Genomic DNA, 114,829 nt, shown 5'->3' with positions numbered 1-114,829 from the left:
GGTCTTGAACGCGACGGCCAGCCGATTCCCGGGCCCAGAGGCCACAAGAGCTGGGCCGTATTGGGGAGGCTGGTCCGGTCATCGGGGCCGGTTTCCCGCCAGGTTCTCGTGGATGAGCTGTTTTCTGACGCCGACGATCCCATGGGGGCACTGCGGTGGACGCTGGCTGAACTGCGTCGGAAAACGGGCCTGGCCGAAGCTTTCCGGGGCAACCCTGTCTCGCACGGGCTCGGTCCGGATATAGCTGTGGACGTGGCCGAACTCTCGCGGGGCGTGCTGGAAACGGAGATTCCCGAAGGGCACTTCCTGGAAGGGATCGACGTCAAGGGATCGCCAGGGTTTGAGTCCTGGCTCCTGGTGGAGCGCCAGAGGGTGGACAGTGAGGTGCTCAGCGCCCTGAGGCAGGCCGCTCTTCGGGCGCTTTCTGCCCGGCAGTCCGCCCGGGCCGTGGAACTTTCCCGGGCCATGGTGGCACGGGCGCCCTTCGAAGAAGGGCCGCACATCCTGCTGGTCAAGGCGCTGGCCTCATCCGGTGATGTGGACGCTGCCCTCCGGCAGGCCGACGCCAGCGAAGCAATGTTCGCCGCCGAGCTCGGAACAAGGCCCACCGCGGCCCTCCGCGCGGCCGCACGGCCCGCCGTCGCGGCGCCGGTACCCGGTGTTTCAGCCCGCGCGTCCGCCCAGTCCCTGTGCGAGGCCGGGCTTGCCGCCCTGTCAGCCGGCGCTGCCGACGCCGGGATCGAATGCCTGCGCGGAGCGTCCGCCGCAGCCGAGTTATCCGGCGACAAGGAACTGCTGAGCCGCTGCCTGACCGAGCTCGGCGCGGCGCTCGTCCACTCAATTCGAGGCTACGACGACGAAGGCTCCATCATTCTTGCCGCCGCCGTAGACCTGGCGTCTGCCGCTGGCGCGGAGCCGGTAGCGGCAAAGGCGCTGTCGGAGCTGGCATATGTTGACATCCTCGCCGGACGGCGGGCCAGTGCCGCCGGATACCTGGAAACTGCCCGCGGGCTGGCAACCGGGGATCCGTCCCTCGACGCGGCGATCGCCGGGTTTGAAGCCATGAACCTCAGCGACTGGGGCAAGCTTGAAGCAGGTGCCGACCAGTTCGCTGCCGCCGTCGAGCTGAGCCGGAGTGCCGGTTCCGTCAGGCGTGAAGCCTGGAACCTGGGACTGGGGGCACGAAGCCTGTTTCTCCTGGGCCGCGTGGACGAGGCCGGAGAATGGGCCCGGCAATCCTGCGAACTGGCCCGCCGCGAACGCTGGACGGCATTCCGGCCCTGGCCGGAAGCGTGGCTGGCCCATGCCCGTCTGTCCGATGGAGAACGGCCCGGGGTGGTCCGGGAGCAGGCGGAGGCAACCTTCGCGCTCGCACGCCAGCTGCAGGACCCCTGCTGGGAAGGCCTTGCTGCGAAGACCATCGGGCTCACGCATTTGCTGGAAGGCAACGCCGATACTGCACTGGAGTGGATGAAGAACGCGGGGATCCTCTGCAGCCGGGTCACTGATTCGTACGCCTGGGTACAGGTTGAGATCCTCCTGGCAGAGGCCAGCGCGGCGCTGGAGTCCGGGGACACGGTCCGTGCGGATGCCGTGGCGAGGCAGGCTGTGGCCGGAGCGGCCCGGGGAAGCATGGATGACCTGCTCGACCGCGCCATGGGCCTCTTGGCGTCGCTGCCCACGGTACGGAGCTAAGACTCCGGTTTGGCCTGTTCGAGCCACGCGCGACACGCCGTCCCGCAGGCGACACGCCGGGCCGGAAAATGTGGCTAAGTACTCCACAGGGTGTGGATGACGTCCGCAAAAATGGCGGGATTCCGGACATTTTGAGGGCCTCTGCCTGTGGATTAAAAGTGCATTAAATGACATACTTGTAATACATCATCTTGGGGTTCCGAAGAGCCGTCTGCACTACATGTAGTATCGACGTACTAGCTTGGGCGGGACAAAGACGAGCGAAGATTTCGATAAAAGGGGACAGGACCATGACCGTTACGGTTTACACCAAACCTGCGTGTGTACAGTGCAACGCAACCTACCGTGCGCTGGACAAAAAGGGCATCACTTACCAGAGCGTTGACATCTCCCAGGACGCCGATGCCCTCGAGCGCCTGAAGGCGCTGGGCTACATGCAGGCACCTGTTGTAGTCACGGACCAGGACCACTGGTCAGGCTTCCGCCCGGACAAGATCGAGGAACTGGCACTGTCTGCCGTTTCCTCCGTGGCCTAAGGCCCTGCACTTTTCGCCAGCCGGCAACTTTCAATACCCACACATGAGGTGACTCCCGTGTCAGCACTGGCAGTGGCCAGGGCCCAGGTGGACCCGTTGCAGCCTGTCACCACACAGAGCCAGCTCATCTACTTTTCCTCCACCTCCGAGAACACCAGCCGCTTTGTCGCGAAGCTCGGACGTGAGCTGGCACGGATCCCGCTCCATACAAAGGATGCACCCCTTCTCGCCACCCGGCCTTACGTGCTGGTGGTGCCGACCTACGGGGGCACCGGGGGAGAGGGCTCCGTGCCCAAGCAGGTGATCCGCTTTCTAAACGACCCGCAGAACAGGCAACTGATCCGTGGGGTTATCGGTGCAGGCAACACAAACTTCGGGGACAACTACTGCATGGCCGCGGACATTATTGCCGCCAAGTGCAACGTCCCCCGGCTTTACAGATTTGAACTAATGGGCACGCCAGAAGACGTCGCCCGCGTACACAATGGATTGGACACGTTTTGGACACGACTGTCGCAGACACAGAAGTAACCAGGGCCGAAGGCCAGGGCACCCGCGCAGGCGCCGCCGTCGAAAAGCCCGAGATGCCGGCCGCCTATAAGGGCCTGGGCTATCACGAGCTCAACGCCATGCTGAACCTGTACGGTCCGAACGGCGAGATCCAGTTCGAGGCCGACCGCGAGGCTGCACACCAGTACTTCCTGCAGCATGTGAACAACAACACCGTCTTTTTCCATGACCTGGAAGAGAAGCTCGACTACCTGGTGAAGAACCAGTACTACGAGCGCGAAACCCTCGACCAGTACACGATGAACTTCATCCGCGAGCTCTACAACCGCGCGTACAAAAAGAAGTTCCGCTTCGAGACCTTCCTGGGCGCATTCAAGTTCTACACGTCCTACACGCTGAAGACGTTTGACGGCAATCGCTTCCTGGAACGCTACGAGGACCGCGTCTGCATGGTGGCCCTGCACCTCGCCCGCGGCGACGAGCAGCTCGCACTGCAGATGGTGGACGAGATCATCGAAGGCCGCTTCCAGCCGGCCACGCCCACGTTCCTGAACGCCGGCAAGCGCCAGCGCGGCGAGCTGGTCTCCTGCTTCCTGCTCCGCATCGAAGACAACATGGAGTCGATCGGCCGGTCCATCAACTCGGCGTTGCAGCTGTCCAAGCGCGGCGGCGGTGTGGCGTTCGCGCTGACCAACATCCGCGAAGTCGGCGCCCCGATCAAGCAGATCGAGAACCAGTCCTCCGGCGTCATCCCCGTGATGAAGCTCCTCGAGGACAGCTTCTCCTACGCCAACCAGCTCGGTGCCCGCCAGGGTGCCGGTGCGGTGTACCTGCACGCGCACCACCCGGATATCTACCGCTTCCTGGACACCAAGCGCGAGAACGCGGATGAGAAGATCCGTATCAAGACCCTCTCGCTGGGCGTTGTCATCCCGGACATCACGTTCGAGCTGGCCAAGAAGGACGAGGACATGTACCTGTTCTCCCCGTACGACGTCGAACGCGTCTACGGCATGCCGTTCTCCGACGTCTCGGTCACCGAGAAGTACTACGAGATGGTGGACGATTCCCGGATCAAGAAGACCAAGATCAAGGCGCGCGAGTTCTTCCAGACCCTCGCCGAGATCCAGTTCGAATCCGGCTACCCGTACATCATGTTCGAGGACACCGTGAACCGGGAAAACCCGATCGACGGCAAGATCATCATGTCCAACCTGTGCTCGGAGATCCTCCAGGTTTCCCAGCCCACCACGTACCACGATGATCTGTCCTACGACCAGACCGGCAAGGACATCTCCTGCAACCTGGGTTCGCTGAACATCGCGAAGGCCATGGACAGCCCGGACTTCGGCCTGACCATCGAGACGGCCATCCGGTCCCTCTCGGCAGTTTCGGACATGTCCAACATCACCTCGGTGCCGTCCATCGCCCGCGGCAACGACCAGTCCCACGCGATCGGCCTCGGCCAGATGAACCTGCACGGCTACCTGGCCCGCGAGCGGGTCCACTACGGTTCCGAAGAGGGCCTGGACTTCACCAACATCTACTTCTACTCGGTGGTGTACCACGCGGTCCGCGCCTCCAACCTGCTGTCCATCCAGACCGGGCAGACCTTCGGCGGCTTCGAGAAGTCCAAGTACGCCTCGGGCGAGTTCTTCGACAAGTACACGGAGCAGGAATGGGTGCCGCAGACCGAGAAGGTCGCGGAGCTGTTCAAGAACATCCACATCCCCACCCAGGATGACTGGCGTGAGCTGAAGGCTTCCGTCATGGAACACGGCATATACAACCAGAACCTGCAGGCTGTGCCGCCGACGGGCTCGATCTCCTACATCAACAACTCCACCTCCTCGATCCACCCGGTGGCGTCCAAGATCGAGATCCGCAAGGAAGGCAAGCTGGGCCGCGTGTACTACCCGGCGCCGTACCTTACGAACGACAACCTGGAGTACTACCAGGACGCGTACGAGCTCGGCTACGAGAAGGTCATCGACACCTACGCCGCAGCCACCCAGCACGTGGACCAGGGACTGTCCCTGACGCTGTTCTTCAAGGACACGGCCACCACGCGCGACATCAACCGGGCCCAGATCTACGCCTGGAAGAAGGGCATCAAGACCATCTATTACATCCGTCTCCGCCAGCTCGCGCTGGAGGGAACTGAGGTGGAGGGCTGCGTCAGCTGTGCACTATGACAACCTAAATCAGTTGATTTTCGCGAGGGGATGAAATGATGGAAACGACGACGGCGACAGGCGGCTTGGTCTACGGCATCCGGCTCCGGCGGGAGGTCGAATACCGCTACATCGGTATCACCACCAAGACGGCCAGTCGTCGTTTCCATCAGCACCTCCGCGTGGCCGCCGAGGGGCGCAAGACGCCCTTCTACGATTGGCTCCGTAAGCACGATCGCTCTGACGTTATCGCAGATGAGCTGGACTGGATCGAAGGACTGCCAGAGCTTGGGCAGGCTGAGATCGACTGGATCAGCTATTTGCGGAGGGAAGGCGATCGGTTGCTGAATCTGTCCGAGGGTGGAATGGGGCCGACGGGCGTTGTGTGGACGGAGGCCATGCGGGAAGCTGCTCGCATTCGTTCAACCGGCCGGAAGATTGCTCGCCAGTCCGGGCCGGGAGCTTCCTTCTACGGGAAGAACCACAGCCTGGAGCAGCGCCAGAAGTGGTCCGAGGATCGTAAGGGCACGAATTCCGGTTCTGACAATGCGAACTTCGGCAAGTTCGGTCCGGACCACCCAAGCTATGGGCACACCATGGGCGAAGAATCCAGGGCGGCGTTCTCCGAAGCAAGGAAGGGTGCAGGCAACCCCAACTTCGGGAAGCAGGCAAGTGCCGAAACCCGTGCGAAAATGTCGGCGGTCCGAAAAGGCATCCCCAAGCCGTCCAGCCAACGCAGTGCCCACACCAGACATCACACCAACAAGGGCGTAGAGAAAGCCGACTGCAGATTCTGCGTCGAGGACTCAGCCAAACCAAGTCTTTCTTCAGAAAGTGAGTCGGAGTCATGACCGAAAGAGTAAAGCTTCTCAGCCATGTTGAGGCGATCAACTGGAACCGCATCCAGGACGAGAAGGATGTCGACGTCTGGAACCGCCTGGTCAACAACTTCTGGCTGCCGGAGAAGATCCCGCTCTCCAACGACGTCCAGTCGTGGGCCACGCTGACTCCGGACGAGCAGCAGCTCACCATGCGCGTGTTCACCGGCCTGACCCTGCTGGACACCATCCAGGGCACCGTCGGCGCCGTTTCGTTGATTCCGGACGCGATCACCCCGCACGAGGAAGCCGTCTACACGAACATTGCGTTCATGGAGTCCGTGCACGCGAAGAGCTACTCCTCCATCTTCTCCACGCTTGCCTCCACGAAGGAGATCGACGAGGCGTTCCGCTGGTCCACCGAGAACGAGAACCTTCAGAAGAAGGCCCAGATCGTCATGGACTACTACCAGGGCGACGATCCCCTGAAACGCAAGGTGGCCTCCACCCTGCTGGAGAGCTTCCTGTTCTATTCGGGCTTCTACCTGCCCATGTACTGGTCCTCACGGGCCAAGCTGACGAACACGGCTGACCTGATCCGCCTGATCATCCGCGATGAGGCCGTGCACGGCTACTACATCGGCTACAAGTTCCAGAAAGGCCTAGAAGGTCTCTCCGAGGAGCGCAAGCAGGAGATCAAGGATTACACCTTCGAGCTGCTCTTCGAGCTCTACGAAAACGAAGTCCAGTACACGCACGACCTCTACGACTCCGTTGGCCTGGCCGAGGACGTCAAGAAGTTCCTGCACTACAACGCCAACAAGGCCCTCATGAACCTGGGCTACGAGGCCATGTTCCCGGCTTCCGTCACCGATGTGAACCCGGCCATCCTCTCGGCCCTGTCACCGAACGCCGACGAGAACCACGACTTCTTCTCCGGGTCGGGTTCGAGCTACGTGATCGGCAAGGCCGTCAACACTGAGGACGAAGATTGGAATTTTTAGCCTTCGCCAATGAATGGAGGAGCACCACTCCCTGGGAGTGATGCTCCTCCATTGAAGGAAGAGAAACCCGGTTGCGACGGCAATCGCAACCGGGTTTCTGAAGCAGCATCTAATGGCTATCCAGTCATTAGACCGTGATGATTACACCCACTGCCTCTTTGTTCTCTTCTACTCGAACATAGAGACTTTAGCTCCGAACACTGCGACACGCCAAATGCCGTCGTATGGAGTGGTGTTGATCGTCGAAGCTACCGCGTATCGCTCGCAGTAGCAGAGCACATCCAACAATCACTAAGGACACGTTTTGAAGAGTTTCTATGCCGAAGAGTTCAGCACCAGGGTGCTGAACCGCTTCGATACCCTGCGCAACCCCCTCGTTCTCAAGTCACGATCCGTTGCTGAATCCCTTCAGACAGGGCACCCACTGTACAACCGGCTCGAGGTAGGGCAACGGGAGTCATGCGAGATGGCGTCAGTGTTCCTTGATCTCACAAATTTCACCGGACGTACGTTTTGGGATGAACCGGGAGCGGTTGCGGACCTCGCGCATGCGGTCTTGAGCGGTTTCACTGGCATTGTGCATAGCCTGGGCGGCCATGTGCTTGGGCTACGGGGCGACGGGCTTTTTGCTGGATTTGGGCCACATGATGACCCTCGCGTCGCTGTAGCACTAGCCGCTTTGGCTTCCGCCGCTTCCTTGGATGCGGTCCAGACCACCCTGAACCCCGCACTCACGCAACGTGGGCTGCAACCTGTGCAGGCACGAGCAGGCTGTGACTACGGAGAAGCGGTTTTTATGCGCACCGGCACAGACCAGATAAGTGAGATCAACGTAATCGGGTTTGCGTCAAATTTCGCGGCTAAGTGCGAGAAGGCGGCCATGTCATGGGAAGTCGTCATCGGGGAGAGGTTCGCTGAGTACGTGGACAACGGTGCCCTGCTCACCCACCACAAGAAGTCACCTAAGACTTACACACGGGCGGGAGAAGACTGTAGCTACAGGTTCTTTGATTACAGGTGGCGTCCCCTGCTGCCCGAAGTAGACAGCACCATCGATGAGCTCGCGGGCCGCGCCCTCGAGACCGTCTAGGAGGCCATCATGACCATACTGAATGTCTTGAAGCACCATGGTTACAACGTTGAACGCCGGGTTACGCCTTCCGGCAGGATTGTTTTCTCTGCTGCCTCCGCAACTCCTAGCGCGGTCGGAATGCCAATGAAGCGTCACACTTTTCACGGAGGAACCAACCCCGTCGAACATGGCGCCGCGGCCCTCCCTTGGTGGACCAACGAAGAGTCGGTCGCGCGCGATCGCGATGCCATGGCCCAATTCTTTCCCGGGTTCGCTGAGCTTGGAGGAAATGATGAGCGTCCCCCTGCGTGGGTGGGAGCAATAGACACTGGCTATGGAAAGTTCACAGTCACCGTTCAACATCGAGTTGATCACGGTCTTCCGCACGTCATACCAGGCAGGCCTAAAACGGGACGGCTCGGACGACACTCGGTTGCATCGCCCCACACATTCATGAATGGCAACCTTTGTGTAGCTGCACAGGACGACTGGGACCCAAAAACGGACACGATCGCTACAGCTGTTGGATGGGCGGCTCATTGGCATGCCGCGTACGTTGAGTGGCTCTTCACCGGCACTTGGCCGATGGAAGGGTATGCGCACCATGTGGCTGCTTAGGAAGAAAAAGTCGTCTGGCGAGTCGGAGGATTGGGAAGACGCCAAAGTAGCTATGCAGGAGTCAGGCAGTTGGATCAAGAATGCCGACACGAAGGTAACGATTTTGGCTGCGGTGCTTGGCGTATCGCTGACTATACTCGCGGGCCAGTCCAGCCGAATCGTTAGCGCACTTCAGAGACAAGATGTCCACGTGGTTTTTCCACTGGCCTTTGCCCTTGCTGGTGTCGTTGTGACATCAATAGCGACTCTGTTCTTTGTGGGAGAGTGTCTTCGGCCACGAACTGTGAAAGTGTCGGAAGACAACCGTTTCGCGTGGCCCTCAATGGCCGGACGTAGCTCAGCTCCACTTAGTTTTCCTTCGGCAAGCCGCGTCGCAGAGGCTTGGGAGCAGGCGTTCGCCCTCTCGAAAATCGTGGAGGCTAAGTACCGGTCTTTCAGGTGGGCGCTGCGCATGTTTCTCGGGTTGATTTTCTTCATTGTGGCTGTGCTGATACTTTCGGCCATGCCCCACGTGTGACCAGCAGCCGAGCGACGGATTTTGCAGTTCGTCGCTCGGCATCCCGCTACGCCCGAGCTTCGGCAAACCGCGGCGCCATAGACTCCATCTGCTCCATAACCAGCTTGATCGCCTCGGGCTGCTTGTCCGGCGGATAGCCAAATCGCACCAGCAACCGCTTGATCGAAGACCGCAGCTTGGCCCGCACGTCATCGCGAACAGTCCAGTCCGTCCGGACGTCGCGCCTCATCACCGAAACCAGTTCGCGCGCGATGTCAGCCAGCACACCTTCGCCCTGGACCTCCACCGCCGATTCGTTTTGAGCAACGGCGTCGTAGAACGCCAGCTCGTCAGAATTCAGCGGGGGAGTGAACTGTTGGCCCCGTTTACCCTCAGCTGCGACCTCGCGAGCCAGCTCCACCAGCTCCGCAATAACCTCCGCAGACGTCAGCTGCTGATTCGTGTACTTCTTCATCAGCTCGGTGATTCTCTCGGAAAACGCCCGCTGCCGGATCACGTTATTCCGTGTTGATGCCGCGGACTCGTCCGCAATGAGCTTACGCAGGGCCTCTATGGCCAGCTGCGGGTTCCGCGCCTTCTGCGTCTTCGCGATGAACTCCGGCGTCAGGTCATCCAAGGACGGCTTGGGCATGCCGGCTGCCTCGTAGATGTCGAGCACCTCGCCGGAGGACGTCGCCGAAGCAATCAGGTTCCCCAACAGACGCTGGATCTCCTCCGGTACCGGCTCGCCGCTGGCCTGCCGGTCGGCGGCGTCGTACTTCGCCATCCAGACGCGGATCTCCTCGTACACCTGGATCTCGGGACGCAGCTCAGCCAACGTCTCGGAGCCCGAGCACAGCGCCCAGGCACGTGACAGCTGGCTGGAGAACTTGCGGTACTTCGCGGCAAGCGACTCTTCCCCGTCAGCCGGCTGGTTACCGGGCGAACCCGGGCTGCGCAAGTAACTGACCGCACCAGTGACGGCATTCAGAAATGCCTTGGGCCCGCCCTTCATCAACACGGACTTCCAGTCGTAGCCCGCCAGCAAGGAACGCAGCGACTCCACCAGGGACAGGGTCAGGCCAACAGCCTCATCGATGTTCTTGCCCACCGGCTTGTTCGCCCGGTCCGACTGCGTGTACTCGCCCAGCGCCTTCGCCAGGTTCTCCGCCAGCGGAGCGTACGCCACCAGCAGCCCGTCCTCTTTGCCGCGGAACGTGCGGTTCACGCGTGCGAGCGTCTGCATCAGCAGTGCGCCCTTGAGCGGCCGGTCCAGGTACAGGGTGTGCAGGGGCGGGGAATCGTAGCCGGTGAGCATCATGTCCTTGACGATCACCAGCTCCAGCTCGTCGTCAACGTTTTTGAGCCGTTCTTTCACCTGAGCATTCAACGAGTCCCGCCGCACGTGGTCGGAAACGGGCGGCACGTCAGTCGCGTCGCCCGAGTACACCACCTTGATCTTGCCTTTGGAGAGGTCATCCGAATGCCAGTCCGGCCGCAGTTCTACAATTGCGGAGTACAGCTTCGCGCAGATCTCGCGGGTCCCGCCCACGATCATGGCCTTGCCCGGCGCCTCGATGAACTTGCCCATCCGGTCACGCCGGTTCTCCCAATGCGCCACCAGGTCAGCCGCCAGCGCCGCAATGCGCTGCGGCGCACCATAGACAGCGTTGACGACGGCGACGCTCGCCTCGATGCGTGCCCGCTCGGTATCGTCCAGGCCGAGGGTTGCTTCGTCGGCGGACTTGTCCAAGTCTTCCTCGGTGACATCGGAGGCCAGCCCTACTTTGATTAGCCGAGGCTCGAAGTAGACGGGTACCGTGGCCCCGTCCTCCACCGCGCGTGACAGATCGTAGACGTCGATGTAGTCGCCGAAGACATCCTGGGTATTCCGGTCATCAAAGGAGATCGGCGTACCGGTGAAGGCGATCAAAGTGGCATAGGGGAGCGCGTCGCGGAGGTGCCGGGCATAACCGTCCAGGTCGTCATAATGCGACCGGTGGGCCTCGTCGACCACCACAATGATGTTGCGCCGGTCGGACAGCAGCGGGTGGTCGGCGCCTGCGTCCTTTTCCGACTTGCTGCGTCCGAACTTCTGGAGCGTCGTGAAGTAGATGCCGCCGGTAGTCCTGTTGCTCAGCTCGTCCCGCAGTTCCAATCGGCGTTTGATCTGCTTGGGAGACTCGGCGAGGAGCAGGCTGCGGTCGAAGCCTTCGAACAGCTGGCCGTCCAGTTCGTTCCGGTCGGTAATGACCACGACGGTCGGGTTCTTCAACTTTGGCTGCCGTGCAACCATGTTCGCGTAGAGTTCCATCTCCATGGATTTGCCCGACCCCTGGGTATGCCAGACAACGCCGGCCTTGCCGTTGCTTTCCACCGCCTGGATGGTGCTGGCCACTGCCTTGGTCACGGCGTAGTACTGGTGGGGCTTGGCGATGCGTTTGGCGAGCCCGCCCGAGCCCTGGTCAAAGGCGGTGAAGTTGCGCGTCAGCTGCAGGAAGCGCTCCTGGTTGTAGAGGCCATCCAGTGCGGTATCCAAGGCTGTGACGGCATCGCCGTCGAGCATGAAGCCCTGGGGGACGGGCACGCCGTCGTCGTCAACATTCCAGGGTGAGAAGTGGTTGAAGGGCGTGAACGGCGTTCCGTACTTGGCCTGGATTCCATCCGTGGCGAGCGTAAAAACGCAGAAACGGAAGGCCATCGGGAATTCGCGGAGATAAGTCTGGAGCTGGGCGTGGGCGCCGGGGAGATCGGCGTGCGCGCTGCCCGCCTTTTTTAGCTCGATGATGCTCACGGGCATGCCGTTGCAATAGAGCACGACGTCGAAGCGACGCTTGTAGTCGCCCTCCATCAGTGTGACCTGGTTGACCGCGAGCCAGTCGTTCTGGTCGGGCTCTTGGCTGATGAGCCTGATGGTGGGGTTGGCTTCGTCGCCGTCGGAGTCGATGTAGGTCAGTCGGTAGCCGTCCACGAGGCAGTTGTGGATCCGGTGGTTCTCGGCGAGAGCGTCGTTGGATTTGGCTGCCGCGATTTCCGACAGCGCCTGCTGCAGGTATTGGGCCGGGACCGTCGGGTTGAAGCGCTGGAGGGCCGCAAGGAGCCTCGGCCGGATAAGTAGCTCGGACCAGGAATCCCGCTCCCCGGAGCCGGGAGCGATTGCCTGGCCTTCCAGCGGCTTCCAGTCCATCTCGCCGAGCCGCTCCTTCGCGGCGCCTTCCCAGTCGGCTTCGGAAAAGACTACTGCTGGTGCTGTCACGGTGATTCCCCCAATGTTGATTGCTGTCCAGCTTACTCAGGCGCCAAGTGGGCCAGCGCTTTTCGCCGCGCCTGTTGTTTTGCCTAGCCCGCTGGGAGTATGAATCGAAATTCATGTTGCAGATGGCGTCTGCAACATTGGAGCTGGGGTCAATCGCAATTGTGCAGCCGCCCGCTGCACAAATATGGCACTGTCCTGTCCGACCCTGTTCCCGCTCGATGATTGTGCAGAGGTTGTGCGTCGTCGCGGGAATGTTGCAACCCGTTGCAACATTCCTCGACGACCTTGCCCCGGTCAATCTTGCAAGTGCCGCTTGCAAGATTCGAACGGTTTCCGGCCAATTTGAGCACGGCCTTGCATCATTGCAGAGTGGCCCGGTGCCAATTGGGCAAGCGGCGCTTGCCCAATTGCAACGCCCATCCTTGGCAATAGTGCAACGCGTTGCACGTTCATACCCCGGCTTCCTCCAACACTGTTTCCGCGTCCTTGACCCGGAGCTTGCCGGACATGAGCTGGGGGAGAAGGGCGTCGCGGGTGGCGGCGAGCTTTGCGTTCTCAATCACGGACCCTGCGACTGCGTCGAGCAGCGGGCCAATTCGGCCCTCTGTTGCAGAAAGAGCGTCGTCATCGAATTTAGGAAATGGGAGATGGTCAAAGGTTTTCATGGTGATGGTGTCGAACACTGAACCGTGGGCGATCTCCTTGGCACGCTGAGTTGCGCGCAGCACAGCGAAGTAGAGGACTCCGGGTGGAACTTGACCTGGGACAAACCCGTAACAGGACTGGTTAAACGAGGAAGGTGTTGCCAGCCTGGCAACAGCGCCAACGGTTCCCCGAGCTGTCAGAATGACGCTCCCGGACGGTAGCGGTTTCGTCTTAGTAGTCGACACTGCCATCTGTGTGATCTTTTCATCTGTGTCTGTGATGACTCCGAATTCCGCTCCGGTGATGTCCTTAGCCGAGGCCCAGAGTTGATTTCCGCCCCAAAATTCTGCTCGTGACCGTTGTGGCGTCCCGCCCAGAACGGGGCTGAGAACCTCACTCATTGGCTGGATGTCGAGATTAGTCGCTGCTAGATCGAAAACAAGACCCGCTAACTCACCCGCTGTCGCAGCGAGTTTGGTGTTTGCGGCGATCTTGTCGTCGAGGGCACCCAACACCTCCGCAATCGCTCCCTGCTCCGCTAAGGAAGGCAGTGAGAACGTCATTGACTTTGCCGATCCAACGTTGAAATGCTGCTGCACAGCACCCACGAGTTGCGAGTTGATGAAGTGTGAGCCGGCGCTGTTCATGTAGTAACTGAGCCAGCGGGCGTTGAGGGAACTGCCGGGTCGAGTGATGACTAGGTCCGAGCAATTGGCATCATTGAGGAATTCGGGAACCACGGATGTCGTGCCTGGCTTGCCCGTTCTAACAGTAATGACGTCGCCTGGCCGGAGCCGAGATTTCGACAAAGTTGCATGAAACTCCGGGGAGATGTACTTGACGTCATTCAAAGCAACCGTGTGCTGAATGACATTCTGCGACCGCAAAAATGGAACGCCGGACTCCTGGTAGTGCATCGCCATGGGCCCAACATGGCCGACAGTGACCTCATCCGCTACGTCACCAAGCCTGACGATTGGCCATTCGCTCACGAAACCCTCCGCAGCTGCTCACGAACAACAGCGGCCAAACGCTCCGACTCTTCGAACTGCTCGAACAACTCCTTCGACAACCGTGCGATCTTCTCCTCGATCGGCTCGCCGTCGTCCTCAATATCAGCAGCGCCGACGTACCGTCCGGGTGTCAGCGCGTAGTCTGCTGCCTTGATTTCCGCGAGCGTGGCCGAACGGCAGAAGCCGGCCTCGTCGTCGTACTCCAGCCCGGCTGAAACAGCGGAAGCCGAGCCGCGCCAGGCGTGGAAGGTGTTGGCGATCTTGGCGATGTCCTCGTCGGACAGGGCGCGTTCGGCGCGGTCCACCATGTAGCCCAGGTTCCGGGCGTCGATGAACAGCACCTGGCCGGTGCGGTCCACGGAGTCGCGCGGACCGGCGGTCTTGTCCTTCGCGAAAAACCAGGTGCAGACCGGAATACCGGTGCTGCGGAAGAGCTGCGTGGGCAGGGCCACCATGCAGGAAACGAGGTCAGCCTCCACCAGCTGCGCTCGGATCTCGCCCTCGCCGCCGGAGTTGGAGGACATGGAACCGTTGGCCATGACCACGCCCGCGGAACCACCCGGGGCCAGCTTGGAGATGATGTGCTGGATCCACGCGTAGTTGGCGTTGCCGGCAGGGGGCACACCGTACTTCCATCGGGGGTCGGACTCGGAGCGGGCCCAGTCCTTGATGTTGAAGGGCGGGTTGGCCATGATGTAGTCGGCCTGCATGTCCGGGTGCTGGTCCCGTGCGAAGGTGTCGCCCCAGCGGGAGGCCAGGTTGGCGTTCAGGCCGTGGATGGCGAGGTTCATCTTGGCCATCCGCCAGGTGCGTTCGTTGAGCTCCTGGCCGTAGACCGAAATCGCGGTGCGGTCCTCGTTGTGGGCGTCCAGGAACTTTTCGGTCTGCACGAACATGCCGCCTGAACCGCAGGCGGGGTCGTAAACCCGGCCGCTGTGCGGTTCCAAGACTTCCACCAGCACACGGACCACGCCGGCCGGCGTGTAGAACTCGCCGCCGCGCTTGCCTTCGGCCTTGGCGAACTTCTCCAGGAAGTACTCGTACACTTCACCCAGGAGGTCACGCGCGCGGCCGGCTCCCATGCCCGTGAACCGGGCGGAGTTGAACAGGTCCAGGAGCTCGCCGAGGCGGCGCTGGTCCACGTTGTCCCGGTTGTAGATGCGGGGGAGCGTGGCGGCCAGGCTCTTGTTGTCGGCCATGATGAGGTCCATGGCGTCATCGATGAGCAGTCCGATGGACTTGGGCTCGGCGCCGTCGATTGCGTCCAGGCCCTTGGCGTTCTCTGCCAGGTAGGTCCACCGTGCCCGGGCCGGAACCCAGAACACGCCGTGGCCCGTGTACTCGTCCACGTCGTCGATGAGCAGTGCTATCTGCTCTTCGGCCAGGCCGTCAGCCTCCAGCTCGGCCTGGATAATCCCGCGCCGCTCTTCGAACGCGTCCGACACGTACTTCAGGAAGACCAGCCCCAGGATCACGTCCTTGTACTGCGAGGCATCCATCGAACCGCGGAGCTTGTCCGCCGCCTTCCAGAGGGTGTCCTTGAGTTCCTTCATGGTGGACGGGGCGAGGTCCACCTTCAGCTTCGGGGGCATTATGCAGTTCCTTCTTTTGGTGCGGCGTTGGAAATGGGGTCTGTCAGGGTAAGGCTTCCGCCCGCTACGCCGTCCGTAATCAGGGTAGCGAGTTCTTCCAGATGTTTGAGACGTTGCCGGGCTTGGGCCTGCTCGTGTTGCAGGGTCTCTAACGCGTTGGCGAGCGGCTGTCGGTGGGCTTCCGGTGCGCGGCGCAGCCGCCAGTTCCGCCATGACTTGTCCGCGGCGGGGCGGTTGCTGATGTCAGCGGCAACCACGACCGGCACCAGACCGCCGGGATCGCCGCGGTCGATTCTCAGGATCCGGGCGGGGAAGACCACGACGGCGCCGCCCTCCGCATCGACCAGCGCGGCGGGCCGCGGGCTGGTGCAGAAAACAATGTCGCCTGGTTCGGTGAGGCGCCCGGCCGGGTATCTGGCCGCGAACTCGAGGAGCGTGATGAACCGTGGCTTGGCGTTGTTCAGATCCGTGAGTTCCTCACGGCCCAGGATCCGGATTCCCGCCTGCCGGTTGAGGTCAGTCGCCTCCACCCTGATGCCTTTGACGTACTTGAGGGTTCCTGCCGACAGGAGTTCCTGAACTGAAGCGGGCCGGAGTCCAGTGCCCGGTACGGCCGGCTGTACTCCGGGCAGTGCAGATGTTGACGCCCCAGTCGACAACAGACGCACGAGTTCCTCGACCCGAAGCGCAGACTCGGCGCTGCCAGCCGCCGTCGAACTTCTGGTAGGCAAACCGTTCACGAGGGAACCCTTGCCGGCGAGGAGGACGCGGGTTTGGACCTGCCGGGTGAACCTGAACGAGTGCGCGCGGATAGTGGCGCGGTCGCCCATGGATGCGACGACGTCGCTGATCAGGTCCTGGCTGACATCCAGGGTGAGCGGCGTGGTGCTCAGGTCTGCCACGCTCGTCCAGCGTTCCGCAATCGGCACATCAGCGAAGGACGGCCCCAGCACCCAAAGGGCCTGCGGCTCCCGGGGCTTGGCACGGAGAAGTCCCGGTTGGAGCCGGACGATGGCACGAACTCGGCCCGAGCGCAACAGGTCTGAGCGCAGGTTGCCGGCCTCTCCAGCGAGAGCGTCGCACAATACCCGGGCAGGCGCGATGACAACCGCGCGCTGGTTGTCGTCCATTTGCAGGACGATGTTCTCGATGCTGTTCAGGATGCCAGTGGTGTCCAAAGCTGGATTGCCTGGGGCGGGATATTGAGCGACGTGCACCGCCGGGCCATTGACAGCAAACGCACCCTTGGCGTCGATCTTCACGGGGCTGCTGTCCGTGCCATGCACTGCCAGACGACGGCGGGCCAGTCGCGACGCGCTGCCATGGTGGTCGGCTGCCAGGAGAGTGATGGGCCGCGACTCTCCGAATTGCTCGACGATGCTCAGCATCACGTCGCTCCCGCCGGGCGTCGAGTCGACGAATAGCAGCCTGCTGTCCAGGGTGGATGCCAGTTCCATGGCAGTTGCGCCCACGAGCTTCAGTGCCTCTTCCGTCAGCGCGGTGTCTGATTGCTCTCGCAGCCCCTCCTTGAACCGGTGGGCGAGCAGTTTTTCAAAGGCCGCCGGCGCGCTGAACGCACTGTCCGCCAACCGGTCGGCGAAGCCGGCCAATCCTGAGAGCGCCGAGCCGAGCGCCTCGAGTTCGGAGTATAAGAACACATCGTCAGGGTCCGCTTCATCTGCGGCATCCAACAGTTCGGCTGCAGAACTTTGTGCCAGAGCCTGTCCCGTGATGACCTTCAGGGCGAGGAGCGCGGTCAGGCCTTCGAAGGTCTGCCGACTGTCACGCGGCAGTTCGCCAAGCGGTGCGGCCAGTCTCGCGAAAACTGCGACATCGTTCCGAGCCTCCGGGTTGTTGCCCCGGCCAGTGGCCTGGAGCCAGGCAGTGACATCGTCGGCGTCGAAGTGCTCCACGCCGTTCACGCGGGCAGCTGCCGCCGGGAACGGCAGCGGGCCTCCGCTGCTGCGCTTGCGCCACATGGAAACGACGGGACGCTGAACCTGGGCGAGCGAGGCGACATCGGAGAGCGTCATGCGCAATGTTTCCGTGAATGTCTCCATGGCTGCCCCCTTCAGTCGTGATCGTCCCATCAGCTTAGTGGCGGCTACAGACATTCAAGGTCTGGTTCTGATAACCCGGGTTATCAGTGAGATCGCGCCTAGGGCAGCTGGTCCGCCCGTAGGTTCATACTGCAGCCACGAAGCAATCTTCCGGAGCTGCGACGGCGGCGGGGAACCGCGTATTGGGGGATCAGTATCCCGCCGCCGTTTAGCGGTCATCCACAAACAGAGGAAGAGAACATGTTGAACACTGACGCCGGCCAGGCGCAAATGCCTGACGACCAGACTGCTCCTGAGGCAGCCGAGGAGCAACCCGCTCCGGCCGCGAAGCCCAGCCGGAAGAAGGGCACCCTGCTGGCGACGGCCGCCGTCGTACTTCTCGCCGGGGGAGTGGCTTTCGGAACCGTACTTACCGACCCGAAGTCCAGCGATGCCTACACGGCGCTGGCGGACGAGAAGGGAACGGTCGAGATCGAGCGCGACGCCGCACTGTCCAGCTATGCGTCCGTGAAGGGTAAGTACGACAGCCTCCAGGGCGGGATCGCAGCCCGTGAATCCAAGGTTTCCGCACGGGAAACCGAAGTGGGCAAGGCCGACGCTGCAGTCAAGACTGCCGAAGCCGCCGTCAAGGCCAGGGAAGAGGCGGTAACCGGGGCCGAGAAGGCCAAGGCTGCCAACACCGTCAGCGACGGCACCTGGACCGTGGGGTCCGACATCGAACCCGGAACCTACCGGGCATCCGCCGACGTCGGCTCCTCCTGCTACTGGGGCATCTACGCCACCGGCAGCAACGGCAGCAACATCATCGACAACGACCTCCCGGGCGGCGGCCGACCCTCCGTTGCGCTGTCCGCCGGCCAAGATTTCAAATCCAGCCGCTGCGGCAAATGGGAAAAGCAATAGCACCCGCAGCATCACCAAACGCACTCTCGAAAGGCACCACCATGTCTGACCAGAACTTTGATTCAGTCCCGTCCATGCCGGTTGCTACGGCCACAGCCAAGCGCCCGTTCTACAAGAAGAAGCGCTTTGTGATTCCGGCTGGCGTCCTGCTGCTCGGAATCGTCATGGGCTCCTGCTCCAGCGGCAGCAAGCCTGTTGCGGATTCCAGCCCCATCGCCTCTGCTGCTGCCTCCGCGGCTCCCTCCGAGGCTGCGGCGCAGCCGGCGGCAGCACCGCCGTCGGCCGCCCCGGCACCGGCGGCTCCCACAGGACCGGCGGTGGGGACACCCTTCCCCGTGAAAATGCGCAACGGCGACGTCGCCAGGATTACGATCGTCTCCGCTGTGCGGACTGACGCGGTGACCACCACGGCCTTTGCGTCGCCGCCGAAGAACGGAACCTACCTGCTCCTGGACGTGCTGTGGGAGACCGAAGCGGGGAAGACCAGCTCGAATCCCTTCTACTTCTCAGCCAAGGACGAAAGCGGCCGGAAGGCTGACCTCAGCATGTTTGCCGATAATCAGCTGGGTTCCGGTGACGTCCTGCCGGGTGATAAGTCCCGCGGCTTCATCGCGTTCGACATGGCACCCGGGGCGGCAACCGTGATGATCTCCGACCCGCTGATGCAGGAAGCGGCGCGGATCCAGATCCCGGGGTAACCGGAACTTCAGCGGGACGCGGAGGGAGTCCTGTCGGCTACAGCCGGCAGGGCTCCTTCAGCCGTGAATCACGGGCTGCTTTCCTTCATCGCCGCTTCGAATGCCGGCAAGCTGCGTTCGATCATGTCCTCGTTGGCTGTCAGGGAGATCCGGAAGAAGCCAGGCGTCTCGAACAGCACGCCGGGCAACACGAAGACATCCCGGCGGGCAAGTGAGGTGGTGAACGCCGCGTCGTCCGAAATGGGGGACGTGACATACAGGTAGAAGGTGCCCTCCGGCCGCCGGACGCGGTACCCCATGCCGCCGAGCACATCGACGAGACGGTCCCGGCGCCGCTGCAACTGGCCGACGTCGATGGTGAACTTCTCCAGTTCGGGAAGCGCGTGCTGCAGCAGGGCGTTCGGATACACCCAGCCCATCGCCACCTGCAGGCCGGTGATAGCCGGCTCCATCTCATCCCGCTGCGGCATGGTGGGCGGCAACGCCAGGTAGCCGACGCGCTCGCCTGGGGAGAGATGGGTCTTGCCGTAGGAGTAGGCCAGGAGCGTGTGCGGGTAGAACTCCACAGGGCTGTGGAATCGCAAGCCGTCGAAAACGATCCGGTTGTAGGCTTCGTCCGAGATGAGGTAAATCCGCCGTCCAATCCTCGCCGAGGCCGCCTCCAGCAATTCGGCCAGCCGGACCAGCAAGTCGGGGGGATAAATCCGCCCCGTGGGATTGTTGGGCGAGTTGACGATCACTACCCGGGTGCGTTCCGTGATGGCGGCCTCGATCGCGTCGAGGTCCAGGTCGAACGTGGTTGTGTTGATTTTCACCTTTATCGGTACGAGCCCGGCTTCAAGGATCAGCGGCTCGTATAGGAACCAGGGCGGCAGGCTGTAAATGATCTCGTCGCCGGGATCGGCGACGGTCTTCAGCGCAAGGGCAATGGCGGCGAAGCCACCGGTGGTGAGGTAAATATCCTCCGTCCGGAAGGGCACATTCAGAAGCCTGTGAAGGGATTGAGCGGCTGCTTCCCGGCCGGCCTCGCCGTTGGTCTGGTAGGCGAACCACTGATCATTCTGAGGAGCCAGCGCGTCCCGCAGGGTATTCACGTAGCGGTCGGCCGGCATCTGGTGCGGATTGCCGAAGGTGAAGTCGCAGCCCGGCACCTGCCCGTGCCCGCGGGCACTGTACTCCCGGATGTAGGCGTTAACCCGCTGAAAGGAGGGGATCGACGCCAGCCGTGCAGCGCGATCAGATACCGCTGAGGTTGTCTGGGATATGGCTGTCGGATCGTTCATGTCGGCGCTCCTGTGTAGGGCAGCCCGGTGGGGCGGCAGTCGGATGGGCGGCGCGCTGCCGAGCCAGCGGAGGCTGTTGTTAGAGCCATTGTTGACTCGACGACGCGTTGGAGTAAAGGGGCATTGCGTCAATTGTGCAAGCGGCACTTGCCCAATTTGGCACTTCCCCTATTCATAGCGTTGCAAGGCCTGCTCGGCATGGTCATGGGCGCATGCTTCTGCGGCAGCAAGCCGTGGCGGATTCCAGCCTCATCACTTATGCCGCCGCGTCCGCGGCGCACCGGCGACAGCTCCAGCACCTGCCGCTCTGGCAAGACCGACAGTGGGGACACCTTTCACCATGAAAATGCGCAACGGCGACGTTGCCAGAATCACGATCGTCTCCGCTGTGCGGACGGACACGGTGACCGCGACTGCGTTTGCGTCGCCGCCGAAGAACGGAACCTACCTGCTTCTGGACGTGCTGTGGGAGACCGAGGCGGGGAAAACCAGCTCGAATCCCTTCTACTCCTCAGCCAAGGATGAAAGCGGCCGCAAAGCTGACCTCAGCATGTTTGCCGATAACCAGCTGGGCTCCGTGAAGTCCTGCCGGGTGAGAAGTCCCGTGGGTTTATCGCGTTCGACATAGCACCCGGGGCGGCGACCGTGATGATCTCCGACCCGCTGATGCAGGAAGCGGCGCGGATCCAGATCCCGGGGTAACGGCGGCTGGTAAGGCGTGCAGTGTATGCCTAACAGAATGCCCTGCACCCGCTTGGTGCAGGGCATCCTGGCACACCGTTTCGTTGAGGGCGCTGACGTCAACCGCACTTCAAGAAGTCGCCAAGAAAGACATCTCCGAAGCCGAACACCCCTTTGCAGCGTGGACCGGCAGTAACCTAAACAAAGGTCTTGAAGGTCGTCGCCCGTGCCCGGGTGAGTCTTAAACTTCGTCGCGGGTAGCGCTCCCGCCTGGACCCTCGAACGCTCGCTGAGGATTAGGCCGTGGCCGTTCCATCGAGAACAAGAGCCATCCCGATCAGAGCAGCACGGCGACTATGCCGGCGCCGCCAAGCCAGGTCAGCGGGTTGTGCCTCGGCGGCAATTGTGAAAGTGGCTCTTTCACATTTCGTTGGCGTCCGTCCGACAAGCGGGGCCTGCCGGCTTGGGAAACTCCACAGCGAGTTGCCGGCCCGGGTTACTTCTGTGCTGTTACGTTCGACGCCGGCCGCTCCGTACAAACTGGCAGGCCGTCGTCGGAGCCGGTACCGACGTCGCAGCGACGTACCTGCCGCAGACGCAGGCGCCATTTCCGTCTGATGCGCGCACAATGGTAGGGACAGGCAGGGCCTGGCCGGCCCTGGTTTCCGGAGTCGAGGACGGTCACCGTGAGAGCGATTCAGACCAAGGCCGCAGTGCTGCTGATGGCGGCGCTCCTCGTGGGCGGGTGCGGCTCCGGCGGCGGAAGTCCCGCAGCGTCCTCCGAGCCGGGGACAGCGACGACGGGAGCGGTCACCCCCGGAGCGCCAGTTATCACCATCAAGGACTTCGAGTATGGCGCGCCGCTGACCGTTGCGCCGGGCGCAATTGTCATGGTCACCAACATGGACTCAGCGGGCCATACCGTCACCGCGGACCAGGGCCAGGCATTTGACGTGGATGTCCGCGGAAGCGGCGGGACGGCCACGTTCACGGCGCCCTCGGCACCCGGGTCCTACCCGTACTTCTGCACCTATCACCCCAATATGCGCGGGACGCTGATAGTCAAATGAACATGGCACTGAGGGTACTGACAGCACTGGCTTTGTTCATCGATGCCGGGGTCCATATTTATCTGGCCCCCGGCTACCAGGCGGCCGCGCCTGGCGGAATCGGACAAGGCAACTTGTTCTATCTCGAATCGGCGGCGGCGGTGCTGACGGCGCTGTGGGTTCTGTTCCGCGGCAGCCGAGCCTCCTTTGCCCTGGCACTGGTGGTGGCCCTGAGCGCATTCGTCGCCGTGGTGTTATACCGGTATGTGGATTTTCCGGCCTTCGGACCCTTCCCCGCGATGTATGAGCCGGTGTGGTTTCTTGAGAAGTCGCTCAGCGCCGTGGCCGAAGGAGTGGGAGCACTCCTGGCCGCAGTAGGTCTGGTCCGTACCGCCCCGAAGCGACGGGCCGAGGGCAACTAGTGGGCGATCAGGGCATCTGCGCGGGTGGCAGGTTCTTGGCAGCGGGTCCCTGGATGACGGTTCCGTCGGTGGAGAATCGGGAGCCGTGGCAGGGGCAGTCCCAAGTGGTCTCGGCGGTGTTGAAGCCGACGGTGCAGCCCAGATGGGTACAGGTGGCGGAGACGGCGTGGACTTGCCCGTCTGCGTCTTTGTAGACGGCGGTGCTCTCGCCGTTGACTTTGATGACTGTCCCCTCTCCCGGCGAGAGGTCCGAGTGGCTGGGCCGGCGGCGGAGTTTGCTGGCCAGGACAGCTGCCACGGTCTTGAAGTTCTCCTCCGCGAACCGTTTCGCGCTGGCTGCCGGGGTGAACCGGTTGCTGTTGAACACCGAGGCCCAAGGGTTTTCCCGGCCGCTGAGGGTGTCGGCAAGAATGAGGGCGGCTGCGGTTCCGTTGGACAGGCCCCATTTCCGCAGACCGGTGATCACGTACACGTGCTTGGCGGCGGGGGACATGAGTCCGGCGTAGGGCAGCCCGTCGAGCGGGATGCCGTCCTGTGTTGACCAGCGGTAGGCGATCTTTTCCACGCCGAGGCGGTCGTGGGCGAAGGCTGCGAGTCTGCGGTACCGCGCGGCTGTGTCGCCGGGCTCGGATACGCGGTGGCCCTCACCGCCGGTAAGCACGTAGCTTGTGCCGTTGACGCTGGTGGTCAGAATGGATCGCATCGGTTCGTCGGCGCTGATGAACGTGGCGTCCAGCGGTGGCGTGTCCACGCGTCCTGCGACGAGGTAGGAGCGGTGCGGATGAGACCGCAGGTAGAACAGGCCCTGGCCGCCCCACGGCACATTCGTGGCGACGATGATGCCGCGGGCCCGGACGGTGCCGTGTTCGGTATCGACGACGGCCGGGGAACCATCGTGGACCTGCTGCGCCCGGGTCTGCTCATAGACGAAGCTGCCCTCACCGTTGACCGCGCGGGCGAGACCCCGGAGGTATTTCACGGCATGGATTTGCGCCTGTCCGTCGAATCGGACCGCGCCCTTGACCGGGAAGGGAAGTGGCACGTCGGTGGTGAAGGCGGCGGGCAGGCCGAGGCGGGCGGCAAGGTTGGCTTCGGCGCGCACGAGGCTGAGCGCGTCGTCGGATTCGGCGTAGGTGTAGTTGGCTACGCGGCGGAAGTCACAGTCGATGGCTTCCTCGGCCACGAGTTGCGCGACGTGTTCGACTGCGGCCTGGTTGGCCTCCCCGTAGATACGCGCGGTGTCGTTGCTGTGTCGGCGGGCAAGTTCCGTGTAGGCAAGGCGGTGAAGGGAGGTGACCTTGCCGGTGGTGTGGCCGGTGACGCCGGTTCCGATGCGGGCGGTCTCGATGACCGCGACGGTCCGGCCGGTGCGTTTGAGTGCCAACGCGGCGGTCAGCCCGGCGATGCCGGCCCCGATAACCGCGACGTCCACCTCCAGATCCCCGCTCAAGACCGGATAATCGGTGGCTCCGGCGGTAGCGACCCAGAGTGAGCGGGGTTCACCTTCCGGCCGTCCACTGTTCGATGCGTCATTCACTGCGTCACCTCAGGATCACCCGGTACTGCTCGGCTGTGTTAAGGCTGCGTCAGCAGCAGCCGACGCCGAGGGACTGACGGCGACCGTCCCGAGGACTTTCTACTCCAGGGGACGGCCGCCGTCGTCGGTTTCCCACGAACCGTGGCGCTATGAGGTGCTTCCTTTCGTCTTCTCCATTGCATCCCTGCCCAGCCAGAGGCCCAGGCCGATCATGCCGAGGCCCAGAACCAGGTGCAGCCAGTTGTCAGCAGTGTTGAAAGGGACGAAGTTGGCAGCCGCGTTCATGTCGATGACCAGGCCGTAGATCCACAGGACCAGGTACACGATGCCGCCGCCGAGCAGGAACCAGCGGGCCATCGGGCTTGTCCGGGCCATAACGATCCCAGCCACACCGAACAGCAAATGCACGATGTTGTGCAGCACTGATACTTGGAAGACGCCAAGAAGCATGGCCCCGGACTCATGTCCCGCGAAGGTCATGGCGCCGTAATTGGTGGTGATTCCCGGGATGAACCCGAGGACTCCAACCAGCAGGAAAACTGCACCGATACCGATGGCGGTGTTGTGAAGTGTCAACCCCATCATGTGGTGTTGGGCAGGGTGCGACGCGGTAGTCATTTTGTCTCCCTTTCACGCTGGTTGCCGGCTCTTCAGATGGAGAGCCGGCCTTGCGGCAAGGAGTCGCAAAAATCCTGCCGACGCCCACATCGTACTCCGGAAAACCGCGTGTGGGCAGGGTTCGCGTTAACAGTGCTTTGGGGGCCTCACCCAGGCGTGGACCGCCGCAGCCATCTTTCCCAGACGGCGCCGTCGCTGACATGCTGGTAGCGTGACTTCGATCTTGACCGAACCACCCCGTACCGCGCTCACATGGAAACTGGTGCCAGCGGTCCTGCTCTCGGTGTCCGGAGTGCTGCTATTCGGCGTCGAGAATGACCTCATGGGCTACGGCGTGCTTGCGTTGAGCCTCGTCACGGCCGCAGTCATCGACCGCGAATTCCTACGGCACCTCGCGCTGATTGCGGCGGGAATGGTGATCATCAGCCTGGTTCCGCTGAACGCTGATTTGAGCATCCCGCACATTGCTTTGATGGGTGGAGCCCTTGCGTTGGCCGTGCTGGTGCCGTGGCTGGTGTCCCGTTTCGCCTACCGCGAGAGGATCATCAAGTTTCCGGTGAACACGGGCCGCAAATGGCCGTTGAGCGCAAAGCTGTACCTGATCGTTGTTGTGGCCCTCGGCTACCTCATCCTTCCGGTCTACCTGATCCGCACCGGGGTGTATCAGAACTGGCCGGACGCCTCCGACCCCACCATCTTCTGGCGCCTCTTTCTCGGCGTCAACGCGGTTGGAATTTGGGACGAACTGTTCTTCATCTGCACCACGTTCACGCTGCTGCGGCGGCACTTCCCGGACTGGCTCGCCAACATCCTGCAGGCCGTGGTCTTCTCGTCCTTTCTGTGGGAGATCGGCTACATGGCCTGGGGACCGCTCCTTACGTTCCCGTTCGCGCTGCTGCAGGGATACACCTTCAAGCTGACCAAGTCGTTCACTTATGTTGTGACGGTGCACTTAGTCTTCGACTTTGTGCTGTTCCTCGCACTCGTGCACGCGCACAACCGCGACTGGCTGCCGATCTTCTTGTATTGAGGCCTGCTTGCGTGGATCAGGGCCACTTGTGAAAGCGGCACTTTCACCAGTTATCCGACGGCGGTCCCGCCGGAGCGGTTGTACCAGGAGCGGTCGTAGCTTGGCCTATCCCAATGGACGTACTGGCTGGCGCAGCACAGTCCTTAGCTTCCCCGGAGCCACTCGCTTGGGGTCGTCCAGGCAGCCTGGCCCGCAGGTCTGCATCTTTCACATGGCCCTCATTCCGGCCAGGTGCGCGCACGCGTCCCACAGGCGCTTCCGGGCTTCGGGGTCCGATCCCATTCCGGGCGTCGGGAGCTCTTTGTGCTTGGCCCATAGCTTTCCTGAGACTCCCGCTGTTTCGCGTGATGTGGCGAGCCAGAGCGGTGTATCCGCCGCCTTTTCTGCCGGTGTTCCGCACGTGTTCGTGATCCAGCGGAATGGGCCCCGACGTCCTGCAGCAGCGTCGTGTTCTTGACCAGTCCCGGATGGGCGGCATTGGCGACCACGCCTGAGCCGCGCAGACGCTCAGCGAACTCCTGCGTGAGCAGAACCCGGGCCAGCATTGTGGGCGGCGTCGAACGAAGGTAGCTGTACTTGCCGCTTGCAGTCTGGAGGTCGTCGAAGTTCAGCCTGGCATTGCCATACCGGGACGCGATGTTGACGATACGGGAATTGCTGGGAGGTGCGGCAGCGTGGTGCGTGAGCGCGTCCAGCAGCAGGTTGGTCAGCAGGAAGTAGGCCAGCACATTAGTGGCGAAGGTCAGTTCGAGCCCAACGACGGTCACGTCGCGTTCCTTTCGGAACACGCCCGCTGCGTTGACCAGCACGTCGAGCCGGTCGTGGCGGGACAGGAAGTCGGCCGCCGCCGCATGAATCGAGGACTGGTCAGAGAGGTCACAGACCAGTGGCTCAAGTTTGGCGCCCGGAACGTGCCGGCGGATGCCCGCCATCGCTTCGCTCGCCCGGGCTGTTGAGCGCCCCATCACGACCACAAAGGCACCCTCGCGTGCAAGGCCGGTTGCGACGGCGTTTCCCAAGCCGCCAGCCGCGCCTGTCACCAGTGCCACGGTCCCGTCCATGGATGCCATCGCCTCGCCTCCTGACGCGTTGCCATCCTGTCGTAACCATGAGGCCGCCGCGGAGCCGGGGAATTCCGGCGCTATTCCTCGACTGATATGTGGAAACGTTTGTCAAGGGGCAGTGATGAGCGGCTCCCAACTTCTTTGGTGGGGGCCGCTGGTTTGGGTGCCGTCCGGGTGTGGCGGTCGTGCTGGCGAGTCTTGTATTCGACTGCAGTGTCAGACTGATATGCGCGGGTTGGGTTACCGCATGACGATTGTTCGGCTGGGGCTTATCGCTGTCTAGCATCGAGCGTCAACGGCCCGTGGACCGTGTGCTCATAGTCGAGTCTCGAGTTGGCCCCAAAGTGCTGCCACGTCACGCCCGCCACGCATCCCGGAGGGCACGTTCTCTACGCCGCGTTCATGCGTTCCCCTTGCTGCAGGGGTGAGGCCAGTGACCAGCACCATCCGGCGAGTTCCCTGGCGATCGCGGTGTTGGCCGTGACGGATCTTTTCGTGCGGGCATCGAAGACTTCCCATTTGTGGTGGAGCCGGTGGTTGCCTTCCAGCGCGCGGATCCGGGTGTCCGGGCCGACCAGGTCCAGCTGGCGCAGCATCCGGAGCCCGGGTCTGGAGTAGGGGCGCCGGTGCTGCCACGCCGCCTCGATGAGGAGCTTGCGGGCGTATTTGCTGCCGGCCTTGGTGATGGGTCCCTGGTGCCGGGATTGGCCCGAGGACTGCTCGCTGGGGACCAGCCCCACGTAGGAGCCGATGGTGGCGCCGGTGAAGCGTTTCCAGTCGCCGATCTCCACGGCGAGCCCGAACCCGGTCGTGACCTGAATGCCGCGCAGGCACATCAACGCGTCGATCACCGGCGTGTACTCACAGTCCCTGGCGACCGCCGCGACGCGCTGGTCAATGCGCTTGAGATGCGCCGCGAGCAGTTCGGCCTGTTCCACGGTGTCCTCGTAAGTGAACTGCAGCACCGGGGAGTCGAAACGCTGCCGGTGCAGCCACGCCTGGTGCTGCAGGGTCCACGTCGACTCCTTGGGATACCTGATGCCGTGGCGGAGCAGGATCGCGTTCACGTGCTGGCGGGCATGGGCGAGGTTCTTCGCCGCCGTGGCCCGCAGCCGGGACAAATCCCGCAGGTCCTCCTGCTCCCGCGTCGGGACCCGCACTTCCGTAACCTGGCCCAGAGCGAGCATTTCCGCCAAAAGCCGGGCGTCTCGCTTGTCCGTTTTAATCTTGTCTCCCGGTGCCCGCAGCAGCTTCGAGGACGCAGCCACCACACAGTCAACGCCGGCCTCCCGCAGGAAACGGGCCAGGACATACCCGGTCGGGCCCGACTCGTACACGGCCTTCACCGGCGGCTCGAAGCGGCGGACCCAATCCAAAACGACCGCCGGGTCCGAGTCCATCTGCATCCGGACCAGTTCTCCGGTGTCAGGATTCAGGGCGCAGCCGACAACGGAAACCGCGTGAACATCGAGCCCAATAAACGTACGATTGTACATAGCCGGGACCTCCCAAAACTCACATGTGGCACTACCAATGCAACTCTCACGAAGGCCTCAAGCCAAGAGGTTGTTCACTGGCAACCCACGCACGCTGTGAAACAGAAGGCCCCGGCCCTCACCAGCGGCAGTCGGGCCCCTGCCGTCCGGATACAAGGACATTTCCGCCGGGCAATAGGCCCCGCGGCGCCGCCCACCAACACGACGGAAACCCGCCAGCATCAAGCCGGCGCCGCAGGACCGCCCGGCGACAATGGCCGCCCCCGGACGGACAGGAAACCCAACCACCCTCACCTCATATCGTCTAGTCAAAATCACAACACACGCGAGCCGGATAGACCAGACAACTTGCTTACACCACCAGCCGCAGCGGCCTTTCGCCCAACCGCACCGTGATTTCCTGGCCCCAGGATGCCGTCAGGCGGTCTGATTCCATGCCGTCGCCGAACACCACCAGCTGGTCGGATGCCACGGTGATCCGGAGTGTCTCGACCGCCTCCAGCACCCCCTCCGTCAGGGCGGCTCCGGTGATGGGGGAGGGCCAGGCCTCGCGGACGAACCACGCGAGCTGGGGGTCGGCCGGCGCCGGCAGGGCGCGGTGCTCGGCGCTTGGATCTGGGCCCCCTTTTTTGAGCGGATGACACTGAGGAAGGCGTGGGCGAACATGGACAGGGTGATGTGCCTGTACCAGCCGGTGTACTGCCGTACCTGGTAGTGGTCAAGCCCGGTTTCGCCCTTGGAGGTTTGGAAAGTTTCCTCGATGGCCCAGCGGGCTCCGGCAACCCGGGCCAGTTCGATCAGGGTGACGTTTTCCGGCGTGTGGCAGATGAAGTAGGCAAGGTCCGTGGGGTCTTTCAGGGAGCGGCGGGCCAGCAGCCAGTGCTCACCGGTCTCGGCGGGGCCGTTGATGCGGATCCTTGCCCAGGCGTAGAGCCGTTCGCCCTGCGTTGAGCAGCAGCGCGGGGCAGCATCAGCTCCAGAGGGCCACGTGGATCTTCGATCCACGACGCTCAAGTCCACGTGAGCCGCCCGGGGCGATCATCGCGGCGGTGGCATCCGCTGTGGTGACGAAGCGCTGTAGCGTCCGTGCCGTGGTGGTTGTCCGGCGGCGGTCCAGGGTAGTCACCCACCAGAGACCGGACACCGGAGTTCCCACGACGGGCACACGGACCAAGGCCCCGCTCTGTAATTCCGCCCGGACAATGTGCCCGATTGCGAGCATGGTGCCTTCGCCCGCCCTGACGGCGGCGAGGGCGTCGGTTTCACTGCTGAGCCGGATGATCTCCGGCGCCACGCCCGTCGAGGCAAGCCACCGGCCTTCATCCGAGTGCTCCTGGATCCCTGAGGGCCCGGCGAACCACGGACGGTGCAGCAACTGCGCGAGCGCCACCGGGCCGTGCAGCCCCGCGAGGGGATTCGTTGCCGCCACTACGAAGACCCGCTGGTAGCGGAGGAAGGGGATCATCTCCAGCTCCCGGCCGGCTGCAGTGGCGACGGTCTCCGCTGGCCGGGCTCCAAGGGCGATGTCGTAGGCGCGCTCCAACAGCAGAGAGGCAATATCGGCCGTAGACTCCACGACCACATCAACCGAAACCCCGGGAACCCGTTTTGTGAACAGGTCCAGCAGCCTCCCCGCAGCATGTTCCGCGAAAGGAGCTGTCGCTACGATCCTCAGCCGCCCCGTGTCCGTCGAGGCGTGGGAAACCTCCCACCGGGCCCGGTCTGCCAGGCCGATGATTTCCTGGGCATAGTCTGCAAGCGCCCGGCCGCCGGCCGTCAGAGCGATGCCGCCATGGGCACGCACAAAGAGCGGGTCGCCAAGGTCCTGCCGAAGCGCAGCGATGGCCGTGGACACGGCGGGCTCGCTGACGCCGAGGGCAGCCGCGGCGGCATGAAGCGAGCCAAGCTTTGCCACGAGCGCAAAGGTCCGCAATTGGCTCAACGTCATCGACACGGCTTCATAACCTTTCGCTTATGACGATATTGACACCCCGTTTCCGCCGGGGCAACACTTGCCTCAATCCGGTGCTGCCCAACGCCGCCCGGCCACTTCGGAGTGAGGTAGGGACTATGCAGATTCCGGCTCCATTTGACTATGTCCGGGCCACGACGGTGGACAACGCCCTGGAACTTCTCGCACGCCATGGGCCCGATTCCCGGGTAATTGCCGGGGGGCACAGCCTCCTGCCAATGATGAAGCTGCGGCTGGCCCGGCCGGAGTGGCTGATCGACATCAACGACCTCTACGAGCTCGATTTCATCCTCCGCGACGGTGACCGGCTACGTATCGGTGCCATGACCCGCCACACGACGCTCCTGGAGTCCGCCGAGGTCGCCGGACATTTCCCCATTGTCCGGGACGCCGAATCTGTGATCGCCGACCCGATTGTGCGCAACCGCGGAACCATCGGCGGTTCGCTCTGCCAGGCCGACCCGGCCGAGGACCTGTCCACGGTCTGCAAAGTCCTGGGTGCGGAAGCGGTCATCCGCGGACCCGGCGGCGAGCGCATCCTCTCCATGGTCGACTTCCACCGTGGCCCTTACGAGACCGCGGTGGGTCCGGACGAGCTGCTCTGCGAAGTCCGATTCCCCATCCGTACCCGCTCGGGCAGCGCCTATGAAAAGGTTGAACGCCGCGTGGGCGACTGGGCTGTCGGCGCGGCCGGAGCGGCCGTCTCGCTCGCCGAGGACGGCACCATCGACGACGCCTCCGTCGGACTCACTGCGCTCGGCCTCGACCACACCGTTGCCGAAGCCGCGGCCCTGCTGCGGGGGCAGCTCCCCCAGGAGGAGCTGTTCGTTGAGGCCGGACGGCTGGCCGCCGCTGCCTGCGATCCGGTGCAGGACCAACGCGGGCCGATCGACTACAAACGACATTTGGCCGACGAGCTCACCCGGCGGGTTTTGCGGCTTGCCTGCTCCCGCGCCGCCCAGACACAGGAAGGCTGAAGCAGATGCAGATCAGCATGACCGTGAACGGAAACGAAGTCACGAGCGAGATTGAACCCCGTGTTCTCCTGGTCCACTACATCCGCGAGGTCTTGGGCCTGACCGGCACCCACTGGGGCTGCGACACGAGCAACTGCGGGACATGCGTGGTCTTGATGGACGGGCAGCCGGTGAAATCCTGCACCGTCCTCGCGGCCATGGCCGCCGGGCACGACATCCGCACCGTCGAGGGACTGGCCACGGGAGGGACACTCGATCCCGTCCAGCAAGGGTTCATGGAGGAACACGGACTGCAGTGCGGATTCTGCACCCCCGGAATGATGCTGACGGCCCGCGCCCTGCTGGATAAAGACCCGCATCCGAACGATACCGAGATCCGGCAGGCCATCTCCGGACAAATCTGCCGGTGCACGGGCTACGCAACAATCGTCCGCTCGGTGCAGTGGGCAGCCGCCCACCCGGCTGGCGTCACCGACAGCACAGACACAGCAGACACAGCCACTGTCGGCGCAGAAACACAGGACACAGAGGTGAAGGCATGACCGTCATCCACGAGCGGCCGAGCAATCCGGGGGCCGGCGACGAGGACCGCCCGATCGGCTTCGGCCGCATCCAGCGGAAGGAAGACCCGCGCTTCGTCCGGGGCAAGGGCCACTACCTCGACGACATCGTCCTGCCCGGGATGCTGCACGGCGCCATTCTGCGGGCCCCGGTAGCGCACGCCCGCCTGGTGTCCATTGACACCACCAACGCCCTGGCGCATCCCAAAGTGGTGACCGTCATCACCGGCAAGGACCTGCTAGGCCTGAAGCTCGCGTGGGCGCCCACCCTCTCCGCAGATGTCCAGGCAGTGCTGGTGACCGACAAAGTGAGGTTCCAGGGGCAGGAGGTCGCCTTCGTTGTTGCCGAGGACCGCTACGCCGCACGCGATGCCCTGGAGTTAATCGACGTCGAATACGACGTGCTGCCCCCGCTGGTCGACGCGCGCAAAGCCCTCGACCCGGACGCGCCCGTGATCCGTGATGAAATCGAGGGCCGGACGGACAACCGGATCTTCGACTGGGAAATAGGCGACAAAGCCGAAACCGAGGCGGTGTTCGCCTCCGCCGACGTGGTCGTCAGCCAGGAGATCGTCTATCCGCGGGTGCATCCCGCGCCTATGGAGACCTGCGGCGCCGTCGCCGACTACGAACCGGTCGAGGGGAGGCTGACGCTGTACGAGACGACGCAGGCACCCCATGCGCACCGGACCCTGTACGCGATTGTCGCCGGCATCCCGGAGCACAAAATCCGCATCGTCTCTCCCGATATCGGCGGGGGGTTCGGCAACAAAGTGGGCATCTACCCCGGCTACATTCTCGCCGTCGTCGGCTCGATCGTCACCGGCCACCCGGTGAAGTGGGTGGAGGACCGCTCCGAGAACCTGATGTCGACGTCGTTCGCGCGCGACTACATCATGCAGGGCGAGATCGCAGCCACCAAGGAGGGCAAGATCCTCGCCGTGCGGACCAACGTGCTGGCCGACCACGGGGCGTTCAACGCCACCGCGCAGCCGACCAAGAACCCGGCTGGCTTCTTCTCCATCTTCACCGGCAGCTATGACCTGAAGGCCGCGTACTGCACCGTCACTGGCGTCTACACGAACAAGGCCCCGGGCGGGGTCGCCTACGCCTGCTCGTTCCGCGTCACGGAGGCCGTCTACCTGGTCGAACGGCTGGTAGACATCCTGGCCCGGAAACTCGAGATGGACCCGGCGGAACTGCGGCTGAAGAACTTCATTAAACCGGAGCAGTTCCCCTACGCCAACAAGACCGGCTGGATCTACGACTCGGGCAACTATGAACCCGCCATGCGGCTGTCCATGCAGCTGGCCGGCTATGACGAGCTCAGGCGTGAGCAGAAGGAAAAGCGGGCCCGCGGAGAGCTCATGGGCATCGGCGTCTCGTTCTTCACCGAGACCGTGGGCGCAGGCCCGCGCAAGCACTTCGACATTGTGGGCCTGGGAATGGCCGACGGCGCCGAGCTGCGCGTCCATCCGACCGGCAAGGCCGTCGTCAGGATCTCGGTGCAGACCCAGGGGCAGGGCCATGAAACGACGTTCGCCCAGATCGTCGCGGAGGAACTCGGCATCGCGCCGGAGAACGTCGATGTTGTCCACGGCGATACCGACCAGACCCCCTTCGGCCTGGGCACCTACGGCAGTAGGTCGACGCCGGTCAGCGGCGGCGCCGTGGCCCTCGTTGCCCGCAAGGTCCGCGAGAAGGCGAAGCTCATCGCCGCGGCCATGCTGGAAACCCGTCCCGAAGACCTGGAATGGGAAAAGGGACGCTGGTTCGTCAAGGGTGACCCCAGCGTCGGGAAGACCATCGCCGAGATCGCCATGGGCGCCCACGGCACGGTGGCCCTGCCCGAAGGAATCGACGGCAACCTGGACGCCGAGGTGACCTACGACCCGCCGAACCTGACCTTCCCCTTCGGCGCCTACATCTGTGTGGTCGACGTCGATCCGGGCACCGGACACGTCAAGGTGCGGCGCTTCATCGCGGTGGACGACTGCGGGACGAGGATCAACCCGATGATCATCGAGGGCCAGGTGCACGGCGGACTGACCGATGGCGTCGGCATGGCCCTGATGGAAATCATCGAGTTCGACGAGGCCGGGAACTGCCTCGGCGGATCCTTCATGGACTACCTGATCCCCACGGCCATGGAAGTGCCGGACTGGGAGACCGGTTTCACCGTCACCCCGTCCCCGCACCACCCGATCGGCGCGAAAGGCATCGGAGAGTCAGCCACCGTCGGCTCACCGCCCGCGATCGTGAACGCCGTCGTCGACGCACTGGCACCCTTCGGCGTCACGCACATGGACATGCCATGCACCCCGGCCCGCGTCTGGGCCGCCATGCAGGGCCGGGCAAGGCCTCCGATCTGACATGACCTCCACCGCAGAATCCCTTGCGGCCCGCGCGAACGAACTCGCCGGCCGCCGTGAGCCGTTCGTCCACGCCACCGTTGTCCGCGCCCAGCGGCCGACCATCGCGCACGCTGGCGATACCGCACTGGTGCTCTCCACCGGCGAGATCCAGGGCTTTGTGGGCGGGAACTGCGTCGAGGCTTCGGTGCGGGAGTACGGCCTCCAGGCGCTGGCTACGCAGGAACCGCTCCTCCTGCGCGTGGTTCCCGGCGAACCCTCCCGAACCGCTGAGGAGGGCGCCGTCGAGGTTTCCAACCCGTGCCTGAGCGGAGGGGCAATCGAGATCTTCCTTCAGCCGCGCATTCCGGCCCCCCGCGTCCTGGTGGTGGGCACGACGCCGGTGGCCCAGGCCCTCGCGACGCTGGGATCCGGCGTCGGCCTGGCAGTCGAGCTCACCGACGGCGACTCTGCGGACCCCCGGACGGACGATGCCGCGCTGATCGTCGCCTCGCATGGCAAGGCGGAGGAAGGCGCCCTCGAAGCGGCCCTGCGCGCCGGTGTGCCCTACGTCGCCCTCGTGGCCAGCGAGATCCGCGGGGCCGCCGTGCTGGACTCCCTCGACGTCGACGACGTATTGCGCGGGCGGGTCTTCACACCCGCGGGGCTGCAGCTCGGGGCCCGCACCCCCGGGGAGATCGCGCTCTCGATCCTTGCCCAGCTCATTGGGGAGCGATCCAAGGCGAGGCACGCCACACCGGCGGCGGCCGTACCGGCGGCAGAATCTCATGCGGCTCCATCTCCGGGAACTGCCGCACCGGCCGCGCCGGCGAGCGCGATCGACCCCGTCTGCGGTATGAACGTTCCGGCTGTTGAGTCGTCACTGCATGTCCAGCACAACGGTGTCACCGTGTACTTCTGCTCGCCCGGCTGCCGTGCCGCCTTCCGCAAGGATCCTGAGCGTTATGCCCTCGTTCCCTGAGCCCAGGACTGCAGGCATCATTCTGGCTGCAGGAGGATCCCGGCGCCTCGGCCGGCCGAAACAGCTACTTCCCTACGGCGAGGGCGTCCTGCTCGACGCCGTCCTGGCGACTGCCCGGAACTGCGGCTTCGCCCAGACGGTCCTGGCGCTGGGAGGCTCCGCCGAGGAGGTGCGGCAGACCGTCGACACCAGGGACTGCGACGTCGTGCTCAACCCGGACTATGGCGACGGGTGCTCCTCCTCCATTGCCGCGGCTCTTGCGGTGCTGCAGCCGGAGACGGATGCTGTGGTCCTTCTGCTCGGGGACCAGCCCGGGGCCCGGTCCGAGAACGTGCGAGCCTTGCTCGGCGCCCTGCTCAGCGGCCCGTCGAACGTTGTGGGCGGCGCCGGGGGCGGCGGCATCGCCGTGTGCCGCTATGAGGACGGCATCGGCCATCCCCTCGCGTTCGCCCGGCGGCTCCTTCCGGAGCTAGCGGCCCTGCACGGCGACAAGGGGGTCTGGAAGCTGCTGGAGCAGAGGGAGGCCGACGTCGTCGAGGTCGCCACCACGGGCTCCATCCCCCTGGACGTCGACACCGAGGAAGACTACCGGCGGCTCCTGGACAGGTTGCAGGGGGCGGCATGACCACGGCGGCGCGGTCCGGAGCGGAGGAGGATGTGCAGCTGCGGGTCCCCGACGTCGCGTCCCTGATGGCAGCGCTGGACCGTAACGACTACCTGGCCGACGTCGGACTCGCCACGGCGCTGTTCCTGGCCGTGCGCCTCCCGCAGCCCATCCTCCTGGAGGGCGAAGCCGGGGTGGGCAAGACGGAGGCCGCGAAGGCGCTGGCCCAGCTCCTCGATACACCGCTGTACCGGCTGCAGTGCTACGAAGGGATCGACGCCGGAGAAGCGCTCTACGAATGGAACCACCAGCGCCAGCTCCTCGGGATCCGGCTGGCTGAGGTCCGCGATGCCGCCGTGACCGAAACCGACCTCTTCGGGCCGCAATACCTGCTGCGCAGGCCGCTGCTGCAGGCGATTGAGCACCCCGGGCCCCGACCCGCAGTGCTCCTCCTCGACGAGATTGACCGTGCCGACGCCGAGTTCGAGGCGTTCACCTTCGAGCTGCTGGCCGAGGCCGCGGTCACCATCCCGGAGCTGGGCACGATCCGGGCTACCCATCCCCCGATCGTCGTCCTGACGTCCAACCGGACCAGGGACCTGCACGACGCGCTGACCCGCCGGTGCCTCTATCACTGGATCGACTACCCGGGGCCGGGCCGCATCGCCGAGATCGTGCGCCGCCGGGTGCCGGCCAGCAGCGGGCCGCTGGCGCTGCAGGCTGGTGCCGTGGTCACCAGACTCCGTACCTTGGACCTCGCCAAGCCCCCGGGGATTTCGGAGGCAATCGACTGGGTTTCCGCCCTCGCCGTGCTGGGCGTGGAACGCATCGACGCCGGGACGGCGGAGCAGACCTGGGGCTCGATCGTCAAGAACCGCGACGACCTGGAGCTGGTCGGCGCGCGAGGGGCAGCCTGGCTTGTGGGCGGCACCGATGGCTGAGGGCACCGGCTCCGTGTCGCCGACGGTTGAGGCAGCCTCCCTGTCCGCCGCCTTCGTCACAGCACTGCGGAGGGTCGGGCTTTCGAGCTCCCCGTACCAGGCAGCACGGCTGGCCGAGGCACTCCAGATGGTCCCGCCGACCGCCCTCGAACAGCTGTACTGGACGTGCCGGGTGGTCCTGGTGTCCACCCGCGAGCAGCTGCCGGTTTTCGACGCCGTGTTCAACGCCGTGTTCCGCGACGGATTTGACCCCGCCGCGCAGCTGGGCGGCCCGGCTGCGCCGGCCGCATCGCCGTCGCTCGGCCCCGATTCACGTATCACGCCCTCTCCAGCCGACGCACGGGCAGCGGAGAATCCGCCCAGCCGGCAGCCGCTTCCGGCGGTGGCGTCAGCGGGCCGGGACGGCTCCGGGGACCGCGCCGGCCCTGGACGGGAGGCCGTCCTCGCCATGGCCTCGGCCGAGGAGCACCTGCACGAAATGTCCTTCACGGAGCTCTCCCCTGAGGAAGTCCTCGAGGTCAGGCGGCTGGCCGCCCGGATGCTGCTGGCGACACCGGCGCGGCTGAGCCGCCGCACCCGCAAGTCCGCACACAGCAGCGCCCGGCTGGACGTCCGGGCCACGGTGCGAGCGGCCCGGCGGTCCGGTTCCGACGCCACCCGGCTGCTCTATGCCCGGCGGCGTGAGCAACGGCGCAAGCTGGTGTTCCTGTGCGACGTCTCCGGTTCGATGGAACCGTACGCCCGCATCTTCCTGTCGCTACTGCAGGGCGCGGTGGCGAGTGCGGGGGCCGAGGCCTTCGTGTTCTCCACGCGGCTGACCCGGCTGACCAGGCAGCTGTCGCAGCGCGATCCTGACCAGGCGCTGGCCCGCGCCGCTGCCACCGCCCCCGACTGGGCAAGCGGGACCCGGATCGCCGAGAGCATTCGACGGTTCGTGGACGAGCACGGCCGCCGCGGACTGGCCCGGGGCGCGGTGGTTGTGGTGCTCTCCGACGGCTGGGCCCAGGAGGACCCGGAGCAGGTGGCGGTGCAGATGGCCCGGCTGCGGAGGCTGGCGTACAGGATCGTCTGGGTGAATCCGCGCAAGGCTGCGCCACAATACCAGCCGCTGGCGGGCGGGATGGCAGCCGCCCTGCCGTACTGCGACGCCTTCGTCAGCGGCCACAGCTACACGGCTTTGGCAGAAGTGGCAGCCGCAATCCGCGCCGACGGCCGGTCATCACTTGAGAGGCAAAGGACGAGCTAATGCAAATTGACAGCACATTCTCGGTAGTCGCCCCGATCGACAAGGTATGGGACACGCTCATGGACTTTGAACGGGTGGCAGGCTGCCTCCCCGGGGCCAAGATCCTGAACAAGCTCTCAGACGACGCGTACCAGGTGGGCATGACGGTGAAACTGGGCCCCGTGAGCATGCAGTACAAGGGCCTGCTGAACGTCGTCGAGCGCAATCCGGCCGAACACCGCGCCGTGCTCGGCGGAAAGGCGCAGGAGACGCGCGGGCAGGGCACCGCCGAGGCATCGGTCACTCTGGTCCTGGCGGAAAATGGCGGCACCACGCGCGGGACGGTCTCCGCAGACCTGGCACTCTCCGGGAAGGCCGCCGCCATGGGAAAGGGCGTTATCGGCAGCGTCACGGAGCAGATGATGTCCCTCTTCGCCGGAAACCTGCAGGCCATGCTGGCAGAGCCGGCTCCGGAGCAGGCCGCTGTTTCCGAGACGGCTCCGCCGCCGGTCTCAGCGCCCGAGCCCGTCATCGCGGCGGGTTCGGCGGCGGGTTCGGCCCCGCCGTCGTCGGAGCTCCCGGGCCCCGCTCCGACGCGCGTCCCCCCGGCAGCCAGCCGGCCCTCAGCGCACCCGGCCGGCAGCCTGGACGCATTGAGCCTCACGAAGGGCATCGCCGCGGATCAGCTCTCCAGCCCCGGCAAGGTCCTCGGCCTCGTGGCTGTGGTTGCGTGCCTCGCCTACTGGGCCGGCCGCAGGTCGGCATTCCGCATGCTCCGGCGCTGCGGCAGGCTCTGAGGACCGCCATGCGTGATGTTCTGGCCGCAATGATGCCGGACTGGCGGAAGGGCAGCACCTCCGGCCTGGCCACTGTCGTGAGCACTTTCAAGTCCGCCCCTAGGCTCCCGGGGGCGTCCATGCTGGTCACTGCCGGAGGCGATGCTGTCGGGTCGGTCTCAGGTGGCTGCGTCGAAGGCGCCGTCTATGAGCTCGCCACACAGGTCAAGGAGGAGGGCAAGCCGGTCCTGGTGCGCTACGGGATTAGCGACGACGATGCGTACGCCGTCGGCCTGACCTGCGGCGGGATCATCGACATCTTCGTGGAACCGGTGTCGCGGCAGAGCTTTGCCGAGCTCGACGACGTCGGACAGGACATCACCGCCGAGCGCCGGGTGGGGGTCGCAACGGTGATCGAGCACCCGGACAGCAGCCGGCTTGGCCGGCACCTCGTCGTAAGGCCGGAAGGATTCGAAGGTGACCTCGGCTCCGAGCGGTCCAACCACGCCGTCGGCGATGATACTCAGGGCCTCCTCGCCGCCGGCCGGACCGGCATCCTGAACTACGGCCTGGACGGCGAGCGGCTCGACACCGGGATGCGGGTCTTCTTCGCAAGCTACGCCCCGCCGCCGCGGATGCTCGTCTTCGGAGCAATCGACTTCGCCTCGGCGCTGGCCCGGCTGGGGACCTTCCTCGGCTACCGCGTCACGGTCTGCGACGCCCGGGCTATCTTCGCCACTCCCGCCAGGTTCCCCGAGGCGGCGGAAGTCGTCAATGCGTGGCCGCACCGTTATCTGGCCGAACAGCTCTCCAAGGGCCTGGTGGACGAACGGACTGTCATCTGTGTCCTCACGCATGACCCTAAATTCGATATCCCGTTGCTGGAAGTGGCCCTGCGCGGCGGCCCCGTGGCCTTCATCGGAGCCATGGGTTCCCGGCGGACCCATGAGGACAGGATTGCCCGCCTGCGCCAGGCGGGGCTGGGCGAGGCTGAGCTGTCCAGACTCCACAGCCCGGTGGGGCTGGACCTGGGCGCACGTACCCCCGAGGAGACGGCGGTGTCCATCGCCGCGGAGTTCATCGCCAAGCAGTGGAGCGGGAGCGGGGAGCCGTTGAGGCAACTCGACGAGCGGATTCACCACGACGAGCGACGTTGATTGCCAACGACGCCGTTCGCTGGGCAATGACCGCTGTACTGCTGGCGGCGACGTTGTACTCGGCCTTCTGCGCCAGCAGGAAATCCTCGCTGGCCGCGCGGATCGACTATGGCCTCCATGCGGTGATGATGCCGGCCAAGGTCCCCCGCTGGCGCCCGGCCGTCAGGTGCCCCCGTTATGGGAGGCTCGGATGAACGCAGCCGAAGCCTCGAGGACGAGCAGACCAGGGACCGTGAATGGCCGGAGGTGATTGTCTCGCTGGAAGTAGGAATCGTCACGGTCACGGACCTGAGGTCCGAGGAGCGATGGCCCAGTTTCGTCGAAGCCGCCCGGCGCGAGAAGGTGCGGTCGTTCCTGGCGTTGCGGCTGCATTTGAAGGGCCAGACCAGCGCAGGAATGATCTTCTACAGCTCCAGGCCGCACGGATTCGGCCGGGACGCCATGGCAGCCATTCCTTGGCTGCGGAGGCGTCGAAGGGACTGCGCCTCGTCCTCCGGATCGTGTCACTGCAGGAAACGGAGGAGAACCTTGGGGCGGCCATGGCTTCGCGGACGCCGACAGATCTCGCGCTGGGTGTCATCATCGGCCAGGAACGGTGCAGCTACGATGATGCGCTTGAGTGGCTCTTCCGTGCATCACGGACCCGCAACGTCAGTATCCGCGATTTGGCGGCCGAGATTGTTGCCGCGGCCGACGAGCCCTACCCCGTACGGATCCATTTCGACCACTGACCTACCTGAATGGCGGCAGTTCCTGTTAATCGGCAGAGGCCGGGGGCTCTTTGCGCTCCGGATCAAGTTTCTCAGAGCGGGGCGCTTTCACGCAGGCAGCGGTCCTCTGGGTCGATGGCGCCCATGATGCGCTTGCCGATGCTCGCCAGCTGGCGCGACTGCGCCTTCGTGAGGGGATCGAACACGAGCGCTCGGACTGCTTCCACGTGCCCCGGAGCGGTTTGGGTAATCTTCGCCCAGCCCTCGTCGGTGAGTGTGGCCAGGGTGATGCGTCCGTCGGAAGGATCCGTGGAGCGGTGAACCCAGCCCCGCTTTTCAAGCCGGCTGACAACCTGGGACAGGCGGGGGAGTCCGGACTCGGTGAAGCCCGCCAGGTCACTCATCCGGCGGGTTCGTTCCGGAGCTTCAGACAGGCCGGCAAGGACCATGTACTCAAAGTGGCTTATCCCGGCGTCCTGCTGCAGCTGGGAGTCCAGGGCGGCGGGGAGCTTCATCATGATGCCCACGAGGGTCAGCCACACCTCACGTTCATCCCTGCTCAGCCAGCGGGGTTCGACGGAATTTTCCATAGGGCAAGCCTAAGGCATTTACTTCATGAGTGAAGTTTTATGTCCGGCAAATCACTTGCGTCGTGAACTTATGACCAGTACTGTTTACTTCAACATTCAAGTACTTTCAGACTTCCTGAGGAGCCCAGATGACCGTCATGTCCGAGACCGTCGCGCGGCCATTCGAACAACCGGCCGCCGTCCGCAGCCAGGTCACCGTCCCGCTGCGCTTCCCTGATGGCTTCGCGGCCACAGCCGAGATCATGACGTTCCATGGGCTGGCCGACGGTAAGGAGCACCTGCTGCTCGCGCTCGGCGAATGGGAGCAGACGCTCCTGGACCAGGGCCCGGAAGGTACGGCCCCGCTGGTCCGACTGCACAGCGAGTGCCTCACCGGCGACGTGTTCGGCAGCGAGCGCTGCGACTGCGGACCCCAGCTGCGCGAGGCAGTCGAGGAGATTGCCGCCGTCGGGGGCTTCCTGCTGTACCTCCGGCAGGAAGGGCGTGGCATCGGCCTGTACTCCAAGCTCGACGCCTATGCCCTGCAGGACACCGGCCTGGATACCTACGAAGCCAACGTTGCCCTGGGTCGCGGCGAGGACGAGCGGGACTACAGCGCCGCCGCCCAGATGCTCGGAGCGCTTGGCGCCGGCCGGATCCGCCTCCTCACCAACAACCCGGACAAAGTAGGGCAGCTGACGGCCCTCGGCGTTGACGTCTCGGAGCAGGTCCCCACCGGCGTGCACCTCTCGGAGGCGAACCACCGCTACCTGGCCGCGAAGCGCAGCCATACAGCGCACACCATTGAGCTTCCCGAAGAGGTGCTCCCGGCCGTGATGCCGACCGCGGCGGCTGTGGCAGTTCCGACGCACGACGAGCTGCTAGCCCGGGTGGATGCCCTCGTTCCCCGACTGCGGGAACGCGCATCTGAAACCGAGGAGATCCGCCGTATTCCGGAAGCCACCATGGCTGAACTGAAGGCGGCGGGCGTTTTTCAGATGCTCGCGCCTAAGGCCGTGGGCGGCTTCGGCATGGGGCTGGAAACCTACGTGGAGGTGGTCCGCCACCTCGCCCAGGGATGTGTCTCCACGGCGTGGAGCGTCGGGCACCTGGTGGAACATGTCTGGATGCTGGCCCGCTGGCCGCAGGAAGCCCAGGATGAAGTCTTCGCCAACGGGCCGGCGCCCTTGGCTGCCGCCACCGGCGCCCCTCCAGGTAAAGCAGAGAAGGTTCCCGGCGGGTTCATTATCTCGGGCCGCTGGAGCTTCGCCTCCGGTGTCATGCATTCTGAGTGGGCGCTCCTGGCTGTGCAGCACGGCGAGATCCGCCTACAGTGCCTGGTCCCGGTGTCCGATCTTGACCTCCTGGACGTCTGGCACACGGCCGGCCTGCGGGGGACAGGAAGCAACGATCTCCGGACGGAGAATCTCTTTGTCCCAGCGCACCGCGCTCTGGAGTGGAACCTCCTGGCCGCCGCGGACAACCCCGGCAGCCGCATCCATCCGGATCCGAACATCCACATCCCCATGGCCACGTTCCTGAACATGGTTGCCCCGGCAGCTGCTTTGGGGGCCGCTGAGCACGCCATCGAGGTGTTCCGGGACCTGATGATGGTGCGCAAGGTCAAGCAGACAACGCAGGCGCGGCAGGCGGATTCGCCGCTCGCGCAGGCCCGGTTCTCGCAGGCCTTCGGGCAGGTGGCGACTGCGCGGCTGCACTGGCAGGAAGCTGTCCGGGTGGTGGCCGCTTCCTACGGCCGGCGGCCGGTCGCTTTCACGGATGAGGAGCGGGCACAGTACCGGCTTTCCCTCGGTCTCAGTGGCGCGGCATCCGCCGAGGCTGTCCGCCTCATCCTGACGGGCTCCGGAGGGAGTGTTCACCGGCTGACGCACCCACTCCAGCGGATCCAACGCGATGTCAATGTACTGCTCAACCACGCCTCCCTGACCATGGATCCGATCCTGGAACAGGCAGGCCGCGGACTCCTGGACCTCGGGTTTTCCATCCCGGCGGAGCAGTTCTGACCGGGCGCATGGGACCCTTGCAGGACCGCCGGCTTCGGAGAAGGATATGACCCTCACTCGAGGAGGCCAACCATGGTCCAGCTTGGAAAGTTTGAACGGTACCTGATCGAGGAATTCTTCGACGACTACCGCGCCGGCGCAATGACGCACCGCACCTTCACCCGCCGGGTCGCATTCATCATGGGAAGCATGGCGGCGGCATCGGGCGCGATGCTGCTCGTCGGATGCACACCCGAGGAAGTCCCACGCAGCACGGACCCCATGCCCACACCCACGCCGTCATCGTCGACGGCGGGCACCGGCACCGCTTCTGCCGGTGCTGTTCCGGGGGCCAAAAGTCCGCTCTCCGTCCCGGAGGGCGCCGCGGGGCTGACGACGGCGACCGTGCGGTTCCCGGCCGAAAGAACCGAGATCAGTGGGTACCTCGCCCGGCCCGAATCCGGAGCAGCCGGCCCTGCGGTGCTGGTCTGCCACGAGAACCGCGGCCTGACCCCTCACATCCAGGACGTTGCCCGCCGCTTTGCCAAAGCCGGGTACGCGGCGCTGGCCCTTGACCTGCTCAGCAGGGAAGGCGGCACCGCCAGCCTTGACTCCGACGCCGTGTCGGGTGCACTGACCAGCGCCGGCGCCCCACGCCATGTTGCTGACTTCGCGGCGGCCTTTGACTACCTTCAGGGCCAGGACTTCGTGGACTCCGGACGCATCGCCATGAACGGGTACTGTTTCGGCGGCGGCATTACCTGGCAGGCGGCAACCGAGCTGGCCGGGCTGAAGGCCACCGCGGCGTTCTATGGTCCGGCGCCGGACCTGAACAAGGTGCCGGCCATCAAGGCCGCGGTGTTCGGGGTTTATGCCGAACGCGACGCGCGGATCACCGGCGCGATGCCGAGCCTCCGCGATGCCCTGGGCGCCACCACGGTGACGCACCAGCTCACCGTTTACCCCGGCGTCGACCATGCCTTCCACAACGACACCGGCGAGCGCTCCAACGAAACCCAGGCCACGGCCGCCTGGAACGACACCCTCGCCTGGTTCGGACAGCACGTCTGAGGCGTGACGCCAGCACGGCTGATCTGAGTAGCGCTATCTGACGTTTTGAGCCTCCAGAACGACAGATAGCGCTACTCAGTTGGGAGGGCGGGGCACTCACCCGCGGCCGCGGGTAGTCTTGAAGGATGAGCACCGCAATCCCACTAACGCTCACCTTCGACGGGCGTTTCGCCCGCGAACTCGAGGAGCTGGCGGTTCCCTGGCAGGCGGAAGAAGCGCCAGACCCGCAGCTGCTGGTCCTGAACGAGCCGTTGGCCGCCGAACTGGGCCTGGACCCGTCCTCGCTGCGGACGCCCGATGGGACCCGGCTGCTCATCGGCAACCAGATTCCTGAAGGTGCCACACCGGTGGCCCAGGCCTATGCCGGCCACCAGTTCGGCGGCTACTCACCCCTGCTCGGCGACGGGCGGGCCCTCCTGCTGGGTGAGGTCACGGACATCCACGGGCAGCTTCGGGACATCCACCTCAAGGGCTCCGGCCGGACACCGTTCGCCCGCGCAGGTGACGGTCTCGCCGTCGTCGGTCCCATGCTGCGCGAGTACGTCGTCAGCGAAGCCATGCACGCCATGGGCATCCCCACCACGAGGTCCCTTGCCGTGGTGGCCACGGGCCGGCCCGTCCGCCGCGAAACCATGCTGCCCGGCGCCGTGCTCACCCGGGTGGCCAGCAGCCACCTGCGCGTCGGCAGCTTCCAGTTCGCCCGCGTCAACGGCGAGACGGACCTTCTGCGCCGCCTGGCCGATCACGCCATCAGCCGCCATTATCCGGACGCGGCGCTCGCCGACAAGCCCTACCTTGCGTTCTTCGATGAGGTCATAGCAGCGCAGGCGTCCCTGGTGGCGCACTGGATGCTGGTGGGCTTCGTCCATGGCGTGATGAACACCGACAACATGGCCATCTCCGGCGAGACCATCGACTACGGTCCCTGCGCGTTTATGGACGCCTTCAACCCCGGCGCGGTCTACAGCTCCATCGACGCGGACGGACGCTACGCCTACGCCAACCAGCCGGTCATCGCCGAATGGAACCTCACCCGGCTCGCTGAAGCACTCCTGCCCCTGCTCCATGAAGACCAGGACCAGGCCGTGGCGCTCGCCGTTGAATCCCTCGGCGCCTTCCGCACGCTGTACAGCGCTGCCTGGTCAGCCGGCATGAAGTCCAAGCTTGGACTGCACTCGGACACGAACGACGACGTCGCGTCGGCCCTGGTGGACGGTCTGCTGGCGCTGCTCCAGGAAGGACAGGTGGATTACACGTCCTTCTTCCGGAGCCTCGGCTCGGCGGCCCGCGGGACCCCGGAAACTGCGCGGTCCATGTTTGCGGACCCGGGCGCCTTCGACGCCTGGGCCGCACGGTGGCTGGCCCTGGCGCCGGACGCGGACCTGATGGACCGGGTCAACCCCGTCTACATCCCCAGGAACCACCTGGTTGAAGAGGCCCTGGATGCTGCTATCGCAGGCGACCTGGACCCATTCAACCGGTTGGTGGACGTCCTGGCCGATCCGTACACGCAGCGCCCCGGGCTGGAACGCTACGCCGGCCCCGCCCCTGAAAACTTCGGGAGCTACCGGACCTTCTGCGGGACCTGAGCGAACACCAGGGATGGACGACGGCGGCGCGCGGCCGGGTGCCGCCCGCCGCCGTCGAGCATGGTCGGATCACGCTACGCGGACGAAGGACGCTCCGGCGAGCCAGCTGAGGGAGTGGACTTCGGTTTTGTAACCGTCCACCCCGCCGCTGACTACCTGGCCGTTGCCGGCGTAGACGCCCACATGGCCGGCCGTGATGACCAGATCCCCTGCGGCCGGGGTGCCCACCACCGTGCCGTACTGGTAGAACTGGCCGGGAGCCAGGTCACCCACGCTCTTACCCACCGAGCGCAGCGCCTTCTCCACCATGGCGGTGCAGTCCTGCTGCACGCCGAGCTGTGAAGTGGCGGAAGCCAGGATGGCCGCGCCGAGCGAGCCGGCCGGAGCCTGGGCTGCCGGTGCGGACGTTGAGGCCAGCTGTATACCGGTGTTGGTGGCGGAGGACGGCGCCGCTGCGGCCTTCGCCGCCGGAGCCGGTGCGGCGCCCGGTGCCGTGTAGCCGGCGCCGGGGATCCGGATCTGGTCGCCGGGGTAGATGATGGTGGTCAGCGAGAGTCCATTGGCGGCAAGGACGTCGTTGAGCGGGACGCCGTTGGTGGCGGAAATCTGGCCCAGCGTGTCACCCGAAACTACGGTGTGAACGTTGGCCGCGGCGGGGGCCGGAGCAACAGCGGCCGGAGCCGCTGCCGCCGCACCGGTTTGGACCTGGGCGTTGGCAGTCCCGGCATCATCCGGGCCGTGGACGCCGGCCTGAGCCGGGACGCCGATGCCGAACAGCAGGCCGGATGCAGCAACAGCCACCAGGGCCGGACGGCCAAACGTCAGGGCGTGTGCTTTGGCCGTTGACGACAGGCCGACAGGGACGGTAGAGCTGGCAGAAACCACACGATGGCGTGCGGAAGCGGAATTCTTGGACACGGTTGATCGCCTCTCCCATGCCTGCGGGGTGAGCTGTCGGGTTCGGGTCGGAGATACCTGGCCGGTAGCGGCGCCGCACTGAACGGAGCGATACCGACTTAACCCCAAGGCTTCGCAAGAAGCCGTGGAAACGTGGTTCCCCCGTCCCTGCCAGCTGGAAAGCGACTGGATCCCGGTCAGCGGCAGGGCTCGGCATACTGGCGGGAATGGTCCGGCTTGAGCCGGGCCACCGTTTGACCATAACTTCTGCTCGGCGGCAATGTCACATTCCGGTAACGGAATGTAGGAGTGAAATTCACTCGTATGTCAGCGCGAATTCTCTACTCCCTGGTAACGATGTTGCAGGTCAACCCCCGTAATCCGTATATGCCCGGTAAGCTCACCAACTATGTCCCGGATTGTTCAAAAAATGCGGCTGCCCGCCCTCGCCGGCATGCTGGCGGTCGCCCTGGTAGGGTCGGCTGCGCTGCTGCCCTCACATGCCGCCGACGACGCCCCGCCCGGCGGCTATCCCTCGTGGCAGGACGTGCAGAACGCCAAGCAAAGCGAGGCCGGCAAAGCGGCAGAGGTCACCAGGATCAACGGGCTGCTGGGCGGGCTTCAGGCCGAAGCGGAGGCGCTGGGCAATGCGGCCGTGACATCCGCCGCGGAGTACGCCCAGGCCGAAGCGGCGCTTCAGGCCGCCACTTCCACTGTGCATGCCCTGACCGCCCAGACGGCACGCGCCGCGGCCGAACTGGGACAGTACAAGAAGGAAATCGGTGCCCTGGCGGCGCAGTCGTATAAGACCGGTGGCACAAACATGGGTTTCTTCGTTGCTCTCGACGCCGTGCAGAACAACAGCATCCAAGGCCTGAATATCGTCCAGATCGTCAGCGACAAGACTGCAGCCCTGGTGAACAAATCCGCAGCCGCCGAACGCATTTCCCGCGCCCTGGCCGATCAGGAGCAGGCAGCCAGGGCAGAGCGCGAGCGTCTGTCCAGCGAAGCCAGAACCAAGCTCGCCGCCGCCCAGTCCGCCCAGCAGGCCATGTCCAGGCAGATCGCGGAGCAGCAGGAGCACGGCCAGGAACTGACCGCGCAGTTGGCATCCCTCAAGGGCACCACCGCTGCGGTGGAGGGTGAGTTCCGGCAGGGCCAGGTGGCCTTGGCCGCGTACGAAACGGCGCAGGCCGCCAAACGGGCCGCGGCGCAGGAACAGGCACGCCAACAGGCGGAGGCGGCAGCCAGGGCGGCGGCCCTCGCCGCTGCGCAGAAACCGGCTCCGGCCCCACCTGTTGTACCGGGAGTGCCAGCCCCCGCTCCTGTCCCGAGCCCGACGCCGGCTCCGCCGCCCGTCGTCGTCGTGCCTTCCGTGCCGGGCGGCGCTGTGAACGACCCCGCCGGCGCAAAAACCTACGCGGCCGGGCAGTTGGGCGCCTACGGCTGGGGCCAGGACCAGTTTCCGTGCCTGGCGTCGCTGTGGACCAAGGAGTCGAACTGGCTGACCACCGCCACCAACCCGTACTCGGGCGCATACGGCATCGCCCAGTCGCTGCCGGCCAGCAAGTATGCCAGCGCCGGCAGCGACTGGCTCACGAGCTACCGGACCCAGGTCAGTTGGGGCCTGTCCTATATCGCTGACCGCTACGGGTCACCGTGCAGCGCGTGGAACCATTCCGTGGCCAACAACTGGTACTGACCTGCCGGGGGAGGGCAGCCGGGTCACGTTCCCGGGGGCTTGGCGAATTCCGCGGCGCTGAAGAATTCAATGCCGACGAAGGCTTCGTCGCCGTCCACCCAGGCGTCATGCCCGGGTGGAATGGTGTAAGAATCGCCGGCGCTGATGCTGATCCGGTTACCACCGGTGGTCTCGACGTTGAGGGCACCGGAAACGCAGTATCCGACGTGGTTGTTCTGGCAGGACTCGGTCTGGACCACCGGCTTGATGCAGTCCGACCAGCGCCAGCCGGGACTGAACGTCAACCGGCCGACCGTGTAGTCGCCCAGGTTGACGACATCCACTTCGGTTTTCTCCGGCCGGCGCTTCTCATCCGGTGTGTTGTGGGACTTGACTGCCAGTTCTGTGACGATGTTTGTAGGCATGACACGCAGACTTTCTCTGTTGGTTTTGTGTCCGGCAGCTTTCTGTCCCTGGCTGCCAGACCACATCTGAGGCGCTTACGCTTGCCAGCATCCTCCCGCCGGCGGCGCTTGTCGAGACCCAAACCACTAGGCTTTTCCCATGCCCGATTTTGAACGGTTCCGGGTCCTGCTGGAAGAAGAGCGCGCCCGGAAACTCGAGCTGCTCCCCGCGCTCCGTGCGGACATCTCCTCGGCGAACGCCGCACGCCAGGATTCCAACGTGGATGACGAACACGACCCCGAGGGTTCCACCATTGCGTTCGAGCTGTCGCAGGCCTCGGCGCTCCTGAAGCAGAGCAGTGCGGGACTTGACCAGGTGGATGCGGCCCTGGCGCGGATTGCGGCGGGCACGTACGGAACGTGCGCCGTGTGCGGGGACCCCATCGCGGAGGGACGGCTCGAAGCCCGCCCGTCGACGCCGTTCTGCATCCTCCACGCGGCCACCGGGAGGGTGCTGTGAACGGGCGTGTGCAGGAGGCTGCCGGCTTCATCGATGCCACCCTGCAGAATGAGGGCGCCTGGTACCGGGCGGAAGGCGTGGAGTCCCGGGTGGGCGGGGCACTTGGGTCCTACGGATCGTCGGTGGGAGCCGTACGCGGCACCGTCCGCGACGCCGGCACGAAATTCAAGGATCTTGGCCACGACGAGGTGACCGCTTTGGCATCCCTCCTCTGGGGCCGGCCCGGTCCCGGCAGGCGGCCGGTCTATGAAAGGCGGCTCGCGGCCGTGGTGCTGCTGCAGTCCCGGGTTGCCCTCCTCCGCCACTCTGACCTGACCCGGCTGGAGGGCTTCATCAGAACCGCGCAGACCGGTGAGCTGGTGGACCCACTGATTGCCGACGTTGTGGTTCCGTTGCTGCAGGGACTGGGCGAAAGCGGCCGCCAGCGCGCCGACGTCGTCATCACCCGCTGGCACCAGGACCCCGACGATTCGCTTCGCCACGCTGCCCGGCTCATCGCGTCTCAGGGACCCGACCTGCAGCGCATTTCCGGGAACCGCGACGCGGAACGCGACTGACCCCTGTTCCCCGGTCCCCGTCAGTCGTACTCTGGGGCTTGGAGGTGATTGCCATGGAGGCAGCGCAGGGCGACAGGATTATCGTCCGGGGGAGGACCGTCGGATCTTCGGACCGGCACGGCGTGATCGTGGAAGTCCGTGGTCAGGAAGGTCATCCGCCCTACCTGGTCAGGTTCGACGACGGACACGAAACCGTTATGTACCCGGGCGGTGATTTCGCCGTCGAACGCGGTCACGCGGGACAGGCCGGCTGACGCGCCGCGGGCGGCCGCGCGTCCGGGCCACCGGGCACCTGTCAGACTGGTGGAATGGATCACTCCTTGGCTGCCACGTCCACTGACGCGAACCTCACGATTCCACCGGCCCGGACCGGTCCGCGGGACCCCGGTGACGCCTGGGTGGAGGGCGGCGGCGGCAAGTTCTGGGGCAGGTTCGGTGCCGCGGGCGTGCTGGCTTATGACCCCGGCAAGGGCGTTCTCCTGCAGCACCGCGCGCTGTGGAGCCATAACGGTGGTACCTGGGGACTGCCCGGCGGAGCATTGCACCAGGGCGAGGACGCAGTCACCGGGGCCCTCCGCGAGGCGCACGAGGAAGCCGCGGTACCGGCCGCGGATGTGAGCGTCCTCTTCACGTCTGTGCTGGACTTGGGCTACTGGTCCTACACCACCGTTGTAGTGCTGGTGACCGCGCCTTTTGAGCCCGTAATCAGCGATCCGGAAAGCCTCGAACTCCAGTGGGTTCGGTTGGACGAGGTGGACGCGAAGGAGCTCCATCCCGGTTTCGCAAAATCGTGGCCGGACCTGCGGACGCGCATGCTGGAAGGGCGAGATTAGGGTTGCCTAAGTGCGGTGCGCCATAATGGTGTTCCGACCCCCTGCTGCGCATGAGGAAGAACATGACCGCCCCGCTCTCCGTGTTGCTCACACAGTCCACCAGTGCGGCCCACGAAGAAGCTGAGTCGTCCCCGTTTATGGGCGACCTGCTCAAGGGCAGGATGGACGCGGCCGCCGTCGCTGCCCTCACTGCCCAGCTGGACAAGGACGGGACCGAGGAGGTGCTCGCGCACGCCGCCCACGCCTTCCGGCTCAACGGCGGCATTTTCGCGGACCTGCAGCTCGCCGTCGGGGCCCGACCGCAGCCTGCGGCCTGACCCCATGGACCAGTTCCGGGATCTGCCCTTCGGCGTGGCGGCAGCCAGCCTGTTCGCGATTGTTATGCTGCGCGTGAATGCGACGTACTGGATCGGCCGGGGAGCCGCAGCAGGCATGGAACACACGCGGTTCGCGTCGTCCTGGAACGGCCGGCGTGCCGTCCACGCGAAGGAGCTGGTCCGCCGGTGGGGACCACTCGCCGTGACGCTTTCGTTCCTGACCATCGGCCTGCAGACCGCCGTCAACCTCGCCGCCGGCGCTGCGAAGATGCCGTTGCGGCGCTACCTTCCCGCCGCCGTCGCCGGTTCCATCCTCTGGGCACTGCTCTACGCCACCATCGGGCTCGCCGCCGTGGAGGCGTGGCTGGCGCTGGCTGCCGGCTCCCCGTGGGGGATTGTTGTGCTGGCCGCCGCAGCGGCCGGACTTATCGCCTGGCTGCTGGTACGGCGGCGGCGCCGGTCGCGGGGGAGCGCTGCCGACCGAGCCGAGGCAGGCACAGCGGATAGGGTGGGCTGAGCCACACAAGAACAAAGCGAAAGGGTCAATGTTGACTGCTGCACTCCCGGAACTGGCCGACGGCGATTTCTACTACCAGGCGCAGGGCGACGGCCAATTCCGCTCCACCATCCACGCCCAAGGGGCCTGGAACGAGCACGAACAGCACATGGCGCCAGCGTCCGGACTGATGGCGGACAGCCTGGAGCGCCACGAGCCGCGCGCCGACATGCGCATGGCCCGGCTGAGCTACGAGATCCTGGGCCTGATCCCGGGCGGCGGGTTCCACATCGAAACCACCACCCTCCGCCCCGGCCGGACCATCGAGCTCCTGCAGGCAGAACTGGTAGCCAACGGGCGGGTGGCCATCCGCGCCACCGCGTGGCGGATGATCACCAGCGACACGTCCGCGGTTGCCGCCGTCGAGGACACTGCCATCCCGGCACCGGATGAATGCAAACCGTTCGACGGCGCCGCCATCTGGCCAGGCGGCTATATCCGGTCCCTGGAGATGCGCGTGGCCGAGGGCCACCGGCCCGGCGCCGGCATCGTCTGGCTCCGCACGCAGCACCCCCTGACGGATAAAGCCGACAGCGGCGACCTGGCCCGCCTGATGGGCCTCGTTGACACAGCCAACGGGATCGCGGCCAGGGTCCCGCCGGGCAAGGACAGCTATGCGTTCCCCAACCTGGACCTGCAGATCCACATGTACCGCAGGCCCGACGGCGAATGGCTTGGCTTGGACAACGCCGTCTCCTTCGGAACCGACGGGATTGGCCTCACGTCCACCGTCCTGCACGATCTTCAGGGCCCGTTCGGCCGTGCCGAACAGATCCTGACGCTTCGCCGGACCTGACGGCCTTGCCCGTGACTACCGGACCGCTGTGACTACCTGTCCCTGTGACTAGTCGGCGCCGGTAATGCTTTTGTAGCTGTGCACCGCATTGCGCAGGGTGGGGAAGAAATGGTCCGCAGTGAACCGTGCGCTCGCCCCGAACCGGATCAGGCGGTCCTTGATCGGTCCCTTCATTTCTGCGAAGACCAAGCTGATACCGTCCTGCGCCAGTTCATCGTCGAGCAGAACGAGCTCATCCAGCGCTGTCGTATCAAGGCCTGTGATCGGCTCGGCTGCCACAATGACCCACTTCACCGGCCAGGGCGCAGCGTCCACCAGGCCGTGGATGTGCTCGGCGAACACTTCCCCGTTGGCAAAGAACAACGGTGCATCGAAACGGGCAATCACCAGGCCCTCCACCCGCCGGCCTTCGGGATGCCGGTCCAGGTCATGGAAGCCCGGAACGTCCGCCACGCTGGCCAGCTCAGTGCGGTAGGGATCCCAGGCGCGCTGGACAAAGGCCAGAAGGGACAGTCCAATGGCCACGGCAATTCCCGGCAGGACCCCTACAAAGGCGACGCCGAGGAATGTAACCACCAGGAGGAGGGCCTCCAGCCGGCTCATCCTGACGAGGCGCACGAGCGTTCGCACGTCAACCAGCGAAGACGCCGCCACGATCACCACGGCGGCGAGCGTGGCGGTGGGAAGGAAAGCCGTCACCCCCGGTGTGGCGACCATAAAAAGGACTACGAGCAAGGCTGCCACCACACCGCTGAGCTGCGTCTTCGCCCCGGCGTCGAGCACAATCGGGGTGCGGGAGGAACTTCCGCTCACCGGAAAGCCGCCCAGCACCCCGGTTGCCACGTTGGCGATGCCCAAGGCCCCCATTTCCTCATTGCCGTTGACCCTCGCTCCGCGTCGCGCTGCGAGGCTCTTGGACAAAGTGGAGGTGTCCGCAAAAGCAATCAGCGCGATGCCTGCTGCAGGGCCCACGAGCGACAGGACCTCGTCCACGCCAATTCCGCCCAGCGCAGGGGCCGGGAGTCCCTGCGGCAGGGCGCCCACCATGGGCAGCTGTCCGGCCAGGCCCAGTACGGCCACTGCGGCGATGGAGCCGGCCACCGCGAACAGGACGCTGGGCACCTTCCACGGAAGAAAACGGCCGGCGACAATGACGGCCACACTGCCGGCACCCACAGCCAGGGCGATGGGATTGATACCGCCGCTGAGGACGGCGTCCGCCAGGGACGTGAGGCGCTCAAAGAGGCCATCGGCCGAGACATCGATCCCCAGCAGCCGCGGAAGCTGGCTTACGGTGACGGCCAGTGCGATGCCGTTCAGGTACCCGACGCGGATCGGCCGGGACAGCAATCCGGTCACAAACCCCAGCTTGAAGATCCGGCCGGCTATCAGGAAGACGCCGATCAGGATGGCCAGCACTCCGGCCATGGTCACCGCCTTCTCCGGATCCTGCCCGGCCAGCGGAAGGATGGCGGCCGCGATCATGGGGGCCAGCGCCGAGTCCGGCCCCACAATGACAACCCGGGATGGCCCGAACACGGCATAGAAGATCATGGGCACCACGGAGGCGTACAGCCCGTTCACCGCAGGAAGCCCGCTGGCCTCGGCGTACGCCATCCCTGCCGGCACCAGGGCTGCGCTCAAGGCCGCCCCGGCCACCAGGTCCGACTTCAGCCAGGACCGTTTGTAGCCACGCGCAACACCAACGCCCGGTAGCGCCTTGTTGATCCAGTCGTGCCGCACTCGGGCCTCCAAATTGGTGAAATCAGGACGCGGGGGGCTCCTGGAACGGCGTCGAATCCTGGCCATATTCGGCGGTCACCAGAATCGGCAGGTGGTCGGAGGCGCCGCGGGGCAGGGTTTCCACATTCTCGATGTTCAGTCCCAGGGACGTGGCAAAGTCGAAGTGGCCCTTGAATACTTTGTAGCGGGTGTAGGTCCTGCGGTCGCTGAGGGAGAGTTCGTAGCCGGTGTTCTTCATGTGTTCGTTGAGGTTCTTGGTGAAGAAGGGGTAGTTGAAGTCACCCACCATCAGAGTCATAAGGCCGGTGCCCATACCCAGGAGTTCCGCGTGGGCCGCGTGGATCTGGTTGCGCCGCAGCGAGTTGGTGGCGGTCAGCGGAGCGGCGTGGAACGAGGCGATAACCAGTTCGTGATCGGTCTCGTTGTCCCGCACGCGCGTGCCGATGAGGCGCTCATGGGCGGGCGCCAGGACCATGTCGTGCAGGGACTTTTTGAGCGCGAAGGTCTTGGTGCCGTGGGCCGTGAACCGGTCAGGCCGGTAGTAAATGGCCAGCCCAAGGCGGTTGCCCTTGGTGGAGTCGGCGAGCTGCAGCGGACCCAGCGTGTCCGGCAGGTCCGAGGTGTCACACTCCTGGAGGCACAGGGCATCGACGCCGAAGTTCTGGGCAAGATCAACCAGTTCCCCACTGGCCTGGTGCTTGCGGAGGTTGTAGCTAATGACGCGTATCAGTGGATTACCTCTTCTGAGGAGTAGCGGGTGGACCCAGTTCCTGAGTTTAGCCACCCGATGGGGGACGGTGCAGCAATACACCGCTGGATGTCAGGTGGCGCGGAACACCAGCCAGCCGGCGAGGGTGGACAGTCCCGTCAGGGCGGCACCCCACAGGATGTCCACAACAATGAGCTGCACCGGCCACGTCTTGAGCGTGGCGGCATTCGTCAGGTCATACGTCGCGTAGGCAAAGGCGCCCAGGGCGGCCCCATAGCCGACGGCGGTCAGCCAGCTGCCGCCGTCGAGCGCCGGCCGCAGCGCAAAGAAGACAATCCCCGCTATGTACATGACATAGAAAGCCACGGCGTAACCTAAGTGTGGCTTGTCTGCGAGCAGGTCACCGATGTGGCTGCGGTAGAACGGGTTCATGAGCTTGAGCCAGACGGCGTCGATGACCGCGAACGCAGCCGCGACGACAAGGAATTGCAATATGACCATAAGGGAGCTTAGCAATATGCAGGACGCCGAAGCGGGACTCCGGACGCTCACCGTGGTGCGGCAGGATCATTCCCTCGGCGCCGCACGTGACCTGGAATTCGGCCTCGAACTGCTGACCCAGGCGAAGACCGGCAGGATCGGCCCCACGCTGCGGCTGTACCGGCCCGCGCCGACTGTTGCCTTCGGCCAGCGGGATACCCGCCTGCCCGGCTTCGACGCGGCCGCCCGGGCCTGCCGCGAGCACGGATTCGAACCCCTGGTGCGGAAGGCCGGCGGACGCGCCGCCGCCTACCACGAGGGCACGCTGGTGGTGGACCATGTGATGCCCCATGCGGACGCCATTGCCGGTTCCAAGGGCCGGTTCAGCTTCTTTGGTGAGCTGCTGGCGCAGTCCCTGCGGGACGTCGGTGTGCAGGCAGCGGTTGGCGAAATTCCGGGGGAGTACTGCCCCGGGGAGTTCAGCGTTCACGGCACCCACCCGGACGACCCGGCGCACCGGATCAAGCTCGTGGGCACAGCGCAGCGCGTGGTGAGCGGCGGGTGGCTGTTCAGTTCCGTGATCGTGGTGGAAAATTCCGCCCCCATCCGCAGCGTCCTGACGGACAGCTATGCAGCCCTGGGCCTGGATTGGGACCCGGCCACCGCCGGCGCGGCCAACGATCTGGTGCCTGGCCTCATGGTCCAGGATGTTGAGGACGCCGTTATTGCCGCGTACGCGGGCCACGCCTCCCTCCAGCATGCCGACTTCAGCAGCTATGCAGGATTGGATACTCGGGAGGCGTAGCCCGCGCTTGCCGGGCCGGCTGGCCCGGTTTCAGGCCGCCCGGGGCCCCTTTAGTGGCCCCGGGCGATCCATTCGTCCAGGTGCGGGGCTTCGACCCCGATGGTGGTGCTGGCGCCGTGGCCGGTCCGGACCACCGTTTCGGCCGGGAGCGGCAGCAGCCACGTCCGGATCGACTCGATGATGGTGGGGAAGTCGCTGTAGGACCTGCCCGTGGCGCCGGGGCCGCCCTGGAACAGGGTGTCGCCGCTGAAGAGCGAGCCCTCGCCGTCGGGTCCGTCAGCCAGGTGGAAGGACACCGAGCCGGGCGAGTGACCGGGGGTGTGCAGGGCCGTCAGGCTGGCCCCCGCCACTTCAATGACGTCGCCGTGCTTGATGGCGACGTCGGGTTCCACATCCGGGTAGACGTTCCGCCACAGCATCCAGTCTTCCCGGTGGAGGTGGATCGGTGCCTGGACGAGGTCCCAGAAGTCAGCTACTGAACGGATGTGGTCGTCGTGGCCGTGGGTCAGCAGGATCGCCTTGAGCTTCCGGCCACCGACGGCCGCGGCTACGGCCTTGGCATCGTGCGCGGGGTCGATCACCACGCATTCCTCCTCGTTGCCCACGATCCAGACGTTGTTGTCCACATCCCAGGTACCGCCGTCGAGCGAAAACGTTCCGGACGTGACGAGACGATCGATCCGGACGCTCACAGTTCCACCACCGAACGCAGCACGGAACCGGAGTGCATCTTCTCGAACGCTTCCTCCACCTGGTCGATGGTGATCCGCTCGGTCACGAATGCATCCAGGTCCAGCTTGCCCTGCTTGTAGAGGCTGATCAGCATGGGAAAATCCCGGGACGGCAGGCAGTCGCCGTACCAGGAGGACTTCAGCGAGCCGCCGCGGCCGAAGACGTCCAGCAGGGGCAGCTCCAGGGTCATCTCCGGCGTCGGGACGCCCACCAGCACCACGGTGCCGGCGAGGTCGCGGGCGTAGAACGCCTGCTTGTACGTTTCGGGGCGCCCGACGGCGTCAATCACCACGTCAGCGCCGAAGCCGCCGGTGAGTTCCCGGATTTTCTCGACAGGGTCCGTTGCGGAGGAGTCCACGGTGTGGGTGGCGCCGAGGCCCTTGGCACGGTCCAGCTTTTTCGCGTCGATGTCGACGGCGATGATGGTGGTTGCGCCGGCGAGCGCGGCGCCGGCGATGGCGGCCACGCCCACACCGCCGCAGCCGATGACGGCGACCGTATCACCGCGCTTGACGCCCCCGGTGTTGATGGCGGCGCCCAGTCCGGCCATGACGCCGCAGCCGAGCAGGCCGATGGCGGCAGCATCGGCGTCGGGATCGACCTTGGTGCACTGGCCGGCGGCCACGAGGGTCTTTTCGATGAACGCGCCGATGCCCAGGGCGGCGGACAGTTCGGTGCCGTCCTCAAGCGTCATCTTCTGGGTGGCGTTGAGGGTGTTGAAGCAGTACTGTGCCTGGCCGCGGTTGCACGCGCGGCAGTTGCCGCAGACGGCCCGCCAGTTGAGCACCACGCGGTCGCCCGGGGCGACGTCCGTGACGTCGGGGCCCACGGCGCTGACCACTCCGGTGGCCTCGTGGCCCAGGAGGAACGGGAAGTCATCGCTGATGCCGCCCAGTTTGTAGTGCAGGTCGGTGTGGCAGACGCCGCTGGTGATGATGTCCACCAGGGCCTCGCCCGGGCCCGGTTCCGGGACCAGGATGGTCTCCAGAGTGACCGGGGCCCCTTTGGAGCGGGCTACGACACCTTTGACTTTATGGACCACGAAAGGCTCCCTCAATGCAGATAGACAGAACGGGACCAACACGGATGTTGGTCCCGTTCTGTCTACCACACGAGCTGCCGTGGTCAGGCTGCGAGGCGGCTCTTTACCTCGGCAGCGGAGGGGTTGGTGGCGGCGGTGCCGTCCGGGAAGAGCACGGTGGGGACGGTGCGGTTGCCGCCGTTGAGCTTCTCCACGAGGTCGGCTGTGCCCTCCACCTCTTCGATGTTGATTTCCGTGTAGCCGATGCCCTGCGCGTCCAGCTGCTTCTTCAGCCGGTTGCAGTAGCCGCACCAGGTGGTGGAAAACATGGTGATGGTGCCGTTCTCGGGGGTAAAGTCCACGGAGCTCTCCTGAAATCGTTGAGGGGGTTCGTTCCTGTCAACGGTAACCCGCGGCGGGCTATTCCCTGAGCCTGCCCGGCGGATGCGGTGCCGGATGACAGTACATAACGCTGATGGCATGCTGGAGCCATGTGTGGACGCTATGTGATGGCACGGGCCGTGGGTGACTTGCTGGCCGACTTTGATGCCCAGCTGGAAGAGGAAGTGCACCTTCCGCCGTCATGGAACGTGGCGCCGACCGACCACGTGCCGATCGTCCTGGAACGGCTGATCGACGACGGCCCCGTGCGGCAGCTGCATGTGGCCCGCTGGGGCCTGGTGCCGTCCTGGGCGAAGGATCCGGGCATCGGCCCCAAGATGATCAACGCGCGGAGCGAGACTGTGCTGGAGAAGCCGGCCTTCCGCAAGGCCGTGAAGTCACGTCGCTGCGCCGTCCCGGCGGACGGGTACTACGAATGGAAGCAGGGCACCGGCAAAGCCAAACAGCCCTACTACGTCCATCCAGGCAAAGGCAGCGGGCTGGTGTTCGCGGGCCTGTATGAGTGGTGGAAGGATCCGTCCAAGGCCGAGGGTGATCCCGGACGGTGGATGCTCTCCACATCCATCCTGACGGCAGACACCCCGCCGCCCGGTGCCGAGTCCACAATTTTCGGCAAGCTCACCGCCTTGCACGACCGCGTGCCGCTGCCCATGGACCGGGCCACGATGGCGTCGTGGCTTGATCCGCAGATCGATGACGCCGCCTTCCTCGTGGACCTGGTCCGGGCCCACGTGAAGGAAGTCGCGGCCGACTGGCATGTGGATTCGGTAGGCACCGAGGTGGGCAACGTACGCAACAACTCCCCGGAACTGATCCGGCCGGTGGAAGCCTTGTTCTAAACCGGCACTCGGGGCCACATGCCCCTAAACGGTGACCTTGCCGGCGTCGTCCACTGTCCACGTGGGGTTGTAGGCAACTTCCCAGCGGAAGCCGTCCGGATCGGCGAAATAGCCGCTGTACCCGCCCCAGGGCTGGGTGACCGGCGCGGCGACGATAGTTGCCCCGGCCGATGCCGCTTCCGCCATGACCCGGTCCACCGCCTCGGTGCTGGGCAGGTTGTGGCTGAGCGTGATGCAGGGGACCGGGCCGGGGGCACCTACCCCCGCCTCGGCGTGCATCTGCGCGGCGTCCCACAGGGAAAGGATGAGGCCGTGGTTGACCTGGATGAACACCACATCGCCGGGAAACTCGCGGTGGACAGGCCAGCCGAGGCCCTCCGCGTAGAACCGGCGGGAGGCGTCAACACTGCGAACGCCTAGTGAGATGAAGTCGACTCTGGGCTGCATGCTTCGATACTCTCAGTTGATGGCAACAATTCAAGGAAACGATAGGGACGCTTTGGCCGACAAAGAACAGCTCGCTGCGGTTCGGATTGCGGTCGACGAAGTTGACGAGCAGATTGTCACCCTCATTGCGCGGCGTGAACGCCTGATCCGGATCGCCGGAACCCTGAAAGGGGACGACGCTGAAGTCCGCGCCCCCGGCCGGGTGGAACGGGTGATCGAGCATGTCCGGGCCGCCGCGGAAAAGAAGGACATTGACCCGGACATCGTGGAATCAACGTACCGGGCCATGATCTCGGGGTTCATTGAACTCGAAATGAAGGTCCACAAAGAAAGCAGCTGACGACGCGCCGGGTGCTGTCCGGACACGGTTCCGGCAGCACCTGCCGCGGTGTTCCCTAGAGCGTTTCGTCGACTTAGAGCGCTTCGTCGACGGCGACGCCCGACTGGAACTCCCGGCCGTCAGCCTCGCTGAAGGCCGACATGATGTGGCCCTTGCCCAGGCCATGGACGGCCGCGACGGGGAAGTTGCCGGTGATGGTGCTGCCCGAGTGCGTCACGCCGCCAAGATCATAGTTTTCCTCGGCGCTCTGGTCATGGCTGAACGAGTAGAAGGCAATGGCCTCCCCGTTCATGAACTCAATGCCCAAGCGTCTTTGCGATGAGTAATCAGGGCTCGCCGCCACCAGTCCCACTACGTACGCACCTGCCCCCGGTATGTTGCCGTCGATATCAAAGGTTGCCACGAGCTTTTCGTCCTGGGCCTTGATGCTTACGTGCTTGAGGAGTGCGTCATTGGTGCTCATGCCACAATCCTGCCTCCCTGCTGCCCGTCCGTCCACCCCTGTCTAGGTTTTGTCGGAGCGTCGTCGTAGACTCAAGGTATTCGAACATGTATTCGAATACCTTGCTTTTGCATCAGCATTTTGCATCAGCTCCGTTCAGTTCCGGGAGGCGCCCATGGGTATGTTCAGCGAGTCCGTGGACGTTGTCTGCACCCCCGCCGGCCAGCCGCTGAACCTCCAGTGGGCCGGACGGCACTACACGGTGTGCGCCGAGCCCGTCCGGTGGTATGAACGCCGGCAGTGGTGGGCCGAGGAACGCCGTGCGCCGCTCGGCAGCGGGCCGGGGCTGGTGGACCACGAAATCTGGCGCGTCCAAGTGCAGGCGGACCCGCGGGGTGCCGGCCCCCGGGATGCAGGAGAGCCGCTCACCCTGGACCTGAGCCGGCATACCGGCAGCGGCCGCTGGAGGCTCCTGCGGATCCACGACGCCCTCCGGCCACAAACAGCATGAGCTTCTCCCACCTTCACGTTTCCACGGCCTTCAGTGCACACTATGGCGTTGCCTGGCCCGACGAACTGGCCCAGGTTGCCGCCGCGGACGGCGCAACCGCGCTCGCCTGCACGGACAGGGACGGCCTCTACGGCACCATCAAACACCTCAAAGCCTGCATGGAAGCCGGCATCGACCCCATCGTGGGGGTGGACCTTGCGGTTTTCGACGACGACGGCGACCACCGCACCCAGCTCGCCGGCAGGGTGGTGGTGCTCGCCCGCGGCCACAACAACGGGGCGGGCTACCGCGCACTGTGCCGGCTGGTGTCCGATGCCCATGCCCGCACCTCCGGCAAAGCCGGGGGAGCGGTGCCCGTGGCGGTCACCCGCGCCGAACTCGCCTCCCGCACGCTCGACCCCAAAACCCTGAAACCGGTCCTGACGGTCCTGATCGGCCCGGATTCCGACGTTGGACGGGCCATGAGCGGCCGGCGCTACCTCCGTCCGCGCACCCTTTTCAAAAGCTGGCTGGACGCCATGCCCCCAAGAACCCTGGTGGCGGAAGTCGTTTCCCAGCTCACTGCCCCCGGAGCGCCCCTGAGCACCGCCCACGCAGTACGAATGCTCAAACTCGCGGAAGAACACCACGTACCCGCCGTGCTCACCAACGCTGTCCGCTACTGCGCAGAGGACGGCGCCGCCACAGCTGACGTGCTCGACTCCGCCCGGACGCTGAAGTCCCTCCCCGAGCTCGCGGCCGAACCGCTGCTCCAGCCCAACGGGCAGGCCTGGCTCAAATCCTCAGCGCAGATGCTTCAGCTCGGCAAGGAAATCATCCGCGCCGCAGGGTATGGCGCAGCGGACCTCAAACAGCTGATGGCGCAGACCGAGGCGCTCGCCGACTTCTGCCGGATTGACCCGGTGACTGACATGGGCTGGAAGCAGCCGGTGGTCCCCGAGGCATCGGTCATAGGCATCAGCCGGGACCCGCACGATGAACTGGTGCAGCGCTGTGAGGCCGGGATCAGCAGGCGGTTCCCCGGAATATCAGGCTCAGCCCACAAGGACATGCGCTCGCGGCTGGAGCACGAGCTGGGAATCATCAGGAACCTCGGGTTTTCCTCCTATTTCCTCACGGTCGCGGAGGTCTCCCGGATGATCATGGACATGGGGGTCAGGGCAGCCGCCCGCGGTTCCGGGGCCTCCAGCCTGGTCAACTACCTGATTGATGTCAGCCAGGTGGACCCCCTGCAACACGACCTGATCTTCGAACGTTTCCTGTCCCGGGACCGGGCCACGTTGCCGGACATCGACATCGACGTCGAAAGCGCCGAACGGCACAACGTGTACCGGCGGATCTTTGACCGATTCGGTTCCGAGCGCGTCACGCTGATGAGCATGCAGAACGGGTACCGCGCACGCGGTGCCGTCCGCGACGCCGGGATGGCCCTGGGGATGGACGATGACGACGTCGGTGAGATAGCCAAGCAGCTGTGGCGTTTTTCGGCCCGGAAATTCCGTGAGGCACTGGTTGAGAAACCTGAGCTGCGGGAGTTCGCCGGGCGGGTGGAACAACGGGACTTCGCCGAAAACCAGCAGCTTGACCTGCTGGTGGACCTCACGGAACGGCTGGACCGGCTGCCCCGTCATATCTCCATGCATCCCTGCGGGGTGATCCTGGGCGATGCCACGCTGCTTGACCGGACCCCTGTGCAGCCCAGCGGGCTGGGGCTGCCCATGAGCCAGTTCGATAAACACGACATGGATCCCATGGGCATGCTCAAGCTTGATGTCCTGGGGGTCAGGATGCAGAGCGCGATGGCGTTTGCCGTCCGGGAAGTCATCCGGATCCATCCTTCCAAAGCGGAAGTGGTGGCGGCAGGGGCCCACCCTGCAGGTCCTGACGGGACCGGGCCGGACTACATCGCCGAGAACGGCCACATCGACCTCAACGCCGTGCCGCTGGATGATGAACCAACCTACGAACTGATCCGCAGCACCCACACCCTGGGCTGCTTCCAGATCGAGTCACCCGGCCAGCGTGAACTGATCGGCAAGCTGGCGCCGCGTGAGTTCAATGACCTCATCATCGACATTTCGCTGTTCCGGCCAGGCCCCATGAAATCGGACATGGTGCGGCCTTTCCTGGAGCACCGGCACGGCTTCGCGCCGGAGGTGTACCCGCACCCGGACCTGAAACCCGTGCTGCAGGAAACCCATGGCGTCACTGTCTTCCATGAACAGATCCTGAAAACCTTCCACGTGATGACCGGCTGCGGCCTGGCACGCGCGGATGAGTTCCGCCGGGCGCTCGGCAACGAGGTCCACGAGCTGAAAGTGGAAGAGTTCTTCCGCAAGGAGGCCCGGGTCAAGGGGTACTCCCCGGAAGTGGTGGACAAGGTCTGGGGGACCCTGAAAGCCTTTGGCAGTTTCGGCTTCTGCAAGGCGCACGGTGCGGCATTTGCCGTTCCCACCTACCAGTCCGCCTGGCTCAAGACGCACCACCCCGAGGCTTTCCTAGCCGGGCTGTGGGAACACGATCCCGGAATGTACCCCAAACGGCTGCTGGTGGCCGAGGCCCGCAGGCTGGGCATCCCCATCCTGCCGCTGGACATCAACCGCAGCCAGGCCGAGTACCGGGTGGAACGGGTGACGGACGGGCCGGACGCCGGCAAGCTGGGGATCAGGCTGAGCCTTAACGGCATCTATGGCCTGTCCGGGACCGAGCTCAAGCGGATTGTCGCCGGCCAGCCCTACGACTCCCTGGCTGACCTCCGTGCCCGGTCCAGGCTGAGCAAGCCAAGCATCAAAAGGCTCGCCCAGCTGGGTGCCTTTGACTCCCTGCACCGTGAATCGGGAGGCGCCGCCAACCGCGCAGACCTCGTCCAGCACCTGCAACAGCTCCAGGCCGCGGGCGGTACCCGGAAGGGCCTCGACATCATGGACGGGCAGCTGTCCCTGCCGCTGGGGGATGTGGAGCTGCGGAACGTCAAGCCCGGGCTTCCCGCGCCCACCCTGGTGGAAAACGTCCGGGCAGAACTGGACCTGATGGCCATTGATGTCAGCGGGCACCTGATGGACAGCCACCGGCCCATGCTGGACCGGCTGGGGGTCACCACTGCAGACAAACTGTTGAGCCTGCGCAACGGCACCGAGGTGCTGGTGGCCGGGGTGCGCATCGCCACCCAGACACCGCCCATGCGTGGCGGCCGGCGGGTGGTGTTCATCAGCATCGACGATGGCACCGGCTGCGTCGACTCCGTGTTTTTCCATGAAGCCCAGGAACAGGCGGGGCTGCTGCTGTTCGGCACCAGGCTGCTGCTGATCCGGGGCACCACCCGGCGGACAGGTCCCCGGGGAATCAGCCTGAGCGCCAGCATGGCCTGGGACCTGAGCCGGGTGGAATCCCTGCCGTTCGCGGCGGATCGGGTGGAGAGCACCGATGTGCCGCATCCTTTGGACGGGATCAGCCGAAGCCTGGCGATTACCGGAATGGGCGGCTGAGCGGCCGCGGTCCCGTTGGTCGGCCTCCCGGGAACCCGATAGCATTGACGATGGCTGGCTGTGGTCCCCGTACGCCGCAAGCTATGAAGCCTAAAACTTTGAATAGGAGACACCCGTGTCAGATGCCCAGCAGATCACCCTCATCGTCGATGGCGAAGAGACCAAGGTGACTACCGGGACAACCGGTGCGGAACTCTTCTTTGAGCGCCGCGATGTTGTTGTTGCCCGCGTCAACGGCGAGCTGAAGGACCTGGACCAGGAGCTGCCCGAGGGCGCCGAGATCGAGGGCGTCACCATCGATTCCCCGGACGGACTGGACGTACTCCGCCACTCCACCGCCCACGTCATGGCCCAGGCCGTGCAGCAGCTGCGCCCGGACGCCAAGCTGGGCATCGGCCCGTACATCACCGACGGCTTCTACTTCGACTTCGACGTCGCAGAACCGTTCACCCCCGAGGACCTCAAGACCCTCGAGAAGATGATGCTCAAGATCGTCAACCAGAACCAGAAGTTCGTCCGCCGCGTGGTCAGCGAGGACGAGGCCCGCGAGGCCATGAAGAACGAGCCCTACAAGCTCGAACTCCTGGGGAAGAAGAACAACGCCGCCGAAGCCGGCGAGGGCGTCAACGTCGAGGTCGGCGCCGGCGACATCACCATCTACAACAATGTCGAGCGCAAAGAGGGCACCACGGTCTGGTGCGACCTCTGCCGCGGCCCGCACCTGCCCAACACCAAGCTCATCTCCAACGCCTTCGCCCTGACCCGATCCTCCTCCGCGTACTGGCTGGGCAACCAGAAGAACCAGCAGCTGCAGCGCATCTACGGCACCGCCTGGCCCACCAAGGAAGCGCTCAAGGCCTACCAGGAGCGCATCGCCGAGGCTGAGCGGCGCGACCACCGCAAGCTCGGCGTCGAACTTGACCTGTTCTCCTTCCCTGACGAGCTGGGCTCCGGCCTGCCCGTGTTCCACCCCAAGGGCGGCATTATCCGCAAGGAGATGGAGGACTACTCCCGCCAGCGCCACGTCGACGCCGGCTACGAGTTCGTCTACACGCCCCACATCACCAAGGGTCACCTGTACGAAGTCTCGGGCCACCTGGACTGGTACAAGGAGGGCATGTTCCCGGCCATGCATGTGGACGCGGAACTCAACGAGGACGGCACCGTGCGCAAGCCCGGCCAGGACTACTACCTGAAGCCGATGAACTGCCCCATGCACAATCTGATCTTCCGCTCGCGTGGACGGTCCTACCGCGAACTGCCCCTGCGTCTCTTCGAGTTCGGTTCGGTCTACCGGTACGAAAAGTCCGGCGTGGTACACGGCCTGACCCGGGTCCGTGGCATGACACAGGACGACGCCCACATCTACTGCACCCGCGAGCAGATGAAGGACGAACTCACCAAGACCCTGAAGTTCGTGCTCGACCTGCTGAAGGACTACGGCCTGAACGACTTCTACCTGGAGCTGTCCACCAAGGACCCGGAGAAGTACGTCGGCGAAGACGCAGCCTGGGAAGAAGCTACCCGGACACTCGCCGAAGTGGCCGAGGAATCCGGCCTGGAACTCGTCGCGGATCCGGGCGGCGCGGCCTTCTACGGCCCGAAGATCTCCGTCCAGACCAAGGATGCACTCGGGCGAACCTGGCAGATGTCCACCATCCAGCTGGACTTCAACCTCCCGGAACGCTTCGAGCTGGAATTCCAGGCAGCTGACGGCACGCGCCAGCGTCCTGTGATGATCCACCGTGCGCTCTTCGGTTCCATCGAGCGGTTCATGGGTGTCCTCACCGAGCACTACGCCGGCGCGTTCCCCGCGTGGCTTTCCCCCGTGCAGGTGGTGGGCATCCCGGTGGCCGAAACGTTCAACGAATACATGTTCGACGTCGTTGACCAGCTCAAGGCGGCGGGCATCCGCGCAGAGGTGGATACGTCCTCGGACAGGTTCCCCAAGAAGATCCGCACCGCCAGCAAGGACAAGATCCCGTTTGTCCTGATCGCCGGCGGCGACGACGCCGAGGCGGGCGCGGTGTCCTTCCGTTTCCGTGACGGGAGCCAGGACAACGGCGTGCCGGTGGCCGAGGCCGTCAAGCGGATCACGGAAGCCGTCCGTAACCGGACCAGCTAGCGGAAACGGATAAGAACACGGTGCAGGAGAACACAGGCGCAGGCTATCCAGGGGATGCCGGCGTGACAGATGACTTTGAGCTCGCGGGCGTGCCGGATGCTTTCCAGCGCCTGTGGACTCCGCACCGGATGGCCTACATCAAGGGCGGCCAGCACCAGTTCAAGGGCGAGTTCGACTGTCCCTTCTGCGTGGGTCCGGGCCGGACTGACGAGGAAGCCCTGATCGTCTACCGGGGGAAGACCAGTTACGTGGTCCTCAACCTGTTTCCCTACAATCCGGGGCACCTCCTGGTCTGCCCGTACCGGCATGTCCCGGACTACACGGACCTCACGGTGGAAGAGACCGCGGAATTTGCGGAGATCACCCAGACGGCCATGCGGGTCCTGCGCAAGGTGGCGAACCCGGGCGGGTTCAACCTCGGCATGAACCAGGGCGTAGTTGGCGGGGCAGGAATCGCCGCGCACCTGCACCAGCACATCGTGCCGCGCTGGGGCGGGGACGGCAACTTCTTCCCCATCATTGCCCAGACCAAGGCCATCACGCAGACCCTGGATGAAGTCCGCCAGCAGGTTGCAGAGGCCTGGCCCGGGGAGACGGATGCTGAATAGGCATGCGCGCGGGTTTTTCACCGCGCTTTTCACTCCGCTTGCGCGCTGGCTCCTGAAAATCGGTGTTTCCCCTGATGCTGTGACGGTCATCGGAACCGCCGGCGTGGTGGTGGGTGCGTTGGTCTTCTACCCCCTCGGCCAGCTCTGGTGGGGGACCCTGTTCATTACCGCGTTCATTTTCTCGGACGTGCTTGACGGCATTATGGCCCGGCTGCGGGACACCGGCGGCCGCTGGGGAAACTTCCTGGACTCCACCCTGGACAGGATCGCCGACGGCGCGCTGTTCGCGGGTGTGGCCATCTGGTTCTTCACCGGGGGCGACGATTACGCCATCGCCGTCGCCGCCATGCTGTGCCTCGTTTTGGGCATGGTGGTCTCGTATGCGCGGTCCAAGGCCGAATCCCTTGGCTTCACGGCGAATGTGGGCATCGCCGAGCGCGCCGAGAGACTGGTTTCGGTGCTCGTGGTCACCGGATTTACCGGCCTGGGATTGCCCCCGGTGGTTCTTCTGGTGACGCTTGGACTCCTGGCCCTGGCCAGCCTCATCACGATCATCCAGCGCGTAGCCACCGTCCACCGCCAGGCCTTTGCGGAGTCCGCAGCTTCGGATTAAGCCTGATTAAGCCCGCCGCCTGCCGTGGGACTAGTATTGTGACTGCCCGGTCAATGGATCCGGCAACCCGGTGCGTGTACTTTCGGTTTCTTGCCGCCCTCACGCCCGGCGAAGATCATCTATCTACCCATAGGGGTTTTTGTGTCTACACCTGATGTAAGCAGCGAAGCCGGTTCGTCCGCGAACAGCGTCACGGGCAGCAACCGCGTCAAGCGGGGCATGGCCGAGATGCTCAAGGGCGGCGTCATCATGGACGTCGTCAACGTTGAACAGGCCCGCATCGCCGAAGACGCCGGTGCCGTTGCAGTGATGGCGCTCGAACGCGTTCCGGCCGATATCCGTGCCCAGGGCGGCGTGTCCCGGATGTCGGACCCGGACATGATCGAGGCGATCATCGCAGCCGTGTCCGTCCCGGTCATGGCCAAGGCCCGGATCGGCCACTTCGTGGAGGCCCAGGTCCTGCAGTCGTTGGGCGTGGACTACATTGACGAGTCCGAGGTCCTGACCCCGGCCGACTACGTCCACCACATCGACAAGTGGAACTTCAAGGTTCCCTTCGTCTGTGGCGCCACGAACCTTGGTGAGGCGCTGCGCCGCATCAACGAGGGCGCGGCCATGATCCGTTCCAAGGGTGAGGCCGGCACCGGCGACGTCTCCAACGCCACCGGGCACATGCGCCAGATCCGCGCCGAGATCGCCAAGCTTGCCGCTCTGCCCGAGGACGAGCTCTACGTCGCGGCCAAGGAACTGCAGGCCCCGTACGAACTGGTCAAGGAAGTTGCCGCGGCCGGTAAGCTCCCGGTGGTGCTGTTCACCGCGGGCGGCATCGCCACCCCAGCCGACGCTGCGATGATGATGCAGCTCGGCGCTGACGGCGTGTTCGTCGGTTCGGGCATCTTCAAGTCCGGCAACCCGGCCCAGCGTGCCGCTGCCGTGGTCAAGGCCACCACGTTCTTCGATGACCCCGACGTCATTGCCAAGGCCTCCCGCGGCCTCGGCGAGGCCATGGTGGGCATCAACGTCGACGAGATCCCGCAGCCGCACCGCCTCTCCGAGCGCGGCTGGTAACAGCTCCAAAGCAGTACGACGGCGGCGGGTCACTTTTCGAAGGTGGCCCGCCGCCGTCGTCGGTGGTTGAGCCTGTCGAAACCCCATCGATTGCTCCGTAACCGCCGTTATGGGCCCTCAAAACGGCCGTTACGGAGCAACCGATGAGGGGGTTAGTCGAGGCCGCGGCGTTTCAGCAGGGGCTCCAGCCGGGCGTCCCGGCCGCGAAGCGCGCGGAAGGATTCCAGCGGGTCCCTGCTGTTGCCGCGGGAGAGCAGCTCCTGGCGGAAGCGTTCACCGTTGGTGCGCGTTATGCCGCCGTTCTCGGTGAACCAGTCCACGGTTTCGGCATCCAGCGCCTCACTCCAGATGTACGAGTAATAGCCGGCCGCATAGCCAGCCCCGGCGAAGATGTGCTGGAAATAGCCGGTGCGATAACGCGGCGGGATCAGGGCATGAGCCACGCCCACGGCCGCGAGGGACTTCGCCTCAAACGCCAGGACGTCGTCGGGGATTTCGGTTTCGTCCAGCACATGCCAGGCCAGGTCCAGCAGCGCGGCACCGAGGTATTCCGTGGTCCCGAAGCCTTCGCCCCAGAGCCGTGAGTCGTTCAGCTTGTCCACCACCTGCTGCGGAAGCGGTTCGCCGGTGGCGTGGTGCCGGGCATAATGGGCAAGCACCTCCGGCCACAGGATCCACATCTCGTTGACCTGCGACGGGTATTCCACAAAGTCACGGGGGACAGCAGTCCCGGCGAACCGCGGATACGTCACGTTCGACAACAAGCCGTGGAGTGCGTGTCCGAACTCGTGGAAAGTGGTGCGTAGCTCGTCCAGCGTCAGGAGTGTGGGCTCGCCTGCCGGCGGCTTGGAGATGTTGAGGTTGTTGATCACCACGGGCCGGGTGCCCAGCAGGCCCGACTGGTCCACCAGCGAGTTCATCCAGGCGCCGCCCCGCTTGGATTCGCGGGTGTAGTAGTCGCCCAGGAACAATCCCAGTCCGCTGCCGTCCTGGTCCCGGACTTCCCAGACGCGGACGTCCGGGTGGTAGCCTGCGAGGTCCTTGCGTTCGTGGAACGTGATGCCGTAGAGGGATGTGGCGGCGAAGAAGACGCCGTCCCGGAGCACGCGTTCCAGCTCGAAATAGGGGCGGAGTGCCTGCTCGTCCACGGCGTATTTTTCCCGCCGCACCTTGGCTGAGTAAAACGCCCAGTCCCAGGCCTCCAGCGGATGCCCTGCCGCCTCGGTCAGGGCCGCAGCCTCGGCGTCGGCATTGCGCACAGCCGCCGGGGCCAGCCTGGTCAGCATGGACTGGACCGCGTCAAAGTCGCGGGCCGTCTGGCGGTCCACCACGAGTTCGGCATAGTTGGCGAAACCCAGAAGGGCTGCCTTTTCAGCGCGCAGGCGTGCCGTCGACCTGGCCAGTTCCAGGACGTCCAGGCTGCCGCCATCACTGCCCCGGCCGATGGAAGCTTCAAACAGCCGACGGCGGATGTCCCGGTTTTCGAGGGCAGCCAGGGCAGGCTGGTTGCTGGGCTGGATCAGCGTCAGCAGGAATTTTCCGTCGTGGCCAACGGCGCGGGCCGCCTCAGCAGCGCTGGCGACATCGTCCGCCGGCAAGCCGGCCAGTTCGGCTGCCGTGTCCAGCAGCAAGGCAGAAGATTTCATGGCCTCCTTGACCCGCTGGCCAAACTCCGTGCCCAGTTTGGACAGCTCCGCGTTGATTTCCTTCAGCCGTTCCTGGTCCGGCTTTTCGAACTGGATCCCGGACTGGCGGAATTCCTTCACGTACTCCTCCACGAGCCGGACGGACTCACCGTCCTGCCCGGAGGTGTCAATCGCCGCGAACCTGTCGAACAGTGCCCGGTTGAGGTAGATATCGTCCTGATGCGCCGAAATGCGGGGTGAGAGTTCGGTTTCCAGGTCACGGATTTCGTCTGTTGCGTCGGCTGAGGCAAGGGTGAAGAAGGAGTCGGCCGCCCGCTGGAGCAGTTGGCCGGACTTCTCCATGGCCAGGGCCGTGTTCTCGAAGTCCGCCGGCGCCGGGTTGTCCACGATCGCCAGGATTTCCACCAGATGTTCCGTCAGGCCAGCGTCGATGGCTTCGGCGTAATCGGTTGGTTTGATCCGGGCAAAAGGCGGCAGCCCATAGGGCAGCGCGCTGGCGCTGAGGAGGGGATTCGTCATCACGCTAACCTTTCACACTGGCGCATGCTTCTCAACGCGCGGCTTTGCCGAATTTGCGCGGCGGCCAGACCTAGAATGACGCTTATGGGGAAAAGGTTGGGCGCTGCTTCGGTGCGCGCTGTTGCTGTTCGTTCCGCTGCTGCGGTGTCCGCCGGCGTCCTGGCCGCTGCCCTGCTGGCAGGATGCGGCCTGGTCGCCGAACAGACCGCTCCTTCCTCCGGTGCAGCTGCGAGTACCGGCGCCGGGACAAGGCAGCCAAGCCCGACGGCGACCCCCACCCCGACGCCCACTCCCACCCCCGGCGCGGGGCCGGCCTGCCCCACGCTGCGGTGCACGTCCGTCGTCGTGACCGGCGACATGCTGGTCCACACCCAACTCTGGCAACAGGCCCGCGACGATGCCGCCGCAGCAGGCAAACCAGGGCTGGACTTCACCCCGCTCCTCGAAGGCCAACGAAAGTACATCCACGCCAGCGACCTCGCTATCTGCCACCAGGAAACGCCCGTGGCCGGGCCCGATGGCCCGTTCTCCGCGTACCCGTCATTCAACGTCCCGCCGCAGATCATCACAGCCGTTAAGGCGGTGGGGTACCAGGCCTGCACCACCGCGAGCAACCACACGATCGACCGGAGCACGGACGGAGTACTGCGTACCCTGGACGCCCTGGATGCGGCGGGGCTGAAGCACACCGGTTCCTACCGCACCCAGACCGAGTCGCAGGGAATCCTGATCCTGCAGACCAACGCCGCCAAGATTGCCATCATCCAGGGAACCTACGGGCTCAACGGCCAATACCCTGAATACGACTGGCAGGTGGACATGCTGGACGCGCCCACCATGATCGCCAAGGCCGTGAAAGCGCGGGCTCTCGGCGCGGACATCGTGCTCGGTGCCATGCACGCCGGCGACGAGTATGCCAGTGAAGCCAACGCTCAGCAGCAGGAGGTGGCCCACGCCCTGGTGGACAGCGGCCAGTTCACCATGATCTACGGCCACCACACCCACTCGGTGCTGCCCATCGAAAACTACAAGGGAACCTGGATCGTCTACGGCCTGGGCAACGGAGTCGCCGAACTGTCGCCCTGGCACGTAGTGAACAACGAGGGCCTGCTCGTGCGGGCACAGTTCAGCCAGGACGCAGCCGGGAAGTGGACGGCGTCGGACCTGACCTGGGCCCCCTCGGTGATTGTCCGCGACCCGTACCGCTGGTGCTCGGTGGCAACCGATGCACCGCAAGGCGTCTGTGCAACTCCCGAGGCCGACGCCGCCACCAGGGTGAGGACCGCCACGGTGGTGGACTCGATGGGCGCGGCTGCTGCCGGCGCGCACGAACTGCTGATCACCAAGGATCCCTGAGACGGTTCGACGGGGAAATCGTCCGCGCAGCGCTACTCAGCGCGGACGGCGCGTTGCGTGCTCCCGGGCCAGCACCGCGTAGCGGTCGTCCGGGGCGCCGGCCGTGAAGGTGCCGTATTTACGCTCGGCGGCGGTCCTTATGAGGAAGTCGGCGATGGCAGGGTTCTTGGGCAGCAGCGAACCGTGCAGGTAGCTGGCCACCACATTCTTGTAGCGCGCGCCCTCGTGGCCGTCGCTGCTGTTGTTGCCGGTACCTTTCGCGGTGGTCCCCAACGGCCGGACGCCCGCACCCAGCGTGGTCTGCCCGCTGTGGTTCTCGTATCCCAGCACCTCGCCGAACTCTTCGGTGGCCACCCGGACGTTGCCGATCAGGCGCTCGTCCGTGCCGTGTGTCTCCACGTCCAGGACACCGATGCCCGGTATGACCGAGCCTAAGCGGGTCTTGAAGAAGCGCCCGAACAGCTGGTACAGCCCGCAGATCACCAGCATGGGTGCGCCGTCCTCGGCCAGCTTCGTGAGGACGCCGGCCTGCGACTGCAGGTCGTCCTTGATGACCAGCTGTCCGCTGTCCTGGCCGCCGCCCCCGACAATCAGGTCAACGTCGGCCGGAAACTCGTCGCCGACGTTGTACTCCAAGAGAACCGGGGTGTAGCCGTGCCAGCTGATCCGCTGCTTGAGCACCAGGGCGTTGCCCCAGTCGCCGTAGATGTTCATGTCCCGCGGGTAGAGCTGCAGGACCCGGATGGTCCCCTTGGAATTCTGTTCGACGCCGTCCGGCCCGATGCCGGTTGATTCAGCGGTCATGAGACCACCTCCACTGTGGTGATTTTGGACAGCTCGCGGCGGATGGCCAGCATGGCTGTGTAGGTGCAGAAGATCCGCTTCGGTTTGCCCTTGGCGTCCCGGATGAACGCGGCGAGTGCGGGCGCGATCTCCGGCTGGACCCCGCCGATCCGGACGTCGTCATACTGCAGCCGCAGCGCCATGTCGTAGGCGCGGGAACCTGTCAGCTGGTCCACGCCGCCGTCGCGGAGCGAATCGAATTCCACGTCCCAGAGCCAGGACATGTCCCGGCCGTCGGCGTAGTTGTCGTTGATGGCGATCATGGTGGCGTAACCGCCCGCGGGGAAGGACTTCAGTCCCAGCCGGAAACCGCTGGGGTTCTTCACCAGGACGAGGTCCAGGGGCTGGCCGTCCACCGTGAGGCTTTCGCCGCGGCCGAACGCCGGCTCCACCTGGGACAGCGCGGTGAGCAGGGTGGCGTGGTCGGCTGTGGCGGCACCGCCGCCACAGATGCTGCGGGCCAGGGTCAGCGCCGCAGCCGCGTTAAAGATGTTGTAGACGCCGCGGAGCTTCATCGCGGTGGTGACCGTGGCGCCGTCGTACTCAAAATCGGCGGTGTCCGGCCCCACTTTGCGGAGTACGACGTCGGCGGCTGGCTTGTGGGGGAGCGCTGCGGGGGCGGGGCTGCCGGGCGCTGCCCGCATGTCGTCGTCGTTGGGGAACGTGCTAAGGAGCGAATCGTCCAGGCCGAAGTACTGGACGTCCTGGCCGGTGAGGGTTTCCGCGATGCGGGCCACCCGCGGATCCTCCCGGTTGAGGACCACGGTTCCGGTGGTTTTGTCGGCGATGTGCTGCAACAGCTGGGCCGTTTTGTCGATCTCGCCGAACCGGTCCAATTGGTCACGCAGGACGTTGAGCAGCAGGCTGTACCGCGGCGGAACACGGTTCACAAAATGCGTGGCGTGGGCTTCGTCGAGCTCCAGCACGGCGACGTCGGCCCGGAGCCTGCCGCGCCAGTCCACTTCGCCCAGCAGGGCCGCCGCCACGCCGCGGGTGAAATTGCTGCCGGTGCGGTTGGTGAAGACCTTCAGGCCCTGGCTTTCCAGGAGTTCCACCACCATCTTGGTGGTAGTGGTTTTGCCGTTGGTTCCGCTCACCACGGCGACGCCGTGGGGGAGCGTGGAGAGTGTCCGCTGCATAAAGCCGGGATCGATTTTTTCGACCACCAGCCCGGGCAGCGCGGACCCTCCGCCCCTGAGCCGGGACACCCGGCGGACCAGCTTGCCGAGCGGAACACTGATGTAAAGCATGCTCTGTAATATATCCCAGCAACGGCATAGAACCCTTCCCGGAAGCGCTTCCGGCGCCGCCCCGGGACCAGCGCACATTATGCTGATTGGATGACAAACCCCCTTTCGGCTGCTTCTGCACGCGTGGGCTCGGGCCTCCGGATCGGCGTCCTGGCACTTCAGGGCGACTTCCGCGAACACCTCCGGGCCGTGGAAGCTGCGGGTGCCGCCGGCGTCGGAATCCGCCGCCCCTCCGAACTGGACGGCCTGGACGGTCTCATCATTCCCGGCGGAGAATCCACGGCCATCGACAAGCTGGCCCGCGCCTTTGAGCTGGCCGGACCGTTGAAGGACCGGATCCGCGACGGACTGCCGGTCTACGGTTCCTGCGCCGGCATGATCCTCCTCGCCGACGAGATCGCCGATCCGGCCACAGACCTGGCCGGCAACCCGCAGCAGACCTTCGGCGGCCTGGACATCACAGTGCGGCGCAACGCCTTCGGCCGCCAGCGCGAGTCATTCGAAACGGACCTGGATTTCAAGGGCCTGGACTTCAGCGCCACGGAATCCGGTGTCGCTCCGGTGCACGCGGTGTTCATCCGCGGACCCTGGGTGGAACGCGTCGGCGACGGCGTGGAGATACTGGCACAGGTGGAGCCCGCAGACCCTGAGCACGCGTCCCACGCGGCGACTCTGCCGGGGACAGCTAGAATTGTTGCAGTGCGTTCCGGCCACCTGCTGGCCACCTCCTTCCACCCGGAAGTGACTGGGGAGAAACGCGTACATGAACTTTTTATCCGCATGATCAGAGGAGACGCGTAAAGCATGTCAGGACACTCCAAATGGGCGACTACCAAGCACAAGAAGGCCATCCTCGATAGCCGCCGTGCAAAATCGTTCGCCAAACTGATCAAGAACATCGAAGTCGCCGCGCGTATGGGCGGACCGGACCTCGCCGGCAACCCGGGCCTGGAACTCGCCGTCACCAAGGCCAAGAAGACCTCCGTTCCGGCCGACAATATCGACCGTGCCATCAAGCGTGGCGCCGGCCTCACCGGCGAAGTGGTTGACTACACCGAGATCATGTACGAATGCCGCGGCCCGCAGGGTTCGGCGCTGCTGATCGAGTGCCTCACGGACAACAAGAACCGAGCCGCCTCCGAGGTCCGCCTGGCCATCTCCCGCAACGGCGGCACCATCGCCGATCCCGGTTCGGTGAGCTACCTGTTCAGCCGCAAGGGCGTTGTCTCGCTGCCGAAGAACGGCCTGAGCGAGGACGACGTCCTGATGGCCGTCCTCGACGCCGGAGCCGAGGAAGTCAAGGACAACGGGGAAAGCTTCGAGATCCACTCCGAGCCGACCGACCTCCAGGCCATCCGCGATGCCCTCAAGGAAGCCGGAATCGAATACGAGACCGACGAGGCCGAGTTTGTGCCGTCCATGCAGGTGCCGCTGGACCTCGATGCCGCCAAGAAGTTCATGAAGCTCGTGGACGCCCTGGAAGAGCTCGACGACGTCCAGAACGTGTACAGCAACGCCGACCTCAGCGACGAAGTCCAGGCCGCCCTGGAAGCCGAGTGACCTTCGGCTTTGTGGCCTAAGGCGGATGTCCCAGGGTGACCCTGCGCGTATTAGGCGTTGACCCGGGCCTCACCCGGTGCGGCATCGGCGTGGTGGACGTCGAGCGGAACAGGCGCGCCACAATGGTGGCAGTCGGAGTGGTGGGTACCTCTCCCGAGGAGACCCTGGACCAGCGCCTGCTGGTTATTGCCTTGGCCATCGACGAGTGGCTGGACCGCTACGAACCCCAGGTGCTCGCCGTCGAACGCGTTTTTTCCCAGCTCAACGTCAGCACGGTAATGGGCGTGGCACAGGCCTCCGGTGTGGTGATTGCCGCCGCGGCCCGGCGCGGCATCCCGGTGGCTCTGCATACGCCGTCGGAAGTGAAAGCAGCGGTGACCGGCAGCGGTACCTCCAACAAGGAAGCCGTGACCAAACTCGTCACAAAAATCCTCAGGCTGGACGCGCCGCCGCGGCCGGCGGACGCTGCAGATGCCCTGGCCCTTGCCATCACCCACGCCTGGCGCGCGGGCAGCGGAGCCGCGGTGGCCACCACCGGCCCCGGCAGCCTGTCGCTGACGCCTGCCCAGCGCGCGTGGGCCGATGCCGAGGTGAAAGCGCGCCGCGCACGCTGAATGTCCGGGGCGCTTGCTAGGGTATTCGTAGATATGTTCGGATAGCCGGTCCTACCCCCAAGAGCCCGGCAGTACACCAGGAGCCCGGCTTTGATCAGTTTCCTTCGCGGAACCGTAGCGCACGTTGGCCTTTCCGCTGCCGTGATCGACCTCAACGGGGCGGGCATGAGCGTCAACGCTACACCGCAGACCCTCAGCCGCCTCCGCACCGGCGAGGAAGGCAAGCTCTTCACGTCGCTGATCGTGCGCGAGGATTCCCTCACCCTGTTCGGTTTTGCCACCGACGACGAACGCGAGGTCTTCGATGTCCTGCTCAGCGTCAGCGGCGTAGGTCCGCGGCTCGCGCTGGCGGTGCTCGCCGTGCACGAGCCTGAAGCGATCAGGGTTGCCGCGCACACGAGTGACAGCAAGACGTTCACCACGGTGCCCGGCATCGGCCCCAAAGTGGCCGGCCGGATTGTGCTGGAACTGGCCGGCAAGCTGGTGCCCCACGGAACGGCAGGTGCCGCCGGCGTGTCCACTCCGGCCGAAGCGGCCTGGAAGCCCCAGGTGGTGGCGGCCATGACCAGCCTCGGGTGGTCGGAAAAGGATGCCGGTGCCAGCATCGAGAAGGCCCTTGCAGACGATCCCGAGGTGGAATTCCGTGGCAATGTGGCCGAGATCCTGCGGACCACGCTGCGCTGGCTGGGCCAGGACGGCGCGCGGGCCGGTAACCGCGTAGGCAGCCGTGGCTGAGCCTTCTGTGGTGGCGGCTGGGGAGGAACCCGAGGAACGGGCGATTGAAGCCGCCCTCCGGCCGAAGAACCTCGATGACTTCGTCGGCCAGCACCGGGTCCGCAGGCAACTCTCGCTGGTCCTGCAGGCCTCCCGGATGCGGGGGCGCAGCGCGGACCACGTGCTGTTTTCCGGCCCTCCGGGCCTCGGCAAAACAACCCTGGCCATGATCGTGGCCGCTGAAATGAACGCGCCACTGCGGATCAGCAGCGGTCCGGCCATCCAGCACGCCGGCGACCTCGCCGCCATCCTTTCCTCCCTTTCCGAAGGGGAGGTCCTCTTCCTGGACGAGATCCACCGGATGTCCAGGCCGGCAGAGGAAATGCTCTACATGGCCATGGAAGATTTCCGTGTGGACATTGTGGTGGGCAAGGGCGCCGGGGCCACCGCCATTCCGTTGGAACTGCCGCCCTTCACCCTGGTGGGTGCCACCACGCGCGCCGGTCTGCTGCCCGGCCCGCTTCGGGACAGGTTCGGGTTCACCGGGCATTTGGAGTTCTACAGCGTTGCCGAGCTCGAACTGGTGCTCAGGCGCTCCGCCGGCCTGCTGGACCTCAAGGTCAACTCTGCGGGCTTCAGCGAAATTGCCGGCCGGTCCCGCGGTACGCCACGTATCGCCAACCGCCTGCTCCGCCGGGTCCGGGACTGGGCACTCGTGCATGGGATTGAGCAGATTGATGCCCGCGCCGCTTCCGCTGCCCTGGACATGTATGAAGTGGATAAGCGAGGCCTGGACCGGCTGGACCGGGCAGTCCTGGAGGCACTCATTACGAAGTTCGGCGGGGGACCCGTGGGACTTTCCACCCTGGCCATTGCGGTGGGGGAGGAGACCGAGACCGTGGAAACGGTGGCGGAACCGTTCCTGGTGCGCGAAGGCCTGCTGGGCCGGACGCCCAGGGGACGCATCGCCATGGCTCCGGCCTGGACCCACTTGGGTTTCGCCGTACCGGCAGGAGTTTTCGGGCAGGAACCGCTTGATCTGTTCGAACCGGACCCGGAAAGCGCCGAGTCCGCGGCCGAATGGGTACCGAACGGCCAATAGCACTGTCCTCCCAGCTTTTCCCTTTAGACTGGTATGACTCCCGGCACGTTCGGGTCTGTGTTCCCGCGACGGCTCCGAGGAGCCGCTGCCTGCCAGGCAGGATTCTCTGCAATGGGGAACGACGCGGACGCTGCCAAACACCCGATACGCCAGTACAGAACGGAATCTTCCCTGTGGATCCAATGAACATCGTCTTGTTCGCAATGCTCGGAATCTTTATCTTCATGATGTTCCGCCGCAACAAGAAGACCAAGGAGCAGCAGGCAACGCTGCAGTCCCAGTTCGAGCCCGGTGTTGAGGTCATGACAAGCTTCGGACTCTTCGGCCGGATTGTCTCCATGGACGACGCCGAGAACAAGGTTGTCCTGGAACTCTCGCCCGGGAACCTGGCCACCGTCCACCGCCAGTCAGTGACCAAGATCGTGGAGCCTGTCGAAGCCGAGACTCCGGTCGTCCCGGATGACGCCTCAGCCCTGACCACTGAAGAAGCGGGCACCCCGACGGCATCCGCCGAAACCCCGGACGAGACCCTGAAGCGACACAACGACGAGGGCAAGAAGGACAGCTAGTCCTCGCCGCACGGCAGCCCGCGTTACAACACCTCTACGGCTGGGGACAACCGCCGGTGGGACTGATAGCTTCCGCCGGTGGTTCCTCCGTAAATAAGAGAAAGATTCACAATGGCACGAACTGGCCCTAACAACTCAGGCCTGAGGGTACTGGTGTGGCTCGGCGTAGTCCTCGCCGTGCTGACCGCCGTCCTCGCCGGCGGCACCCTTGCCGGACAGGCAAGCTGGGCACCCAAACTGGCACTGGACCTCGAGGGTGGCACCCAGATGATCCTGGCGCCCAAGGTTGAGGGCGGTTCGGACATCAATGAAGAGCAGCTCAACCAGGCCGTGGCCATCATCCGCCAACGTGTGGATGGTTCAGGTGTTGCCGAAGCGGAAATCAGCACGCAGTCAGGCCGCAACGTAGTGGTCAGCCTTCCGGGTACACCCACGAAGGAAACCCGCGACCTGATCCAGGCCTCCGCGGACATGAACTTCCGTCCCGTATTGCTGAACGGCGACGGCGCGCCCGTCCCAACGGAATCCCTCACCCCCGAAGACCAGCTTCCGAAGCCCACGGCGGAGCCCGCCAACGGCAGCGATATCAACTGGATCACCGCGGACATCTACCGGCAGTTCGAAACCATGGACTGCAACAATCCTGCGCCGGAGAGCCCGGAAGCCTCCGATCCCACTAAACCCCTGGTTACCTGCGAACCGGCAACAGAGACCACGCCGGCCATCAAGTACATCCTGGGTCCAGTGGAGGTCAAGGGCGGCAACATTGTCACGTCCTCCTTCCAGCTGCAGCAGGGTGCGCAGGGCGCTGTGACCAACGACTGGGCCGTCAACATCCAGTTCGACGACGAAGGCACCGCCAAGTTCAAGTCGGTCACCGAACGCCTGAACCAGTTCTATGTGGCAGCCGGCGGCGAAACCGGCAACGACCCCAAGGCTCAGTTCGCCATCGTTCTCGACGACCAGGTCATTTCCGCGCCGCGCTCCTTGGCCGTCATCACCGACGGACGTCCGCAGATCACCGGCGGATTCACCGAACAGACCGCCAAGGTCCTTTCCGACCAGCTTCGCTTTGGTGCACTGCCCATCAGCTTCGAGATCCAGAGCGACCAGCAGATCTCCGCCACCTTGGGTGGCGAACAGCTCCGTATGGGCCTCCTTGCAGGCATCATCGGTTTGCTCCTGGTGGTGGTCTACTCACTCTTCCAGTACCGGGCCTTGGGCCTGGTGACCATTGCATCGCTGGTGGTGGCCGGCGCCCTGACCTATCTGGCCATCGCCCTCCTGGGCTGGACCGAAAACTACCGGCTTTCCCTGGCCGGCGTGGCTGGCCTCATCGTCGCCATCGGCCAGACCGCTGACTCGTTCATCGTCTACTTTGAACGCATCCGCGATGAACTCCGCGAAGGCCGTGGATTGGTCTCCGCGGTGGAGAACGGCTGGAAGCGGGCCAAGCGCACTGTCCTGGCCTCCAAGGCCGTGAACCTGCTGGCCGCGCTGGTGCTTTACTTTGTGGCCGTCGGCAACGTCCGCGGGTTCGCTTTCACGCTGGGTCTGACGGCCATTGCCGACCTCATCGTGGTCTTTATGTTCACGCACCCGACGCTGCAGCTCCTGGCGCGCACCAAGTTCTTCGGGGAGGGCCACCGGCTCTCCGGCCTGGATCCCAAGCGGCTGGGTGTTGTGCCGCTCTACCGCGGCGCCGGGCGCCTGCGCACGCCGGAGGCCAAGCCGTCCGTGGTCCGCGCCAAGAACACCGGCGCGGCGGCCGAGGCTGAACGACGCATGACCATCGCAGAACGCCGCCTCGCGGAAAAGCAGGAGCAGCTCACCGGCTCCTCCAAGAGCGCAGCCAAGGAGAACAAGTAATGTCCAGCAGCTTCGCCAATTTCGGCAACGAGCTCTACACCGGGAAGCGCTCCTACAACTTCGTCGGTGCCAAGAAACTGTGGTTCATCATCGCGGCGGTGGCGGTGGCGCTGTCCATCCTCATTCCGGTTGCCAAGGGTGGCTTCAACCTTGGCATCGAATTCCGCGGCGGTTCGGAGTTCACCGTCTCCAACGTGCAAAGCACCGACTCGGCCCTTGGTGAAAAAGTTGTCGAAGACGTTGTGGCCGGCAGCGTTCCGCGTGTCGCCAATGTCGCCGGTACCACCATGCGGATCCAGACGGACAAGCTCACGGATGACGAGACTCTCCGGATCAAGGAAGGCCTCACCTCGGCCTACGGCGTCACTAACAACGAGGTGACATCAACCTTTATCGGACCCACCTGGGGTGCGGATGTCACCAAGCAGGCCCTGATTGGCCTGATCGTCTTCGTGGCCCTGGCCGCGGTGCTGATGGCGCTGTACTTCCGGACCTGGAAGATGTCACTGTCTGCAATGGCTGGAATGCTGGTGACGATGATGATCACCGCCGGCGTGTATGCCCTCAGTGACTTCGAGGTGACGCCCTCAGCCATCATTGGGTTCCTGACGGTGCTCAGCTACTCCCTCTATGACACGGTGGTGGTCTTCGACAAGATTCGTGAGAACACCGCGGATCTCGATGCGTCCACGCGCCGTACTTTCGGTGAGGAAGTCAACCTCGCCGTCAACCAGACCCTGGTGCGTTCCATCAACACCATGATGGTGGCCATTCTCCCGGTCGGTGCCATCCTGTTCATCGGGGCCGGCCTGCTGGGGGCCGGCACGCTGCGCGACCTGTCGCTGGCACTGTTCGTCGGAATTCTGATCGGTACGGCGGCCACGATATTCATCGCTGCCCCGATGTATGCCTGGCTGCGCCAGAACGAACCTGACCTGGTGAAGCAGGCGAAACGCGTCGAACACCGCAGGTCCGCCAACAACGCCCGGACCGAAGAATCGGCTGAGCCCGCAGAGGCCTGACCTTTTGCATCAAAGCGGGCCGGGCGGCGTCGGAATACCGACGTCGCCCGGTCCGTTTCGCATTCAGGCGCCGGTTACATAAGTGAACTGGCGGGGGAATAGACTGGGGTAATTAAACAGTCGTGAGGGGTGCTTCATTGGAAGAACGTTCGGCGTCGGTGCCAGCGGCAGGCGGGGATAACAGTCCGGGACACGGAGTTCAGACCGGACTGACCGCTTCCGCACGCCCGGCGCCAGTTGTTCCCGTGGACAAATCGGGCGCCCGCCCTACATTTCCCGGACGCCGCGAACGTACCCGCTCCCGTCTGGCCCGGCTGACCGGCCGCGGCACGGCAACCTATTCGCCCATTCTTGAGCCGCTGCTGCGTACCGTCCGTGCGAACAACCCAAAAGAAGATTTTGATCTCATCCAGCGCGCCTTCGAGGTGGCTGAGCAGAGCCACCGTGGGCAGAAGCGCAAGAGCGGTGATCCCTACATCACCCACCCCGTGGCCGTAGCCACCATCCTCGCTGAGCTGGGCCTCAGCGGAACCACACTCGCCGCGGCACTGCTGCACGACACGGTCGAGGACACCCCTTACACACTGGCGGACCTCAAAAGGGACTTCGGTCCCGAGGTTGCCATGCTGGTGGACGGCGTCACCAAGCTGGACAAAGTCAGCTTTGGTGAAGCCGCGCAGTCCGAGACCGTCCGCAAGATGGTTGTGGCCATGGCCAAGGACATCCGGGTCCTGATGATCAAGCTCGCGGACAGGCTCCACAACGCCAGGACCTGGCGGTTTGTCTCCGCGGAGTCATCGGCACGAAAAGCCCGCGAAACCCTGGAAATATTCGCGCCCCTGGCCCACCGGCTGGGCATGAACACCATCAAATGGGAGTTGGAGGACCTGTCCTTCGCGGCCCTCTATCCAAAGGTCTATGAGGAAATCGTCCGGATGGTGGGCGACCGCACCCCGGAACGGGAGAAAAGCCTCGGCGTCATCCGGGACCAGATCACTGAGGATCTCCGTACTGCCCGGATCAAGGCCACCATCACCGGCAGGCCGAAGCACTATTACTCGATCTACCAGAAGATGGTCGTCCGGGACAAGGATTTCGACGACATCAACGACCTCATGGGCGTCCGTGTACTCGTCGATTCGGTCCGGGACTGTTACGCCGCCCTGGGCACTATGCATTCGCGCTGGAACCCGCTGCCGGGGCGGTTCAAAGACTACATCGCCATGCCCAAGTTCAATATGTACCAGTCGCTGCACACCACGGTGATCGGACCCGGCGGCAAGCCCGTGGAGATCCAGATCAGGACCCACGAAATGCACCGCCGTGCTGAGTACGGTGTGGCCGCCCACTGGAAGTACAAGGATCAGCCCAGCCTTACGGCTGTCGGGCCGGGCAGCCCCCGCGACGGTGACATGGGCTGGCTGAGGTCCCTGGTGGACTGGCAGCAGGAAACGTCCGATCCCGGGGAGTTCCTGGACTCGCTGCGGTTTGAGATCAATGCCCGCGAAGTCTTTGTCTTTACCCCCAAGGGTGAGGTCATGGCACTGCCCGCCGGATCGACTCCGGTGGATTTTGCCTACGCCGTCCACACCGAAGTGGGACACCGCACCATCGGCGCGCGGGTCAACGGCAAGCTTGTGCCCTTGAACAGCGAGCTAAACCACGGTGACTGGGTTGAGATCTTTACCTCCAAGGCCGAAGGTGCCGGGCCCAGCCAGGACTGGCAACACTTCGTCAAGAGTGCCCGCGCCCGGAACAAGATCCGCCAGTGGTTCAGCAAGGAACGGCGCGAAGAAGCAATCGACCGCGGCAAGGAACTGCTGACCCGCGCCATGCGCAAGCAAAACCTGCCCCTGCAGCGCCTGATGACGCACGAGGCCCTCGCGGCGGTAGCCGCAGAGTTCAAGTACCTTGACATCTCGGGCCTCTACGCCGGCGTGGGCGACGGTCATACGTCAGCGCAGTCGGTCATGGAGAAACTCGTTCAAAGCCTGGGCGGCAACGAGAGCACTGACGACGACATCACTGAAGTCAGCATCCCCACGCAGGTGGCCAAAACCAAGTTCTCCGATTCCGGCGTGGTGGTGCGCGGCGTTGGCGATGTCTGGGTGAAGCTCGCGCGCTGTTGCACGCCCGTTCCGCCGGACCCGATTCTCGGCTTTGTCACCCGCGGCTCCGGTGTTTCGGTGCACCGCACGGACTGCACCAACATTTCGGATCTCCGGGACCAGCCCGACAGGATTGTCGAGGTGGACTGGGCACCCACCCAGTCAAGTGTTTTCCTGGTGGAGATCCAGGTTGAGGCGCTGGACCGGAAGTCCCTGCTCTCCGACGTCACGCGTGTGCTGTCCGAGAACCACGTCAACATTCTGGCGGCAAGCGTGAACACCTCCACCGACAGGGTGGCCATCTCCAGGTTCGCCTTCGAGATGGGCGACCCCAAGTACCTCAGCCACGTTCTCAGTGCCGTGCGGCGCATCGACGGCGTGTTCGACGTCTACCGGACCACCGGTAACAAGCGCCGGAGCTAGCAAGGCCAGCTTTTCCAGTGCGGCCCGTTTGTGGGGGACCCGCGGGCTGGCCTCAATGGCCAGAATCAGCAGGCGCAGCCGCACGTCCCGCTCCGGACGGGCCAGCAACCCCGCCAGTGCTGGCAAGGCCCGGTGGGCGTCGACATGCAGGGCGATGTCGACGGCGGTGCGGAGTGGACTCGACACCATCAGCCCGCCCATGCTGACAACGTCGAACGGACCAAGCCGGACTTCATGGAGCGTGCAGCCCCTTGTGTTGCGGAGGCTCGAAATCCGCCGCTTCGCATCCACAAGCAAGGCCAGCCGGTCCGGTTCAGCCGCACAGCCGTAGATCCAGGCCGCCGTCATCCGCCCGGCCACCACGCGCTGCCTGACGGCCGCCGGAACCGCGTTGGCCACCGTTCTGGCCCGCACCTGGGGTGACGCGGGAGCATCCGGCAACGTGAAGCCGTGCTGGTGGAACTGCGCCAGGACACCGTCCGCTGCCAGCGACTGGAGTTCGGGCCACGCGAAAGGCTTGCCGGGCGAATACAGGTCCGGGTATTGGGGTGGTGGGGAGGTGGCCATCCCTCCATCCTGCCGCGTCTTCCCTTAACGCGCACAGGCCCGGTCCCGGTTATGTGGATAACCGGGGCCGGGCCTGTGCGTCCTCCGACAGACGCCTGATGAAGGCGTCCTCAAACTACTTGCTAGGAAAGCTCGCTGGCCGAGCGCTGGATCTGGTCCAACCAGGCCTGCCTCGCCTCGAGGGCTTCGCGGGCCCCCTTGATCTTGCGCTGGTCGCCGGCTTTCTCGGCCTTGGCGAGATCGTCCTGCAGGCCGGAAATGGCTGCTTCCAGCTGCGACAGGGCGCTGTTGGTGCGGGCCTTCGTCTCAGGGTTGGAGCGCTGCCAGTTTTCCTCTTCGGCGTTGCGGACTGCGTCCTCCACCTTGCGGAGGCCGGCTTCGATGCGGCCCATGTCGGCGCGGGGCACCTTGCCGGCTTCTTCCCAGCGGTCCCGGACAGACTGGAGCGCCTTCTTCGCCGCGGCCAGGTCCTTGACCGGCAGAATGCTGTTCGCTTCGACGAGGAGCGCTTCCTTCACCGTGAGGTTGGCGGCGTATTCCTGGTCGATCTCCTCGTTGGCTGCCTGCCGGTGCGTGAAGAACACATCCTGCGCGGCACGGAAACGGGCCCAGAGGGCGTCGTCGTCCTTGCGGCTGGCGCGCGGTGAGGCCTTCCATTCATCCATGAGCCGGCGGTATTCGCCGGCCGCAAAGCCCCAGTCGGTGGACGAGGACAGAGCCTCGGCTTCGGCGATGAGCTTCTCCTTGGCCGATTTTGCGGCCGAGTTGGTGCTGTCCAGCTGGGAGAAGTACGCGCGGCGGTGACGGTCGAAAACTGTGCGGGCGGCACGGAACCGCTTCCACAAGGCGTCCTCGTTGCTGCGGCCAAGCCGGATGCCGCCCTTCTGGGCTGTCTTCCAGCTTTCAAAAAGATCGTTCATCCGGGCGCTGGAGGTCTTCCATTGGATCTGTGCGGGATCCTGCCCCGAGATCTCTTCGGCTTCGGCCACGATGGCCTCGCGGGCCGCGAGCTCGGCGGAGCGAACGGCGTCGTGTTCTGCCTTCTCTGCCTTTTCGAGTTCTGCGATCTGCACGGAAACAGCGTCGAGCCGCGCTTCGGTGGAACGAAGATCTCCCACCATGTTCCGCTCCGCCAGCTGCTCGCGCAGGTGCGTGACGGTCTTCTGCATATCGGTGCTGGGCGCCTTGGAGCTGATGCGCTGTTCCAGGAGCAGGACCTGCGCAACTATGTCGTCATGCTTCCGCGCGAAGTAGGCAAGGGCTTCGTCATTGCTGACGCCGGGGTACTGGCCCACCGGGTGCTCATCGCCGTCGATCGTCAGGAATACGTGGCCGTCACCCTCGACACGGCCCCACTTTGCAGCTTCCGCCAGCGAAGTCGCGGAGGCGACGGGTGCCGGTGCTGCCACAGGTGCGGCTGCTGCCGGCTTGGGCCGGGCAGCGAAGGCTGCCGGTGACGGGGCGGGTCGAGGTGCCGGAGCAGGCACCGGAGCCGGGGCTTCTTCAGCCGCGCTCTCGCCTTCAGCCGCGCTCTCTTCAACCGGGGCGGCCGGGACCTCGGCACGTTCGGCCTGGAGGCCCACGCTCTCTGGATCCACGTCCGCTTCAGTTGCGGTTTCGTCAACCGTGGCCTGTTCGGCGGTTGCCTGGACAGCGTCTGCCTGGTCAGCCACGGGGGCCGCTACCTCGGTCAGGTCTGCTGCTGTTTCGTCGGATTTCTGACTGTCTGTCACCGCTAAAAGTCTTTCGCTTGGAGGGAAATACTCACGTACTGCACCGCGGCCGTAACGGCCTGGCTTCCTACTTCAGAGAAACCGAGTCTATCGTGACTGGTTGCACAGGTGCGCCGTCTGATGCGCTGGAGCCGGGCTTGATTCCCGCGGCGGCAATGGCGTTGACTGCTTCCATTCCAGAGGTCACCTTGCCCACCACCGTATAGCCCCCGGCAGAGTCGGCGGGAATCACCGTGTCTTTGTAGACCACAAAGAACTGCTTGCCGTTACCGTAGGCGTTGTCGCCGGACCGGGCGATGGCAATCGTGCCCGCAGGGTAGATGTTGTCTGCCGGGGTGTTTTCGAGGGGACCCCAGGTGTACTCGGGGTCGGCAGCAGCGGTGGCGCCACCGCACTGCAGGAGTCCGAAGGTGTCGCCCGTGGTCAGCCGGTGGCACGCGCTGCCGTTGTAGAAGCCATCGTCCGTCAATGCTTTGAAGACCGCGGCAGCCTGGGGTGCCTTGGTACCGTCGATTTCGACGCCGAGCACGTTCCCGTTCAGTGCCAATTCACCGGTAAACACCTTCCCGGCGGCAGTGTCCGGGGCCGGGATGTTCGCGCCGTTCGTGGCCGGCGCGGAAGGCGTGGGGGAGTCGGTTGGGCTGGTCAGGCCGGCCTCCGCGGCGGCGAATTCCTCTTCGGTGGGATTGCCGGCAAAGGCAGTGAACTGAAGCACGACGGCGAGCAGGACGGCGGCGGTTCCGGCGCAGGCGGCGATGAGGTTGTCGCGCTTGCGGCGTTTCTCCTGGTCCCGCCGCAGCTCGCGCTTTGCCTCCATCTGCTGGATGCGCCGTTTGGCTTCGCGGGCGTTGCGTGGACTGGCCGCCAATGGTCCTCCTTGTATCGGGCCGCGTCCGGTAGGAACTGAATCCGGAGGCGGTTGTCTGCCGGCAGCCTTGCGGCGCCGGCCGCCGTATTAGAGATGCCGGCGGATGACGCATAAACTGACTGCCGCACATAGTTTATGCATGAGTTGCCGGACTGCCGCCGTTCCCCGCCCGTTTCGGGCGGAATGCCGGGCAAAGTCCCAGGCACCCTTCATCAAGAGGAGAACATCCACCATGGCACGCACAGCCTCCCTGTCCGGATTCCCCGAGTGGCTTCCTGAGGAGCGGCTGGTGGAGCTGCACGTGCTGGACACCCTTCGCAAGGTTTTTGAGCTGCACGGCTTCGCGTCCATCGAGACCCGTGCCGTGGAAACCGTGGGCCAGCTGCTGCGCAAGGGTGAGATTGATAAGGAGGTCTACGGCCTCAGCCGCCTTCAGGACGACGATGCCGACACCTCCGACGCGGGCAAGGCCGGCAAAGCTGACCCCAACGCCCTCGCGCTCCACTTCGACCTCACTGTGCCTTTTGCGCGGTACGTCGTTGAGAACGCCGGGTACCTGGCGTTCCCGTTCCGGCGCTACCAGATCCAGAAAGTCTGGCGCGGGGAGCGCCCGCAGGAAGGCCGGGCCCGCGAATTCACCCAGGCAGACATCGATGTGGTGGGCGACGGCGAGCTGCCGTTCCGCTATGACGTGGAGATTGCCCTGGTCATTGCCGAAGCCTTGAGCGCACTGCCGATTCCGGACTTCCGCCTCCGGATCAACAACCGCAAGCTTGCCGAAGGCTTCTACCGCGGCATCGGCCTGGATGACACCGCCGGTGTGCTCCGCAGCATCGACAAGCTGGAAAAGATCGGCGCAGCCAAGGTCGCAGATCTGCTCAAGACCGAACTGGGTGCTACTGATGACCAGGCGCAGGCCGCGCTGAAGCTGGCAGGAATCCGTACCGAGGACACCTCGTTTGTGGCCCAGGTCCGTGCGCTCGGCGTGACGAACGACCTCCTTGAGGAGGGCCTGAATGAACTGGAACAGGTGATCGAAGCGGCCGTGCAGCGCGCGCCGGGCAAGGTTGTTGCCGATCTCAGCATCGCCCGCGGCCTGGATTACTACACCGGCACGGTGGTGGAGACGGTCCTGGTGGGCCACGAACAGCTCGGTTCCATCTGCTCCGGCGGCCGCTACGACGCGTTGGCGAGCAAGGGCAACCGCAAGTTCCCCGGCGTCGGCCTCTCCATCGGTGTGACGCGGCTGGTTTCGCGCATCCTGAGCCAGGACCTGGCCAAGGCCTCCCGTTCGGTGCCCACCGCCGTGCTGGTGGCGCTCACCACTGACGACAGCTGGGGTGCCGCGCAGGACGTTGCCGCCCAGCTCCGCAGCCGGGGCATCGCCACCGAAGTCGCTGCCAAGGCCGAGAAGTTCGGCAAGCAGATCAAATTCGCGGACCGCCGCGGGATCCCGTTCGTCTGGTTCACCGACGACGACGGCAAGCACCAGGTCAAGGACATCCGGTCCGGCGAGCAGGCCGACGCCGATCCCGCAACCTGGACGCCGCCGTCGGAAGACCTTAACGTCCAGGTCACAACAGTCCAGGTGCCAGCGGCAGCAGCCCAGCCGGCCTGACCGACCCGGTGTTCAGCTAGCGGCGCAGCCGAAGCACCACGAACCGGCCGGCCGCGCCGACGGCCAGCACGGCGGCCATCCCCAGCACCGAGACGTGCGGCAGCGTGAAAGCCAGCAGCAGGCAGCTGATGAAGCCAACCACATTGAGCCACCTCGGACCGTGGGCCGGGTGCTCCTCCAGGGTGTACGCCGCGGCGTTCGTCACCGCGTAGTAGATGAGCACACCGAAGCTGGAGAACCCCACCACCGTCATCACGTCAGTGGTCAGGATCAGGAAGATCACGACGGCGCCCACCGCCAGTTCCGCCACGAACGGCACCGTGTGCTTGCCGCCCACTCGTGCCAGGGGCGCCGGCAGATCGCGTTCCCGCGCCATGGCCAACGTTGTGCGGCCCACTCCCGTGATGAGCGCAAGCAACGCACCTAGGCACGCCGCTGCCGCGCCGGCCTGAACCACCGGCGCACCGGCGGCGAGTTGCGAATTGACCACAGCGTCCAGCAGCGGGGCCGTGGTGGCGGCCAGCTTGCCTTCGGTCAAGTGGTTTTGGAGCAGCAGCGCCAACGCCAGGTAGATGACGAAGGCGCCGGCGAGGGCAGCCAGGATCGCACGCGGAATGGTCCTGGCCGGATCCTTGACTTCCTCTCCGAGGGTGGCGATGCGCGCATAGCCGGCGAAGGCGAAGAACATCAGGCCGGCGGCCGGCAGCACGCCACTAAAGCCGGCGGTAGCTCCGCCGTCGGACGTTCCGCCTGCCGAAAAGTCCGCAGGATGCGGCCCCACGATGGCGGCAGCGGCAACAAACACCAGGGTGGCCAGGACAACGCACAGCAGGATTCTGGTCAGGAGTGCTGTGCGGGTAATGCCAAACAGGTTCACGGCGGTCAGCGCCACCACCGCAGCGATGGCAACCGGCACCGCGTAGCCCGGTGACACATAGTGGCCGAACGTCAGGGCCATGGCGGCGCAGGAGGCCGTCTTGCCGCTGACAAATCCCCAGCCGGCCAGGAAACCGGGCCATTCCCCCAGGCGCTTCCGGCCGTACACGTACGTTCCGCCGCTGGCCGGATACCGTGCAGCCAGTTCCGCGGAGGCCACCGCGTTGCAGTAGGCCACGGCACCCGCGATCAGGACCGAAAGGACCAGGAAATTTCCGGCCAGGCCCGCGGCGGGGGCGAAGACCACAAAAACGCCGGCCCCGAGCATGGAGCCCAGGCCGATGGACGTGGCGTCAAACACGCCGAGCCTCCGTTGAAGCTGCTGGTGTTCGGGCATGGGGGAGTCGCGCCTTTCCAGCGGGTAAACTCAGACGGGATTGTTCCCGGAACGATCCTATGCAGTTTTATCTTTTGTTTTCCTGCTGTCGTCTTCAGAAAGGCGTGCTGTGCTGCGCACACATGACCTCGGATCCCTTCGCTCCGAGCACATTGGACAAACCGTAACCCTGGCTGGCTGGGTGGGCCGCCGTCGTGATCACGGTGGTGTTGCATTCGTGGATCTGCGCGATGCGTCCGGCGTGGCCCAGGTTGTGGTCCGTGAGGAAGAGGTCTTCCATGGCCTGCGCAACGAGTACGTCCTGCAGATCACCGGCACCGTCTCCAAGCGCCCGGAGGGCAACGAGAACCCCGCTCTGGCCACTGGCGCCATCGAGGTCATGGCGGACAAGGTGGTTATCCTCAACACCTCCGATCCGCTGCCGTTCCAGATCGACGAACACGTGGAGGTCGGTGAGGAAGCCCGCCTGAAGCACCGCTACCTCGACCTGCGCCGCCCCGGCCCCGCCCGCAACCTCCGGCTGCGCTCCGAAGCCAACCGGATTGCCCGTGAACTGCTCCACCAGGACGGTTTTGTCGAGATCGAGACCCCCACGCTGACGCGTTCGACGCCGGAAGGCGCCCGCGACTTCGTGGTCCCCGCCCGCCTGGCGCCGGGTTCCTGGTACGCACTGCCGCAGTCACCGCAGCTTTTCAAGCAGCTCCTGCAGGTGGGCGGCTTCGAGAAGTACTACCAGATCGCGCGCTGCTACCGCGACGAGGACTTCCGCGCCGACCGCCAGCCCGAATTCACCCAGCTGGACATCGAAGCCAGCTTCGTGGACCAGGACGACATCATTGCCCTGGGCGAAAACATCGTCAAGGCGCTGTGGAAGCTGATCGACGTCGAGATCCCCACGCCCATCCAGCGCATCACCTACGCAGACGCCATGGCGCGCTATGGCTCGGACAAGCCCGATCTCCGCTTCGGCGTGGAATTGACTGAGCTCACCGAATTCTTCAAGGACACCGGATTCGGCGTCTTCAAGGCCCCGTATGTCGGCGCCGTGGTGATGCCCGGCGGCGCTTCCCAGCCGCGACGCACCCTGGACGGCTGGCAGGAATTCGCCAAGCAGCGAGGCCACAAAGGCCTGGCCTACGTCCTCTTCAAGGAAGACGGCGAACTGGCCGGCCCTGTTGCCAAAAACCTGAACGAAACCGAGCGTGCAGGCCTCGCCGACGCCGTGGGCGCCAAGCCGGGCGACTGCATCTTCTTCGCCGCCGGTGAGAAGTCAGCGGCCCGTGCCCTCCTGGGTGCTGCCCGCGTGGAGATCGGCCACCGCACCGGCCTGATCGACCCCAGCGCCTGGGCCTTCTGCTGGGTGGTTGACGCCCCCATGTTCGAACCGGCCGCCGCAGCGGTGGCGTCCGGCGATGTGGCTGTTGGCGCCGGAAAGTGGACGGCCGTCCACCACGCCTTCACCTCGCCCAAGCCCGAGTTCATGGACACGTTCGACAAGGACCCGGAATCGGCCCTGTCCTACGCTTACGATATCGTCTGCAACGGCAATGAAATCGGCGGCGGCTCCATCCGTATCCACGAGCGTGACCTCCAGGAACGCGTCTTCGAACTGATGGGGCTGGACAAGGCAGACGCCCAGACTAAGTTCGGCTTCCTGCTGGAAGGCTTCAAGTTCGGCGCTCCTCCGCACGGCGGTATCGCGTTCGGCTGGGACCGCGTGGTGGCATTGCTGGCGGGCGTTGAGTCCATCCGCGACGTTATTGCCTTCCCGAAGACAGGCAACGGATACGATCCGCTGACCCAGGCCCCCGCGCCGATCACGGCGCAGCAGCGCAAGGAAGCCGGCGTGGACTTCAAGCCCCAAACGAAAACGGAAGAGCCCAAAAAGGCCGAGTAATCTGAACAACGCAGTCGAGGGCCTCCCCGGGAAACCGGGGGGCCTTTCGCCTTGGAAGGGTGGTACGCCATGACAGTTTCACGTCCTGCACCAGCCCTTGCCCTGCCCGGGCTTGAGGCGCTGATGGATGCCGCCTGGCCGGCCCCGGACCGCGAAGAATCCGACGGCTGGGTGCTTCGCGCGGCCTCCGGCGTGACCCAGCGCGCCAATTCGGTCTGGCCGCGCGAGCCTGAGGGCAACACCCGCCGGCAGCACGAGGCTCTGCGTGCGGCGCGGCTCTGGTACCGCGGCCGGCGCCTGCCGCTGATTTTCCAGGTCTTCGATGATCCCCGCTCCACCGGACTGAATGCCATCCTCGACGGGGAAGGCTTCACCCGGCAGTCCGAAACACTGGTGATGTGCCGGAGCAACGGCGTCCAGGCGGCGGACCAACCTGCGCTAACCCATCCTGCGGCGGCCCAACCCGGCGTCGAGATCTCCACGGTCCCCAGCGATGAGTGGCTGGAGCTGTGGTGGAGCGTGGACGGCCGCGGCGGCCCGGCCGAGCGCGAGACCGCACGCAGCATCCTGGCAGGCTGCCCGTCGCTCTATGCGCTGGTGAGGTCCCACGACGGCGTTCCCGCCGCCGTCGGCCGGCTCGCTCTCCCTCCCGCCGGGGAAGCAACAGGGGGTTGGGGCGGGCTGTACTGCATGGCCACCCGCCCGGACGCCCGGCGGCGCGGCCATGCCCTGCGGATCATGCAGGCACTCTTGTACGAAGGCGCCGTCCGGAACCTGGCCGGCTACTGGCTGCTGGTCACCGCAGCAAACTCCTGGGCCCAGCAGCTCTACGCCAAGGCAGGATTCCAGGAAGCCTGCCGCTACCTTTACCGGCAGGAACGGCCCAAGCGGCACCTGACCGGCTGTTGACGGTGTTTGCGGCGGCTGCAATGCACGGGCGCATCCACGGCAGGGGTTCATCAAGGGCTCAGGTACATCATGGCTCCGGTACATCAACGCTTATCCCAAGGGGTTCGCGCCCGTCAGGTGGCCCGGTGGCGCCGGCGATCATCACCTTTTCGCCTGCGATCCCGATGGCGTAAACACGGAGATCCTCCTGTTCGAGTGCGGTGTGGTCCACTGTCCGGGCCGCAAACTCCCTGCCGTCGCCGCTGACCATAAGAACGGGCGCGTGTGATGGCGTGGCCGCCCTTGGGTTGCCAGCAGCACAAACCCTTCGCCGTTAGTGGCCAGCCGGGGGGGAAGGCCACCTCCTGATCGGAGGACGGAGCATCCAGGTCGGTTCCGTGCTCCCAGGTCAGTCCGTTGTCGCCGCTGGAGTAGGTCGAATAGCGAACGGGTTTCCCGGTGGAGCTCTGTTGCACCAGGGCCACCGTCCGCGATGGCCCCGCAGTGAGCGACATCGAACGCCTGGACCTGATCCTCGAAGCCGAGGGCGACAGCACCAACCGGTAGAGGCTGGCCAAGCAGGCTGACGTGCTGATGCTGCTCTACGTCCTTGGCGAGAAGGAATTGACGCTCTTTCTGGCCGGGCTGGGCTATGAAGTGTCCGCCGCACAACTCGCCGAGACAGTCGATTACTACCTGGCCCGCACGGCTCACGGCTCCACGCTCAGCCGCGTGGCACACGCTTCAGTGCTAGCCGCGATGGGCACGGAGCGGGCCTGGAGCACTTTCCGTGAGGCGCTGAGCGCTGACCTTCGACGACACCCAAGGCGGCACCACTCACACAGGCATCCACCTTGGCGCCATGGCCGGAACCATCGATGTTATCAGCGCAGCTTTGCTGGCCTCAGAATCACCAGTGATGCCCTTCTTTTCGCCCCAAAAATGCCAAAAGAAATAGAGTCAGTTTCCTTCCGTGTCCGCTACCGGGACCATCTACTCGCCGTCAACCTCGAACACGGCACGTTGACTGTTTCAGCGGCTCCCGGAGACGCCTCCGCCATTCGGCTGCAGGTCGGCTCCGAACGCGTCCTTCTGGGCGCCGGCGATACACGGCACTTCCCGCTTGTTGCTGGCTAAGGTCTCCCGGCATGTACCTGTCCGGGGCAGGTCCGCTGAATAAGGAACCCGCTGAATCAGGTCCGCTGAATAAGGAACCCGCTGAATCAGGTCCGCTGAATAAAGAACCCGCTGAATAAAGAAACACGACGGCGGGAATCACCTACGGAGAGGGCTTTCCCGCCCGGGGCGAGTGCACCACGAGGACAGGACAGTGCGCGTGGGCGACGCAGGCAGCGCTGACCGATCCGAGCAGCAGGCCGGCAAAACCGCCATGCCCGCGGCTTCCGACGACAAGTAGAGAGGCGCGCCTGCTTCCGCCAACTAACGACGTCCGTGCCGAGACGTGGACGAGCCTGACAATGACATGGCGCGGACGTTCGGGGCCAAAGGCTTCCGCGAGTGCACGCTCCAGATTTTCCTCAGCTTCGCGGGCGAAACCTTCTACCCCCAGAGCAAGATAGCCTTCATAACCTGCCGGATACTCCCAGCATCCCCAGGCTTCCAGGCGGGTCCCAAGGGCCAGCGCCAGACGAGTCCCTTGGCGAAGAGCTTCGATGGATGCGTCGGAACCGTCCACGCCGACGATGATCTTCTCCTCAGCGGCTTTGGCCATGATCTTCTCCTCGCGTGCCGTACGTGCACAGGCTTCCTCAAAGCATGTACCCGGCGGTTAAGGACGAACAGGGTCCAAGGTCACGACGCCGGCACAGCGTCCGCATCAACGTCCCGGACCCCACCATGACCTTTGGCCCTAGACGCTACGGCCCACCTGGTGAAGCCTGTCAACGAACCAGACTTCGGCGAATTTGGAGTAGCAGTGACGCAACAAGGGGGTCCGCCCCGATTCGGACTGGATGCAACCGGTCTGAGTTCTGAACGCGCCGCAGCATTGCTCAGGGAGTCGGGGCCAAACGTTCTTCCCACCGCGAAGCCGGTACGGCAGTGGCGGAAGCTCCTGGGCGAGTTGACGCATTTTTTTGCACTGATGCTGTGGTGCGCCGCTGCACTTGCCTTCGTCGGAGGCCTCCCGGAGCTTGGTGTTGCTATCATCGTGGTGGTCGTCGTCAACGGGATTTTCGCCCACATCCAGCAGGAACGTGCCCAGCACGCGGCCGCAAAACTGCGCGCGCTGCTGCCCGCTGACGTCTCCGTCCGCCGGGACGGACACATCCAGAGGGTTCACACCAGTGAACTGGTCCCGGGTGACGCCGTGGTCCTGACAGCAGGTGACCGGGTGCCCGCCGACGTCGTCCTGACTGTTGCCTCCGGCTGTGCCGTGGATGAGTCAATGCTGACAGGCGAGAGTGAAGCGGTAGCTAAGGCCAGCGGCGACAGCGCCTGGGGCGGGACGTTCCTCGTCAACGGAGACGCAGACGCGGTAGTGTCCCACACAGGTGGAAACACGCGGCTTGCCGGAATCTCCGCGCTGACCAGTGGAACAGTATCTCCGCCGACACCGCTGGCCCGTGAGCTGCGCCGGATCGTCCACATCATCGCGACGGTAGCACTGGCCGTCGCCGGGTTCTTCTTCCTCGTGTCCTTGTTGGTAGGCATCCCTTGGCAGGGCGCTTTCCTCTTCGCCATCGGCGTCGCCGTTGCCCTGGTCCCCGAGGGGCTCCTGCCGACCGTCACTCTCTCACTGGCGATGGGGGCCCAACGGATGGCGGCGCGGAACGCCTTGGTCCGCAATCTGGAGGCCGTGGAAACTCTGGGATCCACCACTTTCATCTGTACCGACAAGACAGGAACCCTGACGCAGAACCGGATGAACGCCGTCGAAGTCTTTACAGCCGACGGCCGTGCGAAGGTGACGGGGGAGGGTTACCAGCCGGAGGCCGACATAGAGGGAACCGGGATCTCCGCGGCCACCAGTACCGCGCTCGCGGCACGGGCCGCCTCCCAGGGCAGGGCTGTCCTCCACGGAGTTGAGTGGAGGACGGCGGGGGATCCGATGGAGGCTGCCATTGACGTTTTGGCGCGCCGTCTTTCCGGGTCCGCTCCCGTAGAAGCGATGCCTGCGCGGCGGTTCGCGTTTGATCCCCGCCGTCGGCGTGAATCGGCCATTGTCGGCGCCACCCTCTTTGTTAAAGGGGCGCCCGAATCGGTCCTGGCGCTCTGCGGAGAGTCCGCAGGCGCTGCGGCGGAAGAAGTTGAAGCGATGGCTTCCCGGGGGCTGCGGGTCATGGCGGTCGCGATGCGTGAGCTGCCCGGTCCGGTGCAGGACTGGCTGGGGCGCCTTCCCGAGGAGGCTGAAGTGGAGCTCACCCTGCTGGGGCTGATCGCCCTCCACGACCCGCCCCGGCCCGGCGTGGGGGAGGTGATCCAGACTGCCCGCGAAGCCGGGATCAGGGTCGGGATGATCACAGGCGACCATCCCGCCACGGCTGCGGCGATTGCCCGGGAAATCGGTCTGATGGGATCCCCGGAACTGGTTCTGGAAGGATCGCAGTTTCCTGAGGACGAACAGATCCTTGGCGCCTTGCTGGACCGGGATGGCATTGTGGTGAGCCGGGTCTCGCCGGAACAGAAGCTGCGGGTGGCCAAGGCGCTGCAGAGCCGCGGCCACGTCGTGGCCATGACAGGCGACGGCGTCAACGACGGTCCCGCGCTGCAGGAGGCCGATATCGGGGTGGCCATGGGACTCAGCGGAACTGACGTTGCCCGTGAAGCTGCCGATCTGGTGCTCCTGGATGACCACTTCGCCACGATCGTCGCAGCCATCGAACAGGGCCGGACCACGTACTCCAACATTCACCGCTTCCTGACCTACCACCTGACAGACAACGTTGCCGAACTGACGCCCTTCGTCATCTGGGCACTGTCCGGCGGCCAGTTCCCGCTCGCCCTCGGTGTACTGCAGATCCTCGCCCTCGACATCGGCACCGACCTCCTTCCCGCCCTCGCCCTGGGCGGCGAACCGCCAGGAAAAGGTGTGCTGAAGCGGCCACCCGAAAGACGGCATCTGATGGACCGCCGGCTGATGTTCCGGGTGTTCTGCGTGCTGGGTCCCGTGGAAGCGGCCATGGAAATGACGGCGTTTTCCGTGGTGCTGTTCGGCGGCGGGTGGACGCGCGGAGACCCGCAGGATGCCGATCTGGTGATGGCGGCGTCCGGAGCCGCCTTCACCGCCGTCGTGCTTGGCCAGCTGGCCAATGCTTTCGCCTGCCGCAGCGCCACCCTGCCGCCCTGGAAGCAGGGCTGGCTCACTAATCGCCTGCTGCTCTGGGCGGTGCTGGCAGAAATCGGCGCTTTGGCCGTGTGCCTTTACGCAGTGCCTGTTTCCGCCGTACTTGGACACCTCCCGCCGCCGCTCCTCGGGTTCGCCGTTGCGGCTTTGGCTGTTCCCGCGGTGCTGGCAGCCGACTGGGCTTACAAGAGGCTAAGACGGCACGGAACAAAAGCCGGATAGCACCCTTCTCACGCCGGAGTCCGCAGGACCAAAGCCTCTGCTGCTGCCGCGGCTGACCCGGGAGGATCGAGCCATGAATGCAAGGACGACGATGACCGACGTTCACGTGGTGTGGCTGGAAGACGTAGGGATGGGCGATGTGCCCTCCGTGGGCGGCAAGAACGCATCGCTGGGTGAGCTGACACGCTCCCTGATAAGTTCGGGCGTCCGGGTACCGGAGGGCTTTGCCACCACGGCCTCCGCCTACCGGGCGTTCGTCGCCGCCAACGGCATCGAACCGGCGATGCGTGCCTCGATCGATGCATACCGGGCGGGCCGGACAAGCCTGCGGGAAGCCGGCGAATCCATCCGGGAACTCATCCTTGAAGGGCAGTTTCCGCCGGACAGCGCCGCCGACATCAGGGAACACTACAGAGCCTTGTCCCAACGGACAGGACAGGCCCGGGCCTCGGTTGCCGTGCGCAGCAGCGCCACGGCAGAGGACCTTCCGGACGCGAGTTTCGCCGGCCAGCAGGAAACCTTCCTTAACGTTGCCGGCGAGCGGGAGCTGATGGAGGCCTGCAGGCGGTGTTATGCCTCGCTGTTCACCGACCGGGCCATCAGCTACCGGGAAATCAAGGGGTTCGACCATCTGGATGTGGCCTTGTCCATCGGCGTGCAGAGGATGGTGCGTTCAGACCTTGGGGCATCCGGGGTGATGTTTTCCATCGACACAGAATCAGGATTCCCGCGCAGCGTGCTGATCAGCGCCGCGTGGGGGCTGGGAGAAACGGTGGTCCAGGGCACCATCAACCCCGATAAGTACCAGGTATTCAAGCCACTGCTGTCCACCACACAATTTGCACCGATCATCGAGAAAACAATGGGCTCGAAAGAACGGAAGATGGTTTACAGCCGGGGCGGGCACGCGCGAACCAGGACAGTTGACACGACAGACCAGGAGCGGCGCTCCTTGGTACTCACCGAGTCCGAGATTTTGACCCTAGCTCGCTGGGCTGTGGCGGTGGAGGACCACTACGGGTGTCCTATGGACATGGAGTGGGCCAAAGACGGGTCCACCGGCGAACTCTTCATGGTCCAGGCACGGCCGGAGACTGTCCAGGCGCGGCGCAGCGGGTCCGTTTTCCGCGTCTACCACCTTCGCGAATCGGGCCCTCGGCTTGTCTCCGGTGCGGCGATCGGTGAATCGATCGCGCACGGCTCCGCCTGTGTGGTCCGGGACGCCCGGGACATCGACAAATTCCGGGACGGCGCCATCCTGGTGACCCAAATGACCGACCCTGACTGGGTTCCCATCATGCAGCGCGCCGCCGGCATCGTTACCGACCACGGCGGCCCGACAAGCCATGCCGCGATTGTGAGCAGGGAGCTGGGCGTGCCCGCCGTGGTGGGGACAGGAAACGGCACCTCGGTCCTTGAGGAAGGAACGCCCATCACGCTTTCCTGCGCGGGCGGTGAGGACGGGGAGGTCTACGAGGGCACCCTCGCTTTCGATGTCGAAGAGGTTGACCTCGGGGCCCTGCCTGCGACCCGGACCGCCGTCATGGTCAACATCGCCAGCCCGTCAGCCGCCTTCCAGTGGTGGCGCCTGCCCGCGGCCGGCGTGGGCCTGGCACGGATGGAATTCATCATCAGCAACCTCATCCGGATCCATCCCATGGCGCTGGTCCATCCCGAACGCGTCACAGAAGCCGGCGAGGCTGCACGCATCAGGGAGCTCACGTACGGCTACACCGACCTGCAGGAATACTTCGTTGACGTCCTCGCCAGGGGCATCGCCAAGATCGCGGCGCCCTATCACCCGCTCCCCGTGATCGTCAGGCTCAGCGACTTCAAAAGCAACGAATACGCACACCTGATCGGAGGCGGCTCCTTCGAAGTTGCCGAAGAGAATCCCATGCTGGGATTCCGCGGGGCCTCGCGTTACTACGACAAGCGTTACCGGGAAGGATTCGCCCTGGAATGCCGGGCGCTGAAACGAGTACGCGAGAAACTCGGATTCTCCAACGTCATTGTCATGGTGCCGTTCTGCCGCACCCTCCACGAGGCAGACCTGGTGATCAAGGTGATGGCAGAAAACGGCCTGGTCCGTGGTGAGGAGGGACTGCAGATCTACATGATGTGCGAGGTTCCCTCGAACGTCATCCTCGCGTCGGAATTCGCCCGGCGCTTCGACGGATTCTCCATAGGGTCGAATGACCTGACACAGCTTGTCCTGGGGGTTGACCGCGATTCTGAACAGCTGGCCGGGCTTTTTGACGAGAGGGACGAAGCGGTCACGTCGATGATCGCAGAGGTTATCGGCAAGGCGCATGCAGCCGGGATCAAGATCGGTATCTGCGGCCAGGGCCCGAGCAACCACCCGGACTTCGCGGAATTCCTGGTGAAGGAGGGCATCGATTCCATTTCGCTCAACCCCGACACGTACCTCAAGACGGTTCCCGTGATCGCTGCGGCCGAAAAGTCCGAAAAGTGACTCGGCTGGGCATTCTCACGAGCGGCGGAGACTGCCCCGGGCTGAATGCGGTGATCCGCGGTGCAGTGCTGAGTGGCGTCATTTCCCACGGGTATGACTTTGTCGGTTTCCGGGACGGGTGGCGAGGGGTGCTTGACGGGGACGTGGTCCCGTTGCCGCGGCACGCCGTGCGGGGACTTTCCCGTCTTGGCGGGACCATCCTTGGTACATCGAGGACCAATCCGCTAAAGGAAGGCGGAGTGGGGGCGGTGCGCGAAAGCCTCAGCCGTCTCGGAGTGGACGGCCTGGTCGCCATCGGGGGAGAGGGCACCCTGGCGGCCGCGCAGGAACTGTCAGACCAGGGAATTAAGGTGGTGGGCGTTCCAAAGACCATCGATAATGACCTCGACGCCACCGATTTCACCTTCGGCTTCGACACCGCGGTCCAGACGGCGACAGAGGCCATCGACCGGCTGCGCACCACGGGGGAGTCGCATCACCGCTGCATGATCGCAGAAGTCATGGGCCGAAATGCCGGCTGGATCGCCCTTCATGCCGGGATGGCTTCCGGCGCCCACGCCATCCTCATTCCGGAACACACGGTTCCGTTGGGGCAGGTTGCCGGGTGGGTGCAGTCCGCACACGACCGCGTGGGCACCGTTGGTGGTTGTCGCAGAGGCGTTCGTCCCGGAGGGCCAGGACGCGCCGTACTCGCCCCGCGGCCTGGACACCTTCGGCAGGCCCCGGCTGGGCGGAATCGGTGTGCTCATGGAGCACGAACTGCAGTCGCTGACCGGAATCGAAACCCGGGCGACGGTTTTGGGGCACATCCAGCGGGGTGGCGCCCCCACCGCCTTTGACAGGGTGCTGGCCACACGGCTGGGCATGGCAGCCGTGGATTCGGCTGCCAACGGCCGTTGGGGGACCATGGTCTCCCTGCGCGGTACGAGCATCGTGAACGTCGGATTTGACGCTGCGCTGGGCCGGCTCAAGACCGTTCCCGAGGACCGTTACCGTGAGGCAGCGGTCCTGTTCGGCTGATCCGTGGCCGGATCCTGCTGTTAGCCGCGCGTTATCTCGATCTTCCTCGCCGGGGGCTGCTGGGCGGCCGTCGGCACCGGCGTCCTGACCTCCAGCACCCCGTCCCTGTAGGAAGCAGTGATGTCCTCCTGTTGAACGCCGTCGGGCAAAGCGAGCCTCCGCACGAAAGAACCATAGCGGAACTCCGAGCGGTAACTGTCCTTTTCCTTCTGCTCGGACTGCTCCCTGCGCTCGGCCTTGATCTCAAGGGCGCCGTCAACGATGGTGACGCTGACGTCCTTGTCCGGATCGATCCCTGGCAGTTCGGCCCGGACCACAAGTGTGTTGCCTTCAACCGATTCTTCGACGCGGATCCCCGACGCCGCTGTATCACCTTCGAAAATTCTTTCAATCATCTCGACGGGGGAGCGCCGGGTGTCAAACCATTTCATCAAATCAGCCATGGCTGCCTCCTTGCTTGGATGACCGTCGGGGCATGACGTGCCCGACTCCTTAAGGGTCGGGCAAAGGGCCGGGAGGACCCAGAGGCTTTGGTCCTGAGTGCCGGGAAGGTTGCGCTGATGGTGCGGTTCAATGCGAGCCGGCATTGGAGGGCTAGGATCAGTTGCATGAGCAGCTCCCCCTCAGAGTCTCACACGGAAGTCCTCGCCCCGGCTGACTGCTGGAAGTATCTCCAGTCTTCCTATATCGGGCGGCTGGCCGTGATCAACGGTGCGGTCCCCGAGATCTTTCCCTTGAACTTCATGACTGTCGGCGAAACGGTGGTCTTCCGCACGGCGCCCGGCACGAAACTTCGTGCCCTCCTCAGCGGCGCCGCCGTGGCTTTTGAGACAGACGGGCTGAATGCATACGCCACCGAAGTGTGGAGCGTTGTGGTCAAGGGAATGCCTGGGCCGTTTGACGGAGATCCGGCGGCCCTCCAGGAAGCCGGTCCTGACCGCGAACCGTGGCAGGCCGGACTCAAAGAGCATCTGGTGCAGATCGTCCCTACGGAGGTCTCCGGGCGAAGGTTTGCGGTTTCGCCGCGCACGCGCTGGTGGCCGCCGCAGGATTTTTCGGCGGACTGGCTCTAGGGCCGCGCCACTGAGTTCTGTGTCACCTTCGCAGGCCTATCGACAGGGTACCGCCGTGCGTGGACCTGGCTTAGTGCCAGGACCGCAAGGATGGCGACGGAGGCGGCGGCAAACGAGGCAGTTGTGAGTTCAGGAGGTGGCCATTCGAGCATAAAGAATTCCTGCAGGATGGGGACGGTCATCAGCAGGAACAGGCCCAGGCACATGGCTGCAATGATGGCCACGCGCAGGGCGCTGACCGGGCGGCTGACAGCCGCCAGCACGCTCAGGGCAACCAGGGAAAGGGTTACCACGGAGGCGGTGCGGCTGGCTCCGGCGCTGAAGCCGCCCGCCGTCACGGAATACACTTGCACAGCCAGTACCGCCGTCGCGACGATGATTCCGGCCGGGACGGCCATGGCCAGTGACCGTTTCAAGAATCCAGGTTTGTAGCGGCGTGGATTGCTCATCAGGGCCAGAAAGAACGCGGGGATGCCGATGGTGAGACCGTCAGTGGCGGAGAGCTGCCGGGGCAGGAACGGAAAGCTCCACAACAGCGCTCCGAACACTATCGACAGGACTACCGCGTAGGTTGTTTTGCTTAGGAACAGCACCGAGACCCGCTCAATGTTGGCGATGACCTGGCGGCCTTCGGCCACGACTGCAGGAAGCCTGTCAAAGCGCCCGTCCAAAAGCACTAATTGGGCCACGGCTTTGGTGGCGGGTGCCGCAGTGTCCATGGCGATCCCGATGTCCGCTTCCTTCAATGCCAGGGCGTCGTTGACGCCGTCACCCGTCATGGCGACGGTGTGCCCCATTCTCTGCAGCGCCATGACCATATCTTTCTTCTGGGCGGGCGTCACTCGACCGAACACGGACAAGCCGTCCAGCGTTTCCTCCATCAGGTGAGGGTCTGAGGGCAGGTGCCGCGCATCGTAGCCGACGACGGCGTCGAGCCCCACCTCACGGGCCACCGCCATGACCGTCCGGTGGTCATCGCCGGAGAGGATCTTCACGGCAACGCCCTGCTGGCGGAAATAGGACAGGGTCTGCGCTGCATCGGGGCGGACTTTTTCCCGGAATGTCAGCAGTGTGGCGGCTGTAAGCCCTGGTGGCAGTTGCACGTCGTCGGGATCCCTTTCGGGCGCAACGTCCTGCGAGTAAGCCAGTACCAGGGTGCGTAAACCCGCCCACGCGAGGCGGAGGGACTGGACCAGGACGTCACCGGTGGATGCGTTGTTCCCCTGCAAGACCATCTTGGGCGCACCGAGCACCCATGTTCCCGCAGCAGCATGAGGCGAAGAGAAACTCGCTGCGCTCCACTTCCTGGCGGAAGAGAAAGGAACGACGGCGGCCGGGACCCGGTTGCCGTCAAAGGCGAAGGTGCCCGCCAGGCTGCGGGCGGTGGCGTTGGCGTGGGGGTCGGCGCCGAACCATCCCAGTGCCTCCCTCCAGCCCGGCGGAGATGGAATGCCCGCAGCGTGCACACCGTCGAAGACCACCCTGCCCTCCGTCAGGGTACCGGTCTTATCGATGCACAGAACGTCCACACGGGCCAGTCCCTCCACAGCTGCCAGTTCCTGCACCAACACATTTTGGCGGGCCAGCCGGACACCACCGACCGCGAACGCAACACTGGTCATGAGCACCAGGCCCAAGGGAATCATGGCGATGGCGCCCGCCACTGCGCCGACGACCGCCTCCACCCATGCCCCGGTGGTGAAAGCCAGATCCCAGCCACCCTTAGCCTGCATCTGGCCGTTGGTGACGATCACGACGACAGGGAAGAGAGCCCAGCTGATCCAGTGAAGGACCCGGCCGATCCCGTTGTGGATCTCTGAATTAACCAGGGAAAAACGTTTCGCCTCCGCGGTGAGCCGGCTGGCGTACGAGCCGGCCCCTACGCCGACCACCCGCGCCTCGCCTTGCCCCGCCGTGATGGTGGAACCCGACCACGCGGTGGAGCCCCTGCCCTTGCCTACGGGTTCAGACTCGCCGGTAAGGAAGGATTCGTCAATTTCAAGGCCATCCCCGCTGATGATGACGGCGTCTGCCACGACCTGGTCGCCGGCATGCAGTACCGCGACGTCGTCCAGGACGACGTCGGAAACTGCGATGTCCTGGACCTGGCCTTCACGGAGCACCCTGGCCCGGGGGGCGTCAAGGACGGCCAGCCGGTCCAGCAGCCTCTTGGCGCGGTACTCCTGGACCACGCCGATGACGGCGTTGCTGAGCGCGGCGAAGCCGAAGAGCGCGTCCTTCCACTGCCCCAGGAAGAGCAAGAGCAGGAAGCAGCCGCCAACAATGCCGTTAAAGAGGGTCAGCACATTCGCCCGGACAATCTGCCACAGGCTTCTGCTCGAATTGTCGGGAACTCCGTTGGCCAGGCCTGCCAGCGTTCGTTCCTTCACATCATCGGCGGAGAGACCGGATCCTGCGGGAGCATCAGCCCCGGGCGGATATGGCGCCGCTGCCGTGCCCACGCGGCTCACTCAGGGTGCCGGCGAGAGGGCTGCGCCGAGCGTCTTTCCCCATTCGCGCGCCCGGTCGAGTTCACCTGGCAAAAGCTGGTTGGCGTCATCGACGAGGAAGCTCGCAGGCTCGACTATCAGCTCAAGGCCATGTTGCTTGAGTCGTTTCGCGATGCCTTTGGACGCGTGACCGGTCACTAGCTTGTTCCCCTTCAGCCGGGTGTCGAAGGCGGCCGCTTTTCCGGTTGCCTTGTCCAGGAAGTCGAACCATGCCCGCAAGCCCGGTCCTCCCGATGCGGCGTCCGGGACCAATCCCTTCTCCGGGTGTTCAAGGGCGTCTTTGACTGCCAGTTCCCACATCGGCTTCCTGCTCATGCCGTGGATGTGGGTCGGCCCTCCCACCACCAGGAGATCCGTGGCGGTGGGCTGGGTCTGGCCTGCCTCCTCCACGGACATCACGTGTGGTTCGGCCACCCCCTCCAGCCCTTGCGCTATCGCATCAGCGATTGCGCGTGTGTTGCCGTAGAGGGATTCGTAAACGATGGCTGCTTTCATGGTGTGGCCTTCTTCTCGAGTGCTGAGGCCAGGTCCTGGGCCCAGCTCGCTGCCTTTTCAAGTTCTCCACCGCGCAGGGGCCCTTCGGTGCCCCGGACGTAGAACGGGGCGGGGCGGGCGATGGCGTGGGCGCGCCTTCCGTGAGCAGTTTGGTCACCTTCTTGGCGGCGTCGCCATGGATGAAGAAGCGGACGCGGGTGTCGAACGCTGCGGCCTTGATGCCCTGAGCCGGCCGTTGCCCAACTGCGCCAGCAGTACCGTGATTTTGAGGGTGGGCCGCCAGCCGTTGATGGGGGAGCCGACGATGAGGAGATCGCCGCCTGACAGGTTCCCGGGGTTGAAGTCCGTCACGGAAACCGCTGCAGCGCGGATAGGTTTGAGGCCTTGTGCGATGGCTCTGCAACCGCCTTGGTGTTCCCGTATGCGGAGTCGTAAACAACGTAGCCTTTCATGCGGTGATCACTACTTTCAGGGCGTTTGTCTCCGCGGCCCGGGCGAAGGTGTCGTAGGCGTCCATGAACTGGTCAAAACGGAAGCGGTGTGTTGCAAACTTTTCCGCCGGGAGCTTCTTCTGGGCCACGAGTTTCAGCAGCATCGGAGTGGTGTTGGCGTTCACGAGTCCCATGCTGATGTTGATGTTCTGGATCCAGAGGTTCTCCACATGGAGTTCCACTGATTTGCCGTGCACCCCCACGTTGGCGACATTCCCGCCCGGCCGGACGATCTCCGTGCACATGCTGAAGGTCGCGGGAATGCCCACTGCCTCGATGGCCACATCCACGCCCTGGCCGTCGGTCAGGCCCAGCACCTGTTCCTTCCAGTCGGCGTCGCCTGACAGGACGACCTCGGTGGCGCCAAACTCGCGGGACTTCTGCAAGCGGTTCGCGTCAAGGTCGATGGCGATGATGGTCGCCGCTCCGTAGAGCCCGGCGGTGGCGATTGCGGCCAGCCCGACCGGACCCACCCCGACCACCGCTACCGTGTCGCCGGGCTTGACCCGGCCGTACTGGACCCCGATTTCGAAGCCCGTGGGGAGGATGTCCGACAGCATGACGGCCTGCTCGTCGCTTACACCGTCGGGCAGCAGATGGAGGGAGTTTTCGGCGTATGGGACCCGCACGTATTCGGCTTGCGTGCCGTCGATCAGGTGGCCGAAGACCCAGCCGATGCCCGAGGCACCCTCGTCGCCCATGCAGTGCGAATAGAGGCCGCTCTTGCAGTTGGCACAGTGGCCGCAGGACTTGATACAGGAGATGATCACGCGGTCGCCCGGTTTCAGGCTAGTCACGGACGACCCGACCTCAGTAATGGTTCCCACTCCTTCGTGGCCCAGGATTCTTCCTTCCGTCACGGCCGGCACATCCCCTTTGAGGATGTGCAAATCCGTCCCGCAAATGGTGGTGGTGTCAACCTTGACAATGGCATCGGTGGGATTCCGGATCGCCGGATCGGGGACTTCCGTCCAGGACTTCTTCCCTGGGCCTCCGTAAACAATAGCTTTCATAACCGTTCCTGCCTGTTGCTGTTGATAGGGTTCCACGGCGTGCGGAATGCTGCTCCACCTCAACGATGACGCCCGATTGCCTCGCCGGTAAGGGACAAAAGTCCCGGAAGTCCGACGGCGGCGGCTCAGGTCGCCACATTGCCCGCGGTCCCGCCGGGGAGATCAGGACAGGGGCCGTGGCGTGGTGAAGGACTGCGTGGGCATTTGACCCGATAGCTCCTCTGAGGAGCCCCCGGCCCTTGCTTCCGACGACGATGAGGGCGGCACCACGGGCAGCATTAAGGAGCGCCCGCGGGACGGAAGTATCCTGGGCAACGTGCTGGCTGATAGTCACGTCCGAAGCCAGACCGCTGGCGTCGTGAGCGGCCGTCAGGAGGAGGCGACGGGCCGCTCCTTGGCCCCCTCCGGCCTCGTGGGCTGTGCGGTCATGGGACCGGATGACGTGGATGATCATCAGGTCCGCTCCCGTAGCACTGGCCATGGCACAGGCAATACTCAGGGCGCCCGCCGACCCGGAAGAGTCAATTCCCACCACGATGCGCCCCTCCGGGTTCTTATCGAACCGGATGACCGCAACGGGGCAGGACGCCGTCGCCGCGAGTTCCAGACTTACTGAACCCACCAGAAGTCCCATAAATCCACCGATCCCGCGGCTGCCAAGAACCAGCATCCGCGCATCTTCCGCGATCCGCCGGAGATGGCCTGCAGGAAGTCCGTACAGGAGGCTGCTCCGGATCCTGACCCGGGGCGCCACTGACAGCGCCTCAGCTTTCCCCTCATCAAGGATGGCCTGCGCCTGATGTTGCAGCCCGCTTCCCTCTATGCCCTTGACGGGTCCAAGGTCGCTGGTCAGCAGCGGCCACAGTGAGCAATGAACCACCTGCAACTCACAGTCCAAAAACTTCGCGTGCCGTGCAGCCCAGCGCACAGCCAGGGCTGCCTCAGCCGATCCGTCGTAGCCAACTACCACGCGGTCAGGGGAGGGCATGGCTGGACCCGGCCTTGCCGCCGCCCTCCACGGAGGCCTGCCCGGGAGCAATCGAAATCCCTGCCGGCAGGTCTGAGCCATGCGCGACGAGGACTGGGCATTTTGCGTGTTCAGCCACCGTTGCGCTCACCGCACCCAGCAGCTGCCCTTCAAATCCGTCGTGGCCGCGGCTGCCCCCTACAACCATGTGCGCAGACCTGCTTTCTTCGACTAGGACCTTGGCCGCCGGCCCTTGGGACACCACCATTTCGAGCCTCGCAGGAGGAACACCGTAGAAGGCCTTGGCCACTGCCTCGGCACAGATTTTCCGGGCTTCTTCATCGGGGTTCCAGACAACCGGGGTGAAAGTGCCGAAGGCGATCTGGAACTGCTAGGAGGACATGGCCCGGATACGGGCGTTGAGCAGCGGCGCCAATGCGCCCGCCCAGCGCAGAGCGAGTGTGGAAGGAGCGCTTCCGTCTACGCCCACCACGATTGGCGGCAGTTCAGCCGCCGGTGGCATCGTGTTCCTCGGCCTCCTGGCTGACCACCAGCACAGGGCAGTGCGCATGGGCTGCACACGCTGCGCTGACGGAGCCCATGAGCTGGCCAAAGAGGCCGCCGTGGCCGCGTCGACCAACGACGAGCATTTGGGCGTTGCGGCTTTCGTCAACCAGGACCTTCGCAGGCGATCCCACTTTGACAGCTGTCGTGAGATGTTCTGGGCGCTCCGCGCCGTAGGCCCTGTCGATGGCCTGTTCCATGAGGCGTTTGGCGATGGCCTCAAGCTCGGCCGTTGTATCGATGTAACCCGGAGGCAGGTGCGCGGGCAGGTAGAAGTCGGAGAAGCCCAGGCATGTGACGACGTGCAACGGTGCGGCCAGTGCGGACGCCAGGCGCCCGGCGAGGCGCAGCGCCGCGGGGGAGTATTCGGAACCGTCGATTCCGACAAGGATGCGATCGTTATCACTCATGGCAGTACCTTCCCCCAGGATCCGGCGGTGGCCTAGGGCCGAAGGTCACTGAAGGCACACGGTTTCCGGCGGCGCCTCAGGCTGGTCGAAGCAACACTGCGGCCCCCGTGAACCGGTCCAGGGACAGGTCCAGCAATGCCTGGTCTGCCTTTGTCCACGGATAGGGGGTAGTGGTGGGGCGGAGCGGTATTTGCTCTGCCAGCGCGAGGAGTTCCCGCCCGTCGGCTCTGGTATTGGCCGTGACGCTGCGCAGGCGGCGCTCCTGAAAAAGGTCCTTTTGATAGTCCAGGACCGGGATGTCGCTCAAGTGGATGCCTGCGACGGCGAGGGTTCCTCCGCGGTCCAGAGCTCGAAGCGCGATTGGTACCAGCCGGCCCGCAGGAGCGAAGAGGATGGCCGCGTCCAGCAGCTCAGGCGGGACTGCTTCAGCGGGCCCGGCGAACTTTGCCCCCAGTTCAAGGGCCAGCCTCTGCGCCGCCGCCGACCGTGTCATGACATAGACGCTTGCACCCTCGTAGATAGCCATCTGCGCCGTCAGGTGGGCCGATCCGCCAAAGCCATAGATGCCGAGTTTGCCTCCCGGCGGAAGGCCGGAGGAACGAAGCGCCCGATAACCGATGATCCCGGCACACAGCAAGGGCGCCGCGTGCTCATCGGTAAATGCTTCGGGTATCCGGTACGCGTAATCCTCGTGGACGGTCATCAGCTCCGCGTAGCCGCCGTCCGCATCCCAGCCGTTGAATGACGGGGCGAGACAGAGGTTCTCTGACCCGCGGGCACAGAAGCGGCAAGAGCCGCACGTACGGGCCAGCCAGGCTGCCCCCACGCGCTCGCCAAGACGGAACCGGGAGCTGCCAGCTCCGAGCCCCACCACCTCGGCGACCACTTCATGGCCAGGGATCCGTCGAGCAGCACGGGGCCGCAGGTCTCCTTCAGCAAGGTGAAGATCTGTGCGGCATACACCACATGCACGAACCGAGAGCAGGACCTCGCCCGGCCCCGGCGATGGATCAGGGCGCTCGCCCAGGCGCAACGGACCTGACACGATGGGGCCGGGTTTTTCAACCCACCATGCCCTCATGACTGGTCATTCAAGTCCGGCGCGGGTGGCCTCATCCAAGGGACCGCCCCAGGTCAACGGGGCGGCGATCTTGAAACGCCGTCCACTGACACTCTCCGGGACAATACGGAGGAAATGGTCCTTGGGGCCTGTCTCCCAGGGGAACAGTAACTGTCCTACGGAGTCAAGGAGTTCAGGGGTACGGGTGAGGGCTGTGGCCGGCCCTTTCACGACGACACTCCAGGCAACGCCCCCATCCGTGTCAGCACCATCGGCTTCAAGCGCCACCAGCTTGCCCAATGCGGACGCAAGCTTGGTGCCGGCACCTGTTCGGAAGACAAGTGATTCACGGTCAACCTTGTAATTGATGGGAAAGATCTCGGGGTGGTCGTTCACCCACACGGCAAGGCGGCCCACGGAGTCGCCCCGCAGCAAACGCCAGCACTCTTCAGTTGGCAGCACGGCGGTCTCCGGTATCGATGCATCTGGGGTCATGGCCACGATCATACGGAGCAGGTGCGACCGGCTGTAGGGCACAAAGACCCCTCACCGAACCTGCGGTGCTGGATGAACCTCCCCTGCAGGGGTAGTCTGTGTGCACCGGCTGCAGCCGGCAGGCCGGCCCGCGTGGATGTCCATCGAAAGGCGGGTTACATTGAACGAGCCCATACACCCCACCAGTACGGGCGCCCGGCAACCCGTTGCCGGGCCTCGAATCGACGAACTTCGTACCGACTTTGTTGACCGTGCCGGGGAAATGGTAAGCGACCAGCAACGGATGCAAGGACTTCTAAGTGCCGTCGTTGCCTTGGCCGAGGATCTTAGCCTGGAGGCGGTGCTGCACAGAGTGGTCAGTTCAGCGTGCCACCTTCTCGGGGCTGATTATGGGGCCTTGGGAGTGATTGGAGGCGACCGTGCCCTGAGCCATTTCATCACTGTGGGGATAGATGAGGGACTCGCCCGTCAGATTGGCCCCCTCCCCACAGGACATGGCGTTCTTGGCCTCCTGATCCGCGATCCGAAGCCGCTGCGGCTGCATGATCTTAGCCAGCATCCGGATGCCTACGGGTTTCCCAAGAATCATCCGCAGATGAAATCTTTCCTGGGCGTGCCGATCCGAGTGAGGGACGTTGTGTTCGGCAATCTCTACATGACCCATAAGAGAGGCGGCGGCGACTTCACAGACGAAGACGAAGACCTGGCCGAGGCACTTGCTGCAGCCGCCGGCGTCGCCATCGAAAACGCCAGGCTCTATGACGATGCCCGGCGCAGAACCGCATGGCTTCAGGCCTCCATGGATGTGACCAACAAAATGATGGGCGACGAGGAGACGCCGGAGGGCCAGAATGGGGGACTGGACATGATCGCCGCCAGAGCACTCCAGGAGTCCGGTTCCACCCTTGCCCTCATCCTGGTCCAGGAGGACACTCCCGACTTGTACCGGATCGCCGGAGGTGCGGGGAACCATGCTCCGGAGTGGGTCGGACGGCTTTTGTCGTTTGACTCGGGCGAAATGGACACCGTTCTCGCCACGGGCCACGCCGCTGTGATTGAAGACGCATCGTCTGCCCTCGGCACCGGAAGTGACCTGGCCACGAGCCGGCTCCTGGTTATCGACCTCAGCGCCCACGGCACCCACCACGGCCTACTGCTCCTCCTGCGGGAGCGTCAATCCGGGACGTTCAGTACGACGGACCTGGAGATGGGTCCCGTGTTCGGATCGCACGTCGCACTGGCGCTCGAGCTGGCGCGTGCGCATCGGCTGCGGGAGAAACTTGCCGTGTTTACCGACCGGGACCGGATCGCCCGCGACCTGCATGACCTCGTCATCCAGCGCCTGTTCGCAGCAGGGCTCAGCATCCAAAGCCTCCGACGTTATATGTCCGATGACTCCGCAGCCAGGACCATCCAGACTGTGACCGCCGAACTGGACGAGACAATCCGGGAGCTACGCAACACCATCTATTCGCTGGGTGACTCCGCCACGGCGAAGGAACTCCTCAGCAGCCGTGTCCTCCAGACGGTTCGTAGCGGCGCGCAGTCCCTGCCGTTTGTCCCCCTGCTGACTCTTACGGGGCCCATCGACGCGATCCGGGATGAAGAAACCGCCCTGAATATCCTGGCAATGATCACGGAGGGGCTGAGCAACGCCGTCCGGCACTCCGGAGCGGATTCGATCCGCGTGTCGGTTTCCGTGGACAACAGTCTTGTCGGCATCCTGATCCAGGACAACGGCACAGGATTCAGCGTGCCTTCGCCTGGCACCGGCCTGACGAACATGCAGCACCGGGCCGCCTCACTGGGCGGCACTTTCGAGGTCGCCAGCTCCCCGGAAACGGGAACAGCACTGACATGGACGGCTCCAGTTTTCTGAGGTCAGTGTTCATGGTGCTGCGCCACATGGACCGCGGCCTGCGTCCGCCGTTCAAAACCCAACTTCGCAAGCAGGGATGAGACGTAGTTTTTGACTGTCTTTTCCGCCAGAAGCATACGTTCGCCGATCTGGCGGTTTGTCAGACCCTCCCCAATGAGCTCCAGCACCCTGCGCTCCTGCCGGGTCAAGGACGCGATTTTTGGGTCCACGCGCTCCGGTTCTGCCAGTCCCTGAACAATCCGGGCCTTCAGGTCGGCATCAAACAGGGATTCCCCCTTGGCGGCGCGGCGCAGGGCACCGATCAGGGCGGAACCGCCTATTTCCTTGAGAACGTACCCGGAGGCCCCGGCCAGGACCGCGCCCCGCAGCGCCTGCTCGTCGTCGTAGCTTGTGAGGATCAGGCAATTAATCGTTTCATCCACCGAATGCACATCGCGGCACACTTCGATCCCCGTCCCGTCCGGCAACCGGGCATCAAGTACTGCCACGTCCGGGCGCAGCGCCGGAATCCGACGTGCCGCTTCGGCGGCAGACCCGGACATGCCGACGACGACGAAACCTTCGCTTTCCAGGAGGTCCTGAAGGCCCCGCCGTACCAGCTCGTGGTCGTCAAGGATGAACACCCGGATACCGTCGTCGGATGATTCAGTCCATTGCTCCGATGCTGTCGAAGCGTTCATCATGTTCCTTTCTGTGTACCCGTTCCAACCGGTACCGAGGTGTCACGTCTGCGACTGACTCATTCTTGAGGAAGGACGGTATCGCCACAAGGGTCCAATGACCCGGCCGGCGCGGCGGGGTATGACCAATGGCCCTACCCCTGCCCGCGGAACCGGGGAAGGGACTGTGGAAATAACGGTGTATCCGGCTCGACACGCCGGGCGTTAAGCCTGGCGGGGAGGAGCCCGATATGGCCGCAACACTTGAGGCTGTGCCGAGTACGAAAACCGCTGAGAAGAAGACAGAAATATCCGAGGCTGACGCTGCCCGCGAGCTGGTCAGAATGGCGAAGGAACAGGGCCTGTCCCTGACCGGTCCCGATGGTCTGCTCAAGCAGCTGACCAAGACCGTGATCGAGACTGCGCTCGATGAGGAAATGACCGAGCACCTCGGATATAAAAAGCACGATACGGCCGGTAAACAGACTGGCAACTCCCGCAACGGGGTGCGCCCGAAAACGGTGTTGACGGAGACCGCCGGCCCCGTGCAGGTGGACGTGCCGCGGGACCGGGAAGGCACGTTCGAGCCGGTCATCGTCAAGAAGCGCCAGCGCCGCCTGACGGGGGTCGATGAGATGGTCCTCTCGCTCTACGCCAAGGGCTTGACCACGGGAGAAATCAGCGCCCATTTCGCCGAGATCTACGGTACGTCTGTGTCGAAGGAGACGGTCTCCCGGATCACCGACCGGGTGGTCGAGGAGATGGCCGCGTGGCAGAACCGGCCGCTGGACGAGGTCTACGCGGCGATCACCCGCGCTGAATGCCTGAAGGCGGGATCATCAGGCAACCCTTTTCTATGGAAAAATCCTGAGCGCGGTGTCCCAGTTGAAGTGCTGGTGCTCAGGGCTGACCTGCAGGCCCATAACAACCAGCATGAAGGCTTCAAGTTCGCGCGAACGCCGAAGCGGCCCCACGTCGATGGGCCTGAGTCCTGCGGCCGCTGCCACGGCGCTGACTTTCTCTTTGGCTTGCTCCGAGTCGCCGGCGATAAAAACGTCCAGATGTTGCCCGCCGACCTTTCCAGCCTCCAGGGTGGTGGGAAACGTGGTGTTGAATGCTTTCACCACATCCGCGCGTCCATCTAACAGCCGGGCTGTATTTTCGGCTGCGGAGGTGCCGGGCTCCGTGGTCAGCCGATCGAAATTCGTGACGTCCACGGTGTTGCTGATGTCTACGACGACCCGGCCGTCAAGAGCGTCGCCGATTTCCAGGAGGGCGTTATGGACTTCCTTGTGCGGGATGGCCAGGAAGATTATTGCTCCTGTGATGGCGGCCCCCGTCACGCCTCCTGTGGCACCGGGTCCGAGGCTTTCGACCAGATCCCGTGTTTTGGAGCCGTCACGGCCAAGAATCTGTACCGGGTTGTTCCCTCGCAGCATCGCCGTGGCGAGTGCGCGGGCCATGTGTCCGCTGCCGAGAATGCTGATGTTGGTCATGATCTTCCCTTGCTGGAAACGCCGCGATCTGCTTGTCCATCCAGTAGACATTGTTAGTCGGTTCGGGCAATAGGGACGAAAGCCCCGGAGGCGGTGGGGGCTTAAGGCACTGGCCGTTCAGTGCTTCAGCGAGACACTGGGTGAGTGGTGTGATGAAGGGAGCAGGAGNGCCCGAATCCTCGTACTACAGGGTGCCGGCGCAGTACGTGGAGGCCGTGGCCGAGGCGCAGGTGCTGCTGGGCCTTGCGCGTGACCGGCTGGCCGCGCGGCATCCGACGCTGCAAATCCTCACCAGCTGGCAGCCGGGCGAGCCGGCACCGATGCTGAGCCTGTTGTCCGTTGGCGCCGAGATTGTGGTTCTCGGTTCGGACCGTTCCGCAGACGGGCGAGGGGAGGGTTTCGGGTCGGTAAGCTTTCAGGCAGTAGTCCTCTGCCGGAGTCCCGTCGCAGTCATTCCCGCGCCAGCCCTACGTGTCAGGCTGGAACGGTGCCACTGGGTCATAGCAAGTCCGCTTGATCGCGTGGGGCGAGAACCAGGAATCTAATCATTATGTCTAGTCCAGTTT

102 protein-coding genes, 3 pseudogenes and 1 riboswitch are annotated in these 114,829 nt (G+C 64.8%); of the genes and pseudogenes, 64 read left to right on the top strand and 41 right to left on the bottom strand.

What is annotated here, in order from left to right; genetic code table 11:
• The first annotated feature begins 108 nt into the window (after positions 1–108).
• The 8 genes from ACX80X_RS06580 (at position 109) to ACX80X_RS06545 (ending at position 8,944) form a co-directional block, all read left to right on the top strand.
• A complete protein-coding gene (locus ACX80X_RS06580) occupies positions 109–1,695 on the top strand; it encodes an AfsR/SARP family transcriptional regulator (RefSeq protein ID WP_459311563.1) in 1,587 nt (528 codons plus the stop codon).
• 290 nt (positions 1,696–1,985) lie between these two features.
• Positions 1,986–2,231, top strand: a complete 246-nt coding sequence (gene nrdH, locus ACX80X_RS06575) for a glutaredoxin-like protein NrdH (protein WP_009356333.1) — start codon at positions 1,986–1,988, stop codon at positions 2,229–2,231.
• 66 nt (positions 2,232–2,297) lie between these two features.
• Positions 2,298–2,762, top strand: a complete 465-nt coding sequence (gene nrdI, locus ACX80X_RS06570) for a class Ib ribonucleoside-diphosphate reductase assembly flavoprotein NrdI (RefSeq protein ID WP_252599565.1) — start codon at positions 2,298–2,300, stop codon at positions 2,760–2,762.
• 53 nt (positions 2,763–2,815) lie between these two features.
• Complete coding sequence (gene nrdE, locus ACX80X_RS06565; protein WP_459311599.1) at positions 2,816–4,936, top strand: class 1b ribonucleoside-diphosphate reductase subunit alpha; 2,121 nt, start codon at positions 2,816–2,818, stop codon at positions 4,934–4,936.
• A 35-nt stretch (positions 4,937–4,971) separates the two neighbouring features.
• A complete protein-coding gene (locus ACX80X_RS06560) occupies positions 4,972–5,766 on the top strand; it encodes an NUMOD3 domain-containing DNA-binding protein (protein ID WP_459311560.1) in 795 nt (264 codons plus the stop codon).
• Positions 5,763–6,737, top strand: a complete 975-nt coding sequence (gene nrdF, locus ACX80X_RS06555; RefSeq protein WP_459311558.1) for a class 1b ribonucleoside-diphosphate reductase subunit beta — start codon at positions 5,763–5,765, stop codon at positions 6,735–6,737. Before ACX80X_RS06560 ends, nrdF begins: the two co-directional genes overlap by 4 nt.
• A gap of 304 nt (positions 6,738–7,041) precedes the next feature.
• Positions 7,042–7,827 (top strand): adenylate/guanylate cyclase domain-containing protein, encoded by a 786-nt coding sequence (locus ACX80X_RS06550; RefSeq protein ID WP_459311556.1) that lies wholly within the window; start codon positions 7,042–7,044, stop codon positions 7,825–7,827.
• Between the two features lie 577 nt (positions 7,828–8,404).
• Complete coding sequence (locus ACX80X_RS06545) at positions 8,405–8,944, top strand: hypothetical protein (RefSeq protein WP_459311554.1); 540 nt, start codon at positions 8,405–8,407, stop codon at positions 8,942–8,944.
• A 46-nt stretch (positions 8,945–8,990) separates the two neighbouring features.
• On the opposite strand, the gene ACX80X_RS06540 is transcribed toward ACX80X_RS06545, so the two are convergent.
• The 4 genes from ACX80X_RS06540 to ACX80X_RS06525 all read right to left on the bottom strand — a co-directional run bounded on the left by ACX80X_RS06540 (position 8,991) and on the right by ACX80X_RS06525 (position 17,489).
• Complete coding sequence (locus ACX80X_RS06540; RefSeq protein WP_459311552.1) at positions 8,991–12,179, bottom strand: type I restriction endonuclease subunit R; 3,189 nt, start codon at positions 12,177–12,179, stop codon at positions 8,991–8,993.
• Positions 12,180–12,628: 449 nt separating this feature from the next.
• Positions 12,629–13,816, bottom strand: coding sequence for a restriction endonuclease subunit S (locus tag ACX80X_RS06535; protein ID WP_459311550.1), 1,188 nt, complete (start codon positions 13,814–13,816; stop codon positions 12,629–12,631).
• On the bottom strand, positions 13,813–15,429 hold the full coding sequence (locus ACX80X_RS06530; RefSeq protein ID WP_459311548.1) for a class I SAM-dependent DNA methyltransferase: 1,617 nt from the start codon (positions 15,427–15,429) through the stop codon (positions 13,813–13,815). The genes ACX80X_RS06535 and ACX80X_RS06530 overlap by 4 nt, the downstream gene beginning before the upstream one ends.
• The gene (locus tag ACX80X_RS06525; RefSeq protein WP_459311546.1) at positions 15,429–17,489 is read right to left on the bottom strand and encodes a hypothetical protein; all 2,061 of its coding nucleotides are present in this window, start codon (positions 17,487–17,489) and stop codon (positions 15,429–15,431) included. The genes ACX80X_RS06530 and ACX80X_RS06525 overlap by 1 nt, the downstream gene beginning before the upstream one ends.
• A 240-nt stretch (positions 17,490–17,729) precedes the next feature.
• Between ACX80X_RS06525 and ACX80X_RS06520 the strand changes: the two genes are divergently transcribed.
• Both ACX80X_RS06520 and ACX80X_RS06515 read left to right on the top strand, forming a co-directional pair.
• Entirely contained in the window at positions 17,730–18,392 is a 663-nt protein-coding gene (locus ACX80X_RS06520) for a hypothetical protein (RefSeq protein ID WP_459311544.1), read from the top strand.
• Positions 18,393–18,433: 41 nt separating this feature from the next.
• On the top strand, positions 18,434–19,090 hold the full coding sequence (locus ACX80X_RS06515) for a DUF4352 domain-containing protein (protein WP_459311542.1): 657 nt from the start codon (positions 18,434–18,436) through the stop codon (positions 19,088–19,090).
• A 68-nt stretch (positions 19,091–19,158) separates the two neighbouring features.
• Here the strand turns inward: ACX80X_RS06515 and ACX80X_RS06510 are convergent, their stop codons facing one another.
• A complete protein-coding gene (locus ACX80X_RS06510) occupies positions 19,159–20,373 on the bottom strand; it encodes an aminotransferase class I/II-fold pyridoxal phosphate-dependent enzyme (RefSeq protein ID WP_459311540.1) in 1,215 nt (404 codons plus the stop codon).
• A 340-nt stretch (positions 20,374–20,713) separates the two neighbouring features.
• On the opposite strand from ACX80X_RS06510, the gene ACX80X_RS06505 reads away from it, so the two are divergent.
• The 3 genes from ACX80X_RS06505 to ACX80X_RS06495 all read left to right on the top strand — a co-directional run bounded on the left by ACX80X_RS06505 (position 20,714) and on the right by ACX80X_RS06495 (position 22,525).
• Complete coding sequence (locus ACX80X_RS06505; protein WP_252599491.1) at positions 20,714–21,001, top strand: hypothetical protein; 288 nt, start codon at positions 20,714–20,716, stop codon at positions 20,999–21,001.
• A 739-nt stretch (positions 21,002–21,740) separates the two neighbouring features.
• Positions 21,741–22,124, top strand: coding sequence for a cupredoxin domain-containing protein (locus tag ACX80X_RS06500; RefSeq protein WP_252599487.1), 384 nt, complete (start codon positions 21,741–21,743; stop codon positions 22,122–22,124).
• A 2-nt stretch (positions 22,125–22,126) separates the two neighbouring features.
• The gene (locus tag ACX80X_RS06495; RefSeq protein ID WP_252599486.1) at positions 22,127–22,525 is read left to right on the top strand and encodes a hypothetical protein; all 399 of its coding nucleotides are present in this window, start codon (positions 22,127–22,129) and stop codon (positions 22,523–22,525) included.
• Positions 22,526–22,532: 7 nt separating this feature from the next.
• On the opposite strand, the gene ACX80X_RS06490 is transcribed toward ACX80X_RS06495, so the two are convergent.
• Together ACX80X_RS06490 and ACX80X_RS06485 are read right to left on the bottom strand one after the other, a co-directional pair.
• On the bottom strand, positions 22,533–23,975 hold the full coding sequence (locus tag ACX80X_RS06490; protein ID WP_252599485.1) for an FAD-dependent oxidoreductase: 1,443 nt from the start codon (positions 23,973–23,975) through the stop codon (positions 22,533–22,535).
• Positions 23,976–24,209: 234 nt separating this feature from the next.
• Complete coding sequence (locus ACX80X_RS06485) at positions 24,210–24,680, bottom strand: DUF4383 domain-containing protein (RefSeq protein ID WP_252599484.1); 471 nt, start codon at positions 24,678–24,680, stop codon at positions 24,210–24,212.
• 211 nt (positions 24,681–24,891) lie between these two features.
• On the opposite strand from ACX80X_RS06485, the gene ACX80X_RS06480 reads away from it, so the two are divergent.
• A complete protein-coding gene (locus ACX80X_RS06480; protein ID WP_252599483.1) occupies positions 24,892–25,710 on the top strand; it encodes a CPBP family intramembrane glutamic endopeptidase in 819 nt (272 codons plus the stop codon).
• Between the two features lie 218 nt (positions 25,711–25,928).
• Here ACX80X_RS06480 and ACX80X_RS06475 read toward each other — a convergent pair whose 3' ends face one another.
• From ACX80X_RS06475 to ACX80X_RS06460, 4 genes and pseudogenes are all read right to left on the bottom strand, one after another.
• Positions 25,929–26,780: an SDR family NAD(P)-dependent oxidoreductase gene (locus tag ACX80X_RS06475; RefSeq protein ID WP_459311537.1), complete on the bottom strand. Its 852-nt coding sequence runs from the start codon at positions 26,778–26,780 to the stop codon at positions 25,929–25,931.
• 383 nt (positions 26,781–27,163) lie between these two features.
• Entirely contained in the window at positions 27,164–28,270 is a 1,107-nt protein-coding gene (locus ACX80X_RS06470) for an IS110 family RNA-guided transposase (protein ID WP_252603995.1), read from the bottom strand.
• A 513-nt stretch (positions 28,271–28,783) separates the two neighbouring features.
• Positions 28,784–29,212: pseudogene (locus ACX80X_RS06465) on the bottom strand (IS701 family transposase); the annotation flags it as partial.
• Between the two features lie 28 nt (positions 29,213–29,240).
• Positions 29,241–30,218: a LysR family transcriptional regulator gene (locus ACX80X_RS06460; protein WP_459311597.1), complete on the bottom strand. Its 978-nt coding sequence runs from the start codon at positions 30,216–30,218 to the stop codon at positions 29,241–29,243.
• 122 nt (positions 30,219–30,340) lie between these two features.
• Here ACX80X_RS06460 and ACX80X_RS06455 point away from each other — a divergent pair, with 122 nt between their 5' ends.
• The 10 genes from ACX80X_RS06455 (at position 30,341) to ACX80X_RS06410 (ending at position 40,546) form a co-directional block, all read left to right on the top strand.
• Positions 30,341–31,219: an FAD binding domain-containing protein gene (locus ACX80X_RS06455; RefSeq protein WP_058932300.1), complete on the top strand. Its 879-nt coding sequence runs from the start codon at positions 30,341–30,343 to the stop codon at positions 31,217–31,219.
• 5 nt (positions 31,220–31,224) lie between these two features.
• Complete coding sequence (locus ACX80X_RS06450; protein ID WP_459311535.1) at positions 31,225–31,761, top strand: (2Fe-2S)-binding protein; 537 nt, start codon at positions 31,225–31,227, stop codon at positions 31,759–31,761.
• Positions 31,758–34,151 carry an aerobic carbon-monoxide dehydrogenase large subunit gene (locus ACX80X_RS06445; protein WP_058932302.1) on the top strand — a complete coding sequence of 798 codons (2,394 nt, stop codon included), beginning with the start codon at positions 31,758–31,760 and terminating at the stop codon, positions 34,149–34,151. Before ACX80X_RS06450 ends, ACX80X_RS06445 begins: the two co-directional genes overlap by 4 nt.
• Position 34,152: 1 nt before the next feature.
• Positions 34,153–35,112: an XdhC family protein gene (locus tag ACX80X_RS06440; protein WP_459311532.1), complete on the top strand. Its 960-nt coding sequence runs from the start codon at positions 34,153–34,155 to the stop codon at positions 35,110–35,112.
• Positions 35,096–35,737 carry a nucleotidyltransferase family protein gene (locus ACX80X_RS06435; protein ID WP_459311530.1) on the top strand — a complete coding sequence of 214 codons (642 nt, stop codon included), beginning with the start codon at positions 35,096–35,098 and terminating at the stop codon, positions 35,735–35,737. Before ACX80X_RS06440 ends, ACX80X_RS06435 begins: the two co-directional genes overlap by 17 nt.
• On the top strand, positions 35,734–36,657 hold the full coding sequence (locus ACX80X_RS06430) for an AAA family ATPase (protein ID WP_459311528.1): 924 nt from the start codon (positions 35,734–35,736) through the stop codon (positions 36,655–36,657). Before ACX80X_RS06435 ends, ACX80X_RS06430 begins: the two co-directional genes overlap by 4 nt.
• Entirely contained in the window at positions 36,650–37,903 is a 1,254-nt protein-coding gene (locus ACX80X_RS06425) for a vWA domain-containing protein (RefSeq protein ID WP_459311526.1), read from the top strand. The genes ACX80X_RS06430 and ACX80X_RS06425 overlap by 8 nt, the downstream gene beginning before the upstream one ends.
• Positions 37,903–38,679 (top strand): SRPBCC family protein, encoded by a 777-nt coding sequence (locus ACX80X_RS06420; RefSeq protein WP_459311524.1) that lies wholly within the window; start codon positions 37,903–37,905, stop codon positions 38,677–38,679. The genes ACX80X_RS06425 and ACX80X_RS06420 overlap by 1 nt, the downstream gene beginning before the upstream one ends.
• A gap of 8 nt (positions 38,680–38,687) precedes the next feature.
• Entirely contained in the window at positions 38,688–39,815 is a 1,128-nt protein-coding gene (locus tag ACX80X_RS06415) for an XdhC family protein (RefSeq protein WP_459311522.1), read from the top strand.
• A gap of 455 nt (positions 39,816–40,270) precedes the next feature.
• Positions 40,271–40,546, top strand: a complete 276-nt coding sequence (locus ACX80X_RS06410; protein WP_459311520.1) for an ANTAR domain-containing protein — start codon at positions 40,271–40,273, stop codon at positions 40,544–40,546.
• 71 nt (positions 40,547–40,617) lie between these two features.
• Here the strand turns inward: ACX80X_RS06410 and ACX80X_RS06405 are convergent, their stop codons facing one another.
• On the bottom strand, positions 40,618–41,115 hold the full coding sequence (locus tag ACX80X_RS06405) for a MarR family winged helix-turn-helix transcriptional regulator (RefSeq protein WP_252599479.1): 498 nt from the start codon (positions 41,113–41,115) through the stop codon (positions 40,618–40,620).
• 128 nt (positions 41,116–41,243) lie between these two features.
• Here ACX80X_RS06405 and ribA point away from each other — a divergent pair, with 128 nt between their 5' ends.
• The 3 genes from ribA to ACX80X_RS06390 all read left to right on the top strand — a co-directional run bounded on the left by ribA (position 41,244) and on the right by ACX80X_RS06390 (position 45,757).
• Positions 41,244–43,118, top strand: a complete 1,875-nt coding sequence (gene ribA, locus ACX80X_RS06400) for a GTP cyclohydrolase II RibA (RefSeq protein ID WP_459309354.1) — start codon at positions 41,244–41,246, stop codon at positions 43,116–43,118.
• 72 nt (positions 43,119–43,190) lie between these two features.
• The gene (locus tag ACX80X_RS06395) at positions 43,191–44,168 is read left to right on the top strand and encodes a dienelactone hydrolase family protein (RefSeq protein ID WP_459311518.1); all 978 of its coding nucleotides are present in this window, start codon (positions 43,191–43,193) and stop codon (positions 44,166–44,168) included.
• A gap of 125 nt (positions 44,169–44,293) precedes the next feature.
• A complete protein-coding gene (locus ACX80X_RS06390; RefSeq protein WP_252599477.1) occupies positions 44,294–45,757 on the top strand; it encodes a protein adenylyltransferase SelO in 1,464 nt (487 codons plus the stop codon).
• A gap of 69 nt (positions 45,758–45,826) precedes the next feature.
• Here ACX80X_RS06390 and ACX80X_RS06385 read toward each other — a convergent pair whose 3' ends face one another.
• Positions 45,827–46,675 (bottom strand): LysM peptidoglycan-binding domain-containing protein, encoded by an 849-nt coding sequence (locus tag ACX80X_RS06385; RefSeq protein ID WP_252599476.1) that lies wholly within the window; start codon positions 46,673–46,675, stop codon positions 45,827–45,829.
• A 3-nt stretch (positions 46,676–46,678) separates the two neighbouring features.
• A riboswitch (cyclic di-AMP (ydaO/yuaA leader) is annotated at positions 46,679–46,849 on the bottom strand.
• 214 nt (positions 46,850–47,063) lie between these two features.
• Between ACX80X_RS06385 and ACX80X_RS06380 the strand changes: the two genes are divergently transcribed.
• The gene (locus tag ACX80X_RS06380) at positions 47,064–48,356 is read left to right on the top strand and encodes an aggregation-promoting factor C-terminal-like domain-containing protein (protein ID WP_252599475.1); all 1,293 of its coding nucleotides are present in this window, start codon (positions 47,064–47,066) and stop codon (positions 48,354–48,356) included.
• Positions 48,357–48,379: 23 nt separating this feature from the next.
• Here the strand turns inward: ACX80X_RS06380 and ACX80X_RS06375 are convergent, their stop codons facing one another.
• On the bottom strand, positions 48,380–48,760 hold the full coding sequence (locus ACX80X_RS06375; RefSeq protein ID WP_058932317.1) for a cupin domain-containing protein: 381 nt from the start codon (positions 48,758–48,760) through the stop codon (positions 48,380–48,382).
• A 139-nt stretch (positions 48,761–48,899) separates the two neighbouring features.
• Between ACX80X_RS06375 and ACX80X_RS06370 the strand changes: the two genes are divergently transcribed.
• From ACX80X_RS06370 to ACX80X_RS06340, 7 genes are all read left to right on the top strand, one after another.
• Positions 48,900–49,259 (top strand): TraR/DksA family transcriptional regulator, encoded by a 360-nt coding sequence (locus tag ACX80X_RS06370; RefSeq protein WP_252599474.1) that lies wholly within the window; start codon positions 48,900–48,902, stop codon positions 49,257–49,259.
• Positions 49,256–49,816, top strand: a complete 561-nt coding sequence (locus tag ACX80X_RS06365; RefSeq protein ID WP_252599473.1) for a DNA alkylation repair protein — start codon at positions 49,256–49,258, stop codon at positions 49,814–49,816. The genes ACX80X_RS06370 and ACX80X_RS06365 overlap by 4 nt, the downstream gene beginning before the upstream one ends.
• A gap of 53 nt (positions 49,817–49,869) precedes the next feature.
• Complete coding sequence (locus tag ACX80X_RS06360) at positions 49,870–50,070, top strand: DUF1918 domain-containing protein (protein ID WP_056340407.1); 201 nt, start codon at positions 49,870–49,872, stop codon at positions 50,068–50,070.
• A gap of 54 nt (positions 50,071–50,124) precedes the next feature.
• Positions 50,125–50,649, top strand: a complete 525-nt coding sequence (locus tag ACX80X_RS06355) for an NUDIX domain-containing protein (protein ID WP_252599472.1) — start codon at positions 50,125–50,127, stop codon at positions 50,647–50,649.
• 62 nt (positions 50,650–50,711) lie between these two features.
• Complete coding sequence (locus tag ACX80X_RS06350; protein WP_252599471.1) at positions 50,712–50,966, top strand: biliverdin-producing heme oxygenase; 255 nt, start codon at positions 50,712–50,714, stop codon at positions 50,964–50,966.
• A gap of 4 nt (positions 50,967–50,970) precedes the next feature.
• Positions 50,971–51,483, top strand: coding sequence for a DedA family protein (locus ACX80X_RS06345; RefSeq protein ID WP_252599470.1), 513 nt, complete (start codon positions 50,971–50,973; stop codon positions 51,481–51,483).
• Positions 51,484–51,514: 31 nt separating this feature from the next.
• Complete coding sequence (locus ACX80X_RS06340) at positions 51,515–52,318, top strand: thioesterase family protein (protein ID WP_252599562.1); 804 nt, start codon at positions 51,515–51,517, stop codon at positions 52,316–52,318.
• A gap of 48 nt (positions 52,319–52,366) precedes the next feature.
• Here the strand turns inward: ACX80X_RS06340 and ACX80X_RS06335 are convergent, their stop codons facing one another.
• From ACX80X_RS06335 to ACX80X_RS06325, 3 genes are all read right to left on the bottom strand, one after another.
• Positions 52,367–54,061 (bottom strand): SulP family inorganic anion transporter, encoded by a 1,695-nt coding sequence (locus ACX80X_RS06335; RefSeq protein ID WP_252599469.1) that lies wholly within the window; start codon positions 54,059–54,061, stop codon positions 52,367–52,369.
• Positions 54,062–54,083: 22 nt separating this feature from the next.
• The gene (locus ACX80X_RS06330; protein ID WP_104060881.1) at positions 54,084–54,788 is read right to left on the bottom strand and encodes an endonuclease/exonuclease/phosphatase family protein; all 705 of its coding nucleotides are present in this window, start codon (positions 54,786–54,788) and stop codon (positions 54,084–54,086) included.
• A gap of 93 nt (positions 54,789–54,881) precedes the next feature.
• Positions 54,882–55,271 carry a DUF2177 family protein gene (locus ACX80X_RS06325; protein ID WP_252609580.1) on the bottom strand — a complete coding sequence of 130 codons (390 nt, stop codon included), beginning with the start codon at positions 55,269–55,271 and terminating at the stop codon, positions 54,882–54,884.
• Between ACX80X_RS06325 and ACX80X_RS06320 the strand changes: the two genes are divergently transcribed.
• Positions 55,264–56,055, top strand: a complete 792-nt coding sequence (locus ACX80X_RS06320; RefSeq protein WP_374209882.1) for a lipoate--protein ligase family protein — start codon at positions 55,264–55,266, stop codon at positions 56,053–56,055. The two genes, ACX80X_RS06325 and ACX80X_RS06320, sit on opposite strands and share 8 nt — an antisense overlap.
• A 50-nt stretch (positions 56,056–56,105) precedes the next feature.
• On the opposite strand, the gene ACX80X_RS06315 is transcribed toward ACX80X_RS06320, so the two are convergent.
• The 3 genes from ACX80X_RS06315 to ACX80X_RS06305 form a co-directional block, all read right to left on the bottom strand.
• Positions 56,106–56,747, bottom strand: a complete 642-nt coding sequence (locus tag ACX80X_RS06315) for an MBL fold metallo-hydrolase (protein ID WP_104060769.1) — start codon at positions 56,745–56,747, stop codon at positions 56,106–56,108.
• Positions 56,744–57,829, bottom strand: a complete 1,086-nt coding sequence (locus ACX80X_RS06310; protein WP_252599467.1) for an S-(hydroxymethyl)mycothiol dehydrogenase — start codon at positions 57,827–57,829, stop codon at positions 56,744–56,746. Before ACX80X_RS06310 ends, ACX80X_RS06315 begins: the two co-directional genes overlap by 4 nt.
• Positions 57,830–57,912: 83 nt before the next feature.
• Positions 57,913–58,170: a mycoredoxin gene (locus ACX80X_RS06305; RefSeq protein WP_056340387.1), complete on the bottom strand. Its 258-nt coding sequence runs from the start codon at positions 58,168–58,170 to the stop codon at positions 57,913–57,915.
• Between the two features lie 147 nt (positions 58,171–58,317).
• Between ACX80X_RS06305 and ACX80X_RS06300 the strand changes: the two genes are divergently transcribed.
• Positions 58,318–59,049 carry an SOS response-associated peptidase gene (locus tag ACX80X_RS06300; protein ID WP_252599560.1) on the top strand — a complete coding sequence of 244 codons (732 nt, stop codon included), beginning with the start codon at positions 58,318–58,320 and terminating at the stop codon, positions 59,047–59,049.
• A gap of 24 nt (positions 59,050–59,073) precedes the next feature.
• Here the strand turns inward: ACX80X_RS06300 and ACX80X_RS06295 are convergent, their stop codons facing one another.
• Positions 59,074–59,496, bottom strand: a complete 423-nt coding sequence (locus tag ACX80X_RS06295) for a VOC family protein (protein ID WP_104060766.1) — start codon at positions 59,494–59,496, stop codon at positions 59,074–59,076.
• A 19-nt stretch (positions 59,497–59,515) separates the two neighbouring features.
• On the opposite strand from ACX80X_RS06295, the gene ACX80X_RS06290 reads away from it, so the two are divergent.
• Positions 59,516–59,836, top strand: a complete 321-nt coding sequence (locus ACX80X_RS06290; protein ID WP_104060765.1) for a chorismate mutase — start codon at positions 59,516–59,518, stop codon at positions 59,834–59,836.
• A gap of 73 nt (positions 59,837–59,909) precedes the next feature.
• Here ACX80X_RS06290 and ACX80X_RS06285 read toward each other — a convergent pair whose 3' ends face one another.
• Entirely contained in the window at positions 59,910–60,299 is a 390-nt protein-coding gene (locus tag ACX80X_RS06285; protein ID WP_056340376.1) for a hypothetical protein, read from the bottom strand.
• A 154-nt stretch (positions 60,300–60,453) separates the two neighbouring features.
• Between ACX80X_RS06285 and ACX80X_RS06280 the strand changes: the two genes are divergently transcribed.
• The 6 genes from ACX80X_RS06280 to pdxS all read left to right on the top strand — a co-directional run bounded on the left by ACX80X_RS06280 (position 60,454) and on the right by pdxS (position 68,688).
• Entirely contained in the window at positions 60,454–60,789 is a 336-nt protein-coding gene (locus tag ACX80X_RS06280; protein ID WP_104060764.1) for a DUF6504 family protein, read from the top strand.
• On the top strand, positions 60,786–64,274 hold the full coding sequence (locus ACX80X_RS06275) for a DNA polymerase III subunit alpha (RefSeq protein ID WP_252599466.1): 3,489 nt from the start codon (positions 60,786–60,788) through the stop codon (positions 64,272–64,274). Before ACX80X_RS06280 ends, ACX80X_RS06275 begins: the two co-directional genes overlap by 4 nt.
• Positions 64,275–64,389: 115 nt before the next feature.
• Positions 64,390–66,399 carry a threonine--tRNA ligase gene (gene thrS / locus ACX80X_RS06270; RefSeq protein ID WP_252599465.1) on the top strand — a complete coding sequence of 670 codons (2,010 nt, stop codon included), beginning with the start codon at positions 64,390–64,392 and terminating at the stop codon, positions 66,397–66,399.
• 20 nt (positions 66,400–66,419) lie between these two features.
• Positions 66,420–67,007, top strand: a complete 588-nt coding sequence (locus ACX80X_RS06265) for an HIT family protein (protein ID WP_252599464.1) — start codon at positions 66,420–66,422, stop codon at positions 67,005–67,007.
• On the top strand, positions 66,997–67,620 hold the full coding sequence (gene pgsA, locus ACX80X_RS06260) for a phosphatidylinositol phosphate synthase (protein WP_058932331.1): 624 nt from the start codon (positions 66,997–66,999) through the stop codon (positions 67,618–67,620). Before ACX80X_RS06265 ends, pgsA begins: the two co-directional genes overlap by 11 nt.
• Positions 67,621–67,761: 141 nt before the next feature.
• Positions 67,762–68,688 carry a pyridoxal 5'-phosphate synthase lyase subunit PdxS gene (gene pdxS, locus ACX80X_RS06255; RefSeq protein ID WP_308216167.1) on the top strand — a complete coding sequence of 309 codons (927 nt, stop codon included), beginning with the start codon at positions 67,762–67,764 and terminating at the stop codon, positions 68,686–68,688.
• 152 nt (positions 68,689–68,840) lie between these two features.
• On the opposite strand, the gene ACX80X_RS06250 is transcribed toward pdxS, so the two are convergent.
• A complete protein-coding gene (locus tag ACX80X_RS06250; RefSeq protein WP_459311513.1) occupies positions 68,841–70,853 on the bottom strand; it encodes a M3 family metallopeptidase in 2,013 nt (670 codons plus the stop codon).
• Positions 70,854–70,937: 84 nt separating this feature from the next.
• On the opposite strand from ACX80X_RS06250, the gene ACX80X_RS06245 reads away from it, so the two are divergent.
• Complete coding sequence (locus ACX80X_RS06245) at positions 70,938–72,209, top strand: CapA family protein (RefSeq protein ID WP_252599462.1); 1,272 nt, start codon at positions 70,938–70,940, stop codon at positions 72,207–72,209.
• A gap of 36 nt (positions 72,210–72,245) precedes the next feature.
• Here ACX80X_RS06245 and ACX80X_RS06240 read toward each other — a convergent pair whose 3' ends face one another.
• Positions 72,246–73,013: a type 1 glutamine amidotransferase gene (locus ACX80X_RS06240; RefSeq protein ID WP_252599461.1), complete on the bottom strand. Its 768-nt coding sequence runs from the start codon at positions 73,011–73,013 to the stop codon at positions 72,246–72,248.
• Positions 73,010–74,302, bottom strand: coding sequence for a Mur ligase family protein (locus tag ACX80X_RS06235; protein ID WP_058932336.1), 1,293 nt, complete (start codon positions 74,300–74,302; stop codon positions 73,010–73,012). Before ACX80X_RS06235 ends, ACX80X_RS06240 begins: the two co-directional genes overlap by 4 nt.
• 90 nt (positions 74,303–74,392) lie before the next feature.
• Here ACX80X_RS06235 and pdxT point away from each other — a divergent pair, with 90 nt between their 5' ends.
• From pdxT to ACX80X_RS06190, 9 genes are all read left to right on the top strand, one after another.
• On the top strand, positions 74,393–75,103 hold the full coding sequence (gene pdxT, locus ACX80X_RS06230) for a pyridoxal 5'-phosphate synthase glutaminase subunit PdxT (protein WP_459311510.1): 711 nt from the start codon (positions 74,393–74,395) through the stop codon (positions 75,101–75,103).
• 3 nt (positions 75,104–75,106) lie between these two features.
• Entirely contained in the window at positions 75,107–75,862 is a 756-nt protein-coding gene (locus ACX80X_RS06225; RefSeq protein WP_058932337.1) for a YebC/PmpR family DNA-binding transcriptional regulator, read from the top strand.
• A 35-nt stretch (positions 75,863–75,897) separates the two neighbouring features.
• Complete coding sequence (ruvC, locus tag ACX80X_RS06220) at positions 75,898–76,476, top strand: crossover junction endodeoxyribonuclease RuvC (protein WP_252599459.1); 579 nt, start codon at positions 75,898–75,900, stop codon at positions 76,474–76,476.
• Positions 76,477–76,566: 90 nt separating this feature from the next.
• A complete protein-coding gene (gene ruvA, locus ACX80X_RS06215) occupies positions 76,567–77,211 on the top strand; it encodes a Holliday junction branch migration protein RuvA (protein ID WP_141140748.1) in 645 nt (214 codons plus the stop codon).
• Positions 77,204–78,292, top strand: coding sequence for a Holliday junction branch migration DNA helicase RuvB (ruvB, locus tag ACX80X_RS06210; RefSeq protein ID WP_459311508.1), 1,089 nt, complete (start codon positions 77,204–77,206; stop codon positions 78,290–78,292). Before ruvA ends, ruvB begins: the two co-directional genes overlap by 8 nt.
• A gap of 182 nt (positions 78,293–78,474) precedes the next feature.
• A complete protein-coding gene (gene yajC, locus ACX80X_RS06205; RefSeq protein WP_252599457.1) occupies positions 78,475–78,861 on the top strand; it encodes a preprotein translocase subunit YajC in 387 nt (128 codons plus the stop codon).
• Between the two features lie 111 nt (positions 78,862–78,972).
• Positions 78,973–80,730: a protein translocase subunit SecD gene (gene secD / locus ACX80X_RS06200; protein ID WP_058932341.1), complete on the top strand. Its 1,758-nt coding sequence runs from the start codon at positions 78,973–78,975 to the stop codon at positions 80,728–80,730.
• Positions 80,730–81,752 carry a protein translocase subunit SecF gene (secF, locus tag ACX80X_RS06195; RefSeq protein ID WP_252599455.1) on the top strand — a complete coding sequence of 341 codons (1,023 nt, stop codon included), beginning with the start codon at positions 80,730–80,732 and terminating at the stop codon, positions 81,750–81,752. Before secD ends, secF begins: the two co-directional genes overlap by 1 nt.
• A 137-nt stretch (positions 81,753–81,889) precedes the next feature.
• On the top strand, positions 81,890–84,283 hold the full coding sequence (locus ACX80X_RS06190) for a RelA/SpoT family protein (protein ID WP_305884755.1): 2,394 nt from the start codon (positions 81,890–81,892) through the stop codon (positions 84,281–84,283).
• Between the two features lie 689 nt (positions 84,284–84,972).
• Here the strand turns inward: ACX80X_RS06190 and ACX80X_RS06185 are convergent.
• Together ACX80X_RS06185 and ACX80X_RS06180 are read right to left on the bottom strand one after the other, a co-directional pair.
• The gene (locus tag ACX80X_RS06185) at positions 84,973–86,583 is read right to left on the bottom strand and encodes a DUF349 domain-containing protein (protein ID WP_252599453.1); all 1,611 of its coding nucleotides are present in this window, start codon (positions 86,581–86,583) and stop codon (positions 84,973–84,975) included.
• A gap of 67 nt (positions 86,584–86,650) precedes the next feature.
• Entirely contained in the window at positions 86,651–87,451 is an 801-nt protein-coding gene (locus ACX80X_RS06180) for a peptidylprolyl isomerase (RefSeq protein ID WP_252599452.1), read from the bottom strand.
• Between the two features lie 232 nt (positions 87,452–87,683).
• On the opposite strand from ACX80X_RS06180, the gene hisS reads away from it, so the two are divergent.
• Positions 87,684–89,069 (top strand): histidine--tRNA ligase, encoded by a 1,386-nt coding sequence (gene hisS, locus ACX80X_RS06175; protein ID WP_252599451.1) that lies wholly within the window; start codon positions 87,684–87,686, stop codon positions 89,067–89,069.
• Positions 89,070–89,085: 16 nt separating this feature from the next.
• Here the strand turns inward: hisS and ACX80X_RS06170 are convergent, their stop codons facing one another.
• A complete protein-coding gene (locus tag ACX80X_RS06170) occupies positions 89,086–90,342 on the bottom strand; it encodes an APC family permease (RefSeq protein WP_252599450.1) in 1,257 nt (418 codons plus the stop codon).
• Between the two features lie 109 nt (positions 90,343–90,451).
• Here ACX80X_RS06170 and aspS point away from each other — a divergent pair, with 109 nt between their 5' ends.
• From aspS to ACX80X_RS06155, 3 genes are all read left to right on the top strand, one after another.
• Positions 90,452–92,239 carry an aspartate--tRNA ligase gene (gene aspS / locus ACX80X_RS06165; RefSeq protein WP_252599449.1) on the top strand — a complete coding sequence of 596 codons (1,788 nt, stop codon included), beginning with the start codon at positions 90,452–90,454 and terminating at the stop codon, positions 92,237–92,239.
• Between the two features lie 69 nt (positions 92,240–92,308).
• On the top strand, positions 92,309–93,148 hold the full coding sequence (locus ACX80X_RS06160; RefSeq protein ID WP_252599448.1) for a GNAT family N-acetyltransferase: 840 nt from the start codon (positions 92,309–92,311) through the stop codon (positions 93,146–93,148).
• Between the two features lie 549 nt (positions 93,149–93,697).
• Positions 93,698–94,264: a glycosyl hydrolase family 65 protein gene (locus ACX80X_RS06155; protein ID WP_256476814.1), complete on the top strand. Its 567-nt coding sequence runs from the start codon at positions 93,698–93,700 to the stop codon at positions 94,262–94,264.
• Positions 94,265–94,406: 142 nt separating this feature from the next.
• Here the strand turns inward: ACX80X_RS06155 and ACX80X_RS06150 are convergent, their stop codons facing one another.
• Positions 94,407–94,859, bottom strand: coding sequence for a universal stress protein (locus ACX80X_RS06150; RefSeq protein ID WP_252599447.1), 453 nt, complete (start codon positions 94,857–94,859; stop codon positions 94,407–94,409).
• Positions 94,860–95,096: 237 nt separating this feature from the next.
• On the opposite strand from ACX80X_RS06150, the gene ACX80X_RS06145 reads away from it, so the two are divergent.
• From ACX80X_RS06145 to ACX80X_RS06135, 3 genes and pseudogenes are all read left to right on the top strand, one after another.
• Entirely contained in the window at positions 95,097–97,655 is a 2,559-nt protein-coding gene (locus tag ACX80X_RS06145) for a cation-translocating P-type ATPase (RefSeq protein ID WP_252599557.1), read from the top strand.
• A 91-nt stretch (positions 97,656–97,746) separates the two neighbouring features.
• On the top strand, positions 97,747–100,131 hold the full coding sequence (gene ppsA / locus ACX80X_RS06140; RefSeq protein WP_459309372.1) for a phosphoenolpyruvate synthase: 2,385 nt from the start codon (positions 97,747–97,749) through the stop codon (positions 100,129–100,131).
• Positions 100,128–101,151: pseudogene (locus tag ACX80X_RS06135) on the top strand (6-phosphofructokinase). Before ppsA ends, ACX80X_RS06135 begins: the two are co-directional and overlap by 4 nt.
• Before the next feature lie 20 nt (positions 101,152–101,171).
• Here the strand turns inward: ACX80X_RS06135 and ACX80X_RS06130 are convergent.
• Positions 101,172–101,594 (bottom strand): Hsp20/alpha crystallin family protein, encoded by a 423-nt coding sequence (locus ACX80X_RS06130; RefSeq protein WP_252568837.1) that lies wholly within the window; start codon positions 101,592–101,594, stop codon positions 101,172–101,174.
• Between the two features lie 165 nt (positions 101,595–101,759).
• On the opposite strand from ACX80X_RS06130, the gene ACX80X_RS06125 reads away from it, so the two are divergent.
• Positions 101,760–102,224, top strand: coding sequence for a pyridoxamine 5'-phosphate oxidase family protein (locus ACX80X_RS06125; RefSeq protein WP_252568836.1), 465 nt, complete (start codon positions 101,760–101,762; stop codon positions 102,222–102,224).
• On the opposite strand, the gene ACX80X_RS06120 is transcribed toward ACX80X_RS06125, so the two are convergent.
• The 9 genes from ACX80X_RS06120 to ACX80X_RS06080 form a co-directional block, all read right to left on the bottom strand.
• A complete protein-coding gene (locus ACX80X_RS06120) occupies positions 102,221–104,686 on the bottom strand; it encodes an HAD-IC family P-type ATPase (RefSeq protein ID WP_459311503.1) in 2,466 nt (821 codons plus the stop codon). The genes ACX80X_RS06125 and ACX80X_RS06120 overlap by 4 nt on opposite strands.
• Before the next feature lie 9 nt (positions 104,687–104,695).
• On the bottom strand, positions 104,696–105,229 hold the full coding sequence (locus tag ACX80X_RS06115) for a flavodoxin family protein (RefSeq protein ID WP_252599443.1): 534 nt from the start codon (positions 105,227–105,229) through the stop codon (positions 104,696–104,698).
• 153 nt (positions 105,230–105,382) lie between these two features.
• Positions 105,383–105,580 carry a hypothetical protein gene (locus ACX80X_RS06110; protein ID WP_252599442.1) on the bottom strand — a complete coding sequence of 66 codons (198 nt, stop codon included), beginning with the start codon at positions 105,578–105,580 and terminating at the stop codon, positions 105,383–105,385.
• 97 nt (positions 105,581–105,677) lie between these two features.
• The gene (locus tag ACX80X_RS06105) at positions 105,678–106,733 is read right to left on the bottom strand and encodes a zinc-dependent alcohol dehydrogenase family protein (protein WP_252599441.1); all 1,056 of its coding nucleotides are present in this window, start codon (positions 106,731–106,733) and stop codon (positions 105,678–105,680) included.
• Positions 106,636–107,721, bottom strand: coding sequence for a universal stress protein (locus tag ACX80X_RS06100; RefSeq protein WP_252599440.1), 1,086 nt, complete (start codon positions 107,719–107,721; stop codon positions 106,636–106,638). Before ACX80X_RS06100 ends, ACX80X_RS06105 begins: the two co-directional genes overlap by 98 nt.
• On the bottom strand, positions 107,708–108,082 hold the full coding sequence (locus ACX80X_RS06095; RefSeq protein WP_374210005.1) for a universal stress protein: 375 nt from the start codon (positions 108,080–108,082) through the stop codon (positions 107,708–107,710). The genes ACX80X_RS06100 and ACX80X_RS06095 overlap by 14 nt, the downstream gene beginning before the upstream one ends.
• Positions 108,083–108,206: 124 nt before the next feature.
• Entirely contained in the window at positions 108,207–108,674 is a 468-nt protein-coding gene (locus ACX80X_RS06090) for a universal stress protein (RefSeq protein WP_252599438.1), read from the bottom strand.
• 76 nt (positions 108,675–108,750) lie between these two features.
• Positions 108,751–109,755 (bottom strand): zinc-dependent alcohol dehydrogenase family protein, encoded by a 1,005-nt coding sequence (locus tag ACX80X_RS06085; RefSeq protein WP_252599437.1) that lies wholly within the window; start codon positions 109,753–109,755, stop codon positions 108,751–108,753.
• A 6-nt stretch (positions 109,756–109,761) separates the two neighbouring features.
• A complete protein-coding gene (locus ACX80X_RS06080) occupies positions 109,762–110,229 on the bottom strand; it encodes a pyridoxamine 5'-phosphate oxidase family protein (protein WP_459311500.1) in 468 nt (155 codons plus the stop codon).
• A 136-nt stretch (positions 110,230–110,365) separates the two neighbouring features.
• Between ACX80X_RS06080 and ACX80X_RS06075 the strand changes: the two genes are divergently transcribed.
• The gene (locus ACX80X_RS06075; protein ID WP_308216166.1) at positions 110,366–112,108 is read left to right on the top strand and encodes a GAF domain-containing sensor histidine kinase; all 1,743 of its coding nucleotides are present in this window, start codon (positions 110,366–110,368) and stop codon (positions 112,106–112,108) included.
• A gap of 2 nt (positions 112,109–112,110) precedes the next feature.
• Here ACX80X_RS06075 and ACX80X_RS06070 read toward each other — a convergent pair whose 3' ends face one another.
• Complete coding sequence (locus ACX80X_RS06070) at positions 112,111–112,791, bottom strand: response regulator (protein WP_252599435.1); 681 nt, start codon at positions 112,789–112,791, stop codon at positions 112,111–112,113.
• Between the two features lie 227 nt (positions 112,792–113,018).
• Here ACX80X_RS06070 and ACX80X_RS06065 point away from each other — a divergent pair.
• Positions 113,019–113,576 (top strand): annotated as a pseudogene (locus ACX80X_RS06065) (transposase); the annotation flags it as partial.
• Positions 113,577–113,621: 45 nt separating this feature from the next.
• On the opposite strand, the gene ACX80X_RS06060 reads toward ACX80X_RS06065, so the two are convergent.
• On the bottom strand, positions 113,622–114,263 hold the full coding sequence (locus tag ACX80X_RS06060; protein ID WP_256470957.1) for an NADPH-dependent F420 reductase: 642 nt from the start codon (positions 114,261–114,263) through the stop codon (positions 113,622–113,624).
• Positions 114,264–114,829 lie beyond the last annotated feature (566 nt).

Source organism: Pseudarthrobacter sp. MDT3-1 (assembly GCF_054510755.1).
The sequence above is the reverse complement of the archived record's forward strand: the minus strand, read 5'-3'. Positions and strand labels throughout refer to the sequence as shown.

Excerpts from the sequence above, each read along its gene's own strand:
- ACX80X_RS06235 (WP_058932336.1), bottom strand. The coding sequence starts at position 74,302 with ATGCTTTACATCAGTGTTCCGCTCGGCAAGCTGGTCCGCCGGGTGTCC.
- ACX80X_RS06150 (WP_252599447.1), bottom strand. The coding sequence starts at position 94,859 with ATGGCCAAAGCCGCTGAGGAGAAGATCATCGTCGGCGTGGACGGTTCC.
- ACX80X_RS06290 (WP_104060765.1), top strand. The coding sequence starts at position 59,516 with ATGGCAACAATTCAAGGAAACGATAGGGACGCTTTGGCCGACAAAGAA.
- nrdE (WP_459311599.1), top strand. The coding sequence starts at position 2,816 with ATGCCGGCCGCCTATAAGGGCCTGGGCTATCACGAGCTCAACGCCATG.
- ACX80X_RS06250 (WP_459311513.1), bottom strand. The coding sequence starts at position 70,853 with ATGACGAATCCCCTCCTCAGCGCCAGCGCGCTGCCCTATGGGCTGCCG.
- hisS (WP_252599451.1), top strand. The coding sequence starts at position 87,684 with ATGGCACGCACAGCCTCCCTGTCCGGATTCCCCGAGTGGCTTCCTGAG.
- ACX80X_RS06505 (WP_252599491.1), top strand. The coding sequence starts at position 20,714 with ATGAAAATGCGCAACGGCGACGTTGCCAGAATCACGATCGTCTCCGCT.
- ACX80X_RS06415 (WP_459311522.1), top strand. The coding sequence starts at position 38,688 with ATGCGTGATGTTCTGGCCGCAATGATGCCGGACTGGCGGAAGGGCAGC.
- ACX80X_RS06070 (WP_252599435.1), bottom strand. The coding sequence starts at position 112,791 with ATGATGAACGCTTCGACAGCATCGGAGCAATGGACTGAATCATCCGAC.
- ACX80X_RS06460 (WP_459311597.1), bottom strand. The coding sequence starts at position 30,218 with ATGACGTTGAGCCAATTGCGGACCTTTGCGCTCGTGGCAAAGCTTGGC.
- ACX80X_RS06435 (WP_459311530.1), top strand. The coding sequence starts at position 35,096 with ATGCCCTCGTTCCCTGAGCCCAGGACTGCAGGCATCATTCTGGCTGCA.
- ACX80X_RS06420 (WP_459311524.1), top strand. The coding sequence starts at position 37,903 with ATGCAAATTGACAGCACATTCTCGGTAGTCGCCCCGATCGACAAGGTA.
- ACX80X_RS06485 (WP_252599484.1), bottom strand. The coding sequence starts at position 24,680 with ATGACTACCGCGTCGCACCCTGCCCAACACCACATGATGGGGTTGACA.
- ACX80X_RS06475 (WP_459311537.1), bottom strand. The coding sequence starts at position 26,780 with ATGGCATCCATGGACGGGACCGTGGCACTGGTGACAGGCGCGGCTGGC.
- pdxT (WP_459311510.1), top strand. The coding sequence starts at position 74,393 with ATGACAAACCCCCTTTCGGCTGCTTCTGCACGCGTGGGCTCGGGCCTC.
- ACX80X_RS06440 (WP_459311532.1), top strand. The coding sequence starts at position 34,153 with ATGACCTCCACCGCAGAATCCCTTGCGGCCCGCGCGAACGAACTCGCC.
- ACX80X_RS06160 (WP_252599448.1), top strand. The coding sequence starts at position 92,309 with ATGACAGTTTCACGTCCTGCACCAGCCCTTGCCCTGCCCGGGCTTGAG.
- ACX80X_RS06560 (WP_459311560.1), top strand. The coding sequence starts at position 4,972 with ATGATGGAAACGACGACGGCGACAGGCGGCTTGGTCTACGGCATCCGG.
- ACX80X_RS06060 (WP_256470957.1), bottom strand. The coding sequence starts at position 114,263 with ATGACCAACATCAGCATTCTCGGCAGCGGACACATGGCCCGCGCACTC.
- ACX80X_RS06455 (WP_058932300.1), top strand. The coding sequence starts at position 30,341 with ATGCAGATTCCGGCTCCATTTGACTATGTCCGGGCCACGACGGTGGAC.
- ACX80X_RS06510 (WP_459311540.1), bottom strand. The coding sequence starts at position 20,373 with ATGAACGATCCGACAGCCATATCCCAGACAACCTCAGCGGTATCTGAT.
- ppsA (WP_459309372.1), top strand. The coding sequence starts at position 97,747 with ATGACCGACGTTCACGTGGTGTGGCTGGAAGACGTAGGGATGGGCGAT.
- ACX80X_RS06355 (WP_252599472.1), top strand. The coding sequence starts at position 50,125 with ATGGATCACTCCTTGGCTGCCACGTCCACTGACGCGAACCTCACGATT.
- secF (WP_252599455.1), top strand. The coding sequence starts at position 80,730 with ATGTCCAGCAGCTTCGCCAATTTCGGCAACGAGCTCTACACCGGGAAG.
- ACX80X_RS06450 (WP_459311535.1), top strand. The coding sequence starts at position 31,225 with ATGCAGATCAGCATGACCGTGAACGGAAACGAAGTCACGAGCGAGATT.
- ACX80X_RS06300 (WP_252599560.1), top strand. The coding sequence starts at position 58,318 with ATGGCACGGGCCGTGGGTGACTTGCTGGCCGACTTTGATGCCCAGCTG.
- pgsA (WP_058932331.1), top strand. The coding sequence starts at position 66,997 with ATGCTGAATAGGCATGCGCGCGGGTTTTTCACCGCGCTTTTCACTCCG.
- yajC (WP_252599457.1), top strand. The coding sequence starts at position 78,475 with ATGAACATCGTCTTGTTCGCAATGCTCGGAATCTTTATCTTCATGATG.
- ACX80X_RS06395 (WP_459311518.1), top strand. The coding sequence starts at position 43,191 with ATGGTCCAGCTTGGAAAGTTTGAACGGTACCTGATCGAGGAATTCTTC.
- ACX80X_RS06405 (WP_252599479.1), bottom strand. The coding sequence starts at position 41,115 with ATGGAAAATTCCGTCGAACCCCGCTGGCTGAGCAGGGATGAACGTGAG.
- ACX80X_RS06295 (WP_104060766.1), bottom strand. The coding sequence starts at position 59,496 with ATGCAGCCCAGAGTCGACTTCATCTCACTAGGCGTTCGCAGTGTTGAC.
- ACX80X_RS06350 (WP_252599471.1), top strand. The coding sequence starts at position 50,712 with ATGACCGCCCCGCTCTCCGTGTTGCTCACACAGTCCACCAGTGCGGCC.
- ACX80X_RS06545 (WP_459311554.1), top strand. The coding sequence starts at position 8,405 with ATGCGCACCATGTGGCTGCTTAGGAAGAAAAAGTCGTCTGGCGAGTCG.
- ACX80X_RS06360 (WP_056340407.1), top strand. The coding sequence starts at position 49,870 with ATGGAGGCAGCGCAGGGCGACAGGATTATCGTCCGGGGGAGGACCGTC.
- secD (WP_058932341.1), top strand. The coding sequence starts at position 78,973 with ATGGCACGAACTGGCCCTAACAACTCAGGCCTGAGGGTACTGGTGTGG.
- ACX80X_RS06240 (WP_252599461.1), bottom strand. The coding sequence starts at position 73,013 with ATGACCGCTGAATCAACCGGCATCGGGCCGGACGGCGTCGAACAGAAT.
- ACX80X_RS06115 (WP_252599443.1), bottom strand. The coding sequence starts at position 105,229 with ATGAAAGCAGCCATCGTTTACGAATCCCTCTACGGCAACACACGCGCA.
- ACX80X_RS06515 (WP_459311542.1), top strand. The coding sequence starts at position 18,434 with ATGTCTGACCAGAACTTTGATTCAGTCCCGTCCATGCCGGTTGCTACG.
- ACX80X_RS06130 (WP_252568837.1), bottom strand. The coding sequence starts at position 101,594 with ATGGCTGATTTGATGAAATGGTTTGACACCCGGCGCTCCCCCGTCGAG.
- ACX80X_RS06170 (WP_252599450.1), bottom strand. The coding sequence starts at position 90,342 with ATGCCCGAACACCAGCAGCTTCAACGGAGGCTCGGCGTGTTTGACGCC.
- ACX80X_RS06390 (WP_252599477.1), top strand. The coding sequence starts at position 44,294 with ATGAGCACCGCAATCCCACTAACGCTCACCTTCGACGGGCGTTTCGCC.
- ACX80X_RS06275 (WP_252599466.1), top strand. The coding sequence starts at position 60,786 with ATGAGCTTCTCCCACCTTCACGTTTCCACGGCCTTCAGTGCACACTAT.
- ACX80X_RS06470 (WP_252603995.1), bottom strand. The coding sequence starts at position 28,270 with ATGTACAATCGTACGTTTATTGGGCTCGATGTTCACGCGGTTTCCGTT.
- ACX80X_RS06530 (WP_459311548.1), bottom strand. The coding sequence starts at position 15,429 with ATGCCCCCGAAGCTGAAGGTGGACCTCGCCCCGTCCACCATGAAGGAA.
- ACX80X_RS06100 (WP_252599440.1), bottom strand. The coding sequence starts at position 107,721 with ATGCCCTCCCCTGACCGCGTGGTAGTTGGCTACGACGGATCGGCTGAG.
- ACX80X_RS06370 (WP_252599474.1), top strand. The coding sequence starts at position 48,900 with ATGCCCGATTTTGAACGGTTCCGGGTCCTGCTGGAAGAAGAGCGCGCC.
- ACX80X_RS06245 (WP_252599462.1), top strand. The coding sequence starts at position 70,938 with ATGGGGAAAAGGTTGGGCGCTGCTTCGGTGCGCGCTGTTGCTGTTCGT.
- nrdH (WP_009356333.1), top strand. The coding sequence starts at position 1,986 with ATGACCGTTACGGTTTACACCAAACCTGCGTGTGTACAGTGCAACGCA.
- ACX80X_RS06375 (WP_058932317.1), bottom strand. The coding sequence starts at position 48,760 with ATGCCTACAAACATCGTCACAGAACTGGCAGTCAAGTCCCACAACACA.
- ACX80X_RS06280 (WP_104060764.1), top strand. The coding sequence starts at position 60,454 with ATGGGTATGTTCAGCGAGTCCGTGGACGTTGTCTGCACCCCCGCCGGC.
- ACX80X_RS06090 (WP_252599438.1), bottom strand. The coding sequence starts at position 108,674 with ATGAGTGATAACGATCGCATCCTTGTCGGAATCGACGGTTCCGAATAC.
- ACX80X_RS06525 (WP_459311546.1), bottom strand. The coding sequence starts at position 17,489 with ATGGAGACATTCACGGAAACATTGCGCATGACGCTCTCCGATGTCGCC.
- ACX80X_RS06085 (WP_252599437.1), bottom strand. The coding sequence starts at position 109,755 with ATGAGGGCATGGTGGGTTGAAAAACCCGGCCCCATCGTGTCAGGTCCG.
- ACX80X_RS06495 (WP_252599486.1), top strand. The coding sequence starts at position 22,127 with ATGGCACTGAGGGTACTGACAGCACTGGCTTTGTTCATCGATGCCGGG.
- ACX80X_RS06425 (WP_459311526.1), top strand. The coding sequence starts at position 36,650 with ATGGCTGAGGGCACCGGCTCCGTGTCGCCGACGGTTGAGGCAGCCTCC.
- ribA (WP_459309354.1), top strand. The coding sequence starts at position 41,244 with ATGACCGTCATGTCCGAGACCGTCGCGCGGCCATTCGAACAACCGGCC.
- ACX80X_RS06520 (WP_459311544.1), top strand. The coding sequence starts at position 17,730 with ATGTTGAACACTGACGCCGGCCAGGCGCAAATGCCTGACGACCAGACT.
- ACX80X_RS06445 (WP_058932302.1), top strand. The coding sequence starts at position 31,758 with ATGACCGTCATCCACGAGCGGCCGAGCAATCCGGGGGCCGGCGACGAG.
- ACX80X_RS06075 (WP_308216166.1), top strand. The coding sequence starts at position 110,366 with ATGTCCATCGAAAGGCGGGTTACATTGAACGAGCCCATACACCCCACC.
- ACX80X_RS06105 (WP_252599441.1), bottom strand. The coding sequence starts at position 106,733 with ATGAAAGCTATTGTTTACGGAGGCCCAGGGAAGAAGTCCTGGACGGAA.
- ACX80X_RS06285 (WP_056340376.1), bottom strand. The coding sequence starts at position 60,299 with ATGAGCACCAATGACGCACTCCTCAAGCACGTAAGCATCAAGGCCCAG.
- ACX80X_RS06125 (WP_252568836.1), top strand. The coding sequence starts at position 101,760 with ATGAGCAGCTCCCCCTCAGAGTCTCACACGGAAGTCCTCGCCCCGGCT.
- ACX80X_RS06080 (WP_459311500.1), bottom strand. The coding sequence starts at position 110,229 with ATGACCCCAGATGCATCGATACCGGAGACCGCCGTGCTGCCAACTGAA.
- nrdF (WP_459311558.1), top strand. The coding sequence starts at position 5,763 with ATGACCGAAAGAGTAAAGCTTCTCAGCCATGTTGAGGCGATCAACTGG.
- ACX80X_RS06320 (WP_374209882.1), top strand. The coding sequence starts at position 55,264 with ATGACCATAAGGGAGCTTAGCAATATGCAGGACGCCGAAGCGGGACTC.
- ACX80X_RS06345 (WP_252599470.1), top strand. The coding sequence starts at position 50,971 with ATGGACCAGTTCCGGGATCTGCCCTTCGGCGTGGCGGCAGCCAGCCTG.
- ACX80X_RS06325 (WP_252609580.1), bottom strand. The coding sequence starts at position 55,271 with ATGGTCATATTGCAATTCCTTGTCGTCGCGGCTGCGTTCGCGGTCATC.
- ACX80X_RS06225 (WP_058932337.1), top strand. The coding sequence starts at position 75,107 with ATGTCAGGACACTCCAAATGGGCGACTACCAAGCACAAGAAGGCCATC.
- ACX80X_RS06380 (WP_252599475.1), top strand. The coding sequence starts at position 47,064 with ATGTCCCGGATTGTTCAAAAAATGCGGCTGCCCGCCCTCGCCGGCATG.
- ACX80X_RS06430 (WP_459311528.1), top strand. The coding sequence starts at position 35,734 with ATGACCACGGCGGCGCGGTCCGGAGCGGAGGAGGATGTGCAGCTGCGG.